Source organism: Neobacillus thermocopriae, assembly GCF_010975035.1.
In the GTDB taxonomy this organism is placed as follows: Bacteria; Bacillota; Bacilli; order Bacillales; family Cytobacillaceae; genus Neobacillus; species Neobacillus thermocopriae.
This window is the reverse complement of the sequence record NZ_JAAIUV010000007.1, coordinates 1-115343: the sequence shown is the minus strand read 5'-3', so window position 1 is coordinate 115343 and position 115343 is coordinate 1. Positions and strand designations below refer to the sequence as shown.

Sequence of the window (115343 nt, the reverse complement as noted above, 5' to 3'; positions counted from 1 at the left end):
CTTTTCTGAAAGCCTAATAAGAATCGCACTGTCATGTTCTCCAGGGAAATGAAAGTCAACAGCATCCCCAACTGCCACTGACTTTAGGTCAGCGATTTTTTTCTTTGGATACTTTTTGTCACTTAAACCGGAGAGTTCCTTTGCTGCAATGGCTCCCCAAGGGAGAGAAGAAACGGCGAACACACCCGCTGCTCCGACCAATGTTTTCATAAAGCCGCGGCGGTCCAGTTTTCTTTCATTATTTCTATTTATATTGTGAGTATAGTTATTTTCGTTAAACGGGATTTTATTATTTTTATCGCTCATGGTAATCCCTCCTAGAACAATTTTGTGACGCCCTGCAGAATTCCAGGGAGATTCACTCGGACATTTGTCTCGCCTTCTAAATAAGGCATGCTTGTAACCCATTTTCCGTTATCAAGATTAAATTGCTTTTGTTTCGCTTCAATTTCTTCATCAGTTAGCCATTGAAGTGTATTAGATGGACATACACTTGCACACATTGGCGGAATTCCATCTTTTGTACGGTCAATACATAGGTCACACTTATACATTAAATTCTGTTCTGTATCAAACTTAGGTATTCCGTATGGACAAGCAATGGTACAGTTTTGGCATCCAATGCATTTTTCCACGAGAGCGGAAAGTACGGCTCCTGTTTCATGTATTTGAATCGCCTGAGCTGGACAACTCCTTGCACATGCCGGATTGACACAGTGAAGGCACATTAACGGCATGGTTTGACGATTGACAAGCGGATTTACATCGTAAACATAATTGCGGTTCCGTTGTTCATGCCCGCCACACTGTGTACAGGCAGCCAAACAAGAGCGGCATCCGATACAGTTTTCAAGTTCAAGATATAACCTCTTTTTTACCACTTTATTGCACCTTCTTCATTGATAATTTCTCGATCTGTGCGGCACATGCCTTAAACTCCGGCATCCGTGAAATTGGATCCAATGCAGCGTTAGTTAATAGATTAATAGATTCCTCATGTCCAAAATGGTACGGAACAAAGACGGTATCTTTTCGAATCGCTTCAGTAATTTTTACTTTATATTTAGCTTCTCCTCTTCGCGTATATAGTCGGACTACTTCTTCATGTTCAATGTTATATTTCGCTGCTGTTTCAGGGTGAACCTCTACATATGGTTCTGGACACATATCGCGAAGGAATTGAATTCGGCGAGTTTGGTTACCTGAAAGATAGTGGAAAACTACACGTCCTGTTGTTAAACGCAAAGGATATTCAGCGTCCGGCTCTTCTGCTGGTGGACGATATGGCAAGGCACAAATTTTAGCTTTTCCATCCGGATGATAGAATTTTTTATCCAAGAACATATGTGGTGTTCCGGGATCATTTTCATCACGACACGGCCAGAACACACCATCTTGCTTTTCAATCTTATCCCAAGTGGCTCCGTAATAATCTGCATATCCTCCTTTGGAAGCTAAACGGAATTCCTCCGCTACATCTTTAGCTGTTTTTAAATGAGAGAAATATTTGCCTTTACCGAGGCGTTCAGCTAGTTCCACTTGCATCAACCAATCCGGTTTTGATTCTCCAAGTGGCTCCTGCGCTTTGTTAATCTTGATAATACGTCCTTCCAGATTCGTAACGGTTCCTTCATCTTCTGACCAGGTAACAGATGGGAGGATTACATCCGCAAATTCTGCTGACTCGGATAAATAGAAATCAGCGCATACCATGAAATCTAAGCTTTTTAAAGCCTTACGGACAAAATTCTGATTCGGAGCAGATACGGCTGGGTTCGAGCAAAGCAAGTATAATCCACGAATCGTTTTTTGCTCCATTAATTCAAACATTTCATAAGCTGAAACACCCGCCTGTGGCATTTCTTCAGGAGTTATCCCCCATACTTTACAAACTTCTTCCACATGTTTCGGATTCGTGATTTTTCGATAGCCTGGTAGCAAGTCTGATTTTTGACCATGTTCACGACCTCCTTGACCATTACCTTGACCAGTGAATGTAGCAACACCTGATTTCGGACGGCCAATTTTACCAGTCACTAATGCCAGATTTGTATAAGCCGAAACATTATCTACACCTTTGTGCTGCTGCTCAACCCCACGTGCAAACATAACAACAGCATTCGGAGCTTTTCCGTAAATTTCAGCTGCTCTAATAATTTTCTCTTGAGCAATTCCAGTAATTTCACTTGTATATTCTGGTGTAAATTCTTTCACCAATTCTTTTGTTTCTTCAAATCCATTTGTATGGTTTTTCACAAATTCTTCGTCTACATAACCATTTTGAATTAATAGATTTAAAATACCGTTCGCTAACGCCAAGTCTGTTCCCGGCCTTAAATCTAAGTGTATATCAGCTCTTCTAGCAATGGGGGTTTCACGAGGGTCAGCAACAATTAAGTAGCCGCCACGTTCCTGGACATTCCACACGCGGAACATAGAGGTTGGGTGACATTCTGCGGTGTTGCTCCCCGCGATAAATAAGCAATCCGTTTCGTGAATATCTGTCCATGGTAGTGTAGATCCTCGGTCAATACCGAATGAACGGAGGAACCCTCCAGCTGCACTTGACATACAAAAACGTCCATTATAGTCGATGTAACGCGTTCCTAATGCCACACGAGCAAATTTTCCTGTTAAATAACATTTTTCATTGGTCATGGATACACCACTGAATACTGAGAGTGTATCTTTTCCGTACTTTTCTTGAAGCTCAGTGAATCTTTTAACGATTAGATCATAGGCTTCATCCCAGGAAGCTTCACGGAACCCTTCTTTTGTTCCTTTTAATGATGCATCGTCCCGGATTAATGGTCGTAAAATTCGGTCTGGGTGATTCGTTTGTTGATAGGCGGTAACCCCTTTTGGACACATTTTTCCAACTGTTACTGGCCAATCATATCGAGGTTCGACCCCAATAATTTTGTTTGTTCTTGTATCCACCCGCAAATTCATCCCACACTGCATCCCACAATAACTACAATGTGTTTTTACAAGCTTTTCATTAGGATGATGTACATTTTCGATTTCTTTAAAAAATTGATCTCTCTTCGGTTTTACATTAACCTCTTGCATTCTGGTTTGCCTCCTTAACCTTCACTTGATGTGTAGGAACTCCTGAGAAACGGGAAATCCGGTATTTTCTACGGCATGGAAGGCACAGTTCAGCAAGATTGAAGCCGTCTTCCATGTTAAATTCGATATGGTTGACTCCAAGTACATGAATGACATCGTTTGATTGTTCTACAGAGACAAAGTGATCTCCGCACACTTTACATGCCTTCATATTTTGCTCTCCATAATGTTCACGATAGTTTCTGGCCAATACGCTCATTGGACGGAACGGAATATGGGCCAGTTTACCAAAAGGTAAATAGATTAAAGTTAGGATGACTGAAAACTGGTGGATTAGCGACATTTGCGGCTGCATCCAGCCATGTAAAAATACGTTTTGAATCGTTAGTAAAAGTCCAGTTATAGAAATAAAAAGTAATAAATATAGTGGCATTAAATCGTAAATAAATTTTTGTTCAGCTCTAGCTTGCATGTTTTTCGCACGGCGGTACAATGCCATACAAACACCAGCAATGACCATGATGGCGGAAATATTTAAGGCATTATATGAGAACCAAGCAATGATTCCATCAGCCTTAATTTCCAATAAATCCATTCCCATCACAACGACAGTGTAGTAGCCATTGTCATCCATCGTAAAATACATCCAGCTAAACACAAGCGGGAAAGTAACTAAACAGGCAAGGATACATCCCCAACCAATCAGTACGTGCTGCATCCATCGATAAAATCCACGTTTTTTAATGAAATCGTAGATCGCTAAATGACTGACAGCTGTTTTGGCTGTTCTTTTACTAAAAACAAGCTTGAGTCCTTTTTTTAGAATAATTTTCGTTGGCGGCCTTTCTCCCCAAGCAATAAATCGATAAAAGAAACCTCCAAGGAAGACGATTGTTCCCACCATATATCCATAAAGATTCAAGTCAATGTGGGTAAACATTCTTGTACCAATAAACATTAAAACGGCAATTCCTAAGACTGTTAGAAACATTGATTTGGCAAACTTAGATGCAAAGGCATCGTTGATGGTGCTCTTTTTAGTAGATGCAGAATTCATCTGCATTTTATTGGTTGCCTGCATTTTCTCTTCTTCCTCCTTAAAAAAATAACACTTCCATTTTCTTACCCTTATTGTAAGAAAAACGGAAGTGTTATCTATATCGGGGAAATCCCTCATCCTGAGGGGAAAAAACCCTTAGAATTTCTTATTTTGACATAGTTTTGTCACAATTACATATCAGTAGCAGGCATTCTTACTAGACACTCTAGGTCTATAACCTTTTTAAAATATATTTTTTTCTTAATGAATATAAGAGCAATAGTAATCCAATGAGTAATTGCAGCGTAGAAAAGACGGCATTCCAAAAATGATAGGATGACGGTCCATAGGAAAAACAATGATCAATGGTTGTCAATGCTGTCACAACTTGCGGGATGAAATATCCGAAGAATAGGGTTAGTGTCAAACCCACTCCTACAAAGTAAAATAAGGCATACACATGAACCGTTCTTTTTTCTTCATCAAATACAACTTCATTTTGACGGACACTCTTAAAAAATGATAGCTTGTTTCTTATTACCTGCTCTGCATTTTCCATCAAATTATAACAGCCAGTAAGATTTTCAATTACATAATATATATCCGTTTTCATATAAAAACAGCATTGATAAATCATTCGAATGAATATATCCAATGCAGCGAGCTTAAGAAAACCAAGAAAAATGAATGGTCCATCAGAAAAAATTAACTGAGCAAGTAGAACAAAGAAAAGTATCGTTGTATCAAAACATAACCCTGCTAAAAATAAAACATTCCGATCCTTTGATGGTAGTTTCCAAACAGACGACATGTCTGTTTCAAGAACAACTAAGAATAACCGGTGTCCAATCCCCAATTTCGTTGGAAGGTTAAAAGATCTAACCGCTAAAATATGTCCAAATTCATGAATCATTACTAAAATGAAAGATAAAATAAGCCATCCAGGAATATTAAGTGCTAATAAATGAAAAATAAACAAATCTTTATAATGTGGAAACAAGGATGGTTCCAGAATGAACATCAGAATAATACCCACGAAAAATATTGAATACACGACCAATGAGACTTGATTAAAGAAAAATTTTCCTAGTTTTGGAGACACCCATTGAAATCCTTGTTCTTCCTTCCCTTTTTCATGAATATCTATTTTAACCCCATCAATTTCAGCAATTAATTGTAGCTCCATCAATTGCTTTGCAAAATCAAGAAGATCAACTTCTTCATTAGGGTACTTTCCTTTAAGAAACTCCTCAATCTCACCTAATGCCATTCCATCATTCATTAAATGAATAGCTTCAATACATATCTCCGGCATTTCATAAAACTCACCGGAATTCTTGTCCTCTACTATATAATGTTTTTTATCTTTTTGGATATTGATTGGGACTATGGAAATATTAGATTTTAAAGTAAGATTCATTTTTTTCACCATTATCTATTAAAAATACAACTGTGCTACTAGGTGTTGGTTTGTACTCCAGACTTATTCATTATAGTCCGTAGCACTTATTAATTAATAGAGATACTAAAACCCATACTATTAAAAGATATTAATCAACTTCTCTGAATCCACCACAAACAAAAGTATATGTGCCGAATTTTAAAGATCCTTTGTTCCCTTTACTCCCATCAGCTCATAAATAATCAACCATTTCCATTTATTACAGCCAGAAGATAAAAAACATGGATGCATAGCTTTATGCTAGCATCCATAATTTATCATGGTCTGATTCCAAAATAGCCACACCACCAGCAAGTTGTCTTAACTTTTTTAAGCTTACGGATTTTCATCCTTCCACCTCCTTAAGTACAATCCTTTCTTTCCAAGGATATTTATAATGATAGTCAACCCATGCTGGATATACTTTTTTAAATGATTCAACTAGCAATGGGTCAAACTGTGAACCCTTACCTTCAATTATTCGATTATATGCTTCATCTACAGGCAATGCAGCTCTGTAGGATCTTGACGAAGTCATGGCATCAAATGCATCTGCAATTGCTATTACCCTTGCAAGTAATGGAATCTCTGTTCCTTTTAATTGATCTGGATAACCTTTACCATCCCAACGTTCATGGTGTGAACGTATAACACTAATATAATTTTTTATACCTTCAACATCTTTAACAGCTTCCTCACCAACAACTGGATGTGTTTTTATTATTTCATACTCTTCTTTAGTAAGTTTGCCAGGCTTCATTAAAATAGTATCCGGTATATGAATTTTCCCAATATCATGAAGCAAACAAGCATAATAAAATGATTTTTGTTCTTTCTTTGTAAGCTTGCCTATTTCCTTAGCAAGTAATAAAGCATAATTAGCAACTCTTTCACTATGGCCCCTGGTATAAGGATCTTTTAATTCTAAAGTTGCAATAACTCCCTTTACTATTCCTTCTAATTGTTTATCGTATGATAAGCTAATTGCTTTAACATATCTCTTAAAACGGCTTAATAAAAAGAATGACATAATCGATAATATTATTGTTAATATGCCAGGCATTACAACATAGGAATTATCCAATATTATACCGAGAAATACATACTTAAAAACAATCCCTATGCTAACTAACCAGTAGTAACTTAAACTGAGAAAAAGTGGCAATGATAAAAACAAAAACACTTCGACCATATTACCACTCGTATAAGATTCTCCTCTGCCATAGTAAGTGATTAAATCTGTAATAAAGGTAGCAGTTAAAAATCCAAGAAAAAAAACAAATTTGATTAATGAGTATTTTCCTATTCTATATAAATAATAGGAAATAGGTATCAATATTGCTAGTACTATATAATTAATATACCAATAATCATATGATACTTCATTCTCCCTATGAAGTATATGTACTGGCAGAAGGTAATAAAAAAAATAATCATATGCAATAAATATTATATAGAAAAATATTAAAAACCATTTTATAGTTTGCTTCTCTTCATAAGATATCATAAAATCCTCCAAATATCATATCCTTTTTCCTAAATGTAGGTATTCTAGAGGAAAAATTACCTGAATTATTTTTATAAAATTTATCTTATTTTAACTATTCCTTCATTTATTATATATTAATAAATAAACCTTGTAACAATGTTTTTGTAAATTTTCAATGATTTAATGATTAATTTTTTTGTTGATCTGAACAATTGGAAGTTCAACTATTACTTTTGTCCCTTTTTTTTCAGTACTCTCAAATTTTATACTACCATTATGGTCTTTTATAATCTGTTCAGAAACCATCAGTCCTAAGCCAGTGCCATTTTTTTTTGTTGTAAAAAATGGAAGGCTAATATTAGCAATATTTTCTTCCTTTATTCCATCTCCTTCATCCTCAATGGTTAACCAAACTTTTGTACGATCTAAAACCCCAGCAGAAATAGTTATTCTGCCTCCTTCAGGCATTGCCTCTATTGCATTTTTTATTAAGTTGATTAGTACCTGCTTTAGCCTTTTTTCGACACAATCAATTTCAGGAATTGCATCCTCTATCTTAGTTTCAAATACAATCCTATTTTCTTCATCTTGTTGTTTTGCAATGGATATAGTATAGTTAATAATTTCTTTTATATCCCCTTTATTAAATTGAATAACTCGGGGTTTACCGATATACATTAAATCATCAATAATTGAATCAATACGATCAATTTCCTGTATCATAATAGAATAATAATCATTTGTATTCGGATACTGTTCTCTCTGCAACTGGATAAAACCTTTTAAAGATGCCATAGGATTTCTTATCTCATGTCCTATAGCAGCAGACATTTGGCCAATAATTGCAAGCCTCTCTTTTTGACGAAGTTCTTCATGAACAGATGTTAAAGATTCTACGTATGAATTAAATCTCTTTAATAGAATAAAAGCAATTGCTGCTAATATACTTAAAATAATAATAGGTGCTAATACATCAGCAGTGTGAAGTATAATACCTAATAATATATATTTCCCAATAACTCCTAAGGACACAGTCCAAAAGTACCTTTTATTTACAAAAATTGGTGACATAAAAACAAATAAAAGCTCTACAATATTTCCAGAAGCAAACTGAAGAGTTGTTCCAAAATATCTTAACACATTATCAGTCACATCAATCAAAATATAACTTATAAATAAAATATATTTTACTTTATATGGATTTCCATTTTTATTTAATTTATAAGTGAAAAATAACAAAATAAACATAAATACAAATACACAGTAACCAAGTCCTGTTTTAAGAAATTCTTTATCACCAAACCTCGAAAAACGGGGTAAAACAATATACCAAAGCAGGTCAAAGACTAAAAATAATATATAAAATAGCCATAAAAAAAGAGTATTAGCTCTTCTTTCTTCGAATATTAGCTTTCCGATAATACTTTCAGTTTTCATGTATATAACTCCTTTGACCTATTCCTTAACTATCCTCAAAAAATTAACATTCTGACCCTTCCCCTATTCTACCATTATTTCATCATAATTTTTACTAAAAAATTTCATTTAGGCGAGTTTTTTCGACAAATTTTGATATTGTGTACTATAACAAAAAAAGACCCTAGAATAGGGTCTTTTTTCACTCTGGATTAACTTACTTTTTTCACTTTTTCTTCAATTTGGTTTAATGATGAATGTTTACGGCCATACACAAAGTAGACCAATAGACCTATGACTATCCAAACAGCAAAGCTAATCCAAGTCAGTGCTGGGAGTTGCAGTGCCAAGTAGCCACAGAATAAAAATGCCAAAATTGGAATTAGTGGAACAAGCGGCACTCTAAATCCAGAATTTAATGTTTGATTATTTTTTCTCAAATATAAAATACCAATTGAAACCGTCATGAAGGCAGATAACGTTCCGATATTGACAAGTTCCGCCAATTTATTTAAAGGCACAACTCCAGCGAAAAACGATACGATTAGACAAGTAATCCAGGAGTTCACAACCGGTGTTTGTTTTTTCTTGCTTACTTTCGTAAAAAACTTTGGCAATAATCCATCACGGCTAATCGCATAGAATAAACGAGTTTGACCATATAGCATAACGAGCAATACCGTTGTAATCCCTGCAATAGCCCCTATAGAAATGAAACCAGCAACCCAATCCTGATGAATATAACTTAATGCAAAGGCAACTGGGTTTTTCACATTTAAATCTGTATAAGGAACGATCCCTGTTAGAACAGCAGATACGACAATATATAAAAGTGTACAAATTAACAGAGAAGCAATAATTCCAATCGGTAAATCACGCTGCGGTCTTTTCACCTCTTCTGCTGCAGTGGCTACTGCATCAAAACCAATATAGGCAAAAAATACAGTTGCCGCTCCAGCCGCCACACCAGAGAAACCAAATGGCATAAATGGAGTCCAATTTTCAGGTTTCACATACCAAACACCAACGCCAAGGAAGAGCAAGACAACAGCCACTTTAATAATGACCATCACTGTATTGAAACGGGCAGATTTTTTCGCACCTTGTGTTAATAAGTATGTGATGAGGACCAGTATGAAAATAGCTGGCACATCAATAAACGTTCCTTCAGTTGGATTGTATGCACTAGTTATCGCTTTGGGTAAATGGATTCCCAATCCTGATAGTAAACCTTGAAAATAGCCTGACCAACCGCTGGCTACCGCAGATGCGGCGAGACCATATTCGAGTATTAAAACCCAGCCCAATAACCAGGCAACGATTTCGCCAAAGATTGCATAGCTATACGTATAAGCACTTCCGGAAACTGGAACGATAGAAGCGAATTCTGCGTAGCAAAGTGCAGCAAAGATACAAGCTAAACCTGATAATATAAAAGATATAATCAACGCTGGCCCAGCATGTATAGCAGCCGCTACTCCTGTAAGAACAAAAATTCCTGTACCTACAATGGCTCCAATTCCAAGCATGGTTAAATCAAAGGCACCTAAATCCTTCTTGAGAGTAACCTCTTTATTTCCAGCCTCTTGAATCAAAGCCTGAATCGACTTCTTTCTAAATAAGTTCATATTGAACCTCCTTGATTTATCTCTTTCAATTTTCAGAAAATATAATTTTTACTGAATTTAACAACGAAATCATATAATGATTTTGTCGAAAAATCAATATATTTGTCGAAATAAGTAATTTGTAAATCATACCAAATCATAATCACATAAAAAAGAACACTACATAGTTTTAACAAAGGTCATTATGTATATCAATATAATATTTAATTTTATTAAAAATAAATTGGAAAATGAAAACCCCAAAGGCTTATAGCCTTTGGGGTCATCGTTTGTTTATTCATTATTATGCTACATGTGTTTCAAGTTGGGTTCTTGGGGAATTCCATATTTCCATCCATTTTTTTATAGCTGAAACAAGAATAACTACCCCAAGTATGAGCATGATGATTGATAGAACTCCATTTAACACACTATACCCTGCTGCTGCCGGATTAAGATAAACGTTAGTTACCATCCAGTATCCTGCATAGTTGACCGTTACAAATAGATATAGAAGCGGTACAAGACAGGTTAGAATATATCGACGCTTATCGGCAATTTTTAAAATCACTGTTGCGCCAATAATAAGTCCAATAGACGCCATCAATTGATTAGATACTCCAAAGAGTGCCCAGACTGACCCGATGTCTCCTGAATAGAGCAAATACCCCCACATAAAGCAGGCTGCGGCACTGGCAATAATGGAACCTGGTAACCAATCCGTCCTTTTTAATGGTTTATAGAATTCACCGAAGAAATCTTGGATTAAATAGCGTGCTACACGTGTACCGGAATCAATTGCAGTTAAAATAAATACTGCTTCAAACATAATAACGAATTGGAAGAAGTAAGAAGATAGCTTTGCAAACCATGGAATGGATGTGAAAATATAAGTCATCCCAACGGCCAAGGTTACAGCTCCGCCAGTTCTTCCTTCTAAGTTAATCCCAATTTCCTCAGCTAGCTTTGGAAGCTGATCTACTTGCATCCCTAGAGTTTTAAACACTTCTGGGGTTGAATTAATAGCAAAATAGTCTGCCGGCTGTAAAGCTGTTGCGGCAACTAACGCCATGATTCCTACAACACACTCCACAAGCATTGCTCCGAATCCTACAACCTTAATATCTGACCAGCGATCAAGCATTTTTGGAGTTGTTCCGGAGCCGACGAAGGCATGGAACCCGGAAATCGCTCCACAGGCAATGGTAATGGAAATAAACGGCCAAACTGGTCCTGCTAAAACCGGGCCTCCACCTGAAGTGAATTTTGTAAATGCAGGCATTTGAATTGTTGGATTGATAATAAACACACCGACTATTAAAGCAATAAATACACCAATTTTCATAAAACTACTTAAGTAATCCCTTGGTGCTAACAGCAACCAAACCGGAAGTGCTGCTGCAAAGAAAGCGTAAATTGGGAGAATAAGTGCTAATGTTTTTGCATCAAGAGTCAGCCAATCCCCTAACACCGTTCCTTGGATGGAAGGTCCAACGAAAACCCCTACCATAACAAGAATAAAACCAATTGTCGATGTTAGTTTTAAATTTCCTGTTTTCTTATAAGTCATTCCAACAAACATGGCTATTGGAATGGTAATTCCTACTGAAAATGTTCCCCAAGGATTATGTTCTAAGGCGTGAAGTACAACCATTGAAAGACCCGCCATCGTAATGGTAATAATAAAAAGCATCGCAAGTCCTGTACAAAAACCTGCTACCGGGCCGAGCTCTTCTTTTGCCACCTCGGACAAAGATTTTCCTTTTTTCCTCATAGATGCAAAAAGGACAACAGCATCATGAACCGCACCACCGATCACTGCCCCAATTAAAAGCCATAATAAGCCAGGCAAATATCCAAATTGTGCTGCCAAGATCGGACCTACAAGCGGGCCAGCTGCTGCAATAGCCGCAAAATGATGCCCAAATGTTACCCATTTATTTGTTGGGACATAATCTTTTCCATCATTTAATTCATGGGCTGGTGTTGGTTTAGAATCATCCAATTTTAATACCTTGGCTGCCATGAATGTTCCGTATAAACGATAGGCAATGATTAAAAGACAAATCGAACCTATGACAATTGAAACCGCATTCATTAATATTCAGCCTCCTGTTCCTTAGCTATCTTGTCTTAATCATACTTCAAGAAAACGTTCACATTTAGTTTTCAGGATGAAGCGCAGGAAATGAAGGATGAAAGACAAAAATAATCGTTTGAATAGCAAAAATAAGTTCCACTATGCATCTATAAATAAAAAAACAGCTGTTTAAAATCCTAACAGCTGTTTTAAATCTTTCACATAGGTACGGCTAACTGGAACCTTTTCTCCATCTCTCATAATTAAATTGTAGGTTGAATGAAACCATGGTTCGATCTCCACAATTCCTTCAATGTTCACTAAATACGATCGATGAACTCGGATGATGGAAGTATGCTCCAGTTTTCTTTCGAAATGGACAAGCGGTTCGTTCACTTTGTATGACTGTTTCTCGGTAGCAATCGTAGTTGTCCCTTCACTAGCCATGAGATAGAGAATCTCTTTCATTTCAAGAAGAACAATTTTTTCCTCAACTGTAAGGGCCAGTCGGTCAGCACGACCATTCATCCATATTTGTTTTTTTGTTGCAATAGAGGCTTTTGAAACCTTGTTACCAAGATTATGAAGAATTTTTTCAATGGTTTGCTGAACTCTCTTTTCTTCAAATGGTTTTAACAAATAATCTATAGCATTCAGTTCAAACGCTTTTAACGCATATTCATCAAATGCAGTTGCAAATACAATCAACGGGGCACGCTCAAGCTTGTTCAAGCTAGAAGCTAATTCCAGTCCACTTTCATCCGCAAGCTGAATATCTAAAAAAATGACATCTATCTCTTGTTGCGAAACAATCTTTAAAGCTGATTCAACACTATCTGCCTCTCCGATCATTTCAACTTGTTTCGTTCGTTTCAATAAATACGCAAGCTCATCTCTGGCTAATGGTTCATCATCCACAATTAAAGCCTTTAACACCTGGATCACCCACTTTTTGCTGATTTATCGGTATAATAATAGAAATCTTTGTTCCGTTTTTTTCTGTACTTTCAATGTGAAAGGAGGCGGATTGCCCGTAAATTTCTTTCATTCTTTTTTTGATATTCCATAAAGCGGTTCCCGTTCCATGGGTGGAATTGATGGTTTTGTTCCCTAGCAAGCTAAGAAGCTCCTGTGGGATGCCTATTCCATTATCTTCTGTCACTAAAACCATATTCCCCTCCTTCTGAAATGCCTTTACTTTTACTGTCCCACTTTTGGATTTAGGAAAAGCATAACGAATGGAGTTTTCGACAAGGGGCTGTAATGTAAAAGGAGGGATTAGCACCTTACGTAAAGCTGGATCTATGTCAAATTCGACATGATAGCGACCTGGGAAGCGAGTTTGCTCAATGGTTAAGTAAGCATCGACATGCTCAAGTTCTTTCTTTAGCGGGATCAACATTTGCCTTGCTCCCTGAAGATTGCTTCGAAAGAAGGTACTTAATTTAATTAGTAAACTTCTTGCCTTATCTGCATCTGTTCGAATTAAACTTGAAATCGTATTAATCGCATTAAACAAGAAATGTGGATGAATCTGAGCTTGCAATGCCTTAATCTCAGCATCCTTCAAAAGTCTTCTCTGCATCTCAAGTTCTGCCATTTCTAATTGACCGGAAAAAAGTTTTCCCAAACCTTCTGCAAGTTCCTGTTCAACCTGATCAAGTTTACTAGGATCCGTAAAATATAGCTTTAATGAACCAACTGTTTTTTCATGGATTTGTAAAGGCAATACAATCGCGGCCTTCAATACACATGTATGATGGGAGCATTGAATTTCCTCGGGGGATTTAGCCACAAAAATTCTCCCCTGCTCCAAAACCTTTTTCGTCAATTCTGTTGCTATGTTTTTTAATGGTAAATGGTGATCACTACCTACCCCGACGTGTGTCAAGACGTGGGTATTGTCCGTGATAGAAATGGCATCTGCATTCGTCAATTTTAAGATGATTTCAGCTGCTTTTTTACAGGAATCTACATTTAACCCCTGTCGGAAAAATGGAAGCGTTTGATTCGCAATATATAAAGCTTTATGAGTCTGGAGGGCACGGGTCCGTTCCTGTTCTTTAAAAATGTCCTGTATAATAAGCAAAAACAGCATGGTTCCAAATCCATTGATCACAATCATCGGAAACGCTATTGTCCATACCAGGTGCAGCGCATCTTGAAAGGGCTTCGCTAATAAGAGAATAATTCCCATCTGACCGCACTCCATAACAACACCTAAAGTCACTGCTTTCCACAGGGAATTCTCTTTATGAATACTAAAGTATTTACTAAGAAATCCAGTCAAAATTCCAGCTAAAATTGTAGAAAGCGCACAAGCAACTGCTGTAAACCCTCCTAAGGTTAACCGATGAAGACCAGCAATGAGCCCAACTCCAATCCCTACAATAGGTCCACCCAACAATCCGCCAATGGTGACCCCCATAATTCTTGTATTGGCAATCGCGTTCTCACCATCCATTTCCATTAACCATTCCTGAGAAGAAACCGTACCATGACTAATTGTTACTCCGGTATAGTTGCTAATTATGCCAAACACTCCAAAGATGGCAATCATGATTGTCTTCGTCCGAATCCCATGCTCATTATGAATAATCTCCCGGAATGATTTCATTCTCGAGAGGATGAACGCAGCAATGATAAGAATACCTACACGTTCAAGCATTAGTGGTAATAATTTCAGCATGGCTATTCCTCTTTTCATGAATCTATCATTTTATTAAATAGGATCTTATTTTTTAATAGTATACCAAATAAATTAACAATACAGCCTAAAGACCAGTTTGCTGGCTTTACCTATGACTTCTTCTATCCTTTTTTTCCTTTCCCTTGCAACACATTGGAAGTTGCCACACCTGCGCCATTATTCTAGTTCATGAGCTTTTATTTTCCTTGTCTCCCACACCTTAATATGGAGTTATCAATCCAAAAATTACCCCTATGCCCTAATTGTTCCACTCACAAAACATTGACAAAACAAATTAGAAAGAGTAAAATTATTTATTGCGCCTTCCATTGTGGTAACTTATTAGCTCCATTAATATGGTAATTTTCCCTTTATACCCTCTTATTCATACTGGAGCGGCATAGGCCTCAATGATTTAAGAGAGGCAGTTCTATTTAGGTATCACAGGTAGTTGATAATAAAACATCTCACATTTTATTAATATCTAAAATTCACACTGGCGCAGTCATCGGAGCTGCAAGGGCGAAAGAGAGGTTAGGGCTTTCGCTGTTTTTTAAGATTTCAATACTGCCCAAAATCATCTATATAGATTAATCAAATTTTCTTATCTTTAAATACAGGCAATAAACCTCTTTGACTATTTTACAATGGTCAATCAACCAAAGGTTTTTTGTTTGATTTAAAAAATAGAAGGCAGAGGAACATTATCCTCTGCCTTCGTCAAATTTTTATACTTTTGATCTACGCTCGCTCATTTTTCGTAATATTTGGTTAACCACTTCCGAAAAAACAAGTCCAAATGCGATAGAACCAGCGAGCATCAGCACCTTCGCAGCCGAACCTAGAGCTGTATTATAATCATTCTCAACAAAATGTCGCATCGCATCATATGCTAAGCCCCCTGGCACTAATGGAATAATCCCAGCCACAACAAAAATGATAACAGGTGTTTTGTAAAATTTCGCCAACTCTTGACTAAGGATCGCTACAAAAATAGTAGCTGCCAACGTTCCCAAAACTGCATCATTTGTATATCCCTCAAGCAAGTAATAAATCAGCCAGCCTCCCATTCCAATTAAGCCACACTTTACTAAAGATTCTTTCGGTACATTAAAAAGAATGCCAAAGGCACCTGTCGCAATAAAACTGGTAATTAACTGTCCTAAAATATCCATTTATCAACCTACTCTCAGAAAAATCTTAGGATAACGGCAATGCCTGCCCCAATGGCAAAAGCGGTAAGAAAGGCTTCCGCTCCTTTGGATAAACCGGATACCAAGTGACCGGCCATTAAATCCCGAATCGCATTGGTTACTAATAAACCTGGCACCAAGGACATAACAGACCCAATAATAATTTTATCTAATTGCTGGCCCATTCCTAATTTGACAAAAATAAATGCCAGTAATCCAATAATAAAAGAGGCAAGAAATTCCGAAAAAAATCTGATTGAAACAAAACGATGAAAATAAACAAAGCCTAGATATCCCGCTCCGCCTGTGATCATCGAAGGGATAAAATCATTCCAGACTCCATTGAACATAATCATAAAACATCCACTGGCTAAGGATGCTGCTACTACTTGTATTGGAAATGGAAAACTTAAATCCCTAGAGTCAATTTCCATTAACTCCTTCTTTGCTTCTACCAAGGTCAGATCCCCGCTGCAAATTTTTCGAGAAATACTATTAACGAGTGCGACCTTTTTTAAATCCGTTGTCCGCTCCAGAATCCTTACGATCTTCGTTATGGACGGATCCGGCCCTTCTGAGGAAAATATTATTCCCGTAGGAGTTACATAGCTGTGGGAATGTTTGATTCCAAAAGCGGCAGCCATCCGCATCATGGTATCCTCCACTCGATACGTTTCTCCACCGCTTTGCAGCATGATTTTTCCCGCAAGCAAGCATACATCGATAATTTCATTTGCTTGTTCTACCTGGTTTCCCATCTCAATCCTCACCACAATGATCATATTTGTTCCTTAGTTTAAAACAAAGTAAAGAGTTGAAGCAATGAGCAATACTTTAAAAAGTTTTTTTAAAATAGGAGGAATTTTTATAAAATAAGAAAATATATTCATTTGAATTTTCTGAATTATAAAATATAATTTTGTTAAATACTGAAAGAAAGGCGGAGAAATATTTTGAAAGCACTAAAATCTATATTAATATGGGGAGGAATTGCCACACTTGGTGCTGTAGGTTTTGCCATCATCGCTTTAAATCGAGGTGAAAGCATTAATGCTATTTGGCTTTTAACGGCAGCTGTCTCTGTCTATGCCATTAGCTATCGCTTCTACAGCAAATTTATCGCACAAAAAGTTTTTCAGTTGGATGACCAACGTAAAACTCCAGCAGAAATACATAACGACGGAAAAGATTATGTTCCAACAAACAAATGGGTGCTCTTTGGACATCACTTTGCAGCCATTGCTGGTGCCGGTCCTTTAGTTGGCCCTATCTTAGCTGCACAAATGGGATATTTACCAGGAACCATTTGGATTGTTGTCGGGGTTGTTCTTGCTGGTGCTGTTCAAGACTTTGTCATCCTTTTCGGTTCTATGCGTCGCGACGGAAAGTCACTAGGAGAAATGATTAAAGACGAAATGGGCAAAGTAACTGGCCTAATTGCTATGATCGGTATTTTAGGAATTATGATTATTTTATTAGCTGTACTTGCCCTTGTAGTAGTCAAAGCCCTCGTAGGGAGCCCGTGGGGAATGTTCACCATCGCGGCAACCATTCCGATTGCCATTTTAATGGGGGTTTATATGCGATATATCCGCCCAGGACGTGTTGGTGAAGCTTCCTTAATCGGAATTGTATTATTAGTTCTTTCTCTCATATTTGGCCAAACCGTTGCCGAAACACCTGCATTAGCCAAAATGTTTACTTTCAGTGGAGAGGCAATTGCTATAATGATGATCATTTATGGCTTTATTGCTTCTGTTTTACCAGTTTGGCTACTCTTAGCACCACGTGATTATTTAAGTACTTTCTTAAAAATAGGAACAATTGTGGGTCTTGCTCTTGGAATAGTGATTGTCGCACCTCATCTTGAAATGCCGGCAATGACAAAATTCATTGATGGAACAGGCCCAGTATTTGCCGGAAACCTTTTCCCATTCTTATTTATTACAATCGCCTGCGGTGCGGTTTCTGGATTCCATGCCCTAGTATCATCCGGTACGACACCGAAAATGATTGAGACAGAATCTCATGCACGTCCGATCGGATACGGAGCAATGTTAATGGAATCGTTTGTTGCTGTTATGGCGATGATCGCTGCGTGTGTACTAACACCTGGTGTCTATTTTGCCATTAACAGTCCTGCTGCATTAATTGGCATCGATGTTACCTCTGCGGCAAACGCGGTTTCCAGCTGGGGCTTTACCGTCACTCCACAAGACTTAGAAACCCTTGCTAAAGATGTGGGTGAATCGACTATTCTATCAAGAACTGGAGGAGCGCCCACTTTAGCTATAGGGATGGCAGTGATATTCTCTAAAGTGATTGGTGGAAAAGCTTTAATGGCTTTCTGGTATCATTTTGCCATTCTATTTGAAGCATTGTTTATTTTAACAACCATTGATGCTGGTACTCGTGTGGGACGTTTTATGATTCAAGATATCATTGGAACAGCTTATAAACCATTTGCAAAAACTGATGCGTTGCTTCCTAATATCATTGCGACAACTTTATGTGTATCTTTCTGGGGTTATTTCTTATACCAAGGGGTCATTGATCCGCTAGGCGGCATTAATACGTTGTGGCCATTGTTTGGCATTGCAAATCAAATGTTAGCCGGACTTGCCTTACTTCTTGGAACAACCATTTTATTTAAAATGGGCAAAAAAGCTTATGTTTGGGTCACCTTAGTTCCGACTACATGGCTGTTAATTGTTACGATGTCTGCAGGCTGGCAAAAACTATTCCATGAGGATCCAAAAATCGGGTTTTTATCCCATGCGAAAATTTTTAAAGAAGCCTATGATAATGGTAAGATTCTTGCTCCTGCCAAAACAGCTGCTGAAATGAAACAAGTGCTTATTAATGATTACGTGGATGCCGCCCTTTGTGCGATTTTCATGCTTGTTGTAGTTGTTGTACTCTTTTCCGCACTTCGAATTTGGTATCAGGTTTTATCCGGTAAAAAGCTACCATTATATGAAACACCATACGTACCACGTAATGAAGGGGATTTTAAGAAATATGCTTAAGCAATTTAAAAAATTTAATTTGTACAGAAAACAGTTTATCAGCTTGCTAGTTGGTGTTCCATGTTACGAAACTTATGTGGCACATATGAAGGCTCATCATCCAGGTGAGCCAATCAAATCGCGGAAGGAATTTTTTTGCGACGCTCAAGACGCGAGGTACAATGCCAAGGGTGGAAAAGTATCGAGATGCTGTTAATAAAAATAGAAAACCCTATCAGCCTGTCTCTCATACAGGCTGATTTTTTTATCTGAAGCGACTCAATGGATAAGTTGTAATCACTGTATAAAAATTGCTGCTAAAAAAATACCTATCCACAATGTGAATAGGTAAAAAAATTATTTCTGCTTGTAGTACGTAATCGCCAGTGCAAAGGCTAAAACGGATCCTTTCACAATGTCCATTGCGTAATATGGCACAGACATCATAACAAGCCCATTTTGCAGAATTCCAATTAAAACTGCACCAATAAACGTTCCGAAGGCATTTGGTTTTCCGGCACCAAGAACAGATAAACCAATAAATGCAGCAGCAACTGCATCCATTAAGTATGGTGCTCCAGAATTAATTTCTGCTGTCATCACCCTTGATGCGAGGACAATTCCACCAATCGAGGCAAATAATGCTGATAAAAGGTAAGCAACCACCTTATATTTGTTTACAGGGATCCCTGACAATCGGGCAGCCTCTTTATTTCCGCCAATCACATACATATAACGTCCATGCTTCGTATAGGTCAAAAAGATATGCACAAGGAGGACGGCAGCAGCCATAATGATAATAATCCACGGAACCGCACCGATTTTTGCAAAATGCGGACTAATCATACCTGTTGCCATCGTGCCATCCGGCATGACCATATTTTGTGATACGGTCGCACCCTTTGTATAAGTTAGTGCAATCCCTTGAATGATGAACATCGTCGCCAATGTCATTAGCATATCGGGAATCCTAAGCTTAACAATCATGAACGAATTAAAGGTGCCGACCAATAGAGAAGCTGTAATAGCAGAAATTATCGCTATAAACGTATTTTGTGAAAACCAAACAAACATTGAAATTACAATCGCATTTGACAGAGATGCGACCGATCCGACAGACAGGTCAAAACCGTCAACCGTCAAAGATATCGTAATTCCAATGGCAATGATCGTTACAATCGAAATCGAACGGAGAATATTAATAACATTATCACTTTGAATGAAAGAAGGATTAACGAATGAAAAAATCAAAATTAGTACACCAATCGTTATCATCGTTCCGTATTTATAAAAAAATTGAAACAGCTCCACACTTTTTTTCTTTGGGGTCTGATTGTTTACGATAATATTAGCCTCCATTTTACCTGCCCCCTGTTGAATAATATAATAGTTCTTCTTCATTCGTATTTTTTGTTTCTAGTTCCTTTACTGATTTTCCATCGTATAAAACATATACTCTATCTGTGATCCCCATTATTTCGGAAAGCTCGGAGGAAGCATAAAGGACAGCCTTTCCACTTCGTACAAGCTGAGCAATTAATTCAAAAATATCTCTTTTTGCCCCAACATCGACACCTTTGGTCGGTTCATCAAAAATATACAGATCAGCGTCTGCGACTAGCCATTTCCCAATCGCGACCTTCTGTTGATTTCCACCAGAGAGGTTTTCTACCTTTGTTTCCTCCGATGGTGTTTTGATTCCAAGGGAATGAATCCATTGCTTGGCCACCGCTTTTTCTTTCCTACGATCCAAAATACTAAATCCTTTTGTAAATTCCTTTAAATGAGCCGTCGTTAAATTAGTTGCTACGGATTCATTAACTAGAATTCCCTCTTTCCGGCGCTCCTCCGGCACTAAGGCAATTCCTTTCTTAACAGCGTCAAAAGGGTTTTTGATTTTAATCTTATTCCCTTTCAGTAGTACTTTCCCCGCAGACCATTTTTCTACACCAAATAATGCTTTACAAAGCTCTGTTTTCCCAGCCCCGACAAGTCCAGCAATCCCAACCACCTCACCGGCACGAACATAAATATGTAAATCCTTTAACTTATTAGAGTCGGATAGACCTTTTACTTCGAGCACGGTATTTCCTACTACTGTTTCCCTTGCTGGAAATTGCTCCTCAAGCTTTTGGCCAAGCATATGTTCCACTACCTGATTTGGTGTGGTGTCAGGCACTTTTTCTTTAACAACCAATTCTCCGTTTCTCATAATCGTTATTTCTTCGCATATTTCAAAGATTTCCGGAAGACGGTGAGAGATAAAAATGATCCCAACTCCTTTTTCCTTTAAATCTCGTACAATTCGAAAAAGTTCTTTCGTCTCCATATGACTTAATGGTGCGGTTGGCTCATCCAAAATGAGAAATTTACACTGATTTGAGATTGCACGAGCAATCAAAACCATCTGTTTTTCAGCTAGCGTCAACTCACTTACCAATTTTCGAGTGGAAAGGTTGATATTCATGCTCTTGAGAATTTCTGTTGCTCTCTTGTGAATTTCTCCCCATTTTATCCACTGCTTCTTCCCCATGTTATGTATGGTATCAAGCAACATAATATTCTCAGCCACCGTCAAGTATGGAATTAAGGCCGTATCGACTTCCTGGTAAACCATTTGAATCCCAGCATCTTGCGCATGCTTAGGTGTGCGGATCATTACAGTCTGTCCTCCAAGCCTAATTTCACCTGAGTAATGATTATAGGCGCCAGAGAGAACTTTCATTAAAGTAGATTTCCCCGCTCCATTTGCACCAATTAGGGCATGAATGGTTCCAGATTCCATCGAAAAATGAACGCCGTTTAACGCCTTAACACCGGAAAATTCAATGGAGATGTTTTTCATCTCTAACTTTGTTTGCATCCTGTTGGCACCTCCTTCATCAGTACACTTTCTTCACCTTTCGAAAAGAGTGTACCTGTTCCCATTATTTCTGATAATGTTCCTTTAACTTCTTCATCCACTCTTCTTCAAATGCATCTGATTTTCCCCATCCAGGAACAATGGTGGCTAGATTCACCATATTAACTGGTTCCTTCGATTTCTGAACTTCCTCTTGCGAAATGAGTGATGCTTCCAAATCATACGTTTGTGGAGTTTCTTCACCTGCAAGTTTTTTCGCCAGTAATCTCATATCAACAGCACCGATTAATTTAGGGTCAACTGCTGCTGTATACTTCCACGCACTTTTATCTCTTTGAATTTCTTGCAAATCGGCATTAGAAACGTCAATTCCATATATTTTTACCTCTTCACGTCCTGCTTCTTTCAGTGCTCGAGCTGCTCCAATGGCAAAGGCATCCCATGTAGCAAAAATTGCATCCAGTTTTCCTTTTGGATATTTATTTAACATGGCAGCAACAGCATTTTGTGTTTGGACACTAGTGTCAGCAGATGCTACACCAAAGCGTTCGACTTCCTTTATGCCGGGATTTTTCGATAATACTTCATGATACACCTTATTTCTTCGAACCATTGGAGGGAATCCATCCACCCATAGGTAAGCGATATTGGCTTTTCCGTTCGTGTCCTTAACAAGCTGCTCAAGTGCCAATGTCGCTAATGCCTCATCATCTTGGGAAGTTAACGTAACCCCCTCTACTTCGGCAATCTTTGGATTAGAGTCAAAAGCTACAACACTTTTCCCTTTTTCTACGATTTTCTTTACATCATTCACTGTCGCATCATCATCACCATGGGAAATGATAAAACCATCATAATTCTGATTTAACGCCTGATTAATCGCATCATGAAACTTAGCTGTATCTCCATTTGCCGTAAACACATCAACCTGAAAACCTAAAGCCTCTCCTTCTTCTTTTGCTCCGGCTAAAAATTGAGCAGTATGATCATCTCCACCAATTTTCCGAACAACCTTAATCTTTACTGGATCTCCTTTGGCAAAACGTTCTGGTACTCCTTCAATAGACACCTTTTTATTCCCGCTTGCCTGTTTCGAATCTCCTCCTGATGCACAGCCTGTTAACAAAAATGATGCGGCTAATGCGGAAACAAGCGTTGTTTTAAAAAAATTTCTTTTCATTTTGAAACTCCCCCTATTACTCTTTTATTTGTTTTCCTATCGGAAAAGTATGTATTTATCTAAAATAAAAAACCTCTCCAGAAAAGAGAGGTTTCATCACGAACAAATTGGACTACTCCTCTCTTATCTCTCAAAACACAATTGTTTTGCAGGAATTAGCACCAATTCCGTTTGGAACGGTTGCCGGGCATCATTGGGCCTGTCCCTCAGCCACTCTTGATAAGAGAATTCCATTTCATTTTTTCAACTAAAAGTAATACACTAAATTTATACTCCTGTTAGCAAGTTGTCAATAGTATTTTGAATTTTATAATAAAATTTCTATGGTATTTCCTTCCTAAAGGATATACTTCCTATTTCACTTTTTCAGAAATTTCATTATAATAATATTTAGAGAGTCGAAATATTTATGCAGAAAGAAGTGTTAAAGCTGTGACTCAGCAAGAACGTACAAACTATAATTTGTGGATTCTATGGTTTGCTAACTTCTTGGTTGCTGGAAGTATGACGATGGTGCTTCCTTTTATCTCTTTATACATCGAATCGATGGGGAATTTTTCAGAAACCTATGTCCAGCATTGGTCAGGCATTACATTTGGAATTACCTTTGTCTCTGCCTTCTTGTTTTCTCCGATTTGGGGTAAAATTGGTGATCGGTACGGAAGGAAAAAGATTTTAATTATCTCTGGTCTTGGCATGGGATTATCTATATTGTTTATCAGTTTTGCTGAATCAGTTTGGGAGTTATTACTGTTTCGCTTTTTCATGGGTTTCTTTTCTGGATTTATACCTATGTCGCAAGCGTTTATATCAACACAAACACCGAAAGAAATTGCTGGCCGAGTTCTTGGCACGATACAAACAGGAAGTATAACAGGAACTTTATTAGGACCTATGGTCGGCGGCGTTCTAGCAGATGCATTTGGCTACTCTGCCACCTTTAAATGGACTTCGTTTTTCATTTTCTTCTCTGCCCTGCTTGTAATGGCTACAAAAGAGTTCAGAATTGACATGAAACAAGGGGAGCAATCCCATTACTCGAGCAAAGAAGTCATTTTACATATTATTAAAAACCCTGTCATGCTAACTGTCCTACTCATCTCAACTCTAGTCCAGATCGCGCACTTCAGTATCCAACCCATCCTATCCCTATTTGTGGCTAAACTACATGGACCAGTGAACATCGCCTTTTATTCGGGAATTGCCTTTTCCGCTGCAGGTCTAGGGAATCTTTTAATGTCTCGAAACTGGGGAAAAATTGCGGATAAACACGGATATATTAAAGTACTCGTGATTCTATTATTTTTTTCAGGAATTGTTTATTTGCCAGGAGCAGCTGTTACAGAATATTGGCAATTAGTAGTAATCCGCTTTGTCCTCGGAGTAGCCATCGGAGGAATCATTCCTGTCCGTATTGCCTATATTCGTCAAGAAGCTCCCATTGCTATGCAAGGAGAAGTACTTGGCTATAACAATAGTTTAAGGTTTCTTGGAAATATCATTGGTCCAATGATGGGCGGCTTTATTTCCGGTTATCTAGGGTTTTCGGCTGTATTTATTAGCACTAGTGCCTTGCTTCTTATAAGCGGGGTGATCTTACTTATATCCATGTATAAACATTTAAAGCTGGCAAAACATACAGCTTAATAGTAAAAATGCTCAGGGCTTTTACGCTCTGAGCATCTTTAGTTAGTTATATAACCATAGGAAAATCCTGCTTAGAATGCCACATTCGCTTTCCGCTTTGTGAAATCTACATTTTGATAATAACTGTTTTTTACTAGAATATTAGGTCCTAGACATTTAACAGCCGGACAATGACAGCTTAATTCTTTCGCTAATTTTGAAGATTGCCAGGTTTCATAAGCATCTAAAAGACTAGTTGTTTGAATGTTTCCAAGCGGAGGAGCGTCTCCAAAATCGGTCACAATAATATCACCATTAAAAATATTAACATTAAGACGAGAACGCCCATCCGGGTCATTTCGGACCGTCACATTTTTGCTTGAATGAAGCCGCTTTAATAAGTCTAAATCTTCCTGTTTGCTGCTGCAAGCATAGAATGGCAGAGTGCCAAACAGCATCCATACATTCTCATTTCGGATGTCCAGCAAATGATGGATCGCTGAACGTAATTCATCCAGTGACAAAACTTCAAGATTTCCAGCAAAATCGCTTGGATACATCGGATGGACCTCATGCCGCTGGCAAAGCATTTCATCGACAATTTGCCGGTGGATTTTTTCCAAATAAGGCAATGTCCGTTTATTTAACATCGTCTCGGCAGATACCATGACTCCTGCTTTCACCAATTCTCGGCTATTTTCAATCATTCTTTCAAAATATTTTGCTCGCTGAGAGTAATCTGGCTTTTTATCCATACGAGCAAAACCACCCTCAACGAAATCATCAACCGTTCCCCAGTTATGCGAAATATGTAAGACATCTAAATATGGAATGATGAGTTCATATCGGGACAAGTCGAGCGTTAAATTTGAATTAATCTGAGTCCGTACTCCGCGTTCATGGGCATATTTCAAGATCGGAACTACATAGTTCTTGACAGATGTCATGGATAACATCGGCTCTCCGCCAGTAATGCTCAAGGCTCTTAGTGTTGGAATTTCTTCCAATCTCGATAAGATCAGTTTTAGCGGAAGTGCCTCCGGATCTTTTGTCTGCAGTGTATATCCTACTGCGCAATGTTCACAACGCATATTGCATAAGGTAGTTGTGGTAAACTCAATATTTGTCAATTGAGGTTTACCATACTGTTCGATATCCAGATAGGCTTCCCACGGATCATAAGAAGGGGTAATTTTCTTCAATGTTTTCATAGCTTGCTCCTTTAAAATCGGTACTAACAAACTTAATTATTATAGCCTATTTTTTGTGTTTATTGTTATACAAAAGCTTATGAATGATTGATTACCATTATACTATCATTCAGATATCCATTACTTATCGACAAATTCCCCGGGAAATTTAACAGGCGTAGAGAAAAATCGACAAGTATCACATAAGTTTTGTTAGTGCATTTTCCTTCTCATATAAAAAAACGCTATTTTTTATTTAATAAATGAAGGTATGCCTTAATCATGAAATAACTAATTTCCTCGGGAAGAAGCTCTTTAATAGCCTTTAATCGTTCTCTGCCTGCCTCTTGAACCGCTTTTTCAAGCAGGGGGATGTATTCATTTGGAATCAGTCTTAAAAAATCTACATCCAAACCTTGTTCAGCACATTGGAGTAAATGGTTTTCAATTGTACTAATAGCTAAATCGCGTCTTTTTGCTATTTCTTCGATAGTCAAGTGCTCCTGAAAAAGATGATAAGATTCCATGTAAGAATCTTTTTCGGATTTTTTCACTGACTTGTCTTCAGTCTGAACAGGTTCCTGCTCACTTTCATAATCTTTATTTTCTTGTAAAAACGATCGAATGGCTTGGATAAACTCTAAGCCATATTTTTGCAACTTATGTTCTCCGACACCACTTACATTTAAAAACTCTTCTTGTGTTTTCGGCTGTTTGACACACATATCTTTAAGTGACGCATCAGAAAAAATCACAAAAGGTGGCACTTTCTCTGTATCAGCAATGCGCTTTCGGACCACTCTAAGTTCTTCAAACAAAGGATCTTTTATGGATACTTGGTTAACCTGGGCCGTTTCTTTGCGAAACACTTGTTGATTCCCTAACAAAACTTCTTTACCTTTTGGAGAAACATACAAGGTAGGAAATGTTCCATGTTCAACCGCAATTAGTTCCTGCGAAATAAAAAAATCAATTAAATCACTGACCTCTTTGGCGCGTTTATCCCGCATGATCCCGTAGGTCGATAACTTATCAAAACCCAGTTCAACCACTTTTTTGTTTTTAGATCCTGTTAATACTTGCGCCGTAAAACTTTTTCCATATCGTTGCCCCATCCGAATGATGCAAGATAAAACCATTTGGGCCTCTTTTGTTACATTGATGCTTGTCCGAGTGTCCGTACAATTCCCACATCTGCCGCAAGGTTCCGTTTCTGTCTCCCCGAAATAGTGCAAGATAAATTCATGAAGGCAGGATTCCGTATGACAATAGTCAACCATACTTTGCAACTTTTTTAGTTCTTGATTAGCTCGACTTATATCACAAGATTGCTCAATTAAAAAGCGTTGAATATGGACATCTTGCGGTGAATATAAAACAATACACTCACTTTTTAGCCCGTCACGACCGGCACGTCCGGCTTCCTGATAATAGCTCTCCATATTTTTCGGAAGCTGTAGGTGGATACAATACCTGATATTGGATTTATCGATCCCCATTCCGAAGGCAGATGTGGCAACCATCACCGATGCTTGATCTTTTAAAAATTTTTCTTGCTCCTGTGCCCGTTCGGCATCCCCCATTCCCGCATGGTAACGAGCGACATTTATGTTTTCCTTTTTAAGTCGTTCATAGAGGATATCAACATTTTTTCGAGTGGCTGCATAAATGATACCTGATTCCTTATTATTCTTTTTTACATAATCTAGTAAATATCGAAACCGATCCTGCCCTTTAATCACAGAGAAAAAGAGATTTTCACGTTCAAATCCAGTAATAACTGAATTTCTCATGTCAATATTTAGCAGGCTGCAAATATCTTCACGTACATTTGGTGTAGCCGTTGCTGTCAAGGCCATTACAATGGGGTTTTGGGGAAGACTTTGAATCATTTTCTGGATATGCCGATAGCTCGGTCGGAAATCGTGTCCCCATTGGGATATACAGTGGGCTTCATCTACTGCTACCAGGGGGATGTCCATCCATTTTAAGTCTTCAATAAATTCATATGATTCCAAGCGCTCAGGTGCTATGTACAAAAGTTTGTATCTTCCTTGTTTTGCATCATGGATTCGTTCCATTGTTTCTTGATAACTGAGCGTACTGTTAATATATGTTGCTGGGATTCCAATTTGAATAAGGGAGTCTACCTGGTCTTTCATTAACGAGATAAGTGGAGAGATAACGATTGTAGTCCCTGGAAAAATAAGTGCGGGTATTTGATAGCAGATGGACTTACCTCCGCCAGTTGGCATCACACATATCGTATTTTTTCCTGATAAAACTGATTGGATCGCTTGTTGTTGACCTTTGCGGAAAGATTGATAGCCGAAATAGGATTCTAGCAGGGGTAGTGCTTTTTCAAACAAGATACAGGTCCTCCCTTAAACTGAGTTTACTATCCTATTATACCGTTTATACCGAACAGTTAAATAGTGAGGACCATGGTTTAATACTCTAAATGAAGAGATTATTATAAAGAAATGAAGATTTTAATAGAAAATCAAATCCTCCATCATTATATATTTCAGAAACGTAGTCAGTACATTTACAAGTGATATCTATAGAAGAGACTGTCGCCTTACCTCGACAGTCTCCTTTATTTATATAAGAATGTTTTCCAATATTTCTTCTTTATGTTCGTCTTTTTTCGGAGGAGGTGTTAAAGTTTTTTGTGGCAAGTCACTATGCATTTTCACTTGATAGTCTCCCCATGGCGATTTAAAAATAAGTTGCTTTTCTTTAAAATAAGGGTTATCTTGAAGCTCTCCAATTTCCAGAACAGGTGCTAGGCAACAATCCACCTTTTGGGCAAACTCTATCCATTCATAGAAGGTCTTACTTTTAAAAAGCGCTGTAACTTCTTGAAACACAGGATTGGTGTCTTCTGTTTTAGAAAAATGTTCCGTGATCCAGTCTTCTCGGCCATGTGCCTGGCAAAAATTTTGCCAAAACTTTGGTTCCAGTGCGCCCAAACTCATATAGCGGCCATCGCTAGTTTCATAAAGGGCATATGAAATGATACTGCCATTAAGAATGGGAATACCTCTAGCTTGATTTAGTTCTTTTTCTACCATTACATGATTACCAAGAAGTGAGACTAATTGATCGGTTATAGAAATAGAATGATAGCTTCCATTACCAGTCAAAGAACGTGAAACTAGCCCAGCAAGAATCCGTTCATTTGCGGCAAATCCTCCCAGATAGTCAGCCAATGTGATAGAAGGGTGAACAGGTCTTCCTGTTTTATCTTTAAACTGTGAAAGTATACCGCTTAATGCCATATAATTGATGTCATGATTACCAAGTGTACTTAATTGCCCCTCTTGCCCATATCCAGTAATAGAACAATAGACGATATCGGGTTTCACTTTTTTAGCATCCTCATAACCTAACCCCAGCTTTTCCATTACTCCCGGTCGAAAACTTTCAATGACAACATCTGCACTGGAGATTAATTTCAGCGCAATTTCTACTTCTTCATTGTGTTTCAAATTTAGAGTCATGCTCTTTTTTTGGCGATTATTCGCTTGAAAAATGATACCGTTTCCATTTTTAGTTATTCCTGTATGACGGGCCGGATCTCCACCAGGGGGTTCAATCTTAATGATTTCAGCACCTAATTCGGCTAATCTAAGAGTAGCAAAGGGGCCCGGCAAATAGTTGGTAAAATCTATCACTCTAATTCCCTTTAACATTTCTTTTGAACCCTTTCTTGCAAATTGGTTACCCCTTTATTTCAATAACTCTTGGAGTTGTTTACGCAGTACAAATTTTTGAATTTTACCGCTAGCATTTCGGGGCAATACCTCACAGAAAATGTATTTGCGTGGGCGTTTATAATTCGCCAAGCTATTACTATTCTTGCAATACTCATCAAGCTGTTGCTCAGTGAGGTTCGGATCTTTTTTCACGACAAAAGCCGTTACAGTTTCCCCCCAACGGTCATCCGGCTGGCCGACCACAGCTACATCGAGAACTCCTTCATGGGCATGCAAAACATCCTCCACCTCACGAGGATAAATATTTTCTCCTCCACTGATAATCATATCGTCAACCCGGTCATTAACATAAAGATACCCCTCTTCATCCATATACCCAATATCGCCTGAATGGTACCAACCTTTATACATCGCTTTTTCCGTTGCTTCTTCGCGGTTGTAGTATCCAATCATCATACTTGGACCTTTTACGATAATTTCTCCTGTTTCACCTATAGGCATAATATCATCAGGATCAGATGGCCCATCCTCTTTTGTACGTACGACTCGGATTTCATGGTTTAATGCAGCTTGTCCCGCAGAACCTGCTTTCCGTAATTGATCATGCTCCGACAAAAACGTAATAGCCGGCCCCATTTCTGTCATTCCATAAGCCTGCACTAATCGTATACCAAATTGATCATGTAGTTTGGTCACAAGAGAAGGTGCCATTGGAGCCGCTCCATATAAGCCTAATTTTAGGCTTTTTGTATTATATTGGCTAAAGTCTTCCTGCAAAAGCATGTTCCACATCGTCGGGGCGGCAAAGAATTTTGTAACTTTTTCTTTTTCAATTAATGACAAGATCACTTTCGGATTAAACTGATGCAAAATAACATTCTTTGCTCCGACATGGACTCTTGGAAGGAACGCACAATGTAGTTCAGCACAATGGAACATTGGCGCTGTCACTAAACCAACATCTTCTGTTTCCAGTTTTTGAGCGGCAATACATAGAATGCTTTGGTCGACCATGCTGCGGTGAATATGCATGACACCTTTTGGTCTTCCAGTCGTTCCGCTCGTATAGATAAAGGCATAAACATCATTTTCGTTTACTTCAATGTGGACATCTTCTGTTGGGGCTGAGGCAAGTTTTTCATGGAAGCTTACTGCATAAGGTGGTTTTTCTTCATCGATAAACCAGAAAGAGGTTTGTTCAAATCGGTTGGCGATAGAAGTAATGACAGATTCTAGAGCTTTTTCAAAAATTACTACTTTCGGGGCAGCATCTGAAAGAATGTATGCTACTTCTTCTGAAGTGAGACGGAAGTTAATCGGGTTAAAAATGGCGCCAATTTTTGCACAAGCAAAAAAGGCTGTACCTAATTCTTCCGTATTAAACATGAACGTAGAAACACGGTCTCCCTTTTTGATCCCTTCATTTAGTAGAGCATTGGCTAGGCGGTTTACTCGCTCGCTCCACTGTGCGTACGTATAGCGGACATTTTTTCGAACATCGTAGAGTGCCTCTTTGTTTGGGTACTTTTTTACTGTTAAATCAAAAATTTTCCCAATTGTTATTTGGCTCATTTTATCGCCTCCTTTTTATTTAGAGAGCAATCGGCTGCTAAATCCGATTGCCCTTTTTACATTTGAACAAATTTTGTGCACATAGTTAACGAACAAGTATTCTCATATGATTGAGAATGGTTAGTCCAATCTCTCGATGATCGTCGCATTTGCCATGCCATGGCCTTCACACATTGTTTGCAGACCATAGCGCCCACCGGTACGTTCCAGTTCGTGCATCATAGTAACCATCAATCGCGCACCACTGCCTCCAAGCGGATGGCCCAGTGCAATTGCTCCGCCATTTGGATTGAGCTTAGCCGGGTCTGCCCTCACCTCCTTCAGCCATGCAAGTGGCACAGATGCAAAGGCTTCGTTCACTTCAAATATATCAATATCATGAATGGACAAGCCGGCTTTCTCCAATGCTTTTTGTGTGGCTGGAATTGGTCCTGTTAGCATTAAGGTTGGATCAGAACCGACGACAACACGGGTATGGACACGAAAGCGTGGCTTCAAACCCAGTTCTACCGCTTTTTTACGGGACATAAGCAATACGGCGGCAGCACCATCGCTAATCTGGCTGGAGTTACCGGCATGAATCACTCCTTGTTCTTTAAAAGCCGGCTTTAGGCTGGCTAGTTTTTCTAAGGATGTATCTTTTCGGGGACCGGAATCTTCTTTTACCACTACTGTCGTACCATCCTCAAGTTTCACTTCAATTGGTATGATTTCCTTGTCAAACCGACCTTCTTCCTGGGCCTTAATGGCTTTTTTATGACTTTCTAGAGAAAATTGATCAAGCTGTTCACGTGAAAACCCATATTTTTCAGCAATCCTTTCAGCAGATATTCCCTGATGAATCATTTCATACTTCTTTCGCAAGTTGGGGCTGTAAGGGTCCTTAGCCCCTTGGTAATTAGAACCAATAGGAACACGTGACATGCTTTCTACACCGCCTGCGATAACAATATCCATGTCACCTGCAAGGATTGCTTGGGCAGCAAAGTGAATGGCCTGCTGGCTTGATCCGCACTGGCGATCTATTGTTGTTCCTGGCACTTCAATAGGGAAATCAGCAATTAAAGCGGCAACTCTAGCAATATCTCCGGCCTGCTCGCCAACCTGAGATACACATCCTAATATCACGTCATCCACCATTGCAGGTTCAATTCCTGCACGGTTAACAAGTTCTTTTAGTGTTAACGCCGCTAAGTCATCTGGACGAATATCTTTTAACACTCCATTTTTTCTTCCAATAGGGGTACGGACACCCTCAACAATTACCACTTCACGCATTATATTTTTCCTCACTTTCTATCATCCACCGTACGATCATTTATATCGAATCACCTCTAACTTCCGTGATTCCTTTCTCTCAATTGGAGAGCACTAAGATTATAAAATTACTCTATTATTTTGGTTGCATCCGAATGGCACCATCGAGGCGTATCGTTTCACCATTCAGCATTGGGTTTTCAATAATGCTTTGGACTAGTTGGGCATATTCACTTGGATTACCAAGCCGCGATGGAAAAGGAACCATTTTTCCAAGTGATTCCTTTGCTTCTTGAGGAAGCGTATTAAACATTGGAGTATGGAAAAGTCCCGGAGCTATGGCCATGACACGAATTCCGTATCGGGCTAGCTCTCTAGCAATCGGAAGGGTCATTCCAACAATGCCACCTTTAGATGCACTGTAGGCAGCTTGGCCAATTTGACCTTCAAATGCTGCAACAGATGCAGTATTAATAATAACGCCTCTTTCCCCTTGGTCATTTGGCTCATTCCTAATCATGTTTTCGGCTACAATGCGAAGGACATTAAAGGATCCTATTAAATTAACACTGATTACTCTGGAAAATAGTGATAGATCATGAATTCCTTTTCTCCCTATCACTTTTTCTGCAATCGCAATGCCGGCACAATTTACTAAACTATTAATTCCTCCCATAAATTCTGACGCTTTCCGTACTAATTCCTGAATGTTTGCTTCCTTCGTAACATCGGCTTTTAAAAATAAAACAGATTCACCCAATTCTTTTTGGAGACGTTGACCATTTTCCTCCGATAGGTCAAATATGACCGCTTTTCCACCTTTTTGTACGATGTTTCGAACGGTTGCTTCCCCCAATCCCGATGCTCCACCGGTAACAATCGCACGGCATTCTTCCATTTTCATAAAAAATTCCTCCTGCAAGAAAATATATTTTCTTTATAGAAGTTTATGTAAACAAGTTTTTGAGATAAGATGTTTACCCTGTAGACATTCGCTTTATATATTCTCACCCCTTAAATATTAGCATAAAATTCAGAAAATTTAAACTAAGAAAACAACCAGTCCAATTCAAAATTCGGTAACAAACTAGTTTTTATAAAAAAAGAAGATGTCGCATCAAACTGTCGACATCTCCTAAAAACATTTAATAGACGGTTTGCATTCCTTTCCCAGCTACTGTCATCCACTCAAACTGTCGGAGGCGCACTTCAAACAATGTCAACGGATCACGGAACAATTCCGGATTGGCGTTTAACTCTTTTAATTTTTCCTGATTCAATTCGATTTCTGATTGTGCCTCTTCTAGACAGCGATTCAATTGATTCAATGGATTTTTATAAAATAAGTGAACATCCCGCTCAAATGATTTTTCAAACAGCTCAAACGGCTGGAAAAATTGCCGGGAAACCGTTTTGGCTATTTCATAATAATCTTCATTTTCTACAAAGGATTTATACTTGTTAAATAACATCGACTTATTTTGCGAAAGCGCACCAAATAGCTTACCAGCACTCTTAAGTAAAATTTGTGAAGGAGTGCGGCGCAGTAATATATTCACAGTTTCCAATTGGAAGTGACTTGTCATTCGGTCAATATCACGGCGCCAGTCATCCAACACTTTAAAATCACAATCAAGCTTTACATATTCCTCTCCATACATTTGGTTGAATCCATCACCAAGTTCATATAAAAATTCTTGGCTCTGTCCAAGCTCTTCTTGGCAATTCTCAATCCATTCTTGCATAGTACGATAAAATTTTGGCATAACCTGCTCTTCCAGGTAATCCTGAAGGCGTTTATTCATTTCTTTGTTAAGGTCTAAATGAATGGTGCTAAAATTACTGTCTTCCTTAATTAATTCCGCACACGCTTTTAGTATTTTAGGGACATTTTCTATCAATTCAACTTCAACGGATTCCTTTATTTCCGCAAACATTTTTGTAATCATGCGCGATTTATGGAGCTCCGTATCTTTCAATTGATTAAGCCCACCATTCAATTTCATGTGCATTTCTTCGTTCCAACGGACCGTTTCTATTAATTGATTTTCTATATCAATCCGTTTCTGCAGGAGTCCGGCAATCGTCGTTCTAATATAATAAAGCAATTTGGCTAGGCGCTTATCTTCTATGTTTCTCGTATTCTTACATAATTTCAAAAACTCTTTAAGGTCACCAATCTGCTGATTTCGGTCATACTGCGAAGAAAACGGCATCACTTGAGCATCTGGCCAAGATGAATGGATTGCCTCTTTCGTCTCTTCAAAAATTCGTAATGCATCTTGTTCATCCTCAAATACATCCATTTTACTAATAATAAAATGAATCGGTAAATCCGGCGCCTGCTCCTGTATTTGATTAATAATTGCGCGCTCCTTATTCGTTAGTGGTTCATTGGCATCTAGAACAAATAAAATGGAATCTGCCACCTGTAAATATTTAAAAACCTCATAGTGATCCTGTTGATTTCCATTCAGTCCAGGTGTATCCATCAATGCAAACTTTTGTTCCTTTAAAAAGTTGTTAGGATAGTTAAATTCAATAATAGAATTCAATGCATTGCGGAGGCGTCCCATTCGTTCCCGGAAATCCGAGAATCCAGAAAGCTTCCTACATTCCTCATCATTAATTTCAAAAATTTCTTCCTCCTGCCCATGACTGAACATGACTACAGATGAAGTTGGACTATCCTGCAGATCTTCCCCGAGAATGGTATTAATAAAAGTAGATTTCCCACTATCACAAATACCTGTAACAAGTAAATGTTGTGTATCAAAATCTACTATTTTCTCCACAATCCACCGAACCCGATTGTTGTTACCCATTTCATTGGATTCAGCCCAAGTCATAATGGCTTCAAATAGTTTCAGACATTCCTCCAATTCATCCATGTCAAACGAGGTCACGCTAATAAGTTGTTCAGCCTCCTCCACTATATTGACAGCCAAACTAGCAGGAAATAGTTCATTCCACGCTAAAACAGATGCAGCAGCCGGAACAATGTTTTTGTTATCAGCCAAACGCATCCAGTTTGTCAGCAATACAGGAACATAATCTTGAAGTTCCTTAATAAAATACCCTCCGGCAATCAAACTTATATATGTTTCCTTATGGAGTTTAGAAAGCTCTGACCAATTATCATCTCGATTCAAATCAAGGTTTAATAAGAGATGATTTACTTCATTCATCCATGTGAGATAGGTATTTTCATTACGCCAACTATTCCAAAACGCGGAAACAAGTTGCTCAAACTTCTTCACATCGATGTTATACAGGTTCACTAATGCTTGCGTAAAATAGTTTGGTGCAAAAGCTTTTGTTACACCCATTTCAATATAAGATAGCAATATATCAAACCATTCTAGTGATCCTGTTCGCTTTGCTTCATTGACTGCTAGTTCCACCGCATTAGACCAGTCTTCTTCCTTCTCAAAAAAATCACGAGCAATACTCGTAACATTTGGATAATCAGGATTGGTTTGAACGGCTTTTTTAATCGTTGTCACTGCCTCATTGACTTTTTCACGATGAATGTAAAGTGAAAACAACTTTAATGCTACTTCTGCTCTAAGTGTAGGATCGTCTACTTCCAATGCTGTATAAATATCTTCGGCTTGAGATAACATTCCCAGCTCATAGTAAGCATCGGCTATATTTTTTCTCGCCCAAGGTTCAAGTTCATTTGTAATATTTTCCCATTTAAAAATAGCAGCTTCATAATCCTTATGGTGAAAATACACTTCCCCTTGCGCAAACCGTATATCGGCTAAATCAGGCAAATCTTTTTGAGCCTCTTCCTGAAAAGCCTCTCCAAGGGCGAGGATGGGATGAATATTTTCATGTTCATTGATGAACATTTGATAATAGGTTTTATCTTTTAACTGCTGTTCTATCGCCATTTCTTTCCCTCCAATTACAAACATTCAATTTTCATTAATATGTAAAAAAGAGACATAACTATTCCTTATACTATTCGACGCTATTGATGATTATAAGTCCCAATTATACGATTCTAACAAATCTATTTATTAAAATTGTAACATATGTATTTCAGTTTAGAGTCAGAAAAGCGGAAGCCCTCTGGACAGCTGCGTATGGCCTCCTCCCAAAAGCTATCGCTTTTGGTCGTGCGATGCAGATGCTGACGAACCCTTCTTTGTGGTGGCCTCCAACCGAGATATAGGAAACACGAAAAGCCGAAGGTGATTCGATGTTGACTTATCGTAGGGTGGAGACCGAAGGATACTATTGCTAGGGCACTGAAGCTAGACAGTTCTCTAAGTCGAAAAGACACGATCTTATCTATTAGAAAAGCGATAGCGATTAAATATTGACATATCGTAAATCTCTAGACATTTCTTAAAGTCTAATATATACAAAAAAGGAGGCTTAACCTGCCTCCTTTATTACAATACTTTACTTAAAAATGCCTTTGTCCGCTCTTCCTGTGGATTTTCGAAAATTTCCTTAGGATTACCTTCTTCTACAATCACACCGCCATCCATAAATAGGACACGATCCCCTACTTCTTTAGCAAACCCCATTTCATGGGTGACGACGACCATGGTCATTCCTTCTTTGGCCAACTGTTTCATAACTTCAAGAACTTCACCGACCATTTCTGGGTCAAGTGCTGAAGTAGGCTCATCAAAGAGCATAATTTTCGGTTCCATCGCGAGGGCTCTGGCAATGGCCACCCGCTGCTTTTGTCCGCCTGATAAAGAATCTGGATAGGCTTCCGCTTTATCCGCCAACCCTACTTTCCTCAAAAGCTCTAATCCTTTTTCTCTTGCTTTTTCTGGTGATACTTTCCTAACTTTTACAGGTGCCAGCATAATATTTTCAATTACCTTTTTGTGCGGAAACAAGTTAAATTGCTGAAACACCATGCCTACTTCGGTTCTAATTTTGTTAATATCCGTATTTTTATCCGTAATGTCCTTCCCCTCAATCCAAACATGACCACCATTAATTGTTTCCAGCAAATTTAGGCAGCGCAGGAAGGTTGACTTGCCGGAACCGGACGGCCCAATCACCACTACTACTTCTTGAGGATTAATAGTCACACTAATATCCTTCAGAACTTCATTATTGCCAAATGTCTTTTTTAAATTTTTCACTTCAATCATTGTACAGCCAACCTTCTTTCAAGTCGAGATAGCAATAGACTTAACGAAAAAGTTAATACAAGGTAAATCAATGCGGCTGTCAGATATGGCTCCCATACACGATAATACTGCCCCTGCATAGCCTGTCCCCAATACATGAGTTCTTTGGCGGCAATAATTGCCGCTAAGGACGAATCTTTAATTAGGACAATAAATTCATTTCCAAGTGGAGGTATCATACGTTTAAATGCCTGAGGCAATATGACATAACGCATAGCCTGTACATGATTCATCCCAAGTGAACGAGCTGCTTCCATTTGCCCTTTATCAATCGACTGGATTCCAGCGCGAAAAATCTCGGCTACATAGGCGGCTGAGTTTAGTGAAAGAGCAATAATTGCGGCTAGAATGCCATTGGTTTCTCCCCATATTAGAGGCACCAAACCAAAATGAACTAATAGAATTTGCACTAATAGTGGCGTCCCGCGAAAAAAAGTAATATAAATATTAAATGGCAGCGAAATCAGCTTATTCTGTGCCATTTTTCCCAGTCCGATGAATAAACCAAAAATCGTTCCTAATAAAATACTACAAACAGAAAGTCCAATCGTTAAAAGCGTCCCTTTTACAAAAAAAGGAGCATATTCAGCAAGTAAATCCCAACGAATATCCATATTTATAAAATCCCCCTATAAAAACCTACAGACCATCACGATGTATTTAAGAGAAAAATTGCGTAACTGCCAGGCTGTACGAGTTACGCAATTTTTGTAACCAATTATTATTGCTGCGTTTTGAGTTCCGTTAAATCCGGATCTACTTTAAACCACTTTTTGTAGATTTTCGCATATTCGCCATTTTCCATCATTTCTTTAATCGCTTTATCGAATTCGACCTTCAACTTGCTTTCCTTAGGGAACAATACGCCGTAGAACTCTTTTTCAAAAGCTCCATCATCTTCAATGACAATAAAATTCTCATTTGGATTATTTTTTACATATTCTTCAATGACGGTATTATCCGCTACTACCGCATCTGCACCGCCGTTCTTTAATTCCATGATTGCCAGATTATTATCTTTAAATTTTTTCACATTTTTATTTTCTTTACCTAATAGAGTTTCAACTGCTTCTTGTCCAGTAGTTCCGTTTTGAACAGCAACAACTTTATCTTTTAAATCTGCAGCACTCTTAATATCGCTATCTTTTGGAATTAGAATTTTATTCGTTGACAAAAAGTAAGGTACGGAGAAATCATAAGTTTGTTTTCGATCATCATTAATCGTAATAGCAGAAACTGCTAGATCTGCCGTTTTCCCTTTAATTTCTACAAATAATGGGTCCCAACCAACATGCTCCACTTTTAACTCATACCCTGCCTGCTTGGCAACTGCTTTTATGAAATCAACATCAAATCCGACTACTTCTCCCTTATCTTGATATTCGAATGGGGCATAAGCCGCATCTGTAACAACCCTTAACTTCTTCTTCTTCTCTCCTCCGCCGCTCGTTTCACTTGCTCCACAGGCAGAAAGTACTAAAAGGAACGCTGAAACTATCAATGTTGCCCACCATTTAAATTTTTTCATATGTTTAACCTCCTCTAATTTACTATCTTTATAATTTTTTTAATGTTTAGAATATACATCATTCCCTACTATTTTTAAAGTGGTTTTTTACAAAAATAGATAATATTCTAAAATTACATTTTTATACTATTAAATTTGTAAATATACATTCAATAGTTGATTATTATTTTAATACGGTAAAATAGTTTTGTGAATATATCTTTTAATGGTAAAAAATAACTACTCCCATGCATAAGGACCTCTCCTTAATTTAAGGTATTATTTCTTCCAAAAAATCATCTAGGCATTCGCCGTTACTTCTCCATGATTGCCTACATAATGTATAGGGCATTCATAAACAAAAGGAGAGTTGCCTAATGAACCCATATGGATACTACCAATTTCCACAGTACCCTTATGATTACAATTCTTATGCCACGCCAGAACAAATCAATCCTTATGTACCGACAGAATCCTATGATCCAGATCGCCAACCACAGTTGGAGCGCAGAGTTAGCCAGTTAGAAAGAGAAAATAATCGCCAACAGAGAGAAATCGAACAATTAGAAAGGAGAGTTACCCGATTGGAGCGCCGTTTACAACGGGTAAATCAACGTCTGCGGGCAGTAGAAAGACGATTTAACTTCCCATTCACACCATTTGATGGGGAGTATTAAAAAACCAGGGAGTCCTTCCCTGGTTTTTTACATAACGAAATCAATGTAAGAATTTCTAACATGATTGGTGCTAACTGGATTAAAATTGTATAAAATGTAAGAAATAAATAAGTGTGGTGAGTGACTAAAATGGGAAGTGATTCGTCTTATAAATATAAAAAAGTGATTACCATTGGGATTGTCAAAGAGCTGACAGGACTTTCCGAACGGCAAATTCGCTACTATGAAGAACGCAAGCTTATTTTTCCTGAGCGTACTCCGGGAGGAAACCGAAAATACTCTTTCGAGGATGTTGAATTATTAGTAGAAATCGCCAACAAAATTGAAGATGGTGTGCAAACACATGAAATAAGAAAAGAAATGCTTCGTGCTCAAAAGAAACAGAATCCAGATGAAATGAAAAGAAAAATGATTCAAGGACAATTGAATGCCCATTTTGGTATACGTAAAGGCCCTTATTCTTAATGGCTTTTTTTTTTGTGTCCTTTTCCTCCGCTCACTCCACCAGTTCAATAAAAAACCAGTTCAAAAAAATATTTGTTATATTTCCTTACATAATTGTAGAAAAAAATCTTACATATGTAAGAAAATTCAAATATATCCAAATTGTTAGAAAGATGAACATAAAATAAAGGAGGAGAAAAAATGGATACGACATTTTTAATGAACAGCATGTGGGTGATGATTGGTGCCGTTCTTGTCATCCTAATGATTGGGGGGTTTATCCTTCTTGAGACAGGATCTACCCGTATGAAAAATGCCGGACATATCGCTGGAAAAACAATCTTAACATTTGGTATAGGTTCCATCATGTTTTGGGCAGTCGGTTATGGATTCATTTTTGGAGAAGGAAATTCTTTAATCGGTCTTTCGGATTTCTTTTATTCTGGATATGAAGTGGAAGGCTTAGGACTATCAGGACCAGTATTCTTTTTATTTCAATTAGCGTTTGCTGGCATTTCCTTAACTATTGCGTTTGGTGGATTTGCTGAAAGAGCTAAACTTAGTGCATATCTAATCTTTGCTGTCCTATTTTCCATTATCGTTTATCCTCCGATTGCCCATTGGATCTGGGGTGGCGGTTGGTTAGCAGAGCATGGGAAGCAAGACTTCGCCGGTTCCACTGTCGTTCACTTGACAGGTGCAATGGCAGCTTTTGCAGCGACAATAATCCTAAAACCACGTATTGGAAAATACAATAAAGATGGTTCAGCCAATAATCTTGCAGGGCATAATCAAGTATTTACTGCTCTTAGCGTCTTAATCCTATGGGTTGGATGGTTTGGATTTAATGCGGGAAGTACTCTGTCTGTTGACAACGCCTTTTTCGGATTTGTCGCTGTCAATACTAACTTGGCGGCTGGTGCTGGGGTAATTGCTGCGATGACCATCTCCTGGATTGTTCTAGGAAAAGCAGATGTACCAATGATGCTAAATGGAGCATTAGCAGGTTTGGTTGCCATTACAGCTTCCTGTGCATTTGTTGATACATGGGCTGCTGTCTTGATCGGTTTCATCGCTGGAATCCTTGTATTCTTTAGCATTCGTTTCTTTGAGAAGAAAAGAATTGATGACCCTATTGCTGCCCTTTCTGTACATGGGACGGCTGGAATATGGGGAACATTATCAACTGGATTCTTTGCCACTCCAGAACTGGCCACTGTCGGCCAAGCGGGACTGTTTTATGGAGGCGGGTTCCACCAACTTGGTGTTCAAGCTTTAGGAGTGATTGTTTGTGGGGCTTTTGCTTTTATTGTTTCGTTTATTCTTTTATCCATCATGAAGGCATTAATGAACGGATTACGTGTAACCGAAGAAGAAGAAATCATTGGTCTTGATATTAGCGAACATGGAAGTTACGGCTATCCTGAAATGGTTAAGCCTAAACCCATTATTGAAAAGAAACAAAAAACAGCCATCCAAGTCGAACCAAAGCTTAATGCGTAATCACACATTTTATTCAGGCGGCCCAAAAGGCATCATTATTGGAGCCGCCATTTTTTCTACATAAGCAATAAATGAAGATCTGTTCCAACCACTTCCCAATTTCCATTAATAACCATTTTGGAATTAAAAATTTCTCTTACCCCTTCTATTAAAACGCTTTCAAATTTCCCCTTTTAAAAAATTTTCAAAAAAATATATTTCTTCCATTCCTTGTTGTACCAATATTGTAAACGCTCCCAATTTTTTTAACTAGTTTGAATTATCAGATTTTTATATTGACCCTGTCTCTAAATGGGTGTAAGATTATCGAAAATAAGAAATTCACTTCAAAAACGCCTTTGTATATCACCATTTTGATGAGATGGGCAAGGCTTTTCTTTTCATAGTTAAGTTTATTCATATAAAGCGTTTTATCAAAAAAGGAGTGGTTATGTTGGGATGTCAATGGATTTTCCTTGGCGGAGAGTTCGTCAAGAAAGAAGATGCTGTGGTTTCAGTTTATGATCATGGATTTTTATACGGTGATGGGGTATTTGAGGGCATACGAGTTTATAGCGGCAACGTATTCAGACTTGACGCTCACCTGAAACGGCTGTATGAATCAGCTCAATCTATTATGTTGAAGATTCCATACACACAGGAAGAAATGACGCAATTAATCGTCGAAACGGTTAGAAAAAATCAACTCGAAAGTGCCTATATTCGAGTCGTTGTTTCCCGCGGTAAAGGAAATCTCGGACTGGACCCTGCCTCCTGCTCCAATCCTAACGTAATCATTATCGCAGAGGAATTAACCATGTATCCGAAGGAACTTTATGAAAATGGGATTAAGATTGCTTCCGTGGCTAGCAGAAGAAACCGCCCGGATGTACTGAGCCCACAAATTAAATCTCTTAATTACTTAAACAATATTCTTGTTAAACTGGAAGCCAATCAAGCCGGGGTACAGGAAGCCTTAATGCTTAATGACCAGGGCTATGTAACAGAGGGTTCAGCAGACAATATCTTTATTGTAAAAAATGGAGTAATTAAAACACCGCCTATTTACTTGGGAGCATTAGAAGGAATTACCCGTAACGCCATTATTGATGTTGCTCGAGCGAAGGGTTATGAAGTACAGGAAACCCCTTTTGGAAGACATGATGTCTATGTGGCTGATGAAGTATTTTTAACAGGAACGGCGGTTGAAGTCATTGCGGTCATTGATGTAGATGGACGGCAAATCGGCAATGGCAAACCAGGAAAAGTTACAAATGAGCTTTTAAAAGAATTTAGAAAGTTAGTCACAACAGATGGTGTAGCTTGTTACCCAGAAAAAGTAAACCATGCAATCGTTAGTTAGGAGATAGAAACATGCGAAGCGATATGATTAAAAAGGGGATTGATCGGGCCCCCCACCGCAGCTTGTTATACGCAACCGGGGTGAAAACAAGTGATTTGGATAAACCGTTTATCGGAGTTTGTAACTCATACATTGATATTATCCCCGGTCATAAACACCTTAATCATTTTGGTGAGATTGTCAAAGAAGCAATACGTGAAGCTGGTGGGGTCCCATTTGAATTTAATACGATTGGTGTAGATGACGGAATTGCCATGGGACACATCGGCATGCGTTACTCCCTTCCTAGCCGGGAACTTATTGCTGACAGTGCTGAAACGGTCATCAATGCTCACTGGTTTGACGGTGTTTTTTACATCCCAAACTGCGACAAAATCACACCAGGAATGTTAATGGCAGCAGCCAGAACTAATGTACCTTCTGTATTTGTATCAGGTGGTCCAATGGAAGCTGGTGTATCATCTACAGGAAAACCCCTTTCCCTTACATCTGTTTTTGAAGGGGTCGGTGCTTATCATAAAGGTACAATCAGTCAGCAGCAGCTGCTTGAAATTGAAAGTAATGCATGCCCTACATGTGGCTCCTGTTCAGGTATGTTTACAGCTAACTCAATGAACTGTCTACTGGAAGTACTAGGAATGACGGTTCCAGGCAATGGAACCATTGTTGCCACTTCTGAAGAGAGGTATGAACTCATCCGTCAGGCGGCTAGACATTTAATAGAATTAATTAAAAACGATGTTCGACCTAGAGATATTTTAACAAGAGAAGCATTCGACAATGCCTTTGCCTTAGATATGGCAATGGGTGGTTCTACCAATACCGTTCTTCATACATTAGCTATCGCACATGAAGCAGGAATTGAATATGATTTGCGAGATATCAATAAAATCGCTGAAAAGGTTCCATATTTAGCCAAAATCATGCCAGCATCCGATATTTCCATGCAGGATGTCCATCGTGCTGGTGGTGTAAGTGCGATTCTCAACGAACTTTGCAAAGTGGAAGGCGCACTTCATAAAGATTGTATAACCATTACTGGAAAAACGTTAGCTGAAAATGTAAAAGATGCAACCATTCTTGATGAAACCGTGATACGACCAAAAGATCGTCCTTATAGTCCCGTTGGCGGCCTTTCCATCCTTTATGGAAATATTGCACCTGACGGCAGTGTCATCAAAGTAGGTGCAGTCGACCCATCGATTAAAACGTTCTTGGGTGAAGCAATTGTATTCAATTCCCAAGATGAGGCACTAGAAAGCATTAATAACGGAACCGTTCAAGCAGGACATGTGGTTGTCATTCGCTACGAAGGACCAAAAGGCGGACCGGGAATGCCAGAAATGCTTGCACCAACTTCGGCCATCGCCGGACGCGGTCTGGATAAAGAAGTTGCCCTGATCACGGACGGCCGTTTCTCAGGAGCAAGTAGAGGTATATCCATCGGCCACATTTCACCAGAAGCGGCTGAAGGTGGACCAATTGCTTTCGTACAAAATGGCGACAAAATTTTAATCGATTTAGAGGCTCGTTCCATTGAACTCCTTGTTGATGACGAGGAACTTGCCGAAAGGCGCCGTAACTGGGTAAAACCGGAGCCGAAAATTAAAAACGGCTACCTAGCTAAATATGCAAAATTGGTCACTTCCGCAAATACTGGCGGGGTTATGAAGATTTAATAAATTTTATGTTGGGAACCATTAGTACCCCACCCCCCTTCTATATAGTGAAGCAAGGTACTAATCAATAAAAGTTCAATTGATAAAAAAATAATTATAAATCGATGACGGGAATAAAGGAATAGGAGCTTGTATTTACAGAGAGCTGGGGTTGCTGGAAGCCCAGTAATACAACCTATTCTGACATCATCCCTGAGTGTTAATCTGAACGGTTGTTTACCTATTAGGTTTAACCGGGTGTTTACATACGAACACCTGTTACAAAAAGAAGCGATATTTTGTTTTCGCTTCATGAGGCAGCATTCGTGAGGGTGCTGTGAACCGGGTGGTACCGAGAAAATGAAAGGCCTTTTCTCCCCGATTATACTGCTGTTTGAGGATTGAGTGCAGTTTATTGGGAAGAAGTGGCCTTTTTTAAATGTGACTTTAGACATTAAATTTTTCAAATATTCAAATATCACAAGGAGGGAAATACAACGTGAAAGTAGAAGCAAAGCTGGAGTTCCAAACCAGTACCGCACCAAAAACTGGTGCAGACCTTCTGATTGAACTGTTGCTCGAAGAAGGCGTTGATACAATATTTGGTTATCCGGGAGGAGCTGTTCTTCCAATTTATGATGCGATCTATCGCGCAAAAAATTCTATCAAGCATGTTCTCTTCCGCCACGAACAAGGAATGATTCATGCTGCAGAAGGATACGCTCGAATTACCGGCAAACCGGGTGTTGTCATTGGAACTTCAGGACCTGGAGCAACGAACTTGGTTACCGGAATTACAGATGCCATGATGGATTCCCTTCCACTCGTGGTATTCACTGGCCAAGTTGCACGGACAGTAATCGGAACCGATGCTTTTCAAGAAGCGGATATCATGGCAATTACTACACCGATCACAAAACATAATTATCAAGTACAATCTGTTGCCGACTTACCAAGAATCGTCAAAGAAGCTTTTCATATTGCTACCACGGGACGACCAGGTCCAGTCGTTGTCGATGTGCCGAAAGATATTTCATCTGAAATCCTTACAGAAGTTGTCAAAGATGTTAACATCCACTTACCTGGCTATCAGCCAACTTATAAGCCAAATCCGATGCAGATTAAGAAGCTCTCGGAATCTATTCCGAAAGCAAAAAAGCCAGTTATTCTAGCTGGTGCCGGCGTCTTACACAGCCACGCCTCTAAAGAACTTACAGCTTTTGCTGAAAAGCATCAAATACCAGTTGTAACGACATTACTCGGACTAGGATCCTTCCCGGCAGACAGCCCTCTCTCTTTAGGAATGGGCGGCATGCATGGAACGTATGCAGCAAACATGGCTCTATATGAATGTGATTTATTAATTAATTTCGGAGCTCGTTTCGATGACCGATTAACCGGAAACTTGAAACACTTTGCCCCATTCGCAAAAGTAGCACATATTGATATCGATCCGGCTGAAATTGGAAAAAATGTACCAACTCAAATTCCAATTGTCGCTGATGCGAAGGTAGCCTTAATGGAGCTTTTAAAAGAAGCAGAGAAGTCTCCAGATTGTGAAAAATGGCGAGAAAAATTAAATCAGTACAAAAATGATTACCCTCTTTGGTATGAGCTTGACCCAAGTGGCATAAGCCCACAATGGCTCATTCAAGCTATTCATAAAGTGACCAATGGTGATGCCATTGTTGCAACTGATGTTGGTCAGCATCAAATGTGGGCCGCTCAATATTACACTTTTAATAAACCGCATCGCTGGATTACATCAGGTGGACTTGGAACGATGGGATTCGGCTTCCCTGCAGCCATTGGAGCGCAAATGGCCTCACCGGAAAGCACGGTCGTAGCTATTGTCGGAGACGCTGGTTTCCAAATGACACTCCAAGAACTGTCTGTCATTTATGAAAGGAATCTGCCAGTCAAGATTATTATCGTCAATAATGGTGCACTTGGAATGGTTCGTCAGTGGCAAGAGCTTTTATACGATAATCGTATTTCCGAGTCTCTACTCCATACGCAGCCTGATTTCGTGAAACTGGCTGAAAGCTATGGAATCCGAGGGGCAAAAATTGATAATCAAGAAGAGTTGATCACTTCTCTTCCTGAGCTGATGGCACATGATGGTCCGGTTCTTATCGACTGTCGAGTCCTTCAACAGGAAAAAGTCTTTCCAATGATTGCTCCGGGAAAAGGGCTTCATGAAATGATTGGGGTGAAACCACAATGAAACGAATCATCTCCTTAACCGTTCAAGATCGTAGTGGTGTCTTGAACCGAGTTACCGGTCTTTTACAAAGAAGGCAATTTAATATCACCAGCATCTCAGTAGGAGCAGCGGAAACTGAAGGGGTATCCAAAATGACACTTGTTGTAGATGTCGAGGATGACCAGCGACTTGAACAGGTTACAAAACAATTAAACAAGCAAATTGATGTATTAAAAGTTTCCGATATTACCGATAAAGCCATTGTCGCCAGAGAGCTTGCCCTAATCAAGGTGGCAAGTAGCCCTCAGCTTCGAAGCGAAATTAACGGTATTATTGATCCATTCCGTGCTCTGATTATTGATGTAAGCAAGGATAGCTTGGCGATTCAAATTACTGGTCGACCAGATAAAATCGACGCTTTGATAGATTTACTTCGCCCTTATGGCATTAAAGAAATTGCTAGAACCGGGTTGACTGCTTTCCTTCGCGGGCATCAACCACAAACAACTGAATTATCAGCTAGTTTTCTATTAAAATAAATCACTAATTTATTGAAAGGATGATTAAAATGGCAAAAGTATTATATAACGGAGATATTCAAGAAGAAGTATTACAAGGGAAAAAAATCGCTATCATTGGTTATGGCTCTCAAGGTCATGCCCATGCTCTTAACTTAAAAGAAAGTGGATTCGATGTTGTTGTTGGATTACGTCCAGGAAAATCATGGGATAAAGCCGTAGAAGATGGTGTTCAAGTTACCACTGTTGCAGAAGCGACTGCCCAAGCAGATGTAGTCATGGTTTTGTTGCCGGACGAATTGCAGCCTAAAGTGTATGAAGAAAGCATCAAACCGAACCTAAAAGCTGGAGATGCCTTAGTTTTTGCTCATGGATTTAACATTCATTTTAACCAAATCGTCCCTCCTGCGGATGTCGATGTATTCCTAGTAGCCCCTAAAGGCCCTGGCCACTTAGTACGTCGTACTTTCACGGAAGGTGCAGGTGTTCCAGCCCTTTATGCGGTATATCAAGATTATACCGGTCAGGCAAAAGACCTTGCTTTAGCCTATGCAAAAGGAATCGGTTCAGCCCGTGCAGGAGTATTGCAAACCTCGTTCCAAGAAGAAACAGAAACCGATCTATTCGGAGAGCAGGCTGTCCTTTGTGGTGGAACAACAGCCCTTATCAAAGCTGGTTTCGAAACACTGGTGGAAGCAGGTTATCAGCCTGAAGTTGCCTACTTTGAGTGTCTACATGAATTAAAATTGATTGTGGACCTTTTATACGAAGGCGGGTTGGAATATATGCGCTACTCTATCTCTGATACAGCACAATGGGGAGATTTCGTATCAGGTCCACGCGTAGTGAATGAAGAAACAAAAGCCCGTATGAAGGAAGTATTAAAGGATATCCAAACAGGGGCATTCGCGAAAGGCTGGATTCTTGAAAACCAAGCTAATCGTCCACAATTTAATGCCATCAACCGTGCAGAAAACAACCACCCAATCGAAGTGGTCGGCCGCGAGCTTCGTGCGTTAATGCCGTTTATTAAAAAGCCAAATCAGAAGAAGGAAGTGGTGGTACATGGTTCACGTTAATATCTTTGACACAACCTTACGTGATGGCGAACAATCCCCTGGTGTAAATTTAAACCAGCTAGAAAAATTGGAAATAGCAAGACAGTTGGAACGGTTTGGCGTTGATATTATGGAGGCCGGGTTCCCGGCTTCCTCCCAAGGAGATTTCGAAGCAGTAAAAGCCATTGCAAAAACAATTAAGAACTCTTCTGTAACCGGTCTAGCACGTGCGGTTAAATCGGATATTGACATTGCATGGGAAGCATTGAAAGAAGCAGCGGAACCAAGGTTACACGTTTTCATTGCCACCTCCCCAATTCATATGGAGTATAAGCTGAAGAAAACACCAGAACAAGTAATGCAGACAGCGATTGATATGGTTTCTTATGCGAAAAAGAAATTTACTCATGTGGAATGGTCTGCGGAGGATGCTTCCCGTTCCGATCTCGATTTTCTTGTCCGAATCATTACAAAAGTGATTGATGCCGGAGCTACCGTTATTAACCTTCCTGATACAGTTGGCTATACAACACCAGAAGAATATGGCCGTATGTTCCGCTACATTAGAGAAAACGTGCCGAATATTCATAAAGCTGCCCTCTCCTGCCATTGCCATGATGACTTAGGAATGGCGGTAGCCAATTCCCTAGCGGCTATTGAAAACGGTGCTACCCAAGTCGAGGGTACAATCAACGGGATCGGCGAACGTGCTGGAAATGCTGCTTTAGAAGAAATCGCCGTTGCTTTAAATATTCGTAAAGACAAATATCCATTCACAACCAATCTAGTATTAAAAGAAATTAAACGCACCAGTGATTTGGTCAGCCGCTTTACCGGGATGAAAGTTCCAGGAAATAAAGCCGTTGTTGGAAAAAATGCCTTTGCTCATGAATCAGGCATTCACCAGGATGGCGTTTTAAAAAATGCGTTAACCTATGAAATTATTACTCCCGAATTAGTTGGCGTTCAGTCCAATGACCTTGTTCTCGGTAAGCACTCTGGACGTCATGCGTTTAAAGATAAAATTGAACAGATGGGCTTTGAATTATCCCAAGAAAAACTGAACGAAGCCTTTCAATCTTTTAAACAATTAACTGATCGTAAAAAAGAAGTCACAGATGAAGATCTTTTCGCAATTCTAACCGATATTCAAACAGCAGCCGTTGATATAAAGAAATATGAACTGGTTGCTTTCCAGGTTCACTATGGTTCATCCAACCTACCTACAGCGACAGTAGCTCTTACTACCCCAGAAGGGATTAAGGTAGAAACAGCCTGCACTGGTGGAGGAAGTGTTGAAGCCCTATATAACACATTGGAGGCACTCGTCAAGGAAGAAATTCATCTGACAGATTTCAACTTAAGCTCTGTTGGGCGCGGACGGGATGCCCTTGCGGAAGTTCATGTGAAAATGACCGTGAATGGAATTAACGTCAGTGGGCGCGGTTCTTCACAAGATGTGCTGGAAGCCTCAGCTAAAGCATTTGTCAATGCAGTAAATCGCGTCTTTTTCAATCAGAATACAGTGCTGAAAGAACCAGCTGCACTATAAGAACCTAGGCACCTTTTTCAAAGGTGTCATATCTACAATTACCATTTTATAAAATCAGAATTTTTAAAAATAAGGAGGTTGCTTCTAATGAAAAAGCGAATTGTTCTACTACCCGGTGATGGGATTGGCAAGGAAGTCATGAATTCTGCCAAGGAAGTATTAACTGCAATTGCTGAAGAGTATAACCACTCTTTCAGCTTTGAGACCCATGAAATTGGAGGAGCAGCCATTGACCAATACGGCACCCCCCTTCCAGAAACAACAGTTGATGCTTGCAAACAGGCAGATGCGGTATTACTTGGAGCAGTTGGCGGACCAAAATGGGATAATAATCCTTCCCACCTTCGCCCTGAGCGCGGACTACTAGGTATCCGTAAGGCCCTTGATTTATATGCAAACTTAAGACCAATCAAAGGTTTCAAAAACTTACTGCCTGCTTCCCCATTAAAGGAAGAAGTCGTTAGTGGAAGCGACCTCCTTATTGTACGTGAACTGACAGGAGGCATTTACTTCGGATCTCCTAGCGAACGTCGCGAAAATGGTCAAGTGGTGGTTGATACTCTCAGCTATACACGTCAAGAAATTGAAAGAATTATAGACAAAGCATTCCAAGCAGCACAAGGCCGCCGAGGACGCCTAACTTCCGTTGACAAAGCCAATGTCCTTGAGTCCAGCAAAATGTGGCGTGAAATCGTTGAAGAGAAAAAAGCCCAGTACCCTGATGTCGCTGTGGAACATCTATTAGTCGATGCAGCAGCAATGAAACTGATCACAAATCCTTCTCATTTTGATGTCATTGTAACGGAGAACATGTTCGGCGACATCTTAAGTGACGAGGCTTCCGTATTAACTGGATCACTTGGCATGCTCCCTTCAGCTAGCTTGAACGAAGCTGGAGTTGGCCTATACGAACCAGTTCACGGTTCAGCACCAGACATTGCCGGAAAAGGTATTGCTAATCCAACTGCAATGATTCTATCAGCTGCGTTAATGCTTCGTTATTCATTTGGATTAGAAGATGAAGCGAAGATTATCGAAGATGCCGTTCAGTCGGTATTAGATGCAGGATATCATACGGCTGATCTTCGGATTGCCGGAGGATTCCAAGTCGGTACAGCAGAAATGACAAAGTTAATCGTTGATTATATCCGAACTGTGAGCGCCTCAAAATGTATCGCAAGTTGTTACTTTTAATAAAAAATCATTGGGAAACCGCCTTGAAATCGGCGGTTTTCCCCTTAACCTATTAAATTTATTCTATTTTTAACAAACTTTTAATCTAATAACGTGAGGAAGAAAGCTATGGAAAGACCAAAAAATATTATCCAAAAAATTTGGGAACAACATGTAGTCCATCGAGAAGAAGGAAAACCGGATTTACTTTATATTGATTTACACCTTGTTCATGAAGTCACCTCCCCTCAAGCTTTTGAAGGGCTGCGAATGAATGGACGTAAAGTGCGCCGGCCGGATCTCACTTTTGCCACTATGGACCATAATGTTCCAACTCGACAAAGACTAGTGATTGAAGATCCTATTTCAAAAAAGCAAATCGATACATTACAGCAAAACTGCGAGGAATTTGGCATTCCTTTAGCTCACATCCATCACCCAGATAACGGGATCGTTCATGTCATTGGTCCGGAACTTGGTCTAACCCAACCAGGAAAAACGATTGTCTGTGGTGACAGTCATACATCCACGCACGGTGCCTTCGGTGCTTTAGCATTCGGAATTGGAACCAGTGAAGTGGAACATGTTTTGGCTACCCAAACTCTTTGGCAAGCACCGCCAAAAACAATGAATGTAAAAGTAAAAGGCAAACTTGGAAAAGGTGTTACTGCTAAAGATTTAATCCTTGCGATTATTGGAAAATTTGGAGTTAAATTTGGGACAGGGTATATCATCGAATATACCGGAGAAGCGATCCGTGAAATGTCTATGGATGAGAGGATGACCGTCTGCAATATGTCCATTGAAGGAGGAGCGCGGGCTGGGCTGATCTCTCCTGATGAAACAACGTTTGAATATTTGCGTGGAAGAAAACATGTTCCCCAAGGAAAAGCATTTGAAGAAGCCGTTACCCGCTGGAAATCTCTTGCCACTGATGAAGGGGCAGAATATGATGCAGTAGTTGAGATTGATGCAACGGAAGTCGAACCACAAGTAACCTGGGGAACTAATCCTGGTATGTGCATCCCCATCTCGGCAAATGTTCCAAATCCTGAAGACGCGGATAAAGCCAACGATCGGGAAGAAATCAAACGTGCCCTTGAATATATGGGGCTTGAAGCTGGGCAGCCGATATCCAGTGTCAAAATTGACCATGTGTTCATTGGCTCCTGTACGAATTCCCGCCTAAGTGACTTGCGCAAGGCAGCCGAAATCATTCGCGGCAAGAAAGTGCATCCTTCTGTCAAAGCCATTGTCGTTCCAGGTTCCTTCAGTGTAAAGATGGCAGCGGAAAAAGAAGGCCTAGATAAGGTCTTTACGGATGCTGGCTTTGAATGGCGCAATGCCGGCTGCAGTATGTGTCTTGGAATGAATGATGATCTCATTCCTTCTGGAGAACGTTGTGCTTCTACTTCTAATCGCAACTTTGAAGGTCGTCAAGGGAAAGGTGCACGCACTCATCTAGTGAGCCCAGAAATGGCAGCTGCTGCAGCGATTGCCGGTCATTTTGTTGATGTCCGTACATTCTCAGCACAGGAGGTCGGTTAAATCATGGAACCATTACGAATTCATCAAGGAATTGTCTGCCCAATAAATAGAGCGAATATCGATACAGACCAAATCATACCAAAACAATTTTTAAAGAGGATTGAACGAAGCGGTTTCGGGCAATTCCTGTTTTATAATTGGCGTTTTGATGACGAAGGAAATCCAAATCCTGATTTCCCATTAAATCAGCCTCAATATAAAGGTGCATCCATCTTGGTGGCCGGTGAAAACTTTGGATGCGGCTCTTCCCGTGAGCATGCCCCATGGGCGGTTCAAGACTTCGGCTTTAGGGTTATTATTGCCCCTAGTTTTGCTGATATTTTTAAAAATAACACGGTGAAAAACGGAATTCTTGCCATCCAAGCCACCGAGGAACAAGTTCAAACCATTATGAAAAAAGCTGAAACCGAAGGCTATACTTTAACAATAAATCTCGAAGATCAAATTGTTTACGATTCTGAGGGCTTTAAATTCACATTCGACATCGCCCCCTACCCGAAAGAAATGCTCTTAAACGGCTGGGATGAAATTGGTGTTACTTTAAAATATGAAGAGAAAATCGCCCAGTATGAGCAAAGTAAACAACTTGTTCATACTAAATAGAGTTTATTGAAAGGAATTAAGTTATTGAAAAAAGGAGAGACATGAGTGTCTCCCCTTTTTTAATCTTAATAATCCATTTTAAATTGATTGCGGATCTATTCTTTTATTTAGTTGAGTTTGCTTTTGAGACAAAAGAAAAACAAAAAGGTAAATAAAACTTTTATTGATCATCTACATGATACAGAACAAAAAAATTCTTGCGGGAGTACGTAGCAAGGGAGCCCCCGCAGTCACATAAGTCTCCCCTTCCCACCTGCAGAAAAAAACAAAGAAAATGAAGCCTCAGACATCCTCCAATATATTTTCACTTGATGTATCTTCGTTAAATGTAAGCACCTCATCAACCGGCTGGTAGGATTCACCGTAAAATTGTTCATCTTTATACGTATGAATGAGATGATATGTTTTTTTCATTGCTTCATAAATCATTTCTTCCGATTCATTATTTGGTGCCCAGTAGAGGATTTCCATTTTATTTACCTCATTCGTCGCTAAGGACCTTCTTTCATATCCAATCGATTGGGCATGTTTAAAGCCATTTCGTTTATAGAAACGAAGCCTTTTTTCCGTATCGCTGTCCTCATAATTAACTGGTTCCACTTCAAGGATGATTGGTTTCTTTTTCTTCTTTAATTTCTCAATCAGTTTTTGTCCAAGCCCCTGGCCCCGAGCATTTTTGGATACAAATAAGTAATCCACAAAAATAAAATCATTCAGTTCGGCGTACATCATCACATGATGTGGTCCTTCATCTTTGTGATAGATGTTTGAACGTTCTTTTAACAAGGTTTCCATATGCTCTTTAGATTTCATCTCTTCAATCGGGAAATACTGGTTTAACTTTTCATACCAATGCATACAATCCCTCTTTTCAAAGGAGTCTCAAGTAAAAAAAAATTTGGAAATCATTAAAATTCTGGAAGACGATCAAGATTATTTTCTTTGATACCATCCGGCTCACTTCGAATAATGTCACGACCATATTTATGAAAAACATCGACATGGGCGATTTTACCCGCTTTTGCTTCTTCGAGAGCTGTTATATAATCCAACTCCCTTCCCGTATTTGTCTTAAAAGCAATGATGTTCCCTTTGTCATTTTTTCTAACAGCGACAAATTCTTCTTTTCCAATTGGATTCCCTGCATCTGTCTCTATGTGTGCCTGCTGCTCCCCTTGCTTCTTGTATTGTTCATAGATTTTTTCAAAATCATTCTGCTCCATCCAAACACCTCCGAACATTTGTTAGTATTTTTATTTTTTTAAATATTATCCTCCAAATACACAAAATACCGTTTAACAAAAATTTTTATAAGATGAGAACAGCTTAAAATAAAAAAACCGCTGTATGATCAGCGGTTTTGGATCTTCCATTTTTAAATTTCATTTGATTGAACCAGCACTTTAATTTCATTTCCTTGCATAACAGATTCAAAGCCTGTTCGCCATTTTTCCAAAGGTACAATCTTAGTAATCATTTTTTCAACATGAATCTTATTGTTTTTCAGAAGTTCTAAAGCGATTTTCCACGAACTTGGTTTTTGTGAACGACAACCAATATAAGAAATTTCTCTCTGTATAATTGCATCTTGATTTTGAGGATTTATTTTTTCTGCAAAAAGGCCTACTTGGACAAACGTTCCTTTTTTTCTTACAAGCGGCAATCCTTGATTTAAGGCAGGAACTGCGCCAGAACAATCAAATACCTTATCTGCTCCGTATCCATTCGTATGTTTGAAAACCATTTCCTCTAGGTTTTCCTGCTGACTATCTACGACTACATCAATTCCCATAGATTTCGCCAGTTGTAGACGTGGCTTATCTTTCGTTATGCCCGTTAGAATAACAAATGCTCCTTGTGATTTAACCACCTGAGCAAGCAATAATCCGATTGGTCCAGGACCAAATATTAATACTTTATCCTCTTTTCTAACCGTTGTTTTCTCTAATGCGGCATGAACACAGCAAGCTAATGGTTCTGATAATGCAGCTGCCTTTAAGCTAATTTCCTTTGGTAATACATGAACACTTTTTTCTCTTGAAATCACGTATTCTGCCAAACTTCCATTTACTTGAGTTCCTAATCCTTTTCGGTATGAACATAAGTTGTAATCTTTTTCTTTACAATAATCACATTCTCCACAAATTTCAAATGTCGTTTGACTTGTTACACGATCTCCTACTTTTACATGTTTAACGTCTTTACCAACTTCCACGACAACTCCTGAAAATTCATGACCAAGAACAACGGGCAATGTTGGATTACTATATTCCCCTTTAAACGTATGGATATCGGACCCACAAATTCCTGTATAAGCCACCTTGATTTTTACTAGATCATCGATTGCTTTTGGTTCAGGAATATCAACAAGTGACATATTGTCATATCCAACTTCATGTTTCATGACCGCTTTCATTTCCGTTTCCCCCTTTATTCCTCTTGATTAGGAAGAATCATGACTTTGCCATAAGGCTCTTCACGGTTTATGATCAAATGAAATGCTTTTTGTGTATCCTTAAGTAGAAACCGATGTGAGATTAAATCTTTCACCTTGATTTTTCCTTTACTTAAGAAATCAATACTTGTTGTCCACTCTTTACCAGGGAATGGAGCAGAGTATGAATTCCAAAAGCCTTTTACGGTTAGCTCTCTTCTAAAAATATTTTCAAATGCTTGTTCCGATAAATGAACATCTTTATAGGCAATGCCCAAATAGCCAACTTTTCCTTTTTTACTTGTTACAAGTAAGCATTGTTCTTGTGTAATATTGGAGCCCGCACATTCTAAGGCAATATCGACTCCACGGCCATTTGTATATTCATTGATTTTTTCAAATAAGTCCTCTTTTAATGAATTGATGCTTCTGTCACAACCTCTTTCCATTGCTTCTTGTAATTTTTCATCAGAGATATCAATGGCTATAATTTCTTTTACACCGGCTACTTTCAGCCATTCAATGACTAACATCCCAATCGTGCCTACACCAAAAACAGCAACAACATCTCCCATTTGTGGCTCAATTCCCATCACACCATGCAGCGCAACTGCAAGCGGTTCTACCATTGCTGCTTCTTCAAAATCTAGGTCTCCAATTGGCAGGACATTTCTTTCTTTTACATTGACAAATTCTGCAAATGCCCCATATGATTTAGTTCCAATCATTCCATAATCTTCGCATAATGAGAATTCACCTTTGTGACAATATTCACAATCAAAGCAAGGTTCAAAAGGAATACCAATGACACGATCGCCAATTTCAAATTTATGAACATCTTTTCCTTTCTCAACTACAATACCTGAAAATTCATGTCCCATAATAGCAGGTAACTCATACTTCCACTTGGAGACCATTTTATGTGTATCCGATCCACAAATCCCTGCTGCCATAACCTTTATTCTAACTTCGTCTGCCTTTAACGGCTTCATCTCTATATCTTCATAAACAATGTTATTAATAGAATGTAATACTGCTGCTTTCACCTGATCTTCCCCTCACCATTCATACTCTCTTAGTGTTATAAGACAAAAAGCACTGAGCTAATTGTCTTATAACACTAAAATAGAAGTTATAATATCACATCCAATAATTGTGAGAATTTCAAGATTAACCAGTTAAATAAGTTACCACCAAGGTCTAAACTTGAAATTTGCGTTGCTCCATCAGGTGCCGTGAACTGAGCACCTTCCATCATTAAGGTGTGCACTTCAGCAAAGTTTGTAGCCATATAAAGGGATAAAGCAACCATTACGGTACCTGCGAGAACAGAATGAACAATATTTCCTCTTAAAAAGGCAACAACGAAAGCGATATAGAATGGAATCGTAGCCAGGTCGCCAAATGGCAATACTTTGTTACCTGGTAAAATAACCGCCAAAAATAATGTAATAGGAACTAAGATTAGCGCGGTCGCCATAACCGAAGGATGGCCAACTGATAAGGCTGCGTCCAAACCAATATAAATATCGCGGTCACCATAACGCTTTTGCAAGAAATTACGTGCAGCTTCTGAAATCGGAATTAATCCTTCCATTAGGATTTTCACCATTCGGGGCATAAGGAGCATAACGGCAGCCATCGAAATTCCGATTTTAGCCACACCACCCACATCATACCCAGCTAAAATTCCAATTAAGATACCTAGAATTAATCCCATCATCATTGGTTCACCGAATATGCCAAAACGCTTTTGAATAGTCTCGGGATCCGCATTCAATTTATTTAAGCCAGGGATTTTTGTTAATAACCATCCAACTAATATCCCAATTGGTCCGAAAGCGGCTGTTGAACCTGTTGGTAGGGAAATACCCTCCAGTCCAAAGTATTTTTGAACCAATGGAGCGGTCCAGTCAGCAACTTTCAATACGATAATTTCATAGATAACAGCACATAGGATGGCAATCCACCAACTCCCGGTAACGACATAACCGGTAGCACCTGCTGCGATAAAATGCCAATAGTTCCAAATATCAATATCTAAAGTCTTTGTTCCTTTAAATAGTAATAACAAAACATTTACAAATAAGCATATTGGAATTAAAATTGCGGCAACTGGAGATGCCCAAGAAGCTGCAGCTGCAGCAGGCCACCCTGCATCCATAACGGTTAAACTTAATCCAAAACGTTCAACCATTTGTTGAGCTGCAGGACCTAAGTTATCAACCAGAACTCCGATGACTAAATTAATCCCAACAAATCCGATACCGATAATTATTCCTGACTTAAAGGCTGCTTTTAATCCAGTACCAAAAAGTAATCCAATTATTAATATCGCAATTGGCAAAATAACGGTTGGACCCAAATTCAACACATATTGTATACCTGCTAATAAATTGTCCATATTGCCCCCCTACTTTTTCTAACCTATTAATTACAAGAAGAAGCCGATCATGTTTATTTCAGCGCATCAAGGATTTTTTTATCCAACGCCTCCATTCCAATTCCAGTAATATAAGCAGTTGCAATGATTGAAGGGATATCATAGGTGGTTGGAAGAATCGTTGTTGATATAATTAAATCTGCATCTGCTTGACGTGATTTGACTTCGGAAATTTTGCACTGAATGACCTCAGCATTCACATTGTTTTCTTTTAATAAATTTTCTACACGGTTACATACCACTGTTGAAGTTGCGATCCCTGCTCCACAAGCTACTAATACTGTTTTTTTCATGTCATTTTACCTCCAATATAATTTTAATCTTCTTAAAATTAAATATATTTCCAGTCTATTTTGCTCTATTAAGATTAGGCTTTCGCTTCCATTTGTTTAAAAATATTTCTTACTTCTTCACAACTCTCAGCGGACAATAGATTCTTAATATTGCTCGGATTTTGAATAATAGCCATTAATTGTTTTAATATTTCAATTTGTTGATGTGGCTGATTTAATCCCAACATAAAAACTAGACATACATCTGTTTCTTGGCTAGCATCATCCATTAATGAAAACTTAATAGGTTTTTCTAATGTAACTACGGCAATAAATTGTTCCTTCACATATTGTGGATCGGTATGAGGGATTGCCACACTAAATTCATTCAGTTTTAATCCTGTGGGAAATATAGATTCTCTTTCTTTAATCTTGCTTAAAAATTGTTTATCTACTAACCCTTTGTCAAACGCCTCATTAAACATGAATTCAAAAAAATGATCTCGATCTTTGCATAATAAATTTAATTTAATTAGATCATTATTTAAAAATCTTTCTATTGACAAAGTAAGATGCCCCCCTTCTAATTTGGTTATTATCTTGAAAACCTATTGATTATTTCAAAAATATCACTCTGATGATTAGCAGAGATGATTTTATCTACAATTTCATCGGTACTTGCTAGTTTCATAAGTTGGAGTAAAGCATTTAAGTGCTGATTTTTATCCACAGCAGCAATAATAACGATTAGATGAAGTTTTTTCCCGTTTTCAAGAGGAATCCCTTCATTAATCTTTAATAAACTCATACCAACTCTATTTACTCCATCTTCTGGGCTTGCATGTGGGATCGCTATGTTCCTTCCTAGAACTATATGTTCCGCAACGGAAGGATAAAGTTCTTTTACCATATCAATATACTTTTCTGTAATACTGCCTTTTATTAAAAGGGGCTGTGCAGCCAATTCAATCGCATCATGCCACCCATCAACATTTTCTTTAATCGTAATCGTTTCTAAATTGATTAAATCTGCTAGATGATAACCTGGTGATTTTTTTTCTTCTTCTTTAGAAATCTGAAAAGCAAAGTATTCTTGCAAATCTCTTTCTAAGGCTTTCATTTCATGAATTTTCGCGTGTCTTCCAATAACAGAAATTAATTGATCGACATTAATGACATTTGTATTTAATCCAAAAATTTCTTTCATTACTCTTTGACGAAGCTGAAATTTTTCAAAATCTGTCATTAAACCTTTTACGATAAATAATTTTTTATCCGTTTGAATTGGTACAGCGGAAAAGATAAGATCGGTTTCAATATCTAGCTGTTGAAATTCCCGAATAGAAAAGGCATCATAAAAGTAGAATTCAGGAAATAAATCTCTAAGAGAGTTTTCCATCAGATTAGAAATAGAAACCCCATTCGGACATACAACCACTGCCTTCTTTTTCTTATGAATGGTTTTCCCACTATTTAGTAAATGTCCACCAATAAGAATAGTAAAAAATGCAATTTCCTCTTCTGGAATCGGACAATTGATATATTCTTCAAGAGGTTTCAAAGAGTCCTTAACAATATAGTGGATAGCCTCAAATTCATCGCTGACTTTTTCAATCATTTTGTAATTAGTGGTTAAGTGATATTTGATCCGATAATAAGCAGGTTTCATATGCAACATTAACTTATCAAGAAATTCCTCTTTATCTTTTAATTCAACAATTGCCTTTCTCTCAAACTCTTTTAAACATTCCATTATGGCATGCCGTAGTTGAGGTAATTCTTGATCCGTTAATATTTGTGAATATAAAACATTGGCTGTTAATAGCTGCAAAGTAATAAATAACCGTTCTGTTTTAGGTACTGGGCCTAATTCTTGTATAATGATTTCTGCCGCTTCAAATTCTTTTGTGTCTGACAATTCCTCATAATGAATATGATAGAAATCATCAATCACATCTCCCCTTCGTACCCTTCGATACAGAATGGCAATGGTATATTGCAGCAATCGAACTCTTTCATCACTAAACTTTAATTGTAATTTGTCTTCAACCTTCTCCATTAATTTTTTAAGATGTTCGATTTCAGTTTTTGGAATCTCCAAATACTTTAGTAAATACCACTCACTTTCATAGTTTTTAAAAGCATCTTGCAGAAGTTCAATTAGAAGTTTCCTCTTATTCCACTCACTTCCAGAAAGTTCGTAGCCATGGATTCTTGAATAAACAATTTCCAATTGGTAATCTTTGATCATATATTGAGCAGCTTTTATATCTCTCAAAACGGTATTTTTACTAACCTTTAACGCATATACAAAATGAATGAGTGATAATTCTTCAGAGCTGCTTAGTAGCATTAAGAGTATAAACTTGGCTCGTTCCTTTTCGGACGGAATGTAACTGCTCTTTTTAGATGGATGATCTATATTTTCCGTAAATAAATCAATGATGTTTGGATTGACAATAAATTTCCCGGTACTCGTTCGTTTTATTTTTGGAAAATTATTTGATTCGAGCCAATCATTGATCTTTGTAAGACTGTAACTGACCTGCCTTCTTGAGAGTTGAAATTTTTCTTCTAATTGAACATTTGAAATTTCGGGGTTACCAAGAATTTCTTGTAATATCAGATTGCTTCTTTCATCTAAATACATGAATTGATTCCCCCTTACACTTCTAATTTTATAAAACGCATGTCGAAAACTGAATCCGTTTTCATATCCAAATGTTGTACGTGAATTGTATCACATGATGATGTATTCTCTAAAAATTTATATTTTTTGAAAAGGTCTGTTTCGTATTTTCTTACAATAAAAAAAGCCTAGAAAGGGACATTCATTCTTTCCAAGCTTTTACATTCCATTAAAAATCAAACGTTTTTCAAACTAGAGAAAATGAAATATTATTTGCTACCGAAGGAGATGAAAACAACCATTTGCATTCATCCATTTATAAAAGCCTATCAAACATCTTTCGCATTAAAACTTCTCATGAGTTCCTCAAACAAAATAACCGCATGATTATGTGTCGGATCCTTTGCCCCATATAAAAGTGTGACCCTCGATGATTTCGCTGTTTCAAGAATTTGCTTCATCAAATTCTGTTTAGTTTCATCTGTACGTAGTTCTTCAACATAACGAATTCGAAATTCTTCAAACAGTTCGGGCTTATGGCAAAACCATTGCCTGAGTGTATTGCTAGGTGCAATCTCTTTCATCCATTCATTTAGTCTTGCCTTTTCTTTTGAAATCCCCCTTGGCCATAGGCGGTCTACCAAAATCCTGTACCCGTCATTCTCATCAAAAGGTTCATAGATTCTTTTCAAAAAAATGGTTTCCATTAATCTTCATCCTTTACATCCCAATCTTCCGGGATAGGTTCGTTTAATATTTCTTCAACAAGTTGTTTGTATTTCTCCATTTGCCTAAGATGAGTGTTAAATTGTTCTTTATTGATAAGATATTGGGTTCCATCAAACAGTGCACGGATTTTTTTCTGTTGGACCAATTTTTCCACAGCTTTTTCAGAAATCGATAAGTATTCGGCTGTTTCTTTAACGGTTAAATACATCTTCCATTCCCTTCTTTCATAAAATCCATCTGATATACTACTCGTCCTAACCTTCCGGATGTTGTGACTGCTTGGGATAAGGAATTTAGAATCGCTTCTTCCACCGCTTCTGCCGCAGCCATAAAAAACCAATTCATAATCGGCTGGTCTTCCCTTATCTGAGTTCGCTGGTCAGTCAACTCTGATGAAAAATGGGTCATTTTGTTTGCGGTTGAGAAAGCAATAACAATGTCGCCGCTTCCATGGCTAAAATGACTACCCGTCCTACCTAAACCAATCCCGCTTCGCTTTGCCACACGTGTCAGCTGACGATCACTTATTGGAGCATCTGTTGCCAACACGATGATGATGGATCCATCCGAAGTTTCCGCCAAACCTTTCCCTTGATGATACTGAAAAGCTCGGAACTCTTCCTTTCTGCCAAAATTACTCAAAACAAGGCAGCCGATGGTGTATCCTTCCACCAATCGCGAGGACGTCCCAATCCCTCCTTTATATCCAAAGCATACCATTCCTTTACCTGCTCCAACTGCCCCTTCTTCTACCCGCTGTTCTGAGGCATTCTTAATGGCATCTATCGCATGAGTGGGTGTAACTGGAAACATACGAATCGAGTTGAGATAACTGTCATTGCATTCTCCTACCACCACATTAATGGTTCCGGTAGTCTCACCAATTTCAGGGTTTTGCTGGAGCATATATTCCAGTGTTCCTTGTGTCACAGCAGGAACACCAAAGGTATTCGTCAGCATAATTGGCGATTCAATGACACCTAGTTCATTCACCTGTACGAGCCCAGTTGTTTTTCCAAATCCATTCAGTATATAACTAGCAGCTGTCACTTTTTCTTTAAACAAATTGCCTCCATGCGGTAATATGGCTGTTACCCCTGTACAAGCATATTCCTTCCCTGCTTCATCAAGGGGAAAATCAAGAGTCACATGACCGACCTTAACTCCGGCAACATCGGTGATGCAATTTTTCGGACCTACAGGAAGACTTCCAATTACCATTCCAGCTTCTCTTACCTTCATCTTCTTACCCCCGGCCGGTGATCCAAGAAGTTTTGTGAGGCGAACCCCCTGACTTCATCTTCCGAATAATATTTTAACAGTTCATTAATGAGATTTTGACTTTTTGAGGCATCTTCTAAGCCGTTAACGAACTGCGATATCCCATCAAAATCAGAACCCAGTCCGATTTGTTTCACCCCTCCCAAGGAACAGAAATGATCAATATGTTTCACAAGGTCGCCAATACTAGCTTCTCCCTTCTCTTTAACAAATGGCGGATAATAAACTACATGAATCATTCCACCTTTTTTAAACATGGCAAGTGCCTGTTCATCAGTTAAATTCCTTGGATGATCACAGATCGTTTTAGCATTCGAATGACTGGCAATCGGATAGTCAGCAATTTCCATCACATCCCAAAACGCCCTTTCACTTAAATGGGAAACGTCCGTTAAAACATGGTGTTGATTATTGAATTGAACAATTTCCTTTCCAAGGTTGGTCAGCCCAGCCCCACGTGGCTCTTCAGCTCCATCGGCCGCCAAATTGGCAAAATTCCAAGTCAGCCCGACCGAACGAACTCCTAAGCGGTATAAAGTCCGAAGCTTCATTAAATCATTGCCAATAGCATCTACCCCTTCAAGTGTCAACATGGCACCAGTCTGACCAATTTTTAATCGATCGAAATCAGACCATTCTTTTATATGTACCATATCAGGATTTTTTCCTAAAACTTCCTGATAAAAATAATCTACTTGCTCAAGTGCGACTTGAAATTTTTGATCGACATGAATATGTGGCTCTACAAAGATAGCAAAGCATTGAACTTTAACTCTTCCGTTCTGCAAACGGGTTTTATTTGCCTGTAATTCCGGTGAGTCCGCAAATCGGAGCGAGCCTTTAGATTCTCGAAGCTTATACAATACATCACAATGCAAGTCAATGATATTCATTAATAGGGACTCCCTTGCTTAAGATCTTTTATCAAAATTTTAACACATACCTCAAAAAGAAAAAGAGCCGGCATGGGAAAAAGCCAGCTCTAATCATTTGTCCAATCAACCTATTGTCCGCTTGATCTTTCCATCTCCTCTTTGGATCTTACCACCTGTAAGCCGCTTTCTTCTTCCTTTTCAACCACATGCTTCAGAACAGAAAGCTTATTGCTCCAAAATTGTTCGTAGTAAGATAACCATTGCTTCAGTTCTGTCAATGGTTCTGGGTGAAGCCGATAAATTTTTTCCCTGCCCACTTTCCTACCAATGACTAATTCTGCTTCTGAAAGAATTTTTAAATGTTTAGAAATAGCCGTACGGCTAATAGGAAAGTGCGAAGTGATTTCCGAGATCGGCAATTCTTTTTCAGCGAGTAATCTTAGCACTTGCCTGCGAGTTGGATCGGCAATTGCCTGAAATACATCATACTTCTTTGCTGGAAGGGACACTTAATTCTCCATAATGGTTTTAAATTTTTGCAGAATGCCTGTCCAGCCACCGGACATTCTGTCGTGGATAACGGAAGCTTTTTCTCCTGCTTTACCAATAATATCATCGGCTTGCTTCCAGCCACCATGGATCAAGGTAAATTCTGTTTTGTCACCCAACTCTTTTAAAATAAAGGATACCACCCAGCCCTCTGTATCCCATGTGAAAGAAAGCCGATTCGGAGGATCTACTTCTGTCACTTTACAAGGTGACGGACCAAATGGAGATTGCAAATGAAATTCATGGCCAACTTCAGGCTGAAAATCATTTGGCATAAACCAGGAAGCAATTCCTTCTGCCGTAGACACCTTTTCCCAAACTTTTTGAATGGGTGCCTCTATTAGAATCGTTTGCTTAATATCTTGTAATGTCTTTTCCACTATGATCTCCTGCTTTCTTTTTAAAAATAAAACCTTTTGGTTTCGTATTCAAATTATATAAAACCTTTTGGTTTCATGTCAATTTTTTCATTTTCCTATAAAAAATAGATGAAAAACGATTCATAAATCTATTTTCTAGGTGATAACAGACTTCATTTCAAATCACCTCTATCTTCCCGTGCTAGCGTTTTTTATGATGGTCATTGACAAGCTTATTGAAAACAAACAGGGTAAACTTAAAGGAATTTCCACCTAAATTTATAACCTCCTTTTCTTCAACGGTATATCTTTCGTATTACGAAAAAATTAACGTTAAAAATTCTCAGCAATGTTGTATAATGAGTAAGCTATCTAATTTGAATAAGGAATATAAGAAAAAAGAAAGAAGTGGAGAAAATGTCTAAGGCAGAGAAATACAGAATTTATTTACTTCTTGTTTTTGTCATGTTGTCTTGGGGATTTAACGTTATTGCGACCAAAATCATTGTCAGCAGCTTTCCAACGATTACAATTACCTCCATACGAGTTTTCACCGCTGCACTCAGTGTCTTTATCATCTTATCTTTTTTAAATAAAGTCCGGCTTCCAAGTAAAAAAGAGCTTCGTTATATTTTAATTGCCGGATTCTTTAATGTCGTGTGTCATCATTACTTTTTATCCATCGGCTTGTCCCAAACCTCTGCCTCAAACGGCGGGCTTATATTAGGTCTTTCTCCTATACTGACGACTATTGTTGCTTTTCTTTTTTTAAAAAATAAAATTACCTTTGTAAAATTTCTCGGAATCTTGCTTGGTTTCACTGGAGTTACTTTTATTGTTGTCATTGGGAGCGGTGGCGGCATTAGTAGCATCTCCTTTGGAGATATCTATGTTTTTCTATCCATATTCACACAGGCATTCAGCTTTGTTTTAATTAAAAAAATATCTAACTCATTGGATCCAAGGCTTATGACTGGGTACATGCTGCTTTTTGGCTCTATTATTCTATTTATTATCGGTCTATTTAAAGAACCGGGTGGCTTAGAGGGAATCCCACACGCCTCTTTTGATTTTTGGATGATTTTCCTTGCATCAGCAGTCATATCAACCGCTCTTGGACATATGATCTACAACTCGGCTATTGGAAAAGTAGGTGTCACAGAATCTGCTATATTTATAAATTTAAATCCATTTTTCGCACTGATTGGTGCTGTTTTATTTCTTGATGAAAAAATCTCTTCCACACAACTTATTGGCTTCCTCTTTATATTATTTGGGGTATTATTTGGATCAGGTGCCTTGGAAGAATATTTGCATCAATTAAAACTGAAAAAGAAACATGTTTTTATCGATAAAGCTAAAAATGTATAAATGAAAGAGGCTGTCTTACTAAGTCTCTGACCTCAAAGTAAATACAATCATTACTTTTTTGAGGCAGATTCTTGGCTTTTTGTGACAGCCTTCTTTTATTCCGCCTCAAGTCTTAGAAAGAAATCAATCCCCGGTACATAGTAGAATACATAAAGATTTTTTATTCTTTATATAGAAGCAAAAAAGAGGAAGGGAGATGAAGCGAGTGAAAAGGGTCATCATTTTATTATTAGTCATTACAGGTTTATATCTTGCCTATCATCAGGTGACAAACCTTGAGCTTTTTGGTATGAGTAATAAAAAACAGGAAGCATCCATCTCAAAAAATACGAAATTCATTGAAATAGATGTATCGGGTGCTAAAACAATGATTATACCGGCAGATCGTTCCAACTTAAAAGCTGTCTATAATGGGAAACAAAAGCTGAATGTTTCAGAACAAGGAGACACCGTTGAAGTTTCATTAAAAGGAAAGTGGTTCCATTGGTTCAACTGGGATATGTTTAAGAAAAAGAATACACTAAAAATTTATATCCCAAAAAACTATGACCAAAATATGGACATTGAAATGCATTCAGGCACTCTAAGTTTTTCAGGAGAGTCCAAAAAGAACCCAATGAAATTAAATGAATTAACCGTTGACATTGGATCGGGAAACACCACCCTTCAAAACTTATCTGTAAAGGATCTCAACTTTGATGGTTCCTCCGGAAATGTGGACATAAATTCCTTGAAAAGTAAAACTGGAACATTCGAAGTAAGATCAGGCAATTTTGAAATGAAACATTATTCAGGCGCAATAGATGCGAAAATTGCTTCAGGAAGAATGGAAATCCAAATGGATAGATTAACGGATTCCATTAATATAGATGTAAGATCTGGTATGGTAGGAATTGACCTCCCTAATCAAGCTGATTTCACACTTAATGGAAATATTAATAGTGGTCATATTTCTTGTGATTTTCCATTGAAAAACAAAAAACAGAATAAAAGTATGATCCAAGGTACACATGGGAATGGCAAGCACCCTATAGAGTTAGATATATCAAGTGGAAACATACGAATTTATTAGAAAAGCGAAAGCGCCCTGGTCAGCGGCGTATACCCTCCTCCCAAAAGGCGAAAGTCCCCCGTCAAGCGACAAAATAAAATGACATAATGAATGAAACAACGGACTTTAACGAGAAACAATCAAGGCTGAGCCAAAAGTCATTCATAACGACTTTTTTGGCTCAGCCTTTCTCTTTATACGATAGACACTCCTTTCTTTCCTAATCTACGAGTCACCGAAAATGTCCATTTGACATACGGTATATTGCCTTTGTTTTTTCAGTGAGAAAGGAGAGTACACATGTATTATAACCCTTTTCCCTATCCAATCTATCCTACAACTCCCGTGAATCCCATTTACTGGTTGAATGCACCGATTTATAGAGCCTATCCACCTGTAAACATTAGCATTTTAGAAAGCTCAGTAAAAAAATTCCATCTTCTAATGACACAAGGAAGTTTATTACTTGACCGGCTTGGGGACAAAAATTTTGCTTATAAAATCATGACTGCCGCTCAGCAAGGAAATCAAGAGGAAGTTGATCAATTAATTCGTTCCATTGGCCTACAGATTCCAGTTACCACAAATTATACGCCTACAGGTGTCAACTTTATCCTTAGTACCCAAACTTCACAAAACGATCCGACAAACTGTTGTACATTAACCATTAATTTGAAATGGGGAAGATAACAATTCATCGCCTACTGACCCATCCTTCTATGAAAAATGATGTCGCCCCAAATACAAAGTGGTATACCGAATGAAACATCGATGTACCACTTAGCGATTTATAATGTTTTTTGTTAAAGACGATAAACTCTTGTCTCATAAGGCTTTAAGGTTATTTCATTAAGAGGAGCGTGTTTCGTGACAGGATAGTTATTTAGCAATAGTTGATCAAATTTGAAAGAATAACCATCAATAACTGTGATTGCTGACCGAGATGACAAATTAGAAAGAACGATCATTTTTTCATTATCTAATGTCCTATTATAAGCATAAATTTGCGGATCATCCTCTAGTAGTAAATCATATGTGCCATAAGTAAACACTTCATTTTCTTTCTTCAGGCGGATCATTTTTTTATAAAAATTCAAAATGGAATTTGGATCTTTCTGCTGTGTTTCCACATTGATTTTTTTATAATTTGGGTTCACCTTTAACCATGGCGTCCCTTTCGTAAATCCAGCATTTTCCGAATCAGACCACTGCATGGGGGTACGGGCGTTATCTCTTCCGGAAGCCCAAATAATCTCCATAATCTCCTCATGCGGTACCCCTTGCTCTCGTTTCATTCGGTACATGTTTTTGGCGGAAACATCATTATACTCATCAATGGAATCGAACTTCACATTGGTCATACCAATTTCCTGACCTTGATAAATAAACGGTGTGCCTTGCATGAGGAAATACATGGCAGCAAATGCCGTGGCACTTTCCCTCCAATATTCCTGATCATTTCCCCAGGTAGACACCACTCGTGCTTTATCATGATTTTCGATAAATAACGCATTCCATCCCTTACCTTCCAATCCTTTTTGCCAACGAGATAGAACTTTTTTCAACTCGACTATATCCAGTTCCTTTTTCTTTTCGGCATCCCAAAGCTTTAAATGTTCAAATTGAAAGATCATATTGAACTTACCGTCTTTTTCTCCGACCCATTGCTCAATATCTTCTTCATCATTAATGCTGACCCCATTTGCCTCACCAACGGTCATAATGTCATACTTGGCAAATGTCTCATCCTTTAATTCTTTTAAAAAGTCATGGATGCCGTCCACATTCATCATTTTATCAAAGCATGGTACATATTTAAGCTTTTTCGGATTAGGCATATCTTTTAAGCCTGGTTCTTTTTTTATATGGCTGATTGCATCGACCCGGAAACCGTCAATCCCTTTATCAAGCCACCAATTGACCATCTCATAAAGGGCATGGCGAACTTCTTTATTTTCCCAATTCAAATCAGGCTGCTTTTTTGAAAATAAATGCATGTAATATTGATCGGTTAATTCGTCATATTCCCATGCTGAACCACTAAAGATGCTTTCCCAGTTATTCGGTTCCCTACCGTTTTTTCCATCTCGCCAAATATACCAATCCCGTTTTGGGTTGTCCTTGGATGAACGGGATTCAATGAACCATGGGTGTTCATCACTTGTATGGTTGATAACCAAATCTAGAATTAATTTCATCCCACGTTTATGAACTTCTTTAAGCAGTTCATCAAAATCTTCCATCGTTCCAAACTCATCCATAATTGCTTGATAATCGCTAATATCATAGCCATTATCGTCATTAGGGGATTTATACATTGGACAAATCCAAATGACATCAATACCCAAGTCTTTTAAGTAATCCAACTTAGACATAATTCCTTTTAAATCCCCGATTCCGTCGCCATTGCTATCCATAAAACTCCGGGGATAGACTTGGTAAGCTACGCATTCTTTCCACCATTTTTTATTCATCCGTTTCCCCCTCTTTCTAAAAGATGAAGTAAATCATTCCTTTGTAATAAAGGAAAGATTACTTTTAAATATTCATTTTTTGTAGATACTTAATGAAAAGCTCCTCTACTTGGAGCAATTCGTCCTCTTTCCTATACCCTTAATTGATTTGATTCGAAGAAACTACCTTATAATAGAACCGATAAAATGCGGAAAAGGATAAGTAAGACATTAACGCTCCTGCAAAAAATGGAAGCAAAAACCAAACTGTATTTAAACTTAGATAAATAAGGATACTGTTACTTATGAGGACCGTAAAAAAAAGTACCGGACTTCCAATAGTTATGATTAAAGAATTTTTAAATACCGAGCCTAATTTCATATGGTAATGAGCCATCACAGAAAAGAAGTTAACCGTATATACAAGTAAAACAATCCCAATGATAAAGAAAATTCCCATGAAAATAATATTTTCTTGGCTGAAATAATAGTAATCCACTGCCCAAATTGTCCATGCAATCGTAAAGATGAAACCACCCATAAGGCTTTTTAAGTAATTTTCTTTATAGTAAGACCAATACCTTCTCACGGAGACATACTCATCCTTTATAACCCAATCCCTTGCTGAAGCAAACATGGCCGTGGTTGCTGGGAAAAAGAGAATTGGAATGAAAATAATGAGAGGGAGGATGAAAAAGAATAAAGCTCTCTTTTGCTCCAAAAATAGAATATTAAGGAATATGAAAACAAGAGGCAGATTAAATATCACCCATAATAGGTTGATGATAGTAAATCTCATTACCCACTCACAAATTTTGTATAATCCCCCCATCAAACGGGAATGATCTTTCATTTTTCCATCCTCCTAACTCTACCATTATTTATCCATCTCTCTAAAAAAAATCCCTTTAAGCCAATGTGTCTCTTCGCTTAACACAAGGTACTTAAAGGGAGGCACTTTATTAGATCACATCTATGCCCACCAAATGTCAGTTGGTGATTCTTCGATGATTACACTTTTTAAATTTCTTACTGCACTACTGAAACCTTCTTCAATGGACATGATTGGATCTTCATGTTCGATGCTGATGACATAATCATAACCATATGTTCTTAGTGCGCTCACAATATTGGACCATACTTCTAAACTATGGCCATATCCGACCGTACGGAACGTCCATGCACGGGACTGGACGTTTGAGTATGGCTGCATATCTGTTAATCCATACATATTTACATTATCTTGATCAATGTATGTGTCTTTTGCATGGAAATGATGAATGGCATTGGCCTTGCCTAAAATTTTGATCGCTGCCACTGGATCAATTCCTTGCCACCATAAATGGCTTGGATCAAGGTTGGCACCAATGGCATCACATGTCGCCTCTCTTAACTTTAACAATGTGTATGGAGTATGAACGAGAAATCCTGCGTGAAGTTCCAATCCAATCTTTACTCCATTTTCTTTAGCAAACTGACCTTGTTGTTTCCAATATGGAATCAGTTTCTCTTCCCATTGCCATTTTAACAACTTAGAATACTCATTTGGCCATGGAGTCACTGGCCAATTAGGAAATTTTGCCCCTTCTTGGTCCCCTGGTATTCCTGAAAATGCATTTACTACTGGGACATTCATTAATCCAGCCAATTGGATGGTTTTGGTTAACGTTTCATGGGATTCTTTAGCGAATTGTTCATCTGGGGATAACGGATTCCCATGACAACTAAAAGCACTGATTGTTAATCCGTGAGAATGGACTTTTTCAAGATATTCGTTCCGCTTTTCTTCACTTTCCAGTAATTCATCTAAAGGACAATGTGCATTACCAGGATAACAACCTGTTCCAATTTCCACGGCTTTTAGTCCTGCTGCTTGGACATAATCTAACATCTCTTCAAACGATTTTTCTGAAAATAAAACGGTAAAAACCCCTAGTTTCAATGACGCCAACCTCCACTCTATTTATTAAACTTGACACTCTTTCCGGTTTCACTACTTAGATAAATAGCCTCGATTATTTTCGTAACCTTTAATGCTTCTTCCGGTTTTACGATTAAATCAGCATGGCCAAGACAAGCATCAATAAAGTTTTCTGCTTGTGGGATTCCTGGATCGTCCTCACCTAAAATGGTTTGAGCTTGTGTATTGAGAAGCATGCCGTTTTTCGCTTGATAAAGTTCAAATGGAAAGACATTGATTCCACCATTCACCCCTGAAATACTTACATGTTCCGTATCTTCCTTAATATTGGCAGACCATGAACATTCAAATAAAAGAGAGGCCCCATTTTCAAACGTAATATAACTAGTTACATGATCATCTACATCAAAACTTTCCGGATCAAAAGAACCCCATTCATTGACCTGGTTAGACTGCTTGCTTAATCGATTATAAGCTCTTCCCATTATCTCTGAAGGCTCTGGATTACCTAATAACCATAAAGATAAATCAAGAAGATGACAGCCATAATCAATTAAACTTCCTCCACCTTGTAACTCCTTGTTCGTAAAGACTCCCCACCCAGGTACTTTTCGACGTCTCAATGCTTGCACTCTCGTTACGAGAACCTCTCCAACCTCATTACTTAACATTGCTTGTTTCGCCGCTCTTGCCTCTTTTTTGTGACGATAATGATAAGCAACGGATAAAACTTTGTTATTCTTTTTGGAGGCTTGAATCATTGCTTCACATTCTTCCGCAGTAATAGCCATTGGTTTTTCACATAGAACATGAACCCCTGCCTCTAAGGCAGCAATGGCAATTTCTGCGTGGGACTTATTAGGCGTGCAAATGGTCACTGCATCTACTTCATGAAACATTTCCTTGTAGTCACGAAATACATGTTTAATTCCGTATTTTTCAGCCACTTCATGTGCACGACTTTCATTTACATCATTGACCGCTGTAATAGTTACACGATCTTGAAGTTTTTGATATACGGGAATATGTCGATGCTGAGCAATACCTCCAGCACCGATGATTCCCATTCGTAATTTCCGCATACTTACACCTGACTTACTTTTGTAATTTTTTTACTTTCATTTGATTCAATGGCAGCGATAATTACCTCTAATGATTTCTTACCTTCCTCACCACTTATTAGAGGGACCGTATCCGTTTCAATCGAATGAACGAAATGTTCAATCACATGGCTATTTTTTTGCCCGCCCTCCTCATTCGATTGAATCTTTCCTAGTTCATAACGAACAACTTCACCATTTTTATATTGAACGACTAAAGAATAGTTTGGATCATCCTCTAATCGTAAAATAGCTTTTTCACCATAAATAATTGTTGAATTATCCTCACCTGCGGTATAAGCCCAACTTGCAGCAAGTGTTCCAATTATTCCGTTTTCGGTTTTTAAGATGAAGACAGCATTATCATCAACGTCACTGTTTTCTTTGGCACTTGTTTCTACAAAACTTGCCACTTCAACAAATTCTTCCCCTAATAAATATCGGAGCAAGTCAACTTTATGTACCCCTAAGTCTCCCATTGCACCGATAAAGGCCAAATCCTTTTTAAAGAACCAACTTTCTTTCCCGTCTGCACTCCAAGATTCTGGCCCTCCGTGACCAAATGCCGTTCTAAAACTATAAATCTTTCCTACTTCTCCGTTTTCAATCAATTGCCGTGCTTTCACATGTGAAGGGACAAAACGCTGATTATGGGCAATCATTAATTTCTTGTTATTTTTCTTCGCCACTTCGATCATTTGCTCTGCCTCTTCACTTGAAGTAGCCATTGGTTTTTCACATAATACATGGCAACCTGCATTTAACGCCGCAATAGTTACAGGAGCATGAAGGGCATTTGGAAGACAAACACTTACCGCATCGATTTTTTCATTCGCCAATAACTCTTCATAACTTGTATAAGCTTTTGCATTGTATTTTTCCGCCATTTCTTTTGCGCGACTTTCAACAATATCGCATACCGCTGCAATTTCTACTGCAGGATGTGCATCATATTCTACTAGATGACGATGTCTAGCAATACTTCCACAACCAATAACAGCTACTTTTAATGTCATATTCCTCTCTCCTTTTCTATAATTCTATTAAACCGTCGCTTTGTCTGAGATGGTTTCCAATGGCTTTGCGTTTCCGTATACAGGTGTTGCCGTTTCAGCTGGTTTTACCCAATTGACTCCATTTTTTATAACACGTTGAATTTCTTTATTGTGATAGGTTTTATAGGTTTCATGTCCAGGACGGAAGTAGAAAATTTTCCCTTTTCCACGTTTATATGTGCAGCCACTACGAAATACTTCTCCACCTTCAAACCAACTGATAAAAATAAGCTCATCTGGTGTTGGAATATCAAAATGTTCGCCATACATTTCTTCTTGTTCTAATTCAATATATTGCCCAATCCCTTCAGCAATTGGGTGCGTTGGATCAACAACCCAAATTCGCTCTTTCTCATTAGCCTCACGCCACTTTAAATCACAGGATGTTCCCATCAGTTTTTTGAAGATTTTAGAAAAGTGACCTGAGTGTAAAACAACTAGGCCCATGCCTTCTAATACCCGTTTATACACTTTTTCAACAATTTCATCTTTTACTTCATCATGGGCTTTATGTCCCCACCAAACTAAAACATCGGTTTCTTTTAATACTTCATCTGTTAACCCATGTTCTGGTTCATCCAATGTGGCTGTTTTTACATTTACATGCTCATCTTTTAAAAATTCAGCGATTGTACCATGGATACCATTCGGATAATTTTCTGCAACCACTGGATTTGTCTTTTCATGACGGTTTTCATTCCATACTAATACATTCATTTTTATTAACCCCTTTTTCATTAAGAAATTTCCACATAAAGCAAACGTTTGCATTAAAGAATGCAATTTTCCTTATCGTTTAATTTTTACTAGAGTCCTCTTTCGTTAAATCAATGCATGACTCTCTTTCAACAATGACTGCAGGAATAATCACTCGTTTATTAACCATGGTTGGATCTTTAATCTCTTCGATTAAACATTTAGCTGATTGATAACCTAACTGAAAAGTTTGGATATCCACTGATGTCATAGGCGGTGTAGAAAGTCTAGAAATCATGGTATTGTTAAAATTGACAATACTTATTTGTTCCGGAATTTTAATATTACGTTCTCTTAAAGCTAAAAGTACCACTAAAGCATTTAAGTCATCTGTAATCACTAATGCAGTAGGAGGTTCTTTTAAGTTTAGTAGTTCATCGACAGCCTGTGCTCCTTGTTCCCGGTTGTATGAAATATGCTTAATATATTCATTATTCGCTTTAATCCCATTTTCACTTAGTGCTGCCAAATATCCATTTAATCGATCTTTTGAAACTTCGAATCTAAGGTCTCCACCAATTAAACCAATTCGTTGATGACCTCGTTTAATAATAAATTCTGTGGCATCTTTAGCAGCTTGAAAATTATCATTGTCCACATACATAATGTTTGGTGAATCCAAAATCGGCTTCCCTAATACAACAAATGGAATTTTTGAGTTGATAAGAAAGGAAACCAATTGGTCATCTTTTTTCGAATACAAGACGATGACCCCATCTACTTTTTTCCCTTGCACCATCTTAACCGTATCTTGAAAAATATCTTCCTCTGACTCTCCAGTTGCAATACACATGCTATACCCTTGTTTATGACAATAAGCACTTATGCCGGTTAATACTTCTGGAAATACAGGGTTTTGAAGGGATTGGCTTATGGAATTTTTCATCACAATCCCAATGGTCTGTGTGGATCTTTGAACTAAAGTCCTTGCATTCAGATTCAGATGATAGCCCATTTCTTCCATAATTTTACGGACTTTCCGTTTAGTTTTTTCACTAATATTGGGACTATCCGATATGACACGTGAGACAGTAGAGGGAGAAACATTTGCTTTTTTTGCGACATCCTTGATTGTAACTGACACCACTCTTCCCTCCCCTCATTTTTAGAAATAAGTCAGATTATCTGTTCTCATACAAGCTAGTATGAAACTTTCAAACATGTTCCATGTATGCTATTTGACGGCACCTTCGGAAACCCCTTTGATAATTTGCTTCTGAGCAAAGAAATAGGCAATAATGACAGGAATAATGGCTATTGTTAATCCCGCTAATGCTAAATGCCATTGTTTTGTAAACTGACCAAAGAAAAAGAACATTTTCAATGGAATGGTGGCAGATTCTTCTTTTAGTACAAGAGATGGTAATAAAAAGTCATTCCAAATCCAGATGATATTAAGAATCCCTACCGTTACAGATATTGGTTTTAATAATGGGAAAATAATATGCCAAAATACTTGGAATTTATTAGCCCCATCAATATATGCCGCCTCATCAAGTGAATTGGAAATCCCATTCATCGCACCATGGTATAAAAAGATTGATAAGCTGCTTCCGAATCCTAGATACATAAAGATCAATCCTGCACTATTTAGCATATCTGCTTGACCAAAAAGAGAAACAAGCGGAATCATGACAGATTGGAATGGGATAAGCATAGCACCTACAAACAAGAAAAAGATAAACCCACTTAATTTACTTTTATTTCTTGCTAATGCATATCCCGCCATGGATGAAAAGATGATGATGATCCCTACTCCTAATATAGAGATGATTAAGGAATTCATTAAAGAATGAATAAAATCTAAATGATAAAAGGCCTCAACAAAGTTCTCCATCGTAAATTCTTCAGGCAATCCTAATACGTCGGAAAAAATTTCCCTTTTTGTTTTAAACGCGTTTACAACCATTAAATAAAAAGGGGAAAGCCATAAAAGGGCTAGCAAAAGGCCGAATATTTCAAGGATAATGCGATTTCTTTTCTTCTTCTGCATTACATTTCGACCTCCCGTTTTTTATTATAATAAACCTGTGTTAACGCGACTGTTGCCACAAGAATTAAGAAAATGATCCCCTTTGATTGAGCAAACGCCATTTGATTATCATTAAAAGCTGTCTTGTAAATTTCCATTGCCACCATCTGTGTGGAATTAAATGGTCCACCACCCGTTAATGACAAGTTTTGGTCGTATATTTTAAAGGAGTGTGATACAGTCAGGAACATACTTACCGTGAAAGCAGGTGCAACTAATGGGAAAGTAATGTTTTTAAAGCGCTGGAAGCTATTTGCCCCATCAATTTCAGCTGCTTCCATTAAGTCCTTCGGTATATTCTCCAAATAGGCAATGTAAATAATCATAATATAGCCAGCCCATTGCCAGCAGTTTAAAATCACAAGTCCCCAAAAGCCTGTTTCTGTATCAGATAACCAGCCTTTCAAAGCTTCAATACCCAGCAAATCACCGATTCCACTAAATGCACTTACAAAAATAAATTGCCAAATAAATCCTAAAATAAGTCCACCAATTAGGTTGGGCATGAAAAATATTGTCCGTAAGAAGTTACTAGTTTTCATTCCTTGTGTCACTAACAAGGCAAGTCCTAAACCTAGAACATTTAGTAAAATCACTGATACAACAGCAAATTTAATAGTGAACCACAATGATGCTCTGAATTCTTCGTCCTTAAATAAATCAATATAGTTGGCAAACCCTAAAAATTCGGTAGCGGTCAGACCATTCCAGTTGGTGAAAGAATAATAAATTCCAAAAAGTAATGGGATAATGACGACAAGGCCTAACCCTAATAGGACCGGCGTCAAAAATATCCAAAATGATATATCCCGATTTCTCACCTAAACCCCCCCTGTACTAATTCCCGATCGATTATAAGAATAATTGTCGCACCTTTGGCAAATAGAAAATAATCATCACTAGTTTTTAATAGCTAACGAAGCAACTATTACTGCTTCGTTAGCTAGCCTGTATTCATTTGAGGGTCAAACTTAAGCGTTTGTCTGCTTTATTGACATTTTCTTCTGGTTATTGACGTGATTTTTCCCAAGCTTCTTGGGCTTTTTTAATTGCTTCGTCCCAAGTACTTTCACCACTTAAATATTTCTGCATATTTACAGCTAATACCCCTTCTTGCCATCCAGTTGGTGATCCTAAGAATACCCAACCAATGGTATTACCTTCAGACGCATATTTGTAAATTTCTTTTGAAAGTGGATCAGCAATTTTAGATGTGTCATAACCTTCATATGCCGGGATAAATTTAAAGTCTTCCAATACAGCTTTTTTACCAGCATCAGAAGTATACATCCAGTCTAAAAATTCCTTAGCAGCTGTTACTTCTTTTTCATCACTCTTCTTATTTACAGCCCAATACATCGGAACTCCTACAGGTAATTTACCTTCAAAACCTTCAACTGGGATTGGAACGAAACCAATATTTTTTTCTGCAAATTCAGGATCGATATCATAGATAGAGTTGTATGTCCAGTTCCCTTGTTGAATCATGGCAACTTTTCCCAATGAGAATAATTGTTCTACTTGTTGAGAATAATCAAGACTTAATACAGGTTGAACTGAGTACTTCGCTTGTAAATCAAGCATTCTTTTCAATTCTTCAGATTTAGTAAATGGAGCAGATTTGGCATTAAATGCTTCAACAACACTATGATTAAAATCAGGTGCCATGAAAACGTTTGCTAAATGGTTACCAATAACCCATTGTTCTTTAGCCGCTAAGGCAAATACTGCTTCAATGCCTAACTCTTTCTTTTTACTATCTAAAGTTTTTACTGCCTTTTCTAGATCTTCATATGTTTTGATAGAAGCCGGGTCAATTCCAGCCTTTTTAAATACTTTCTTGTTGTAAATATAGCCATATCCTTCTTGATTAAATGGCAATCCAAGAACTTCCTCGCCATCCTTCACACTATCAAGAGTTCCTTCAAGGGCTGCTTTTGCTGCTTTTGTTTCTGACAGGTCCGCAAGATACTCTCTATAGTTTTGGACATCTGATGGTCCACCTACATTAAAGATGTCAGGTTCATCGCCAGAAGAGAAGGCTGCTTTTAAAGCTGCACCATAGTCATTACCACCACCAACAGTTTTTACATTGATCTTTATATCAGGATGTTCCTTTTCATATTGCTTCACAAGGTCCTCAAATTGTTTTTTAAATTCAACCTTAAATTGGAAAATATCAACCGTTACTTTTTCCCCACTACTGGCTTTCTCTTTATCATCGCCTGTACCACCGCATGCTCCCAATACAACACTTGATGCTAACAATGTTGATAAAAGACCAGCATACCACTTTTTCCCCTTCATTTCTTTTCCTCCTAATAAACTAGTAATTTTTAATCGTTTCTCATGAATTCGTTTGCATTAATTCATGAAAAAATATCACTATAAGCAAACGCTTCCAAATAAAAGTAATAAAAAATCTATTAAGTATTAGGTAAAGTATATGAATAAAATCTATTCAAATTTACGAAAACGTTTGCATTATGTGATTGATTTAATATTACCATAGCCTACCTATACGTACAAGAATTTTCAGATATTTTTTATATAAATCTATTTGCTTCATTCCATAAAATTCCTAAAATAAAAAAAGATTCCCGTTCCTTCCTGAAGAAGTGACGAGAATCCTGTTAATTACTCCTTATCTGGACTGTTCACCATGATGGCAGCTACTTGTGTCAATCGATCATAGAAGGCTTGACCAGCAGGATTTTTATCTAGACCGATTTCTTCAAATGCTTCCTTCATGCAACGAAGCCAACATTGGGCTCTTTTTGGTGTGATTTCAAATGGCAAATGGCGCTCTCTCATAGCTGGTGGTCCAAATTCTTGACTGTATAGGGGAGGTCCTCCTAAAAATTGCGGCAGGAACATGCGCTGCTTTCGCTTGATTTCTTCCATATCCCCTTCAAATAATGGCGCTAAATCGGGGTCGGCGTAAACGCGCGGATAAAATGCGTCAACCAGTTTGTCTATGGTTTCTTGTCCACCAATCTCCGTGTAAAGTGATTTAAAAGGGTATTCCAATTTTTTCACCCCCCTCTTTCATTTTCTCCTTTTTTTCATTATAAAGACTTGCTTTGTGAAGTTTTGTGATTTAAATCACGTTTTTGTTTTGACAACCATTGGCAGCCCTTTTCGATTAAGGTTACCATTCATACTATTGCCTTATACTTATCATCCCAATGAAATGGATTCATACTTAGGTATTCGAATTTATTTTTACCAAAATTGTGTCATTGACCCATATTTCCTTTTATATTAATATATTAGCTTGTGAATAATGATAAAGTGGTTCGAAACCATCCCACTATAAAAAACTAAGGAGAATTTCATATGGAAAATACAACAAACATGTTAAATGCTCGTCAAACAACGAGCAGAGAAGGCAGCAAGGTACGTAGTATTGTTGTGAACGGAATTGTGGCGGCATTGTATATTGCCGTTTCAGCCATGATTGCACCATTTGGGTTTACACAAGTTCAGTTCCGTGTTTCGGAAATATTTAACCATCTCATCGTTTTCAACAAAAAGTACCTATACGGGATTATTTTAGGTGTATTTTTAACGAACCTATTCTTTTCCCCGATGATGGCCTATGACCTCATTTTCGGTGTTGGCCAATCTTTACTTGCATTGACCATAACAATCGTTTCTGCGCGCTATGTTCAAAGCATTTGGAAACGAATGATGATTAATACACTTGTATTTACGTTTACCATGTTCTTGATTGCACTTGAACTTCATTTAGCATTTGATCTACCATTCCTATTTACTTGGTTAACTACGGCCGCGGGTGAATTTGTTGTATTGGCTGTCGGCATGCCAATTATGTACCTCATTCATAAACGCGTCCGTTTTGAAAAAATATGAAAATAAGAAGTAAGAGCTGTTGCTTAGGTGAACAAACCGGGTAGCGGCTTTTTTTATGGTAATTTTTTGAAAGAAGGACTACAATGAAGTTAATCCTACATAAATGAGGATGTTCGATGATTGATAAAATTGATGAGAGGGGAGAGGATTTTGTTGCTTCAACGTCCAGAGGTTAATGAGTACCCAGACTACTATGTTCCGTATGTATCATTAGTACCTGAAGGGGATTTGATTCCAATTCTTCAAGAAAATCTTAAGAAAATGATGGATCTTTTTGACCGAATTTCGGAAGAAGACAGTCATTACCGTTATGGGGAAGGGAAATGGAGTATTAAAGAAGTCCTTGGTCACATTACAGATACTGAAAGAATCATGAGCTACCGGCTCATGCGCATCGGTCGCGGCGACAAAACACCTTTGGCAGGATTTGACGAGGAATTCTTTGTCAATCATTCTAAAGTCAATGAATTGCCTGTAAAGAAAATCCTTGATGACTTTATTGCCACAAGAAAAGCCACCATTACTTTAATAGAAAACATGCCAACTGAGGCTTGGACAAACGAAGGGAACGCCAATAACACCAAGGTCACTACCCGAGCGATCGCTTACATTCTTGCCGGCCATGAAATTCACCACCGCCATATCATTGAAAAAAGATACTTATCAAACATTAAATAATGAGCATATTCTCCTTTCCTCGTGAGGCAAACATTTTTTCTATGATTTTCTATGTCTATTAAAATAAGGCTCAAATAGAAATAAACCGCCATGCAGCAAACGGCATGACGGTTTTCTTATCCCAATTTTGCTCTTGATGCAGCTGGCTTGTATTTTCTCATTGGACCGTATTCTAATATTTCCTGAAGATATAAGTTCCCTTTTGGGCTCCTTTTTTTAAGCAATTCCATTAAATATGTAATATCATCCATCGCTCTATGTGTTTGAATATGGGTGATTTCATGGGCTTCAAGCAGCGTAATTAATTTTCCATTAGGGAAACCATATTGCTTCCATGGTACATTCCTCATCGTACAATACCACTTCATGTCATTAACCTCTGGATACATATGGTATAGAAAACTACGGTCAAAGGAAGCATTATGGGCAAATACCGCATCTGCCCTATGAAAATAGGTTCTTATTTTTACATCACTGAATCTCTTTCCACGCACAAGTTCATAGGGGATACCATGGACTTGAAAGGCCCTATCATAATTTCTACGAGCTGAATCCGATATCGGCTCCCTTAAAAAAGAATCTTCATCTAAAACTTCTATGATTTCACCTGTATCCTCTCGATAAGTAAAAAGCTTTAAAGCAAGTTCAATGACCTCATCTGTAGTTGGGCCTAAACCTGTCGTTTCCACATCCAACAATAATCCATAGCACTCCTGATTCCTCAATGCCATCATCCTTCAATCGAAAATTTCCTTTATTATATCAAATATTCCCTTACCATCCTATAGAGACACCATTACATGAATACTATTAAACACTGGAAATACATGATGTTGACCTATCTATTTTTCATGACCATTGAACTGTAACAAAATGTTCAAGTCTTTTTGACTAATATGTGAAATAGTGAACATAATCGTCTCCATTTAAGAAACATTTGCTATATTAATAGTGTAATAAATAACTTACTCTTCATTAAGGAGATGTATTCATATGTTTAACACATTTCTAAGGGAAAACAAAATTGCCGCTGGTATTTTAACCGTATTGCGTTTATATCTTGGATATTCTTGGTTCACAGCAGGTCTGGGAAAAATAACTGGTGGATTTGACGCTTCTGGTTTTTTGAAAAATGCCGTTGCCAATCCGGTGAAAGGTCCTGACGGAAGCGTTGTTTATGGTTGGTATGTAGATTTCTTACAAGGCTTTGCCTTACCTAATGTTGAACTCTTCAACTTTCTCATTCCTTGGGGTGAAACATTAGTTGGTTTGGGATTACTATTAGGTTGCTTAACCACTGCTGCGATGTTCTTTGGCTTAGTGATGAACTTCTCTTTCTTCCTCGCAGGAACGGTTTCTCACAACCCAACGGACATTTTCCTAGGATTCATCATCTTAGCTGCAGGCTATAATGCTGGTCGCTACGGATTAGATCGCTGGGTCGTACCATTTATTCGTAAAACAACATGGAAAACAGATTATCGAGTAAAACAAAATGCTTAACATCCAAAAAATACGCCTCTATCGCATTTCGCGAATGAGGCGTTTTATTGTTTAGTTCGATTAAAAGCGATTATTTTTCATTAAATCCTCTTTATTCACCAACCAGTTTGTTACCTGTGTAAGGATGGTAAAAGCCAAAAAGAAATTCATAGCCCATATATTGACAAACGGGGCAATTCCACCAAATTCAATGGTTACATAGCCTTTTAGTTTCATGACTATCATCGACTCAATAAAAACCAAGAAAAAACCAATTACCCCTGAAACCGCCGCTAGTAACATTCCATTTCCCCCTGTTACACTCCTATTTAGAAAAAAGTTTGGCAAAATGATGACTTATAATTCCATTATATCGTTATTGGTTTATTAACTAAAGGAATTGCTTCTCAAAAATTCAGGGAAATTACATAGTGTATTGACATTAAATGGAGATAGCCTTGGACTTCGCGATTTCAGCTGCGACATCTACAATCATGTCTTCTTGCCCCCCAACCACTTTTCGCTTACCAAGTTCTATTAAAATATCACGGGAATCAATTCCAAATTTGGCCGCGGCCCGTTTAGCATGGAGAGCAAAACTTGAGTATACACCCGCATATCCCAATGTAAGGCTGTCCCTTGTAATTTCCTGCGGTGTTTGTAAAATAGGGGCGATAATATCTTCAGCTAGATCCATCATTTTATACAAATCTACCCCTGTCTTGATTCCCATACGGTCTAGAACGGCGACAAGCACCTCTGTTTGCGTATTGCCAGCACCAGCTCCTAAGCAACGAACACTGCCGTCAATGCGAGTAGCCCCCTCCTTAATAGCAGCAAGTGTATTGGCCATCGCCAGAGATAAATTATTATGGCCGTGAAAACCTACATTTACTCCGATCGATTGTTTAAGAGCACGAATTCTTTCGGCAACTTGATCCGGAAGCAAATAACCGGCCGAATCAACCACATAAACGGTATCCGCCCCGTAGCTCTCCATTAATTTTGCCTGTTCTACCAATTTTTCAATAGGAGCCATGTGAGCCATCATTAAAAACCCGACTGTTTCCATCCCTAAATCTTTAGCGGCATGTATATGCTGTAAAGCAACATCTGCCTCGGTCACATGAGTAGCAATACGCGCCATTTTCGCTCCTAATTTGGCCGCTTCTTTCAGTTCTTTTACCGTCCCAATACCCGGAAGAAGGAGAACCGCAATTTTTGAACGGTCGGCCACAGTTACAGCTGCCTCAATTAATTCCATTTCATTTGTACGGGAAAGACCATACTGTAAGGATGAGCCGGCTAGTCCATCGCCATGGGATATTTCAATATATGGAACACCTGCATCATTTAACGCCTTGGCTACTTTTCTTACCTGTTCAACCGTATATTGATGTGAGATCGCATGGCTCCCATCACGTAAGGCGACTTCCGTGATATAAATATCTCTAGTCATGTTCTAGTTATCTCCTTTCTATTACACTAGCTGTTTGGCTAATTGATTTTTGGCGAATTCTTCTGCTACCTTTACCCCTGCTGCTGTCATAATATCGAGATTGCCAGAGTATTTCGGCAAATAATCACCCGCACCTTCGACTTCAAGGAAGATAGTAATTTTATTGCCGTCAATGATAGGGTCTGTCCGTAGGCGGTATCCAGGAACATACGATTGAACGTTTTTTTCCATTTGTTTAATGGATTCAACGATTTTTGCTTCATCCATCGTTCCCTCTTCAACAAGAGCATAAACTGTGTTTCTCATTAAAATGGGCGGTTCGGCTGGATTTAAAATGATAATGGCTTTCCCTTTCTTTGCACCGCCAATCTCTACAATTCCCCGTGACGTCGTTTCGGTAAACTCATCGATGTTTGCCCTAGTTCCTGGCCCTGCGCTCCGACTTGAGATCGTAGCCACGATTTCGGCATATTCAACCGGACTCACCCGATTTACTGCGTGTACCATCGGAATCGTTGCTTGACCACCACATGTAATGAGATTGATATTATCTGCGTCCAAATTTGTCCCCATGTTGACAGCTGGAACAACAAACGGTCCTCTTGCTGCCGGCGTCATATCAATGACTTTTTTCCCCGCTTTTTTTAATAGCTTTGCATGGCGGATATGTGCTTTTGCTGAGGTGGCGTCAAACACAATATCCGCGAGTTCTGGACGTTCAAGAAATCCTTCAATTCCTGTATCAATAGCAGTGTATCCTAATTCTCTGGCACGTTTTAACCCCTCTGACTCTGGGTCAATTCCAATGACTGAGGTAAGCTCCAATACATCGGAACGCCCAAGCTTCATCATTAGATCTGTTCCAATATTCCCTGAACCTAGAATTGCTACTTTTACTTTCGCCAAATCCATTCTCCTCCTCTAAACTTATTAAACATAATCCAACCCTACACATGTGCAGGTTTTTGTTGATAACCCATATTTCGTGAAATCATTGCCGCCGCTTCTTTAATCCGTCGAATAATTTCCGTCTGCCTTTCATCTCCCATCCTAAATTTTGGAGCGGCACAACTAATAGCAGCTATCGCCTTGCCATGATGGTCAAATATAGGAGCGGCGACACATTTAAGCCCCAGTTCAATTTCTTCATCATCTGTTGCATAGCCTTGTTCTCGAATGGTTTGTAAATGCTTTTTGATTTCCTCTTTATCTGTCATAGTGAATTCTGTATACGGTTTCAATTCAGTGTTAGATAAAAGTCTTTCCATTTCTTCCTCATCTTGAAAGGCAAGAATTGATTTTCCGACACCTGTACAATGAATCGGTGCTTTCTTGCCTACCTGTGAATAAATTCTTATCGCCTGTGGTCCTTCCATTTTTTCAACATAAATCACTTCTCCCCGTTCAAAAACGACAAGATGAACAGTTTCTTTCAGATCATCTACCAATTCTTTTATAATTGGACGGGCTAATTTACTTAAGTCAAACTGGTCACTAACCTTGTTTCCTAGTTCAAACAACTTCAACCCCAATTTGTATTTCAGGTTATTTGGATTTTGCTTCAAATACCCTCTATACTCAAGTGTCTTAATAATGCCATGAACCGTACTTTTGGATAATCCGAGCCTATCGCTCATTTCCTTCAAACTAAGTTCTTCGGAAGAAGTTAAAAACAATTCAAGAACATCTGCAGCTCTTTCAATGGATTGAATAAGACGTTCAGTCATACACTTTCCCTTTCTATTCGACATTATCGAATTATGTTCGTAAGTTTTATAAATATTGTAATTATTTTACCTTTTATCCAAATTTTCTGTCAATAAAACAGGTGTTCCAATTTTTTGGAACACCTTCGTCATTATGCCCATTAGTCCCCAGGCACTTCTATTTTTTTTCTTTCTGTTTCCTTTTTCCATTTAAAAATCTTATTTAAATATTTGTAAATAGTTTTACTTTCTTTCGCCATAAGCGGACCTGCTATCGCCAAAATAAGAACATATAAAGCTGTAAAAGGAGTTAGGATCGTATTCAATCCTGCAGTAACTCCTAAGTTTGCTACAATAATCGAAAACTCTCCACGAGCCATAATGGTTAAACCAATATTAGTAGACGCCTTATGAGATAGCCCCGCTCTTCTACCAGAAATTATACCCGCAACAAAATTCCCAATAATGGTTACTAAAGCTGCACCTAATGCTAACCAAATTGCATCCGCTAATGTTGCTGGATCAATGCTTAATCCAAAACTGAAGAAGAAAATAGCTCCAAAGAAGTCCCTAAAAGGAACAACCAAATGTTCAATGCGATCGCGATGCTCTGTTTCAGAGAAAACTAAACCTAGTAAAAGAGCACCGATCGCTTCAGCGACATGAAGCGTTTCCGAAAATCCAGCAACAAAAAACAATATGGCAAAAATCACGATGATAAAAATCTCGTCAGATTTAATATTTAACCATTTATTTAGTAATGGAGCACCTTTTCGGGCAATAACAAAAAACATGAGCATATAACCAACTGAAATAATTACAGACGTGAAAATACCGAGGAAAGAAGTAGTGCCCGCTAGTAATACACCTGACATGGTCGTTAAAAATAAAGCGAGGAAAATATCGTCAAATAAAATGATACCAAGGACTAGTTCTGTTTCTGGATTGGCTGTTCTTTTTAAATCAACAAGAACTTTCGCCACAATGGCACTGGATGAGACACTAAGAAGTCCAGCAATAATCAGGGCTTCGATCCATGGCATACCAACTATGAAACCATATAAAAGTCCCAAAACAAAATTAATAGCTACATAGATACTGCCACCTACCACTATGTTTCGTCCTGATTTCATTAGTTTGCCGACCGAAAATTCTAGCCCTAAATAGAATAGTAGAAATAATACACCAATTCTTCCTAAAAATGTAATAATATCATTACTTTCAATAAAGGTTAGATCAATGATCCCTATCTGTGGGGCATGTGGACCCACTAACATCCCTAAAATGATTAAAAATGGGATAATGGAAAACTTCAGCTTGTTTGCAATAATGGATCCAAATGCCACAAGGATAAGAGCAGTGCCGACTTCCAATACTAAATCATTCATCTATACTCCTCCCCCCTTATTAGATAATAGTTGACTAATTAATTCCTTTATTTGATGCCGCTCTCCCGAAAAGACTAATGTGTCACCTACCTCAATAACCGTTTCAGGACCTGGGTTATGCGTTTTCTTGGTGTTCTTTTTCTTAATGGCAATCACGGTAACGCCAAAGTTATTTCGAATATCAATTTCTCCAATTGTTTTATTAACTGCCGGTGCATTAGGTTCAACTTGAAACCATTCTATTAATAAATCATCAAAGGCAAAGTCAACCGTTTCTAATGCTTTAGGTTTATAGGACATGCCACCTAAGATGCCTGCAATTTGTCTTGCCTCAGAATCGGATAATGTAACATTGCTAAGCACTTCATCTTGATCATCTGAATCAAAATGATAGATTTCTCGTCGACCATCATCATGGATAACAATCACTATTTTTTCTTGATTCTTTGTTGTAATTTCAAATTTACATCCAATACCTGGAAGTTCCCTTTCTCTAATATTCATGATTTAAATCCTCCTTTTATTATTTAGGTTTAGTTTTATTCTTATAGGTTTACATCAATTTCTGTTCTAATTTTTTCATCTTTAGAAATTCCAAGATACTTAAGAGTTTCTGATGGAGTAGCATGATTAAAATATTTTTGAAGCAATGATATGGCAACTCCGCGTTTATAGGCATGATATCCAAAAGTTTTTCTCATTGAATTCGTTCCAATTTTCCCCTTTATACCAACGGCTTCTGCCGCTTGATGAATGATACGGTAGGCCTGTTGCCGGGTAATCGGTTTTTGTGTTTTTGAGGACTTAAATAAATAATCACCTTTGTTTAAATGATTGGCTTCAATAAAGTGGAGAACAGCCTTTTTTACTTTTTGATTAAGATAAATTTCTTTAGGACTTTTTAATTCATTATTGGTAAGCAGAAAAAAATCCTTTACACAGTTTTCGCTCTCTAGAACATCACCTACCTTAATGTCCAATAGTTCATTAATCTTTAGGCCTGTATTAATTCCGAATACAAAGAGAACATAATCTCTTTCAGAATGCTTTTTTAAATATCTTTTTATGGCATTAATTTGCTTGATGTCTCTTAGAGCCTCAACATACTCCATCTAATAGTACCCCTTAAATTCATGTTACTCAATATAAGTATACAATATGATTATGTAACATTCAAACAAAATACTTTTGCCTTATTATTTGCCAAATAATTAACAATTAAACAGTCATCACCCTGTGATATTTTATGGTTTAACAAAAAAAGGTGTCAGTTCCCGCAAACGGTTGTCTGACACCTTTTCTATATATATACTTTTCACTCAAACTGATCTTGGAAGCTTTTTCATGATCAGCTGTCACGAACTACTAGAACAGCCTGCCGCTGCTTCTAAGCATTCATCCGTAGCCAATCATCAATCCAGATAAAAATAGCATTTTTAAAAAAACATCATTGCAGTCCTTGTGGCCTCAAAGGAACACAATTTTTAATCTCTTTCTAGTAATTTAGCACCTGCGATTCCTGGATGAGTCATTTCATATGGATCTAAAATCAAATCGAGCTCTTCTTCCGTAAGAATATCATATTTCAAACAAAGATCCCGGATAGGTGCACCGCTCAAAATTGCTTCTCTTGCAATGCGGGCTGCTTCTTCGTACCCAATATGTGGATTAACCGCTGTAATGACGCCAACACTTTTCTCCACATACTCTTTTAATCTTTCTTCATTCGCTTTAATCCCTTTTACACAATGGTCAGTAAAAGTACGGAAGGCATTGTTCATAATGCTGATTGATTGTAGCAAATTAAATACAAGAACCGGCTCCATTACATTTAGTTCAAGCTGTCCTGCTTCAGATGCAAGGCAGATCGTATGATCATTACCGATAACTTGGAATGCTACTTGATTGATTAATTCCGCCATTACCGGATTTACTTTCCCCGGCATAATGGAAGATCCTGGCTGTCTTGCTGGTAACGAAATTTCTCCTAAACCAGCTCTTGGACCAGAGGCCATTAAACGCAGGTCATTGGCAATTTTGGACATATTAATCATACATACCTTCAATGCCGCTGATACCTCTGTATAAGCATCTGTATTTTGAGTGGCATCTACCAAATGCTCAGCACCCACTAGTGGCATTCCACTAATGTCTGCAAGATATTTAACTACTAATTCAATATAGCGTGGATCGGCATTTAAACCGGTTCCAACTGCTGTTGCTCCCATATTCAATTCATATAAATGCTGACGTGATTGTTTAATTCTCTTAATATCACGTTCAATGACACGGCTGTAGGCTTCAAATTCTTGGCCTAGACGAATTGGAACCGCATCCTGCAAGTGGGTGCGCCCCATTTTAATTACATGATTAAATTCCTCAGCCTTTTGCTTAAAAACGGAATGCATATCTTCCATTGTATTCAATAATTTTTCCAATAACTTTAACGTAGCAATATGGATGGCAGTTGGAAAAGAATCATTCGTTGATTGTGACATATTGACATGAGTGTTTGGACTGCAGTGGAAATAGTCTCCCTTCTCTTTCCCCATGATTTCAATGGCACGGTTAGCCAACACTTCATTAACATTCATATTAAGGGATGTACCTGCCCCACCCTGGATTGGATCAACGATAATTTGATCGTGCCATTTCCCTTCAATCATTTCATCTGCCGCTTTTACAATAGCCTCTCCAATCCCGGAGTAGAGACGTTTCACATCCATGTTTGCAAGCGCTGCCGCTTTTTTCACCATTGCCATTGCCTTAATTAATTCCTCATGGATTCGATAACCGGTGATCGGAAAGTTTTCTACCGCACGGAGAGTTTGTACTCCGTAATAGGCATCTGCTGGAACTTCTTTTGTTCCTAAGAAATCCTTTTCAATTCTCATTTGATTTTTGGTGTTTAACATCTTACTTTCTCTCCTCTATATGGACGGTCGTTGATGTAACAAGTTTTGCTTCATGAGTCCGTCCTCATTATACACTAAGATTATAACATCAACTAGAATGTCTTCGAATGGTTTTGTCTGGAAATACAACAATATTAAAATAATCTATATATCACATTCCTACAAATCTTCCATATTAATGATTGACGCTTACAAACTTTCAATATTTATTCCACAAAAAAACCAGTGCTTTACATTTTGCACTGGTTAGTAGATAGGAATGATTCTTTTGTTTTCCCTCCAACTCCCCAATATTTTTGAGGGATGGTTTGGACAAGGACACGGACTTGTTCGGGCTTTACGTCCAAGCATTTTACTGTTGATTGAGTTAGTTCAGCTATCAGTTCTCTAATTTGATCGTCCGTTCTGCCTTCTAAGATTTGTACTTGTATGATCGGCATTTCTTGCTCTCCTATCTTATCGGAACCTGTATTTCGGTAAAACTAAAAAACTAGTTACTAGATTTACAACTGAATGAAACACTACCTAATTCATCAAACTGGACCAAAATGTTATCATTAGGCGCAAAAGAAATGGCCTCTGAAATAGCACCGCTTAGAATAATATCCCCTTTTTTAATCCCTTTCCCAGCTTCTCCTAACTTATTGACCAACCAAGCAACAGATTCAGCAGGATGACCTAACACCGCCGCACCGGAACTAGTTTGAGCAATCTCACCGTTCTTTGACATCACCATACCGATGTCCTCCAAATTTAAGGTTTTAGGTGATACCCACTTGCTGCCAACAACAAATTTGGATGAGGAACAATTATCAGCAATCACATCGGCTAGAGTAAACTTAAAGTTTACATAGCGGCTGTCAATAATTTCTATAGCAGGCGCAACATATTTCGTCTCTCTGATAACATCCTCCGCAGTCACATTGGTCCCCAACAAGTCTTCTCCAATCATAAAAGCAATCTCCGGTTCTGCCTTTGGATGGATCCATTCCTGAAAATTTATAGGTTCCCATTCCAATGCTAGCATATCATCGGTTAGATACCCATAAATTGCCTCATGAACTCCCATCATTTCTTGCTTGGCCTTACTGGTCAAACCAATCTTTAAGCCAATTCGGCGACAGCCATCCTCTTCTCGTTTTTGAATTAGTTTTTCCTGTATTCGGTAGGCTTCTTCCAAATTCAGATCTGGATATTGATCCGAAATCTTTTCTACTTCACGTCTCTCTTTTTCCGCAGAATATAAATAGTCTACTATTTTGTTATCAATGCCCTTTGTTAATGGCATCCGCAATACCTCCATTTTGAGTACATGACCAAAGCTTTGATTTTTGCCCATTTCTTTCCTTCTTTATTCAAAAATTACTGATACAGAACCAAGCTTCCCAAAATGGGCAGAAATTTTATCCCCTTTTTGGACTGTAAGTGCGGCAGATAACGCTCCTGGGAGGATTAATTCCCCTGCCTTCAGAGTGATATCAAATTCTGATAATTTATTAGCCAACCAGGCAATAGCATGGGCTGGGTGACCAAGTGCAGCGGCTCCCGCCCCCGTGGCAACCATTTCCCCATTTTTATACAAAACCATTCCAACTGTCCGCAAATCGATTCCTTCAATTTTGGTCAATTGGCTACCTGTTACCACTTTTGCAGATGAACCGTTATCAGCAACTGTATCTACTAATTGAATCTTCCAATCTTCAATTCGACTGTCAATGATTTCGAGTGTTGGCACGACATATTCGGTGGCCATCATTACATCTAAATAAGTAATATTCGGCCCCTTTAAATCTTCCCCTAGAATAAAGCCAATCTCTGCTTCTACCTTAGGGCTTAGGAGTTCATTCATTTTTACGATGCTGTTGTCTTCTACCTTCATGTCATCAAATAAATGACCATAATCTGGTTCGTTCACCCCAAGCATCTTCTGCATGGCTACGCTTGTTAACCCTACCTTTTTTCCAATGACTTTACGTCCTTCACTAACTTTTCTACTCATCACTTCTAACTGAACCATGTAGGCATCCTTTACCGATAGTTCAGGATACATTTGAGTTAATGGAGCTATAGGCTTTCTATTGCGTTCTGCCATAAAAAGATTGTCCGCAATCTTCTCTAATTGTAGATTCATATCCTCACTCTTTCTCTAAAAAACTATGACTATTAATGCAAGATCGCATACCTCGTTTTATAACTTTAAAGTGATTGTCTTTGCTTCCGTATAAAATTCAAAGCTGTGGCGACCACCTTCCCGGCCGATACCGCTAGCTTTTGCTCCACCAAATGGTGTTCGTAAATCGCGGTAATACCAACAATTGATCCAAAGTAATCCGGAATTGACTTTGGCAGCTACCCGGTGTGCCCGGCGAAGGTCATTCGTCCAGACGACACCTGCCAAACCATAAATGGAATCATTGGCAATACGTATGGCCTCTTCCTCCGTTTTAAATGGAATGACAACTAAGACAGGACCAAAGATTTCTTCTTGAGCAACTCTCATTTTATTCTCGACATCATAAAGAACCGTCGGCTCATAGAAATTACCTTCTCCAAGCTCATGGATTCTCTTTCCACCAATTGCCAGCTTTGCCCCTTCAGAAAGTCCGATTTGAACATAATGATCTACTGCTTCGAGATGGCTCTTAGAAACTAATGCTCCCATATCCGTTTCTTCACTTAACGGGTTTCCTACCTTAATGTTACGAACGGCGGCAACAAATTTTTCAAGGAATAAATCATAAATGCTCTCCTGAACGAGAAGACGAGATCCAGCTAGGCAGATTTCCCCTTGATTTCTAAAAATCGCTTCGATCGATCCGGCCACTGCCTCATCTAAGTCCGCATCCTCAAAAACAATATTGGCTGATTTTCCGCCAAGTTCTAGAGAAACCGGGATTAATTGAGAAGCTGCATTTTGCATAACCGTCTTACCGGTTGTACTGTCCCCTACAAAAGAAATACGCCGTACAAATGGATGGTTGGTCATAGCAGTTCCTACGGTCGCTCCTGGACCTGTAATAATATTTAATACTCCAGGAGGTAGGCCAGCTTCATTGGCAATCTCTCCAAGCAACACCGCACTTAAAGGTGTATAGGAGGCGGGCTTAACAACCACTGTATTCCCCGCTGCCAAGGCAGCAGAAGCCTTCCAGGTCATCTGCATAAAAGGAAGATTCCAAGGTATGATTAAGCTTGTCACACCAGCAGGCGCATACTTGGCATAAGACATATACTTTGATTGATCATAATGTTCATGATGGATATAATTGGCCATTTCCGCGAAGAAACGCAGATTGGCTGCCGCCCTCGGGATATCGAACCCACGGCTTTCTTTAATCGGCTTTCCAACATCAAGGGTTTCCACCAATGCCAGTTCATCCACTCGCTCCATTATCAAGTCGGACATTTTGCACAAAATTTTAGACCTTTCAGAGACTGGCATTTCACTCCAAACACCACTTTCAAAGGTTTGTTGGGCCACTTCAATCGCATATTTTGTATCTTCCACACTTGCCTCCGCAACGGAAGCGAGTTTTTTATTCGTTGCAGGGTCAATCGTATCAAAGGTTTTTCCTGAAAAAGCTTCTCGATATTCCCCGTTAATGAAGAGCTTTGCGTCTTTTATGACCTGCTGCTTAGTTACGTTCATCATATCGCCTCCTGCTCCTCTACTTCTAACACCATTTCCACTTCAACTGCATTATTTAATGGAAGCTGTGCCATTCCAACAGCGGATCTTCCATGCCTGCCCTTTTCCCCAAAAACTTGAATAAGTAAATCAGATGCTCCATTCATCACTTTTGGCTGATCAGTAAAATCTGGGGTACTATTCACAAAACCTAGTACTTTAACAATCCGCTTTACCTTGCTTAAGTCTCCCAATTCATGTTTGACCACGCTCAGCAGGTTTAACATACATTGTCGAGCTGCCAAATAACCTGTTTCAACGGAAACATCTTTGCCCAGCTGACCTCGGTATTCATCTGTCCCTTGCCCGGAGGTGAAAAGCAAATTTCCTGTCCGTACACAGCTCACATAATTGCCGGCTGCCGGCCGGAGAGGAGGCAATGTCAATCCTAGTTCCACTAATCGCTCCTCCGGTGTAACCGTATGATTTTTCATCTCCCTCACACCTCTGCTTTTACCGGTATATTCAAAAACCGAAGTGCATTTCTTCCAAGCATAGCTTCCGTTTGTTCATTGGTCAGTCCTACTGTCTCATCAATGACCTTCCCCGGCGGGACCTCTCTTAGGAGGAATGGATAATCAGATCCCATAATAATTTTTTCGTGGCCAAAGTTACTCAATAAATAATTCAGATTAATAGGGTCATTCACCAATGAATCAAAATAAAAATTCTTAGCATAATAGCTTGGTGGATGGTTCAGTAATCGTAAATGTGGCCAGACTTTCCAGCCTTGGTCAAGACGCGGCAGCAAGTATGGCAAAGACCCACCACCGTGAGCAAAACAAATTTTCAACTTTGGAAATCTTTCTATCACACCGCCTAAAATAAGGCTTGCTCCTGCAAGGGCCGTTTCACTCGGCATCCCGACTGTGTACATCAAATTATGACGGGGCATCCGCTCTTTGCCCAATGTTTCCCATGGATGGATGAAAAGCGGAACCTCCCATTTTTCCGCCATCTCAAAAAATTCAATGAGAGTTGGGTCATCCAAATTGTTACCGTTTACATTTGTGCCTATCTCAATTCCTTTTAATCCTAACTCATGAATGCAACGGTCCATTTCACGAATGGCTCTCTCCACATCCTGTAATGGAACGGTCCCTAAACCGATAAATTTATCAGGATATTGATTAACGGTTTCCGCAATAAAATCGTTCTGAATTCGAGCCAAGATTTCTGCTTCCTCAGCAGGTGCCCAATAAGAAAAAGTGACAGGAATAGGGGATAATACCTGCATATCTACCGATTCGCGCTTCATATCAGCAATTCGTTTTTCCGGACTCCACACTTGATCTGTTACTTCACGAAAAACCTTCCCAGCCACCATAATATTGGCACCACAGGCACAGGTTCTCTCCAGCTTCGGCCAGCGCTCACCCGTTAGATTCCGGGTTAGTTCCGTGAAATTCTCCGGAATGATATGAGTATGAAAATCTACTCGCATTGCCACTCACTCGCTTCTGGAGGCATCACGTATCCGCAATTTTTACATGTCCTTAATTCTTCGCTACCGTTAAATCCTTCAATGGCTTCCTTAACCTGTACTTCGATATTTGTTAACTGGATTGTCACGCGATGCATTTCATGATCACACTTATCACAGAACCATACGAAATCCTCCAATTCTCCTTCGGCACGGTTCCGCTCGATCACTAAACCAATCGTATCGGCAACACGGTGAGGGGAATGAGGGACATTGGCTGGCAACAGGAACATTTCGCCTTCCTTTACCTCTACCACTTCACGCTTTCCTTCATCATTAATGACTTCCACATAGCAGCTCCCTTTAATTTGATAGAAGATTTCTTCCGAAGGATCGACATGGAAATCTCGTCTCTTATTTGGTCCGCCTAGGAGCATGACCATCAATTCAGCATCCTTCCAAATCACCTTATTATTTACAGGCGGCTTGAGCTCATCCTTATGTTCTTCAATAAATTTCATAAGATTAATGGGTAAGAATTTACTTTTTACACCTTTCATAATTCTTCTTCTCCCTTTCCTTATTAGTTTTTTATTTTACTTGGCTATAGTCAGCTTTTAATGCTTTCTGCATATGGACCACTTCTTCGGCTAATCGAGAAATTCTCTCCAACAAATCCGAATCAACAATTTCATTCTGCTTATTAAAATGATCACTATTTGCGTAAACATAGCTTGGTGCGACAAAGGCCCGGAAAAATCCAGCAATCGGTTTTAATTGATTTTCGATGACCAAATAATGCTGATAAGTTCCTCCGTTGGCCACAAATCCCATCACTTTGTTTCTTAAATCATTTGGAGGGATTAAGTCGAACAAATTTTTTAATGCTCCTGTGATGGAACCTTGAAAAATAGGAGTTCCAATAATATAGAAATCTGCGGCAGATACCTTTTCAATAACTGTCCTCGTATCTTCTGAATAGGCAGAAGGGCTGCGGCCGTCACAAAACTGAATATCGTAGTCCATCAAGTCAAGATATTCCACCTCAATCTCCGGATGGTTTTGCTTCACTTCTTCCAACACTTTTTTAACAAGAATGCCTGTTTTTGCTCCTATAAGCGTGCCGGAAATACCTAATAGTTTCATCTTTTTCTGGCTCCTTTCCCAGTAGGAATCTTACTTTGCCGCCATTTCTTTTTTTAACATACTTACTTTTAGCGCTTCTTCCACCAAATCAGGTGCATGCATACGTTTAAAATTATTGTAAAAAATCCCTCTTTTCCGAATCGGATCGCCGGTATAGTATCGTTCGTATTGAAGCAAACGCTGTCCAAACGCTTCTCCACATAAATCCCAAGCCAGTTTAAACAGACTTACTCGATCAAAAGAGGATACCCCTTCTCTTCCAACATAGTAATTATCAATAGAATCTCTTAATTCTTCATTTTCAAAATCAGCGCCAGTTGGTGACATTAACAACCCACCTGCACCGATAATTTGCATCACTTCAATGGCACGGGGATACATTTTCGGAAGCAGTCCTCTGATCGTTTCAAGCGGTATATAAGCAGGCATGGCTTCCCCATGTTCGGTAATGGTATATTCCAATTCCGCCACTCTTAGAAGGGCTCTAATCGATTCAAGCGATTGTGCCAATTCTCCTAAATCATTTTGGACATTCAAATAGACATCCACTCCAATAGAATCAGCAAGTTTCATGGCGACTTCTGTCGCAAATTGAAGCTTGATCAGTCCTCTGACTCCAGACTGATGGGCCGGTTGCTGTCCTGCTCCCGTCATTGGATAAAGCAGATTCGCCGCTTCGACATTGTTATATAAAAAGACTCGATCCCACGGAACAACGACATCATCAAAAACTAATAGGGCATCCATTTCCTCAAACCTTGATGCCAGCGGGTGGTCAAACAATGAGCGGGTACCATCCTGCATTGGTTCACGACAAATAATCCGGAGCCCCGGTGTGTCGATCGGAATCGCAAAGGCTAATGCGTAACGCTCATCTCCTGGTTTAAATCCTGGGAAGGAATAAATGATAACCTCATCTGTGATTGGGGCAAGGGTCGCCAACATTTTTGCTCCCCGAACCACCAAACCATCTGGTGTTTCCTTAACAGCCCCTAGATGAGTAAACATATCTTTTTGCTCATGGGATGATTTACTGCGGTCATTTTGTGGGTTTATGATGGCATGGGTTAAAAATAAATCATTATCACGCAAGTACTTATAATAATTTCGAATATTATCCGCCCAATTTTTATTGTATTTTTCAAAGAACCATGCATTATGGTACATGGAGGTAACTACGACATTCAAAAAGTCAGGTGTTCTACCCATTAAGCCAAATGTTGCCTTAGCAAATGCTTCAAATACAGCTCTACGCTTCATTAGATCCTCATAACTTTTTGGTACTAAAAAAGCGTTGTTCACTCTTTCTCCTGTTTCTTCGCATATATGAGTAATTTGATCGCGATATTCTGGATCATGTTGCATATCATACAGCTTGGCAATTTCCAAGATTGGCTGTTGAAATACAGGCTCCTCAAAAACATTTGTCACTTTACGACCATAAAGCCAAACTTCCGGCTTTCGTGATTTTAACCCCTCAATATATTGCGCCCCTGTTCTTACTCCCATAGGCGACCTCCTTATAAAAATATTAGAAAATTCACAATTCAATTGTAGTCCTTTCTTGTGAGCGTAACTGTAACCTATTTAACGTAATTTTCAATAAAATTTTAAAATAAGTCGAAATAATCAAATAAATAGTGGTGTTCTTTTCCTATTTTTACTATCATGATAGTGGAAACGAAAATTGCTAGAATAAGGACTATTCATGAGCATTTTTGGAATCCAATTTCAGTTGGGGGGGTATCAGATGGTTACTTTGTATGAGCATGTTTTTAATTGGGAGCCATATTTGCAATTTGGTAAGAGGCAATTTTTTAAACGCAAACAAACTATTTATTCACAGGGAACACCTGGTGACGGATTTTATTTTCTTCATAAAGGGTTAGTCAGAATCGTAAGCGTGAATGCCACTGGAAAAGAACGAATTTTAAACATCGTGATCCCGAACCAGTTGATGGGTGTTCAATCATTGGATCAAAAAGAACATTTCACCACTGCCATTGCAGTTCAAGATTCCATTGTCTATCATTTCTCCAATAGGAAATTCAAGAAACTTTTACAGGAGAGACCAGAAATTGTACGAGTATTTTCTAGGACGGTTATTCATAAAATGAAAATTCTTTTAGATCGCATCAATTTAGATACGCTTACATCAGAACAAAAAATTGCTTTGCTACTACACAATATTTGTTATGAGTTTCAGAATTTCGAAGTTCCCCTTAATCAGCAAGATATTGCCAGCTGTACAGGATTAACAAGAATCTCCGTATACAAAGTATTAAAACAATGGAAAGAGAAAGGAATCATTGACATTATTAACAAGAAATACTATATAAAAAAACCAGATTTCTTTCGAAACCTGGTAAACTAGTAATTTCAATATCAACATTTATCATGAGCGATTGCTTTTATTTTCTCAGCATCGTTAATGAATATTTGTCGATTCTTTAATGTGATATAATTTTTTTGTTTCCATTTCTGAATAATCCGATTGATGGTTATCCTTGATGCTCCTAAATATTTAGCAAGGGAAGTTTGATTCATGGAAGCGTTTCCATTATTTTCGTAATAAAGCTTTAGTAAATAATGAGCCATCTGCTGTTCTATTGGACAATCCATAAGAGAAATGATTTCCGCGATAGTTCGAAATTTATAAATAAGCGAATTCGTATATATTTCTGCCGCTTCCGGGTGTCTAGCATAAATCATAGCAGCTGCCTCGTCAGAGAAGTAGTATATGACAGACGGGCAGCCCGCAGCTGCACTAGTCAAATACGGTTCTTGATGAACACCATGTTCTCCAAATAACATCCCCGGCGGCACCACATTAATAATCCGTTCATCTCCCTTATCAGAGAGAAGAGTAATTTTGATTTCTCCCTTGCTTAAATAATAAAACCCTCTTCCCTTTTCACCCTGACGGTAAATCAACTTATTCCTTTCCACTTCAAACCGCTGGCCATACTTCAAAAAAGGTTCCCATTTGTAAAGAAGCTCTTTCATTCAATCACCTTTCTAAAAGTTCTTTCTTTTTTCCGGGTGTTTCTTCGAGCTGATGAATGGATGACGTACACGGTTACATGTTGTTTCCTCTTCCAATATAGCATGGACTTTTTCCTTTGTAACCACTTATTATAGATAAAGCCCTCTTGTATAAACAGCGGTTATTGTTTTAGCAATCTCTTCGACCGATTCTTGCCGCTCATTACGCACGATATCCCAAAGATACATTTCGTTTGTGAAAAACCATCCCCTTGCCACTAGTTCATGATTTAATTCCTTTCTTGCCAATCCATTTTCCTGTGCGTAGGATATATCTTTTGAAATCCGTTGAATAAATTTCTCACGGATGGATTTCCATTTCTCAGAAACGGCAGATGATATTCCAATGGCCTGTTCGAAAATTTGGAGCATACGACGTTCGGTTTCGGCCATTTTCAAAAAAGAGTATGCTTGTTTGTGAATGATGTTCTCTGCTTCCTCTTTAGACTTAGGGTAAAAGGAAATTTCCGCAATTTCATAAAATTTCCCCATCACATCCTCCATTAAGACAATTAATATATCTTCTTTTCCTTCAAAATGTACATAGGCTGTCCCATAGCCGACCTCAGCTTTTTTAATCATTTGCGAAATCGTTGCTTTTTGGAACCCTTCCTCCAAAAAGACTTCTTTTGCAGCTTCGAGTAATTTCTGCCGAGTCTTAATAGAGCGTAAATGCCGTTTGTCCATCACTTCTTTTTCCATCATCTTCTCTATCTCCTCATAAGTTTTTTAATAGATTAAGAAAGAACCGGATCCTTGCGATTTCCTATCATTAAAATAAGGAGGGTAAATATAACATTAAAAATTTTCTGAATTATATTATTGACATAATGTCATATTCCTTGTTATGATTTCCCTTGAAAATATAACCGATGAACAGGAGGAAATCAATGGGTTAGAAAATTTTTCTGCTTTTCACAGAATCTATTATTTTGTAAGCGGTTCCACAAATTTTATTTAAAATATGCCTTTGCGGGAAAAGGAGGAGCTCTATGGGGAATAAGAATCATCAAGTCCATGGTCATAGTGGATCCGGTAATCAATTAAAGCGTGATTTAACCACTAGGCAGCTGACAATGATCGCGATGGGCTGTGCTATTGGTACTGGTTTATTTCTTGGGAGCGGACTAGCTATAAGTACAGCTGGGCCAGGTGTGTTAATTAGTTATGCCATTGGTGCATTGATTGTCTTAATTTTAATGGGCTGTCTAGCGGAAATGACAGTGGCCCACCCTTCTACCGGGTCTTTCGGTTTTATTGCAGAAACGTATATTCATCCGATGGCCGGATATCTCGTCCGTTATTCATACTGGATTGCTAACGTATTAGCCGTTGGGGTGGAAGTAAGTGCCATTGCGATCTATATGAAATACTGGTTTCCAACAGTGCCAGGATTAGTTTGGATTTTATTCTTTGGGGCTGTACTCATATATGTGAATGCAATAAGTGTCCATACTTTCGCTACGTTTGAGTATTGGTTTTCCATGATTAAAATTAGCGCAATCGTCGGCTTTATCCTTTTAGGTGCGTACGTATTATTCGGTGAATCGTCCGGAACAAATATGGGACCTGAAAACCTAGTGAATGATGGAGGTTTTCTACCTTTTGGCTGGTCCGGCGTTTGGATTGCCATCTTTATCTCCCTCTTTAGTTTTTTAGGAACGGAATTGATTGCCGTTACTGCAGGTGAAGCAAAAGATCCGGATGTTGCCGTACCAAAAGCATTGAAAGCCACTGTTTTTCGCCTGACTGTATTTTATGTACTTACACTTGCTCTTATGTTAATGATCGTCCCATGGAAATCGGCTGGAGTGGATAAAAGCCCATTTGTAAAAGTAATGGAAATTTTAAATATCCCAGGCGCCTCCGGAATTATGAATTTTATTGTATTAACAGCCGCATTATCTGCAATGAACAGCCAGTTATATGCATCAACAAGAATGATGTTTTCTTTATCCCAGTCCAAGTTTGCACCAGCCATTTTCGGAAGTGTCAGTAAAAAAGGAGCTCCATTAGCGGCCCTTGCCATTTCCGCAACAGGGATCGTCGTAGCAGCGGCTGTCAGTGCCCTATTTCCCAACACTTCCTATGCGTTTATGATGGGGATCTCTATGTTCGGAGCTATTTTTACTTGGTTAATGGTGTTTATTTCTCATTTATTTTTCAGAAAAGCATGGGAGCAAAAAGGTGGACGTAAGTTGCCAATAAAAATGATTGGCTATCCGTATTTAACCATTATTGGTGCCGTACTCCTTGTCAGTCTAATGATCACTACATGGGTAACTGACTTTAAAATCTTACTTCAGTTCGGCATTCCTTGGCTTATCTTTTTATCCATCACCTACTTTTTCACGAATAAAAAAAAGACTTTACACCATGAATCTGTCAACCAATTAAACCACTAAACTACAGGAATCAAGTAGATTAATAATGAATTCAAGTTAAAGGGGAAAATTTAGAAAGCGGGGTATGAAACATGATGACTGAGAAACAAGCAGATACGAAATATAAAGTACAAAATAGCCACCCTGGACTCGAAAAAGAAATTCAAACCGATTTCCAAAAAGAAATGTCCTACGGCGATTATCTCCATCTTGACAAAATATTATCAAGCCAACATCGCCTTTCCGATCACCATGATGAAATGTTATTTATTATTATTCATCAAGCAAGTGAACTGTGGATGAAACTGATTCTTCATGAATTGAACGCAGCGATTCAGTGTATTCTTCGCAACCATCTGGAACCTTCATTTAAAATGCTATCACGCGTTTCAAGAATCCAACAGCAATTGATCCAATCGTGGAGTGTGCTAACCACCATGACTCCTGCAGATTATATGCAGTTTCGTCATAAACTGGGCCATTCATCCGGATTCCAGTCTTATCAAAACCGTTTAATTGAGTTTGCTTTAGGACAAAAAAATGCACACACACTCGCTGTTTATCGCCACCAATTGGAACTTTATGAACAATTGAATAAGGCACTTCATGAACCTAGTATTTATGATGCGGCAGTTTCTGCTCTTCATGCTCATGGGTTGCCTATCGATAAAACGGTGCTTAATAGAGATTTTTCACAAAACTATGAACCTAATCCAAGTGTTCAAGAGGCATGGCTAACTGTGTATCGCAATACCGATCAATACTGGGATTTATATGAGCTCGCAGAAAAACTAGTAGACATCGGAAATCAACAACAACTTTGGCGCTTTCATCACATGACAACGGTAGAACGGATCATTGGACATAAGAAAGGAACGGGCGGATCTTCAGGTGTTACTTATCTAAAAAGAGTGGTCGATCAGCAATTCTTCCCAGATCTCTTGAGCATAAGGACACAACTGTAATACACTAAAAGATGGATGAAAAGAAAGATGAAGCGGCGGACGGATCATTCATTCCGGGCCGCTTTTGTCTTAAATGGATGGAGGCTTTCAATCATGAATAAATGGATAGATATATCACAACAACTCACCAATGATATAGCTGTATGGCCAGGGGATACACCTTTCAACTATAAAATAAACTGGAGTAAGGAAGAAAGCGGCTCTGTCAATGTCGGCGAAATTACGATGAGCACTCACACCGGCACACATATTGATGCCCCCTATCATTTCGATAATGAAGGAAAAAAGGTGATTGATCTAGATATCCAGTTGTATATCGGTCCAGCTTGTGTCGTTCATTTGCCTAATGTGAAGAGCATTGGGATTAAGGAATTATCTGAGGTGAATTTGGATGGGGTAACCAGATTGTTAATTCGGACCGATAGTTGGCAGAATCGCAAGGAGTTCCCTCAATCCATACCACCAGTTGAACCAGAACTAGCCGCCTACCTTTCCGAAAACGGAGTGCGGCTACTTGGACTTGACTTACCGTCTGTGGATCCACTGGATAGTAAAGAGTTACCTGCCCATCATGAACTGAACCGTTTTGGTATTCATATTTTAGAAGGACTTTTATTAGACGAGATTGAGCCAGGAGATTACGAGCTTGCAGCCCTTCCACTTCCATTAGTCGAAGCAGATGGAAGTCCGGTTCGAGCGGTGATAAGGAAATTGGGTTAGAAAATAGCCAGTCCCTTAAAAACGGCTTCTTAGGGGATGGAAGCCACTTAGGAGCATGTGAAGGAGAGGCTATGCACCACCCACATCTAGAACAAAAATCCATACAAGGCTTAGAGTAAAAAAAGAGGGTTCCCAAAAATGATACTTTTCGGAAACCCTCTTTTTCTGTTTATGTTCTCAATGAGACTAATAAACGAAACACTTGTCTCGATTCTTCTCCTTTTCAATCCCACTTCCCAAAAAAAGAGCTGCCGAAGCAACTCATTTAATTACAAAAATTTGTTTATTTCCGTCACAAGTGTCTTCAACGCTTCCCCTTGTTGTGACGCTTTCATTTTCCCGCGAATTTCTTCCTCTTTTATCTCAAGCATTTCTAAATATTTTATTAGCGATTCACTAGTCAGATTTTCTTCTTCTAATGTAAGGGAGAACCCTTTTTCCTCAAAAGCTCGGGCATTTAAAATTTGATCGCCTCTACTTTGCTTTAGCCCAAGCGGGATAATCAACATCGGAATGTTTAATGCCAAAAATTCAAAAATCGCATTAGAGCCACCTCTTGTGATTACCAAATCAGTAGCTGCCAATATATCAGATAATTCCTCATGAACATATTCAAACTGTTTGTACCCGGATATGTCAGCTAAGCTTTCATCCACATTGTTTTTACCGCATAAATGAACAATTTGATACTTCTCAGTCAGCTGTGATAATGCTTCTCTAACGGTTTCATTAATCCTTTTTGCTCCTAAGCTACCGCCCATGATCGTCAAAATCGGCCGTCTTTGATCAAATCCCAGGAACCTTCGTCCTCTTTCCGCTGATCCGTTCAAAACCTCTTTTCGAATCGGTGATCCAATTGCCTTGACTTTATTTTTCGGGAAAAATTTTTCCGTCTCCTCAAACGATGTAAAGATTTTTGTCGCAAACCGTTGCGAGAATTTATTGGCCAGCCCCGGTGTCATATCACTTTCATGAATAAAAATAGGGATTTTTAAAGATCTAGCCGCAATGATAACTGGGACAGAGACAAATCCACCTTTTGAAAAAACTAAATCTGGTTTCAGTTTCTTTAAAATTCTTCTAGCATCTAAGCAGCCTTTGAGAACTCGAAAAACATCAATAACATTTTCAAAGTCGATATATCGTCTCAGTTTTCCGCTACTAATACTATGATAAGGGATGTTGATTTTACTGATTAATTCCTTTTCAATTCCTTTTTTTGAACCAATATAATGAATATTCCAATCGTCTTTTATTTCATTAATAATGGCTAGGTTGGGTGTGACATGCCCTGCAGAACCCCCGCCAGTAAAAACAATTGTCTTTTTCGTCATACTTCCTCCAAATATGATTACTTTTTATATGCATTATTTAATTATATGAAAAAAAAGCTGACAATTCCATATCATTTCACTTGACCAACTTAAAACACTAGCAATTTAAAAAACTGTAACGTTAGACATTTCTGGAAAATGAATAATTTGGGATTTTCATTGGAAGTCCCTTCCTTCTCACATTTCTACCTTATCCGGCCTCCGCACGTAAATGTCGTGTAAACTTTCATTGCATTGTACATGAAGGCTGCTTTTCTTCCTTTATCTGTATAAGGATTCCTCTTATGATAGAGACAATTCATAAACTCATAGTCACACTGACAACGATCAATACCTCTACGAAGACATTGATCATGTTTCATACAACAGGCATCTACATCATTAATCGGTGCCCCCGGCCCGCTGCAACCAGGGCCACACCAATTATAACCGGGAAAAACACAAAAACGAAATGGGCTTTTTTTCCCTCTTCCCTTCAAAATGATCACCTCTTTTCATGAAAAGCTCCTATACTATTAAATTATGTAAAAAGAGAGAAATCGCATGGGACATGTACCATTTGACCAATAGTTGATGGAGGACACTAGACAATATCTTTTCGTATGTATTTTTTTCTGTAAAGGAGTGAAATAGTCCCTTGCTACCCTCCTTTTCAACCCCTTTCGTCCACAAAAGAATCTACACTTACATATTTTGGTTAATGATAAAAATACTTAACTATTAAATATATTTCATATATCATTATTTACGAGTGTTTCGAATCTAAGACTTTTCAAATCCTAAATAGGCAGGTGCTATCATTTGTTGGAAAAATTCTCGGTTTATATGACTTCCTTTCAACAAGAAAGATACGTACGCGTTTATTTACCAGAAAATTATGGAAATACAGACAAAAGGTACCCCGTCTTGTACATACATGATGGGCAAAATGTGTTTGAAGATGAAGACGCACTAAAAGGAGTTTCACTACGTTTAAAAGATTATTTAGAACAAACTAAATGGGAATTGATCGTGGTAGGAATTGACTTAAATCCAGAAGGGGAGGAAAGGATCAATGAATACTGTCCATGGAAACATGGAGAATTAAGCAGGCAAATTTTGGGATATGAAAGTACAGCTGGCGGTAATGGTGAAGCCTATTTAGATTTTATCGTCCATGAATTAAAGCCATTAATCGACCGAAAGTACCGGACATTAAGCTATGAAACAGCGATGGCAGGCATTTCATTGGGGGGACTTATTACTACATATGCTGCTTGTCGTTACCCGCATCTCTTTAAAAAAATTGCCGTCTTATCTCCAGCCTATTTCCGTAATCAGGAGGAAATTGAAAATTTGATCCAACAATCCGATCTGTCCAGCATTGAAAAATTTTATATGGATATCGGAACAAATGAAGTTCCAGGAGATGACGTCTCTAGTAAACTTTTCTTGGATCTTAGTAAAAGAGTCTTTGACCTATTAGACAACCAAATCGAAGATGCGAAATTTCAACAAATAGAAAAGGCTGAACATCACTATTCTTTTTTCAAAGAAAGAATTCCGAATATTTTTACGTACTTATTTTCGGAAGAATGATAATAGTTGAAATAGGCCATTCAGCGGGTTGGCACTTTCCTATGTTATAATGAAGGAAATTAGGAGTAAAGGCTCATCTAAGGTGAAGGGTATGTTTATACAACGTAGTATTGTCAAATTTATCTATATTATCATTGGGTTAATCGCATTGGGCCTTGGTGTGGTGGGAATCGTTTTACCCATTGTACCAACGACTCCCCTCCTGCTATTGGCTTCGTTCTGCTTTATGAAAGGATCGAAACGCTTTGAAATTTGGTTTAAAGGGACGAACCTATACAAGCGCCATTTAGAAACTTTTGTTCGAGAAAAATCGATGACCTTAAAACAAAAGGTGACCTTAATGCTCTTTTCTGATGCAATGATTGCCATCCCACTATTTTTACATGATAGCTACATCGTCAAAATAGTCCTAGTGCTGATTATTATTTATAAGTATTATTATTTTATTTTTAAGATTAAAACGGTACCGGGTAAGAATGCAAAAGTTAAAGGCAATCAATGAAAAAAATGGGTTTCTGGACTTTTCCATTATCTTAAGGCTAAGATCGTTTGATGAGCGACTTTGACCATTTCTTTCTGACCACACCTTACATTGGCAAATAGCAAAGTTCCTCTTCTTTTTTACGGGCAGTACTGATGATTGGTGCAACAGGAGGCCCCGCTCTCTAATTTAATAAAGGAGGCTGTAAAATGAAGAAGCTCCCTATTAGTTTTTTTCTTTTGTGCCTCTGGCTAACCGGCTGCACCACACATTCTAAACCCGGGATTGAGGGATATGTGGTAAAAAAAGAAAGTGGCAGGATTCTCGTAGTTGCCTCAGAATCTGAGGATTTTAGTTCTACTGGTGGACTCAAAGAATTTTATCCTGCCATTTGGTTTTCCCATGCTTCAAATAAAGCTGATGTTGGGGATAAAGTACAAATTTGGTTTGATGTGGTAATGGAATCCTACCCGGGACAGGCGGAAGCAGAAAAAGTATTGGTGCTTCCTAGCAAAAAACCGAAAAACGCAGACCTAACCGAATCTGACGCTATTCGAAAAGCATTGACATCAAAAGAATTAAATCTCCCCAATATTCCAGCCATCCAATCAACGTCTTATCACTCAAAAACAGATGTTTGGGAAGTTGTCATCCATTCTGGCGAATCCGAAGTAACGGTTCAGATAAGTGATAATTAGAAAAACGAAAGCCCCCTCACTGCTAAAGCACTTACTTTAAATAGTTTTGGATTTCTCCAACATTCTTTCTTGGCATAGAAAAACCGCTTGGTCATCCAAGCGGTTTTTCTATGAAGCTATCAGCTCTTCTACCGTTACGAACTCATATCCTTCATTTGACAACTCCTGCAATATCCCTTCTATCGCTTTGAACTCTTCTGCAGAATCACCATACCAAGGATGCATTAAGATAATGGAACCTGGTTTCATATTTTCCTTTATATATTTAATCTTGTCTGATGCGGAAGAAAAGTAACTGTCAGGCTCGAGGTTCCATAATATCGTCTTCCGGTCATGTTTTTTTAAATAATAAGGCAAACCGACAAGCTTTTTTCCATACGGTGGACGAAACACAATTTCCCCTTTATACCCTGCTTCTCGGATCAAGCGGTCTGTTCTCTCAATCTCTTTTTTAATAAATGATGGAGTTTTGAAGACCATGCGATCATGTGAATAAGTATGATTTCCTATCTGATGCCCAGCCTCTACTAATTTCTTCGCTTCATCGGGATACTTTTCTATGTCAGCACCTATTAAAAAAAATGTTGCCTTTGCATGATATTTTTCCAAAAGGGGCAGCAGATCCGAATTTCTGTTTGTCGGTCCATCATCAAATGTTAATGCAACCACTTTCTGATCGGTCTCAACCTGACTGATCAAATCTCCAAATAATTGATAAGTTCTCGAATTCATTAATTGATTGATGCTAAAAAGTAAAAGAATAAAGAGTAGAATCCCTATTCCACTAAAGATCCATTTCTTTTTCATCATAACAACCAACTTCTATTTAGATTTACATTAAAACGGTTTTAAAATCATTAAGGCAATAATAATCATAATAATAAAATTCTCGAGGTTTTCATACTTAAAAAGCTCTTTTGATAATTTCCAGTATTCCTCCGGTATCTCTTCACCTTGATGAGATTCAAGCATCGCTTTAATCGGTTTGGATCTAGGAGATAACATAACTGGTCCGATAGCTAAGGCGATGAGAAAGAGGATCAGACTTGTGACATACCATCCCTGTCGGAACAAAGCTGGGTTTAAAAGACCTAAGCCCAAACCAGAAACAAGCAATAATGTGCCGCCAATCATGACAAAAATGTGCAAACGATGTCTGATAGCATAAGAATGACGTAATTCAGTCATTGTTTTTCCAGATTTCACAACAGTTGTTAAAATAAATCCTGGTCCGACCCCCATTATTGCTGAAAATATATGTATAAATACAAGAATTTTATATAAAGTCATTTCCATTAAACCTCCTATCTTGTACAAAATTATTTTAGCATACTCTTATTTTATAAGATAAAAAGCATTGTTACATATTTTTGTCCTTTTCTATCAAAACAATCTCATTAAAAAAAGAGAAATGTGTCCAAGCACTTTTTTTGTACAAGCATATTTTATTCATTATAAGGAAGAAGGGAGGGAATGACGTGTCAAAAGAAAGAAGAGGATTTAATGATTTTCACGATAATGTGCTAGGCATGAGTGATGAGAGAAGAAAACGTGTGGTAATTGATGCAGATCGAGTGATTATCCGTGCGGACAAAGTCATTATTGAGAATGAGGACAGAAGAGATCATGACCGCGATCACGACAGAAGAGACCACCATAGAAGAGGATTTTCATGGATCTAATGTTTTCATAACCCTCATTCCATCTTACAGGTTGTGAAGAACCGAAAATTCATCACAGCCTTCTTCCATGTCTATCATATAAAAATTTTTAAACACTAGTACCTCCTATCATACAAAAGCAAACTTTATTTCTTGAAATAACATGGGTCCTAATGGTCAGACTTTTTTTAATGTTCCTATTAAATAAAAAAGGAGCTTGCATCCACAAGCTCCTTTTTCCTACTTATACCTCTTCACTTTTTTTCAACATGGTGGTGGCTCCTTTAAAAAGCGGCACCAAGAAAAGGATTCCTACTACAAATAAAAGCGCAGATCCTTCATACATAGTTACAAGTGAAAGTTTTTGCTTTAGCCAGCCACTAGCTGTCATGGTAATTACCGTGGCTCCCATAAACATCGGGCTTAAAATCCCGTTTACCCGGCCGATGAAAGCAGCTTCTGTATTCTTTAGGATCATTGTATTGATACCAATATGAATGCAAGGCATAAATAAACCGGTGATAAACTCTACGGCCATTGTAAGCCAAAACATTTCAGATATACCATAAATCATAAATCCTATCGCATTCACAGCTAAGCCTAAGGCAAGCAAAATTTGCGGCGGCGTCTTTTTCGCTAATCCAACCGTCAAACCGCCTCCAAGGATCATTCCAGTACCAAATGCTGCCATTAACCATTGCAATTGTTCCTTCGGTAGTCCAAGCTGTTCCGTAACAAGGAAAACAGCAAGTGGCTGAGTAAGTCCGATTGCCAATCCCGCTGCAGCAAAAGTCCCGCCAAGAAGTGTTAACGCACGGCTATTCAAAACATATTTAAACCCAGCTTTCATTTCCTGCCAGATCGTTGTCTTCTCTTTCTTTTCTTCTACCTCAAAATCCGCTGGAAGTAAGAACAGAATACCAGCAGAAAGTAAGAAGGCAACACCCATGATAGCAATCGCTGTGTTAATGCCATATTGCTGATAAACAAATGTTCCGAGAACCGGACCAAGAATCATAAATAAAGCAAACATGGTTTGATAGATGGACATCCCCATCTGAATCAGCTCTTCTGGAACATGCAATTTAAACAGCTTCATTCCTGATGGCTGAGAGAACTGTGACAGAATGGAAGAAACAAGGGTTGCGAAGAAAATCGCTTTCCAACTTCCAAATACAAGCGTAAGCAATACGATGAAAATCGACACGGCACTTAGAAAATCACACCAGATCATCGTCCGTTTGGGACGCCAGCGATCCGCAAAAGTACCCCCAATGAAGGAAAACAAGAAAATCGGGGCAAATTCAGCTACTGAAATGAGTGACACAGCCACTGGATTTTCATTGGTTTTCTCCACCACAAATAACAAGATGGAGTAATTGCGCACCCAAATTCCAATTTGAAGGAATAACGTTGATAATAAGATAACCTGTATGACTCGATTACGGAACAATGTTCCCATGGTCATTTCTGTTTTCGTTTGTTCCATAAAAAAACCTCCTTTTTCCACATCTGGATAGGAGGTAAATCAGGCACCAAAAAGGCAAGGTACATCTATGTACCTTGTCCTGTTCATATTAAAAAAGCCTGCACTAATCCTATCCAGAATAAATATCCGTGTTATATACGAATGCTCTTCTTAAAATAGGATTAGTTGTTCATCGGCTTTATATCCACCCTTCTATTATTCGTGTATTCCATAATAATTCATTTGAAGGAGAAATGCAAGTATTTTTTACAAGAAAAAAATTAATTTTTATTGTCCCAGCAATTTCCTTCAGGCAAAACGGAATGATGGTCCATGAGCTGGAAGTTCCCAAAAAAATAATAAAAATGCCAAGTCAAATTATGAATTTTCATAATATACATAGTAATATTAAGTATATTTTAGACAAGCATGGAGTGATGATCGTGGAACCGAAATGGCTGGAATGGGCTAAACAGCTCCAGTCCATAGCCCAAGTTGGATTAACCTATTCAAAAGATGTCTATGACCTGGAGCGGTTTGAGACCATTCGTAAGTTAAGTGTGGAGATTTTAAGTCATTATACGGAAATGGATCAAAAAACTATCAAAGATTTGTTTGCCAATGAGACCGGGTATGCCACTCCAAAGGTAGACATCCGAGCAGTCGTTTTTAAAGACGGAAAAATTTTAATGGTTCGTGAAAAAATGGATGGTGGCTGGGCACTTCCAGGAGGATGGGCCGATATCGGCCTAACACCTGGAGAAGTGGCCGTGAAAGAAGTGAAGGAAGAGGCAGGATTTGATGTAAAAGCAGTAAAGCTACTGGCTGTCGCAGATAATAAATGCCATCCACATCCTCCATCTCCCTACCATATTTATAAAATGTTCATCCAATGTGAAATTGTGGGCGGCCAGGCTGCAGGCGGCTTGGAGACCAGTGAAGTCGGTTTTTTCTCAGAGGATGCGCTTCCTCCTTTGTCCGTTGCTCGAAATACGAAGTCACAGATTGAAATGGCCTTTTCGTTTCTAAAGAATCCAGAAAAAGAGGTTTATTTTGATTGACATCGATTACAATTGGGTACCAATAAGAAGCTCGGTAAAAAGCCGAGCTTCTTATTGGCCTAAAATTCTATCCCCTTATCACATGATAGCAAACCATTAAAATCGCTATCGGTGCTACAAACCGAATTAAGAAAAACCATAATTGAAACAAGTGATAAGGAATACCTCCCCCTGTTGAGAATTCCTCATACAAGGCCGATTTTTTTATTTTCAAAGGAACAAAGACAGCGATTAACAAGGAGCCAACTGGTAGCAGTATGTTGCTCACCAGATAATCAGCCACATCAAAAATCGATTTTCCAAATATCAGCACATCACTTAATACCCCAAATGACAAGGCAGACGGAATGCCAAAAACAAAAATTGCCAGACCAATGATCCAAGACCATCTCTCCCTTTTCTTGGCATCACCTTTGGCCAATACCGTCACAATGATCTCAAGCATTGAAAAAGCGGACGTAAGGGCAGCAAATAAAAATAGAATTAAAAAGGCGACAAAAAAGACCATGCCAAATGCCATCTGATCAAACACATTTGGCAACACATTAAACAATAAAACAGGGCCTGCATCTGGTTTTAAACCAAAAGAGAAAACAGCCGGGAAGATCGCCAAACCAGCCAAAATAATGATAAACAAATTCATCATGACAATCGAAAAAGCAGACCGGAATAAGTTTTCTGCCTTTGATAAATATGAACTATAAGTAACCATAACGGAAACTCCGATACTTAATGCAAAAAAAGATTGACCTAATGCAAACAAAATCGTTTCCGCTGTGACTTTGCTAAAATCCGGCTTAAATAAGAAGAGAACGCCTTCCATTGCATGATCTAAAGTTAGGGAACGGATAATTAATACGATAAACAAAATAAATAAGACTGGCATCATGACTTGACTGGTTTTCTCAATCCCTTTTTGAACACCTTTCGCCACAACGACAATAGTGAATAACATGAAAAGGAACTGAACGAACACACTGATATAGGGGTTAGAAATAGTCGCCCCAAACAACTCGGCATACTCCGATTGGTCAAGCCCATTCAGCTGGCCTGTTATAGCCTTCCATAAATACACAATAATCCAGCCGCCAATCACACTGTAGAATGAGAGCAAAATAAAGCAAGTCACAATTCCCATGTATCCAATCCAATGCCATTTTGAATTGGGCGCAAGTTCCTTATAAGCGTCAATCGCATTTTTCTGTGTTTTTCGCCCAATGACAAACTCTGCCATCAGAAGTGGAAGACCTAAAAATAAAGTGAAAAGAGTAAAGATGACAAAGAATGCCCCTCCTCCACTCACACCGGCAATATAAGGAAACTTCCATATTGCTCCAAGTCCTATGGCAGAGCCTGCTGCTGCCAAAATAAAGCCAATCTTCGATGACCATTGTTCTTTCGTTTTCAAACTCTTTACTCCTTCCTTTTTGAATAAAATAAAAAAGCCGTCTCTGCGTTAATAACACAGGGACGGCTTTTGACCGCGGTACCACCCTAAATTGAGATGAACATCTCCACTTTGCTGTCGTTATCGAGACAATCCGTCTTTTCCTTCCAAAGGTCGAAAAAGATACTCCAGGAACGAAATTCGTCTTAATTATTTGTACCAGTTCGCACCACCCACTGGCTCTCTTTAACAGGGATAATAAGACTACTGAAAACCTATCATCGTATGAATCTTATTTTTTTGATAGTTCTTAGAATAACGTAATTCACTAAAAAAGTACACTATTTTTTTAAATTTCTTATTTTCGAATGCATCACCTAACATTACCATGGATTTCTTCCTCGACTAAAAAATAAATGACTAAATATACCTCCCCTTTATTCATTCTGACTCGGGTACTTTTCTTGTAAAAACCGGACCGATTCTTTAATTAATTCTTTTAATACATTGACATCAATATCTGCAACCTTATTGATGTATACACACGCTTTTCCTGTTGTGTATTTTCCTAATTTTTCCAATAATTCCTCTCGTTTAGGTTCACCGGGTGCCAAATACAAACTGATTTTTGCCTTGCGGGGAGAAAAGCCGACGAGAGGAGCATCTCCCTCGTGTCCAGATTCGTATTTATAGTGATAAGAGCCAAAGCCGATAATACTTGTCCCCCACATTTTTGCTTCATACCCAGTTGCTTCTGTGAAAATTTCTAACAACTTATAAGCATCTTCACGTTTTTTAGGACTTTCAACATTCTCAATAAACTCAATAACACTATGATTCGTTTCTTTTGTTTTTGGTTCGTACATAATGAGATTCCTCCTTTATGAAAATCGTTTTTTACCAATCACCATAAGATCACGAACTGCCGTTTTATTTCAATAACACTTAAGTGATGCAAACTAGTTCTATTGGATTGACTAGGGTACACGCTTTACTAATATTACAAACGAAACTTACTTGTTGTTCCATTCCACTCTCTCCATAAAGAATTATTGACGTAAAACGGTAATCCCAAGCCATCCGATTAGAAAAAAATTAGGGGCAACCAATAAACTGGATAACCACCTCAGGTTCTTCTTTGTCGAAATGGCAGCGCCTACATAAAAGAATGGAAAAGTTAAGCCCCAAATATAAAATCGAGGAGTAGCCGCTAGATAGACGGATAAAGGTAAAATGAGTAGTGAGGAAATCACTAGATACTTCGGCTTTTGAAGGCAAATCGCCAATACAGCGAGAAATAGGGAAACAAGCATACAAGGCCAAAAAAGGATTTGTATCATAATGAAGACCTCCATCTAGTAATTTTGTTTTTGGAGATTGTGTACATTCGTCCCAAACATTTGTCTTCATACCAACCTATCATTCCAAAAGCCCTTTCCTAGATTTTAACATCTTTAATCCTTTTAGAGACAAAAAGTAGGCTAGGATCGTTACAAAAATTCCCTTTCTTATGATAAAATTTCACTTAAGCAAACATGAAAAGGAAGAAAACCATGCTTAAAAAATTCACTTTACAAACAACTCAACGCGACCAAATGATCGAGGTTACCCATCAAGTTCAAGAATTTATTCACAAAAACCATATGATGGAAGGTGCCGTTGTTGTTTATTGTCCACATACAACAGCCGGAATAACCATTAACGAAAATGCGGATCCTGACGTGAAACGGGATATGATTCGCCGATTTGATGAAGTGTATCCTTGGCATCATGAGCAAGATCGTCATTTGGAAGGAAACACAGCCGCTCATATGAAGGCAAGTACAGTCGGTACATCCCAGCATGTCATTGTTACAGAAGGACGGCTGCTTCTAGGCACATGGCAAGGTATTTATTTTTGTGAGTTTGACGGTCCTCGGACACGGACATTTTATGTAAAAATAATAAAAAGCCTCTGAAACGGTAAAGTGTACCCTTTGTAAAGGACATTTTAAAAAAGCCTAGGCAACTTGTTGAAGCTGCTGTCTGTATTTTACAGGCGGCAGCTTTTTTAAATTCCACTGTCCACGATAATGATTGTAGTACGTCA

At 38.5% G+C, this 115343-nt stretch carries 111 protein-coding genes, 2 riboswitches and 1 other annotated feature (1 of these 114 running past the window's edge); of the genes, 31 read left to right on the top strand and 80 right to left on the bottom strand.

Annotated elements, in window-relative coordinates; translation table 11 throughout:
• The 13 genes from G4Z05_RS06640 to G4Z05_RS06580 all read right to left on the bottom strand — a co-directional run.
• Positions 1–306: the 5' portion of a Rieske 2Fe-2S domain-containing protein gene (locus G4Z05_RS06640; RefSeq protein ID WP_163251089.1), read on the bottom strand. The gene continues 219 nt to the left of window position 1, outside the view; only the first 306 of its 525 coding nucleotides appear in the window; its start codon is at positions 304–306; the stop codon falls past the left edge of the window.
• Between the two features lie 11 nt (positions 307–317).
• Complete coding sequence (locus tag G4Z05_RS06635) at positions 318–881, bottom strand: 4Fe-4S dicluster domain-containing protein (RefSeq protein WP_038539580.1); 564 nt, start codon at positions 879–881, stop codon at positions 318–320.
• A 1-nt stretch (position 882) separates the two neighbouring features.
• Positions 883–3072, bottom strand: a complete 2190-nt coding sequence (locus G4Z05_RS06630) for a molybdopterin oxidoreductase family protein (protein WP_163251088.1) — start codon at positions 3070–3072, stop codon at positions 883–885.
• Positions 3059–4153, bottom strand: coding sequence for a hypothetical protein (locus G4Z05_RS06625; protein ID WP_395534237.1), 1095 nt, complete (start codon positions 4151–4153; stop codon positions 3059–3061). The genes G4Z05_RS06630 and G4Z05_RS06625 overlap by 14 nt, the downstream gene beginning before the upstream one ends.
• 190 nt (positions 4154–4343) lie before the next feature.
• Entirely contained in the window at positions 4344–5531 is a 1188-nt protein-coding gene (locus tag G4Z05_RS06620) for a zinc metalloprotease (protein WP_163251087.1), read from the bottom strand.
• 367 nt (positions 5532–5898) lie between these two features.
• Positions 5899–7059 carry an HD-GYP domain-containing protein gene (locus G4Z05_RS06615; protein WP_163251086.1) on the bottom strand — a complete coding sequence of 387 codons (1161 nt, stop codon included), beginning with the start codon at positions 7057–7059 and terminating at the stop codon, positions 5899–5901.
• Between the two features lie 162 nt (positions 7060–7221).
• Complete coding sequence (locus tag G4Z05_RS06610) at positions 7222–8478, bottom strand: ATP-binding protein (protein WP_163251085.1); 1257 nt, start codon at positions 8476–8478, stop codon at positions 7222–7224.
• A 191-nt stretch (positions 8479–8669) separates the two neighbouring features.
• Positions 8670–10085: a branched-chain amino acid transporter BcaP gene (locus tag G4Z05_RS06605; protein ID WP_163251084.1), complete on the bottom strand. Its 1416-nt coding sequence runs from the start codon at positions 10083–10085 to the stop codon at positions 8670–8672.
• Positions 10086–10368: 283 nt separating this feature from the next.
• Positions 10369–12162 carry a carbon starvation protein CstA gene (cstA, locus tag G4Z05_RS06600; RefSeq protein WP_163251083.1) on the bottom strand — a complete coding sequence of 598 codons (1794 nt, stop codon included), beginning with the start codon at positions 12160–12162 and terminating at the stop codon, positions 10369–10371.
• A 171-nt stretch (positions 12163–12333) separates the two neighbouring features.
• A complete protein-coding gene (locus G4Z05_RS06595; RefSeq protein ID WP_163251082.1) occupies positions 12334–13080 on the bottom strand; it encodes a LytR/AlgR family response regulator transcription factor in 747 nt (248 codons plus the stop codon).
• Complete coding sequence (locus G4Z05_RS06590; RefSeq protein WP_163251081.1) at positions 13055–14833, bottom strand: sensor histidine kinase; 1779 nt, start codon at positions 14831–14833, stop codon at positions 13055–13057. Before G4Z05_RS06590 ends, G4Z05_RS06595 begins: the two co-directional genes overlap by 26 nt.
• A gap of 728 nt (positions 14834–15561) precedes the next feature.
• A complete protein-coding gene (locus G4Z05_RS06585) occupies positions 15562–16008 on the bottom strand; it encodes a threonine/serine exporter family protein (protein ID WP_163251080.1) in 447 nt (148 codons plus the stop codon).
• A 14-nt stretch (positions 16009–16022) separates the two neighbouring features.
• Positions 16023–16784, bottom strand: coding sequence for a threonine/serine exporter family protein (locus tag G4Z05_RS06580; protein WP_163251079.1), 762 nt, complete (start codon positions 16782–16784; stop codon positions 16023–16025).
• Between the two features lie 195 nt (positions 16785–16979).
• Here G4Z05_RS06580 and G4Z05_RS06575 point away from each other — a divergent pair, with 195 nt between their 5' ends.
• Positions 16980–19055 carry a carbon starvation CstA family protein gene (locus G4Z05_RS06575; RefSeq protein WP_163251078.1) on the top strand — a complete coding sequence of 692 codons (2076 nt, stop codon included), beginning with the start codon at positions 16980–16982 and terminating at the stop codon, positions 19053–19055.
• On the top strand, positions 19048–19251 hold the full coding sequence (locus G4Z05_RS06570) for a YbdD/YjiX family protein (RefSeq protein WP_163251077.1): 204 nt from the start codon (positions 19048–19050) through the stop codon (positions 19249–19251). The genes G4Z05_RS06575 and G4Z05_RS06570 overlap by 8 nt, the downstream gene beginning before the upstream one ends.
• Positions 19252–19391: 140 nt before the next feature.
• On the opposite strand, the gene G4Z05_RS06565 is transcribed toward G4Z05_RS06570, so the two are convergent.
• The 3 genes from G4Z05_RS06565 to G4Z05_RS06555 form a co-directional block, all read right to left on the bottom strand.
• A complete protein-coding gene (locus G4Z05_RS06565; protein WP_163251076.1) occupies positions 19392–20393 on the bottom strand; it encodes an ABC transporter permease in 1002 nt (333 codons plus the stop codon).
• Between the two features lies 1 nt (position 20394).
• Positions 20395–21897 (bottom strand): sugar ABC transporter ATP-binding protein, encoded by a 1503-nt coding sequence (locus G4Z05_RS06560; protein ID WP_163251075.1) that lies wholly within the window; start codon positions 21895–21897, stop codon positions 20395–20397.
• Between the two features lie 64 nt (positions 21898–21961).
• Positions 21962–23077 (bottom strand): sugar ABC transporter substrate-binding protein, encoded by a 1116-nt coding sequence (locus tag G4Z05_RS06555; RefSeq protein ID WP_163251074.1) that lies wholly within the window; start codon positions 23075–23077, stop codon positions 21962–21964.
• A 120-nt stretch (positions 23078–23197) separates the two neighbouring features.
• Positions 23198–23303, bottom strand: a riboswitch (SAM riboswitch).
• Positions 23304–23509: 206 nt separating this feature from the next.
• Here G4Z05_RS06555 and G4Z05_RS06550 point away from each other — a divergent pair.
• Positions 23510–24724 (top strand): MFS transporter, encoded by a 1215-nt coding sequence (locus G4Z05_RS06550; RefSeq protein ID WP_163251073.1) that lies wholly within the window; start codon positions 23510–23512, stop codon positions 24722–24724.
• 71 nt (positions 24725–24795) lie between these two features.
• Here G4Z05_RS06550 and yfkAB read toward each other — a convergent pair whose 3' ends face one another.
• The 10 genes from yfkAB to G4Z05_RS06500 all read right to left on the bottom strand — a co-directional run bounded on the left by yfkAB (position 24796) and on the right by G4Z05_RS06500 (position 39140).
• Complete coding sequence (yfkAB, locus tag G4Z05_RS06545) at positions 24796–25914, bottom strand: radical SAM/CxCxxxxC motif protein YfkAB (protein ID WP_163251072.1); 1119 nt, start codon at positions 25912–25914, stop codon at positions 24796–24798.
• A gap of 224 nt (positions 25915–26138) precedes the next feature.
• Complete coding sequence (recQ, locus tag G4Z05_RS06540; RefSeq protein ID WP_163251071.1) at positions 26139–28262, bottom strand: DNA helicase RecQ; 2124 nt, start codon at positions 28260–28262, stop codon at positions 26139–26141.
• A 234-nt stretch (positions 28263–28496) separates the two neighbouring features.
• The gene (locus tag G4Z05_RS06535; RefSeq protein WP_163251070.1) at positions 28497–29591 is read right to left on the bottom strand and encodes a CaiB/BaiF CoA transferase family protein; all 1095 of its coding nucleotides are present in this window, start codon (positions 29589–29591) and stop codon (positions 28497–28499) included.
• Between the two features lie 36 nt (positions 29592–29627).
• Complete coding sequence (locus G4Z05_RS06530) at positions 29628–31187, bottom strand: fatty acid--CoA ligase (protein WP_163251069.1); 1560 nt, start codon at positions 31185–31187, stop codon at positions 29628–29630.
• Positions 31188–31307: 120 nt separating this feature from the next.
• Positions 31308–32465 (bottom strand): thiolase family protein, encoded by a 1158-nt coding sequence (locus tag G4Z05_RS06525; RefSeq protein WP_163251107.1) that lies wholly within the window; start codon positions 32463–32465, stop codon positions 31308–31310.
• Between the two features lie 115 nt (positions 32466–32580).
• Complete coding sequence (locus G4Z05_RS06520) at positions 32581–33348, bottom strand: 3-hydroxyacyl-CoA dehydrogenase (RefSeq protein ID WP_163251068.1); 768 nt, start codon at positions 33346–33348, stop codon at positions 32581–32583.
• 241 nt (positions 33349–33589) lie between these two features.
• Positions 33590–36343: a dynamin family protein gene (locus G4Z05_RS06515; protein WP_163251067.1), complete on the bottom strand. Its 2754-nt coding sequence runs from the start codon at positions 36341–36343 to the stop codon at positions 33590–33592.
• 507 nt (positions 36344–36850) lie between these two features.
• Positions 36851–37573 (bottom strand): amino acid ABC transporter ATP-binding protein, encoded by a 723-nt coding sequence (locus G4Z05_RS06510; RefSeq protein WP_163251066.1) that lies wholly within the window; start codon positions 37571–37573, stop codon positions 36851–36853.
• Positions 37570–38226 (bottom strand): amino acid ABC transporter permease, encoded by a 657-nt coding sequence (locus G4Z05_RS06505; RefSeq protein WP_163251065.1) that lies wholly within the window; start codon positions 38224–38226, stop codon positions 37570–37572. The genes G4Z05_RS06510 and G4Z05_RS06505 overlap by 4 nt, the downstream gene beginning before the upstream one ends.
• A gap of 107 nt (positions 38227–38333) precedes the next feature.
• Positions 38334–39140, bottom strand: a complete 807-nt coding sequence (locus tag G4Z05_RS06500; protein WP_163251064.1) for a basic amino acid ABC transporter substrate-binding protein — start codon at positions 39138–39140, stop codon at positions 38334–38336.
• A 356-nt stretch (positions 39141–39496) separates the two neighbouring features.
• On the opposite strand from G4Z05_RS06500, the gene G4Z05_RS06495 reads away from it, so the two are divergent.
• The 12 genes from G4Z05_RS06495 to leuD all read left to right on the top strand — a co-directional run bounded on the left by G4Z05_RS06495 (position 39497) and on the right by leuD (position 53401).
• Positions 39497–39796, top strand: a complete 300-nt coding sequence (locus G4Z05_RS06495) for a hypothetical protein (protein ID WP_163251063.1) — start codon at positions 39497–39499, stop codon at positions 39794–39796.
• Between the two features lie 129 nt (positions 39797–39925).
• A complete protein-coding gene (locus G4Z05_RS06490; RefSeq protein WP_163251062.1) occupies positions 39926–40261 on the top strand; it encodes a MerR family transcriptional regulator in 336 nt (111 codons plus the stop codon).
• Positions 40262–40441: 180 nt separating this feature from the next.
• Entirely contained in the window at positions 40442–41743 is a 1302-nt protein-coding gene (locus G4Z05_RS06485) for an ammonium transporter (RefSeq protein WP_163251061.1), read from the top strand.
• 433 nt (positions 41744–42176) lie between these two features.
• Positions 42177–43085 carry a branched-chain-amino-acid transaminase gene (ilvE, locus tag G4Z05_RS06480; RefSeq protein ID WP_163251060.1) on the top strand — a complete coding sequence of 303 codons (909 nt, stop codon included), beginning with the start codon at positions 42177–42179 and terminating at the stop codon, positions 43083–43085.
• 11 nt (positions 43086–43096) lie between these two features.
• Entirely contained in the window at positions 43097–44764 is a 1668-nt protein-coding gene (gene ilvD / locus G4Z05_RS06475; protein ID WP_163251059.1) for a dihydroxy-acid dehydratase, read from the top strand.
• 478 nt (positions 44765–45242) lie between these two features.
• Complete coding sequence (gene ilvB, locus G4Z05_RS06470) at positions 45243–46970, top strand: acetolactate synthase large subunit (protein WP_163251058.1); 1728 nt, start codon at positions 45243–45245, stop codon at positions 46968–46970.
• Entirely contained in the window at positions 46967–47488 is a 522-nt protein-coding gene (gene ilvN, locus G4Z05_RS06465; RefSeq protein WP_163251057.1) for an acetolactate synthase small subunit, read from the top strand. The genes ilvB and ilvN overlap by 4 nt, the downstream gene beginning before the upstream one ends.
• Before the next feature lie 29 nt (positions 47489–47517).
• Entirely contained in the window at positions 47518–48546 is a 1029-nt protein-coding gene (gene ilvC / locus G4Z05_RS06460) for a ketol-acid reductoisomerase (protein ID WP_163251056.1), read from the top strand.
• Positions 48533–50077 (top strand): 2-isopropylmalate synthase, encoded by a 1545-nt coding sequence (locus G4Z05_RS06455; protein ID WP_163251055.1) that lies wholly within the window; start codon positions 48533–48535, stop codon positions 50075–50077. The genes ilvC and G4Z05_RS06455 overlap by 14 nt, the downstream gene beginning before the upstream one ends.
• Positions 50078–50164: 87 nt before the next feature.
• Positions 50165–51271, top strand: a complete 1107-nt coding sequence (gene leuB, locus G4Z05_RS06450) for a 3-isopropylmalate dehydrogenase (protein WP_163251054.1) — start codon at positions 50165–50167, stop codon at positions 51269–51271.
• A gap of 108 nt (positions 51272–51379) precedes the next feature.
• The gene (leuC, locus tag G4Z05_RS06445) at positions 51380–52798 is read left to right on the top strand and encodes a 3-isopropylmalate dehydratase large subunit (RefSeq protein ID WP_163251053.1); all 1419 of its coding nucleotides are present in this window, start codon (positions 51380–51382) and stop codon (positions 52796–52798) included.
• Positions 52799–52801: 3 nt separating this feature from the next.
• Entirely contained in the window at positions 52802–53401 is a 600-nt protein-coding gene (gene leuD, locus G4Z05_RS06440) for a 3-isopropylmalate dehydratase small subunit (RefSeq protein WP_163251052.1), read from the top strand.
• A 282-nt stretch (positions 53402–53683) separates the two neighbouring features.
• On the opposite strand, the gene G4Z05_RS06435 is transcribed toward leuD, so the two are convergent.
• The 14 genes from G4Z05_RS06435 to G4Z05_RS06370 form a co-directional block, all read right to left on the bottom strand.
• Positions 53684–54259, bottom strand: coding sequence for a GNAT family N-acetyltransferase (locus G4Z05_RS06435; RefSeq protein WP_163251051.1), 576 nt, complete (start codon positions 54257–54259; stop codon positions 53684–53686).
• A 50-nt stretch (positions 54260–54309) separates the two neighbouring features.
• On the bottom strand, positions 54310–54624 hold the full coding sequence (locus tag G4Z05_RS06430; protein WP_163251050.1) for a DUF3892 domain-containing protein: 315 nt from the start codon (positions 54622–54624) through the stop codon (positions 54310–54312).
• Between the two features lie 152 nt (positions 54625–54776).
• Entirely contained in the window at positions 54777–55817 is a 1041-nt protein-coding gene (locus tag G4Z05_RS06425) for a zinc-binding dehydrogenase (RefSeq protein ID WP_163251049.1), read from the bottom strand.
• A 14-nt stretch (positions 55818–55831) separates the two neighbouring features.
• Positions 55832–56881 carry a galactitol-1-phosphate 5-dehydrogenase gene (locus tag G4Z05_RS06420; protein ID WP_163251048.1) on the bottom strand — a complete coding sequence of 350 codons (1050 nt, stop codon included), beginning with the start codon at positions 56879–56881 and terminating at the stop codon, positions 55832–55834.
• Between the two features lie 86 nt (positions 56882–56967).
• On the bottom strand, positions 56968–58239 hold the full coding sequence (locus G4Z05_RS06415) for a PTS galactitol transporter subunit IIC (RefSeq protein WP_163251047.1): 1272 nt from the start codon (positions 58237–58239) through the stop codon (positions 56968–56970).
• Positions 58240–58292: 53 nt separating this feature from the next.
• Positions 58293–58571 (bottom strand): PTS sugar transporter subunit IIB, encoded by a 279-nt coding sequence (locus G4Z05_RS06410; protein WP_163251046.1) that lies wholly within the window; start codon positions 58569–58571, stop codon positions 58293–58295.
• 74 nt (positions 58572–58645) lie between these two features.
• The gene (locus tag G4Z05_RS06405; protein WP_163251045.1) at positions 58646–59116 is read right to left on the bottom strand and encodes a PTS sugar transporter subunit IIA; all 471 of its coding nucleotides are present in this window, start codon (positions 59114–59116) and stop codon (positions 58646–58648) included.
• Positions 59117–59145: 29 nt separating this feature from the next.
• The gene (locus G4Z05_RS06400; RefSeq protein WP_163251044.1) at positions 59146–61200 is read right to left on the bottom strand and encodes a BglG family transcription antiterminator; all 2055 of its coding nucleotides are present in this window, start codon (positions 61198–61200) and stop codon (positions 59146–59148) included.
• Between the two features lie 308 nt (positions 61201–61508).
• Positions 61509–61886: a DUF488 domain-containing protein gene (locus G4Z05_RS06395; RefSeq protein ID WP_163251043.1), complete on the bottom strand. Its 378-nt coding sequence runs from the start codon at positions 61884–61886 to the stop codon at positions 61509–61511.
• Positions 61886–62116 carry an excisionase family DNA-binding protein gene (locus G4Z05_RS06390; RefSeq protein ID WP_038539448.1) on the bottom strand — a complete coding sequence of 77 codons (231 nt, stop codon included), beginning with the start codon at positions 62114–62116 and terminating at the stop codon, positions 61886–61888. Before G4Z05_RS06390 ends, G4Z05_RS06395 begins: the two co-directional genes overlap by 1 nt.
• Positions 62107–63150, bottom strand: coding sequence for a DmpA family aminopeptidase (locus tag G4Z05_RS06385; RefSeq protein WP_163251042.1), 1044 nt, complete (start codon positions 63148–63150; stop codon positions 62107–62109). Before G4Z05_RS06385 ends, G4Z05_RS06390 begins: the two co-directional genes overlap by 10 nt.
• Positions 63147–64082 carry a dipeptidase gene (locus tag G4Z05_RS06380; RefSeq protein WP_163251041.1) on the bottom strand — a complete coding sequence of 312 codons (936 nt, stop codon included), beginning with the start codon at positions 64080–64082 and terminating at the stop codon, positions 63147–63149. Before G4Z05_RS06380 ends, G4Z05_RS06385 begins: the two co-directional genes overlap by 4 nt.
• A gap of 110 nt (positions 64083–64192) precedes the next feature.
• Positions 64193–64573 (bottom strand): metalloregulator ArsR/SmtB family transcription factor, encoded by a 381-nt coding sequence (locus G4Z05_RS06375; protein ID WP_163251040.1) that lies wholly within the window; start codon positions 64571–64573, stop codon positions 64193–64195.
• A complete protein-coding gene (locus tag G4Z05_RS06370; protein ID WP_395534256.1) occupies positions 64574–64993 on the bottom strand; it encodes an SRPBCC family protein in 420 nt (139 codons plus the stop codon).
• Between the two features lie 396 nt (positions 64994–65389).
• Here G4Z05_RS06370 and G4Z05_RS06365 point away from each other — a divergent pair, with 396 nt between their 5' ends.
• The 3 genes from G4Z05_RS06365 to G4Z05_RS06355 all read left to right on the top strand — a co-directional run bounded on the left by G4Z05_RS06365 (position 65390) and on the right by G4Z05_RS06355 (position 68084).
• A complete protein-coding gene (locus G4Z05_RS06365) occupies positions 65390–66343 on the top strand; it encodes a DMT family transporter (protein ID WP_163251039.1) in 954 nt (317 codons plus the stop codon).
• A 196-nt stretch (positions 66344–66539) separates the two neighbouring features.
• The gene (gene liaG, locus G4Z05_RS06360; protein ID WP_163251038.1) at positions 66540–67415 is read left to right on the top strand and encodes a LiaG family protein; all 876 of its coding nucleotides are present in this window, start codon (positions 66540–66542) and stop codon (positions 67413–67415) included.
• A gap of 279 nt (positions 67416–67694) precedes the next feature.
• Entirely contained in the window at positions 67695–68084 is a 390-nt protein-coding gene (locus G4Z05_RS06355) for a YuzC family spore coat inner layer protein (protein WP_163251037.1), read from the top strand.
• A 113-nt stretch (positions 68085–68197) separates the two neighbouring features.
• Here G4Z05_RS06355 and G4Z05_RS06350 read toward each other — a convergent pair whose 3' ends face one another.
• The 11 genes from G4Z05_RS06350 to G4Z05_RS06300 form a co-directional block, all read right to left on the bottom strand.
• Positions 68198–69868 (bottom strand): glycoside hydrolase family 13 protein, encoded by a 1671-nt coding sequence (locus G4Z05_RS06350; RefSeq protein WP_163251036.1) that lies wholly within the window; start codon positions 69866–69868, stop codon positions 68198–68200.
• Positions 69869–70007: 139 nt separating this feature from the next.
• A complete protein-coding gene (locus G4Z05_RS06345; RefSeq protein WP_240465331.1) occupies positions 70008–70700 on the bottom strand; it encodes a YesL family protein in 693 nt (230 codons plus the stop codon).
• 120 nt (positions 70701–70820) lie between these two features.
• Positions 70821–71789 (bottom strand): sugar phosphate isomerase/epimerase family protein, encoded by a 969-nt coding sequence (locus G4Z05_RS06340; RefSeq protein WP_163251035.1) that lies wholly within the window; start codon positions 71787–71789, stop codon positions 70821–70823.
• Positions 71790–71806: 17 nt separating this feature from the next.
• A complete protein-coding gene (locus G4Z05_RS06335) occupies positions 71807–72850 on the bottom strand; it encodes a Gfo/Idh/MocA family protein (protein ID WP_163251034.1) in 1044 nt (347 codons plus the stop codon).
• 2 nt (positions 72851–72852) lie between these two features.
• A complete protein-coding gene (locus G4Z05_RS06330) occupies positions 72853–73884 on the bottom strand; it encodes a Gfo/Idh/MocA family protein (protein ID WP_163251033.1) in 1032 nt (343 codons plus the stop codon).
• A 27-nt stretch (positions 73885–73911) separates the two neighbouring features.
• Positions 73912–74640 (bottom strand): ThuA domain-containing protein, encoded by a 729-nt coding sequence (locus tag G4Z05_RS06325; protein WP_163251032.1) that lies wholly within the window; start codon positions 74638–74640, stop codon positions 73912–73914.
• Between the two features lie 79 nt (positions 74641–74719).
• Positions 74720–75763 carry a LacI family DNA-binding transcriptional regulator gene (locus G4Z05_RS06320; protein ID WP_163251031.1) on the bottom strand — a complete coding sequence of 348 codons (1044 nt, stop codon included), beginning with the start codon at positions 75761–75763 and terminating at the stop codon, positions 74720–74722.
• 90 nt (positions 75764–75853) lie between these two features.
• Positions 75854–76672 (bottom strand): carbohydrate ABC transporter permease, encoded by an 819-nt coding sequence (locus G4Z05_RS06315; protein ID WP_163251030.1) that lies wholly within the window; start codon positions 76670–76672, stop codon positions 75854–75856.
• Positions 76672–77532: a carbohydrate ABC transporter permease gene (locus G4Z05_RS06310; RefSeq protein WP_038539416.1), complete on the bottom strand. Its 861-nt coding sequence runs from the start codon at positions 77530–77532 to the stop codon at positions 76672–76674. Before G4Z05_RS06310 ends, G4Z05_RS06315 begins: the two co-directional genes overlap by 1 nt.
• Before the next feature lie 187 nt (positions 77533–77719).
• Positions 77720–79018: an ABC transporter substrate-binding protein gene (locus G4Z05_RS06305; RefSeq protein ID WP_163251029.1), complete on the bottom strand. Its 1299-nt coding sequence runs from the start codon at positions 79016–79018 to the stop codon at positions 77720–77722.
• Between the two features lie 330 nt (positions 79019–79348).
• The gene (locus G4Z05_RS06300; protein WP_038539410.1) at positions 79349–79741 is read right to left on the bottom strand and encodes a globin domain-containing protein; all 393 of its coding nucleotides are present in this window, start codon (positions 79739–79741) and stop codon (positions 79349–79351) included.
• Between the two features lie 258 nt (positions 79742–79999).
• Positions 80000–80044: riboswitch (PreQ1 riboswitch) on the top strand.
• Between the two features lie 24 nt (positions 80045–80068).
• Here G4Z05_RS06300 and G4Z05_RS06295 point away from each other — a divergent pair.
• Complete coding sequence (locus G4Z05_RS06295; protein ID WP_163251104.1) at positions 80069–80587, top strand: QueT transporter family protein; 519 nt, start codon at positions 80069–80071, stop codon at positions 80585–80587.
• 150 nt (positions 80588–80737) lie between these two features.
• Complete coding sequence (locus G4Z05_RS06290; RefSeq protein ID WP_240465330.1) at positions 80738–81265, top strand: DinB family protein; 528 nt, start codon at positions 80738–80740, stop codon at positions 81263–81265.
• Between the two features lie 116 nt (positions 81266–81381).
• On the opposite strand, the gene G4Z05_RS06285 is transcribed toward G4Z05_RS06290, so the two are convergent.
• Positions 81382–81996 (bottom strand): exonuclease domain-containing protein, encoded by a 615-nt coding sequence (locus G4Z05_RS06285; RefSeq protein ID WP_240465329.1) that lies wholly within the window; start codon positions 81994–81996, stop codon positions 81382–81384.
• A gap of 262 nt (positions 81997–82258) precedes the next feature.
• Here G4Z05_RS06285 and G4Z05_RS06280 point away from each other — a divergent pair, with 262 nt between their 5' ends.
• The gene (locus G4Z05_RS06280; RefSeq protein WP_163251027.1) at positions 82259–82768 is read left to right on the top strand and encodes a DoxX family membrane protein; all 510 of its coding nucleotides are present in this window, start codon (positions 82259–82261) and stop codon (positions 82766–82768) included.
• Positions 82769–82828: 60 nt separating this feature from the next.
• Here the strand turns inward: G4Z05_RS06280 and G4Z05_RS06275 are convergent, their stop codons facing one another.
• The 17 genes from G4Z05_RS06275 to G4Z05_RS06195 all read right to left on the bottom strand — a co-directional run bounded on the left by G4Z05_RS06275 (position 82829) and on the right by G4Z05_RS06195 (position 97981).
• Positions 82829–83050, bottom strand: a complete 222-nt coding sequence (locus G4Z05_RS06275; RefSeq protein WP_163251026.1) for a hypothetical protein — start codon at positions 83048–83050, stop codon at positions 82829–82831.
• A 139-nt stretch (positions 83051–83189) separates the two neighbouring features.
• On the bottom strand, positions 83190–84206 hold the full coding sequence (gene dmpG / locus G4Z05_RS06270; protein WP_163251025.1) for a 4-hydroxy-2-oxovalerate aldolase: 1017 nt from the start codon (positions 84204–84206) through the stop codon (positions 83190–83192).
• 21 nt (positions 84207–84227) lie between these two features.
• Positions 84228–85112 (bottom strand): acetaldehyde dehydrogenase (acetylating), encoded by an 885-nt coding sequence (locus G4Z05_RS06265; RefSeq protein ID WP_163251024.1) that lies wholly within the window; start codon positions 85110–85112, stop codon positions 84228–84230.
• 41 nt (positions 85113–85153) lie between these two features.
• The gene (locus G4Z05_RS06260; protein ID WP_163251023.1) at positions 85154–85933 is read right to left on the bottom strand and encodes an IclR family transcriptional regulator; all 780 of its coding nucleotides are present in this window, start codon (positions 85931–85933) and stop codon (positions 85154–85156) included.
• 140 nt (positions 85934–86073) lie between these two features.
• Positions 86074–87300, bottom strand: a complete 1227-nt coding sequence (locus G4Z05_RS06255; RefSeq protein WP_163251022.1) for a cation:proton antiporter — start codon at positions 87298–87300, stop codon at positions 86074–86076.
• Positions 87301–87804, bottom strand: a complete 504-nt coding sequence (locus G4Z05_RS06250; protein ID WP_163251021.1) for a cation:proton antiporter regulatory subunit — start codon at positions 87802–87804, stop codon at positions 87301–87303. It lies immediately after the preceding gene.
• Between the two features lie 41 nt (positions 87805–87845).
• Entirely contained in the window at positions 87846–88412 is a 567-nt protein-coding gene (locus G4Z05_RS06245) for a tyrosine-type recombinase/integrase (RefSeq protein WP_163251020.1), read from the bottom strand.
• Between the two features lie 372 nt (positions 88413–88784).
• Positions 88785–90215: an aspartate ammonia-lyase gene (aspA, locus tag G4Z05_RS06240; protein WP_163251019.1), complete on the bottom strand. Its 1431-nt coding sequence runs from the start codon at positions 90213–90215 to the stop codon at positions 88785–88787.
• 230 nt (positions 90216–90445) lie between these two features.
• On the bottom strand, positions 90446–90655 hold the full coding sequence (locus G4Z05_RS06235; protein ID WP_163251018.1) for a 2-hydroxymuconate tautomerase family protein: 210 nt from the start codon (positions 90653–90655) through the stop codon (positions 90446–90448).
• Between the two features lie 50 nt (positions 90656–90705).
• Positions 90706–91503, bottom strand: coding sequence for a 2-keto-4-pentenoate hydratase (locus G4Z05_RS06230; protein ID WP_163251102.1), 798 nt, complete (start codon positions 91501–91503; stop codon positions 90706–90708).
• Positions 91504–91566: 63 nt separating this feature from the next.
• On the bottom strand, positions 91567–92346 hold the full coding sequence (locus G4Z05_RS06225) for a 2-keto-4-pentenoate hydratase (protein WP_163251017.1): 780 nt from the start codon (positions 92344–92346) through the stop codon (positions 91567–91569).
• A 57-nt stretch (positions 92347–92403) separates the two neighbouring features.
• Positions 92404–93864 (bottom strand): aldehyde dehydrogenase, encoded by a 1461-nt coding sequence (locus G4Z05_RS06220; protein WP_163251016.1) that lies wholly within the window; start codon positions 93862–93864, stop codon positions 92404–92406.
• Positions 93864–94337 carry a RidA family protein gene (locus G4Z05_RS06215; protein ID WP_163251015.1) on the bottom strand — a complete coding sequence of 158 codons (474 nt, stop codon included), beginning with the start codon at positions 94335–94337 and terminating at the stop codon, positions 93864–93866. The genes G4Z05_RS06220 and G4Z05_RS06215 overlap by 1 nt, the downstream gene beginning before the upstream one ends.
• A gap of 5 nt (positions 94338–94342) precedes the next feature.
• On the bottom strand, positions 94343–95347 hold the full coding sequence (locus tag G4Z05_RS06210) for an amidohydrolase family protein (RefSeq protein ID WP_163251101.1): 1005 nt from the start codon (positions 95345–95347) through the stop codon (positions 94343–94345).
• Positions 95338–95886 carry a 3-hydroxyanthranilate 3,4-dioxygenase gene (locus tag G4Z05_RS06205; RefSeq protein ID WP_163251013.1) on the bottom strand — a complete coding sequence of 183 codons (549 nt, stop codon included), beginning with the start codon at positions 95884–95886 and terminating at the stop codon, positions 95338–95340. Before G4Z05_RS06205 ends, G4Z05_RS06210 begins: the two co-directional genes overlap by 10 nt.
• A 31-nt stretch (positions 95887–95917) precedes the next feature.
• Positions 95918–96472, bottom strand: a complete 555-nt coding sequence (locus G4Z05_RS06200; protein WP_163251011.1) for an NADPH-dependent FMN reductase — start codon at positions 96470–96472, stop codon at positions 95918–95920.
• Between the two features lie 30 nt (positions 96473–96502).
• Positions 96503–97981 (bottom strand): 4-hydroxyphenylacetate 3-hydroxylase family protein, encoded by a 1479-nt coding sequence (locus tag G4Z05_RS06195; RefSeq protein WP_163251009.1) that lies wholly within the window; start codon positions 97979–97981, stop codon positions 96503–96505.
• 241 nt (positions 97982–98222) lie between these two features.
• Here G4Z05_RS06195 and G4Z05_RS06190 point away from each other — a divergent pair, with 241 nt between their 5' ends.
• Positions 98223–98846, top strand: coding sequence for a Crp/Fnr family transcriptional regulator (locus G4Z05_RS06190; protein ID WP_163251008.1), 624 nt, complete (start codon positions 98223–98225; stop codon positions 98844–98846).
• An 11-nt stretch (positions 98847–98857) separates the two neighbouring features.
• On the opposite strand, the gene G4Z05_RS06185 is transcribed toward G4Z05_RS06190, so the two are convergent.
• Complete coding sequence (locus G4Z05_RS06185; RefSeq protein WP_163251006.1) at positions 98858–99478, bottom strand: Crp/Fnr family transcriptional regulator; 621 nt, start codon at positions 99476–99478, stop codon at positions 98858–98860.
• Between the two features lie 129 nt (positions 99479–99607).
• Positions 99608–100222, bottom strand: coding sequence for a TetR/AcrR family transcriptional regulator (locus tag G4Z05_RS06180; protein WP_163251004.1), 615 nt, complete (start codon positions 100220–100222; stop codon positions 99608–99610).
• 287 nt (positions 100223–100509) lie between these two features.
• Here G4Z05_RS06180 and G4Z05_RS06175 point away from each other — a divergent pair, with 287 nt between their 5' ends.
• The 3 genes from G4Z05_RS06175 (at position 100510) to kynB (ending at position 103586) form a co-directional block, all read left to right on the top strand.
• Entirely contained in the window at positions 100510–101922 is a 1413-nt protein-coding gene (locus G4Z05_RS06175) for an amino acid permease (protein ID WP_163251002.1), read from the top strand.
• Between the two features lie 74 nt (positions 101923–101996).
• Entirely contained in the window at positions 101997–102866 is an 870-nt protein-coding gene (gene kynA, locus G4Z05_RS06170; protein WP_163251100.1) for a tryptophan 2,3-dioxygenase, read from the top strand.
• Positions 102867–102959: 93 nt separating this feature from the next.
• On the top strand, positions 102960–103586 hold the full coding sequence (gene kynB, locus G4Z05_RS06165) for an arylformamidase (protein WP_163251000.1): 627 nt from the start codon (positions 102960–102962) through the stop codon (positions 103584–103586).
• Positions 103587–103855: 269 nt separating this feature from the next.
• Here kynB and G4Z05_RS06160 read toward each other — a convergent pair whose 3' ends face one another.
• Positions 103856–104920, bottom strand: coding sequence for an undecaprenyldiphospho-muramoylpentapeptide beta-N-acetylglucosaminyltransferase (locus G4Z05_RS06160; RefSeq protein ID WP_163250999.1), 1065 nt, complete (start codon positions 104918–104920; stop codon positions 103856–103858).
• Between the two features lie 185 nt (positions 104921–105105).
• On the bottom strand, positions 105106–105408 hold the full coding sequence (locus G4Z05_RS16505) for a phospholipase (protein ID WP_327988889.1): 303 nt from the start codon (positions 105406–105408) through the stop codon (positions 105106–105108).
• Positions 105409–105721: 313 nt separating this feature from the next.
• On the opposite strand from G4Z05_RS16505, the gene G4Z05_RS06155 reads away from it, so the two are divergent.
• The 3 genes from G4Z05_RS06155 to G4Z05_RS06145 all read left to right on the top strand — a co-directional run bounded on the left by G4Z05_RS06155 (position 105722) and on the right by G4Z05_RS06145 (position 107677).
• Positions 105722–106498, top strand: a complete 777-nt coding sequence (locus G4Z05_RS06155; protein WP_163250997.1) for an alpha/beta hydrolase — start codon at positions 105722–105724, stop codon at positions 106496–106498.
• A 91-nt stretch (positions 106499–106589) separates the two neighbouring features.
• On the top strand, positions 106590–107000 hold the full coding sequence (locus tag G4Z05_RS06150; protein ID WP_163250995.1) for a YbaN family protein: 411 nt from the start codon (positions 106590–106592) through the stop codon (positions 106998–107000).
• Positions 107001–107188: 188 nt separating this feature from the next.
• Positions 107189–107677, top strand: coding sequence for a YobA family protein (locus G4Z05_RS06145; protein ID WP_163250993.1), 489 nt, complete (start codon positions 107189–107191; stop codon positions 107675–107677).
• 108 nt (positions 107678–107785) lie between these two features.
• Here G4Z05_RS06145 and G4Z05_RS06140 read toward each other — a convergent pair whose 3' ends face one another.
• Both G4Z05_RS06140 and G4Z05_RS06135 read right to left on the bottom strand, forming a co-directional pair.
• Positions 107786–108484: a polysaccharide deacetylase family protein gene (locus tag G4Z05_RS06140; protein ID WP_163251099.1), complete on the bottom strand. Its 699-nt coding sequence runs from the start codon at positions 108482–108484 to the stop codon at positions 107786–107788.
• Between the two features lie 30 nt (positions 108485–108514).
• Positions 108515–108967: a DUF2269 family protein gene (locus G4Z05_RS06135; RefSeq protein ID WP_163250991.1), complete on the bottom strand. Its 453-nt coding sequence runs from the start codon at positions 108965–108967 to the stop codon at positions 108515–108517.
• Between the two features lie 188 nt (positions 108968–109155).
• Here G4Z05_RS06135 and G4Z05_RS06130 point away from each other — a divergent pair, with 188 nt between their 5' ends.
• A complete protein-coding gene (locus tag G4Z05_RS06130) occupies positions 109156–109359 on the top strand; it encodes a hypothetical protein (protein ID WP_163250990.1) in 204 nt (67 codons plus the stop codon).
• 223 nt (positions 109360–109582) lie between these two features.
• On the opposite strand, the gene G4Z05_RS06125 is transcribed toward G4Z05_RS06130, so the two are convergent.
• Positions 109583–110827 (bottom strand): MFS transporter, encoded by a 1245-nt coding sequence (locus tag G4Z05_RS06125; protein WP_240465327.1) that lies wholly within the window; start codon positions 110825–110827, stop codon positions 109583–109585.
• 422 nt (positions 110828–111249) lie between these two features.
• Here G4Z05_RS06125 and G4Z05_RS06120 point away from each other — a divergent pair, with 422 nt between their 5' ends.
• Positions 111250–111867: an NUDIX hydrolase N-terminal domain-containing protein gene (locus G4Z05_RS06120; protein ID WP_163251097.1), complete on the top strand. Its 618-nt coding sequence runs from the start codon at positions 111250–111252 to the stop codon at positions 111865–111867.
• Between the two features lie 67 nt (positions 111868–111934).
• On the opposite strand, the gene G4Z05_RS06115 is transcribed toward G4Z05_RS06120, so the two are convergent.
• From G4Z05_RS06115 to G4Z05_RS06105, 3 genes are all read right to left on the bottom strand, one after another.
• The gene (locus G4Z05_RS06115) at positions 111935–113275 is read right to left on the bottom strand and encodes a sodium-dependent transporter (protein WP_163250988.1); all 1341 of its coding nucleotides are present in this window, start codon (positions 113273–113275) and stop codon (positions 111935–111937) included.
• 55 nt (positions 113276–113330) lie between these two features.
• Positions 113331–113545: a binding site (T-box leader), on the bottom strand.
• Between the two features lie 146 nt (positions 113546–113691).
• Entirely contained in the window at positions 113692–114120 is a 429-nt protein-coding gene (locus G4Z05_RS06110) for a DUF1801 domain-containing protein (protein WP_163250986.1), read from the bottom strand.
• Between the two features lie 183 nt (positions 114121–114303).
• Complete coding sequence (locus G4Z05_RS06105) at positions 114304–114594, bottom strand: hypothetical protein (RefSeq protein WP_163250985.1); 291 nt, start codon at positions 114592–114594, stop codon at positions 114304–114306.
• A 213-nt stretch (positions 114595–114807) separates the two neighbouring features.
• Between G4Z05_RS06105 and G4Z05_RS06100 the strand changes: the two genes are divergently transcribed.
• Positions 114808–115212 carry a secondary thiamine-phosphate synthase enzyme YjbQ gene (locus tag G4Z05_RS06100; protein ID WP_163250983.1) on the top strand — a complete coding sequence of 135 codons (405 nt, stop codon included), beginning with the start codon at positions 114808–114810 and terminating at the stop codon, positions 115210–115212.
• A 42-nt stretch (positions 115213–115254) separates the two neighbouring features.
• Here G4Z05_RS06100 and G4Z05_RS16665 read toward each other — a convergent pair.
• Positions 115255–115343 (bottom strand): IS3 family transposase (locus G4Z05_RS16665; RefSeq protein WP_327440797.1); only part of this gene is annotated, 89 nt, incomplete at its 5' end.

Coding starts and splice junctions, on each gene's coding strand:
- G4Z05_RS06630 (WP_163251088.1), bottom strand. CDS start 3,072: ATGCAAGAGGTTAATGTAAAACCGAAGAGAGATCAATTTTTTAAAGAA.
- G4Z05_RS06625 (WP_395534237.1), bottom strand. CDS start 4,153: ATGCAGGCAACCAATAAAATGCAGATGAATTCTGCATCTACTAAAAAG.
- G4Z05_RS06620 (WP_163251087.1), bottom strand. CDS start 5,531: ATGAATCTTACTTTAAAATCTAATATTTCCATAGTCCCAATCAATATC.
- G4Z05_RS06615 (WP_163251086.1), bottom strand. CDS start 7,059: ATGATATCTTATGAAGAGAAGCAAACTATAAAATGGTTTTTAATATTT.
- G4Z05_RS06610 (WP_163251085.1), bottom strand. CDS start 8,478: ATGAAAACTGAAAGTATTATCGGAAAGCTAATATTCGAAGAAAGAAGA.
- G4Z05_RS06605 (WP_163251084.1), bottom strand. CDS start 10,085: ATGAACTTATTTAGAAAGAAGTCGATTCAGGCTTTGATTCAAGAGGCT.
- cstA (WP_163251083.1), bottom strand. CDS start 12,162: ATGAATGCGGTTTCAATTGTCATAGGTTCGATTTGTCTTTTAATCATT.
- G4Z05_RS06590 (WP_163251081.1), bottom strand. CDS start 14,833: ATGCTGAAATTATTACCACTAATGCTTGAACGTGTAGGTATTCTTATC.
- G4Z05_RS06585 (WP_163251080.1), bottom strand. CDS start 16,008: ATGGATATTTTAGGACAGTTAATTACCAGTTTTATTGCGACAGGTGCC.
- G4Z05_RS06580 (WP_163251079.1), bottom strand. CDS start 16,784: ATGGGAAACCAGGTAGAACAAGCAAATGAAATTATCGATGTATGCTTG.
- G4Z05_RS06570 (WP_163251077.1), top strand. CDS start 19,048: ATGCTTAAGCAATTTAAAAAATTTAATTTGTACAGAAAACAGTTTATC.
- G4Z05_RS06565 (WP_163251076.1), bottom strand. CDS start 20,393: ATGGAGGCTAATATTATCGTAAACAATCAGACCCCAAAGAAAAAAAGT.
- G4Z05_RS06560 (WP_163251075.1), bottom strand. CDS start 21,897: ATGCAAACAAAGTTAGAGATGAAAAACATCTCCATTGAATTTTCCGGT.
- G4Z05_RS06555 (WP_163251074.1), bottom strand. CDS start 23,077: ATGAAAAGAAATTTTTTTAAAACAACGCTTGTTTCCGCATTAGCCGCA.
- yfkAB (WP_163251072.1), bottom strand. CDS start 25,914: ATGAAAACATTGAAGAAAATTACCCCTTCTTATGATCCGTGGGAAGCC.
- G4Z05_RS06535 (WP_163251070.1), bottom strand. CDS start 29,591: ATGTTAAAGGGAATTAGAGTGATAGATTTTACCAACTATTTGCCGGGC.
- G4Z05_RS06530 (WP_163251069.1), bottom strand. CDS start 31,187: ATGAGCCAAATAACAATTGGGAAAATTTTTGATTTAACAGTAAAAAAG.
- G4Z05_RS06525 (WP_163251107.1), bottom strand. CDS start 32,465: ATGCGTGAAGTGGTAATTGTTGAGGGTGTCCGTACCCCTATTGGAAGA.
- G4Z05_RS06520 (WP_163251068.1), bottom strand. CDS start 33,348: ATGAAAATGGAAGAATGCCGTGCGATTGTTACCGGTGGAGCATCGGGA.
- G4Z05_RS06515 (WP_163251067.1), bottom strand. CDS start 36,343: ATGGCGATAGAACAGCAGTTAAAAGATAAAACCTATTATCAAATGTTC.
- G4Z05_RS06510 (WP_163251066.1), bottom strand. CDS start 37,573: ATGATTGAAGTGAAAAATTTAAAAAAGACATTTGGCAATAATGAAGTT.
- G4Z05_RS06505 (WP_163251065.1), bottom strand. CDS start 38,226: ATGGATATTCGTTGGGATTTACTTGCTGAATATGCTCCTTTTTTTGTA.
- G4Z05_RS06500 (WP_163251064.1), bottom strand. CDS start 39,140: ATGAAAAAATTTAAATGGTGGGCAACATTGATAGTTTCAGCGTTCCTT.
- G4Z05_RS06495 (WP_163251063.1), top strand. CDS start 39,497: ATGAACCCATATGGATACTACCAATTTCCACAGTACCCTTATGATTAC.
- G4Z05_RS06490 (WP_163251062.1), top strand. CDS start 39,926: ATGGGAAGTGATTCGTCTTATAAATATAAAAAAGTGATTACCATTGGG.
- G4Z05_RS06485 (WP_163251061.1), top strand. CDS start 40,442: ATGGATACGACATTTTTAATGAACAGCATGTGGGTGATGATTGGTGCC.
- ilvD (WP_163251059.1), top strand. CDS start 43,097: ATGCGAAGCGATATGATTAAAAAGGGGATTGATCGGGCCCCCCACCGC.
- ilvN (WP_163251057.1), top strand. CDS start 46,967: ATGAAACGAATCATCTCCTTAACCGTTCAAGATCGTAGTGGTGTCTTG.
- ilvC (WP_163251056.1), top strand. CDS start 47,518: ATGGCAAAAGTATTATATAACGGAGATATTCAAGAAGAAGTATTACAA.
- G4Z05_RS06455 (WP_163251055.1), top strand. CDS start 48,533: ATGGTTCACGTTAATATCTTTGACACAACCTTACGTGATGGCGAACAA.
- leuB (WP_163251054.1), top strand. CDS start 50,165: ATGAAAAAGCGAATTGTTCTACTACCCGGTGATGGGATTGGCAAGGAA.
- leuC (WP_163251053.1), top strand. CDS start 51,380: ATGGAAAGACCAAAAAATATTATCCAAAAAATTTGGGAACAACATGTA.
- leuD (WP_163251052.1), top strand. CDS start 52,802: ATGGAACCATTACGAATTCATCAAGGAATTGTCTGCCCAATAAATAGA.
- G4Z05_RS06435 (WP_163251051.1), bottom strand. CDS start 54,259: ATGCATTGGTATGAAAAGTTAAACCAGTATTTCCCGATTGAAGAGATG.
- G4Z05_RS06430 (WP_163251050.1), bottom strand. CDS start 54,624: ATGGAGCAGAATGATTTTGAAAAAATCTATGAACAATACAAGAAGCAA.
- G4Z05_RS06425 (WP_163251049.1), bottom strand. CDS start 55,817: ATGAAAGCGGTCATGAAACATGAAGTTGGATATGACAATATGTCACTT.
- G4Z05_RS06415 (WP_163251047.1), bottom strand. CDS start 58,239: ATGGACAATTTATTAGCAGGTATACAATATGTGTTGAATTTGGGTCCA.
- G4Z05_RS06410 (WP_163251046.1), bottom strand. CDS start 58,571: ATGAAAAAAACAGTATTAGTAGCTTGTGGAGCAGGGATCGCAACTTCA.
- G4Z05_RS06400 (WP_163251044.1), bottom strand. CDS start 61,200: ATGTATTTAGATGAAAGAAGCAATCTGATATTACAAGAAATTCTTGGT.
- G4Z05_RS06395 (WP_163251043.1), bottom strand. CDS start 61,886: ATGGAAACCATTTTTTTGAAAAGAATCTATGAACCTTTTGATGAGAAT.
- G4Z05_RS06390 (WP_038539448.1), bottom strand. CDS start 62,116: ATGTATTTAACCGTTAAAGAAACAGCCGAATACTTATCGATTTCTGAA.
- G4Z05_RS06385 (WP_163251042.1), bottom strand. CDS start 63,150: ATGAAGGTAAGAGAAGCTGGAATGGTAATTGGAAGTCTTCCTGTAGGT.
- G4Z05_RS06380 (WP_163251041.1), bottom strand. CDS start 64,082: ATGAATATCATTGACTTGCATTGTGATGTATTGTATAAGCTTCGAGAA.
- G4Z05_RS06365 (WP_163251039.1), top strand. CDS start 65,390: ATGTCTAAGGCAGAGAAATACAGAATTTATTTACTTCTTGTTTTTGTC.
- liaG (WP_163251038.1), top strand. CDS start 66,540: ATGAAGCGAGTGAAAAGGGTCATCATTTTATTATTAGTCATTACAGGT.
- G4Z05_RS06355 (WP_163251037.1), top strand. CDS start 67,695: ATGTATTATAACCCTTTTCCCTATCCAATCTATCCTACAACTCCCGTG.
- G4Z05_RS06350 (WP_163251036.1), bottom strand. CDS start 69,868: ATGAATAAAAAATGGTGGAAAGAATGCGTAGCTTACCAAGTCTATCCC.
- G4Z05_RS06345 (WP_240465331.1), bottom strand. CDS start 70,700: ATGAAAGATCATTCCCGTTTGATGGGGGGATTATACAAAATTTGTGAG.
- G4Z05_RS06335 (WP_163251034.1), bottom strand. CDS start 72,850: ATGCGGAAATTACGAATGGGAATCATCGGTGCTGGAGGTATTGCTCAG.
- G4Z05_RS06330 (WP_163251033.1), bottom strand. CDS start 73,884: ATGACATTAAAAGTAGCTGTTATTGGTTGTGGAAGTATTGCTAGACAT.
- G4Z05_RS06325 (WP_163251032.1), bottom strand. CDS start 74,640: ATGAATGTATTAGTATGGAATGAAAACCGTCATGAAAAGACAAATCCA.
- G4Z05_RS06315 (WP_163251030.1), bottom strand. CDS start 76,672: ATGCAGAAGAAGAAAAGAAATCGCATTATCCTTGAAATATTCGGCCTT.
- G4Z05_RS06305 (WP_163251029.1), bottom strand. CDS start 79,018: ATGAAGGGGAAAAAGTGGTATGCTGGTCTTTTATCAACATTGTTAGCA.
- G4Z05_RS06295 (WP_163251104.1), top strand. CDS start 80,069: ATGTTAAATGCTCGTCAAACAACGAGCAGAGAAGGCAGCAAGGTACGT.
- G4Z05_RS06285 (WP_240465329.1), bottom strand. CDS start 81,996: ATGGCATTGAGGAATCAGGAGTGCTATGGATTATTGTTGGATGTGGAA.
- G4Z05_RS06280 (WP_163251027.1), top strand. CDS start 82,259: ATGTTTAACACATTTCTAAGGGAAAACAAAATTGCCGCTGGTATTTTA.
- G4Z05_RS06275 (WP_163251026.1), bottom strand. CDS start 83,050: ATGTTACTAGCGGCGGTTTCAGGGGTAATTGGTTTTTTCTTGGTTTTT.
- dmpG (WP_163251025.1), bottom strand. CDS start 84,206: ATGACTAGAGATATTTATATCACGGAAGTCGCCTTACGTGATGGGAGC.
- G4Z05_RS06260 (WP_163251023.1), bottom strand. CDS start 85,933: ATGACTGAACGTCTTATTCAATCCATTGAAAGAGCTGCAGATGTTCTT.
- G4Z05_RS06255 (WP_163251022.1), bottom strand. CDS start 87,300: ATGAATGATTTAGTATTGGAAGTCGGCACTGCTCTTATCCTTGTGGCA.
- G4Z05_RS06250 (WP_163251021.1), bottom strand. CDS start 87,804: ATGAATATTAGAGAAAGGGAACTTCCAGGTATTGGATGTAAATTTGAA.
- G4Z05_RS06245 (WP_163251020.1), bottom strand. CDS start 88,412: ATGGAGTATGTTGAGGCTCTAAGAGACATCAAGCAAATTAATGCCATA.
- aspA (WP_163251019.1), bottom strand. CDS start 90,215: ATGTTAAACACCAAAAATCAAATGAGAATTGAAAAGGATTTCTTAGGA.
- G4Z05_RS06235 (WP_163251018.1), bottom strand. CDS start 90,655: ATGCCGATCATACAAGTACAAATCTTAGAAGGCAGAACGGACGATCAA.
- G4Z05_RS06230 (WP_163251102.1), bottom strand. CDS start 91,503: ATGCCATTAACAAAGGGCATTGATAACAAAATAGTAGACTATTTATAT.
- G4Z05_RS06225 (WP_163251017.1), bottom strand. CDS start 92,346: ATGAATCTACAATTAGAGAAGATTGCGGACAATCTTTTTATGGCAGAA.
- G4Z05_RS06220 (WP_163251016.1), bottom strand. CDS start 93,864: ATGAACGTAACTAAGCAGCAGGTCATAAAAGACGCAAAGCTCTTCATT.
- G4Z05_RS06215 (WP_163251015.1), bottom strand. CDS start 94,337: ATGAAAAATCATACGGTTACACCGGAGGAGCGATTAGTGGAACTAGGA.
- G4Z05_RS06210 (WP_163251101.1), bottom strand. CDS start 95,347: ATGCGAGTAGATTTTCATACTCATATCATTCCGGAGAATTTCACGGAA.
- G4Z05_RS06205 (WP_163251013.1), bottom strand. CDS start 95,886: ATGAAAGGTGTAAAAAGTAAATTCTTACCCATTAATCTTATGAAATTT.
- G4Z05_RS06200 (WP_163251011.1), bottom strand. CDS start 96,472: ATGAAACTATTAGGTATTTCCGGCACGCTTATAGGAGCAAAAACAGGC.
- G4Z05_RS06195 (WP_163251009.1), bottom strand. CDS start 97,981: ATGGGAGTAAGAACAGGGGCGCAATATATTGAGGGGTTAAAATCACGA.
- G4Z05_RS06190 (WP_163251008.1), top strand. CDS start 98,223: ATGGTTACTTTGTATGAGCATGTTTTTAATTGGGAGCCATATTTGCAA.
- G4Z05_RS06185 (WP_163251006.1), bottom strand. CDS start 99,478: ATGAAAGAGCTTCTTTACAAATGGGAACCTTTTTTGAAGTATGGCCAG.
- G4Z05_RS06180 (WP_163251004.1), bottom strand. CDS start 100,222: ATGATGGAAAAAGAAGTGATGGACAAACGGCATTTACGCTCTATTAAG.
- G4Z05_RS06175 (WP_163251002.1), top strand. CDS start 100,510: ATGGGGAATAAGAATCATCAAGTCCATGGTCATAGTGGATCCGGTAAT.
- kynA (WP_163251100.1), top strand. CDS start 101,997: ATGACTGAGAAACAAGCAGATACGAAATATAAAGTACAAAATAGCCAC.
- kynB (WP_163251000.1), top strand. CDS start 102,960: ATGAATAAATGGATAGATATATCACAACAACTCACCAATGATATAGCT.
- G4Z05_RS06160 (WP_163250999.1), bottom strand. CDS start 104,920: ATGACGAAAAAGACAATTGTTTTTACTGGCGGGGGTTCTGCAGGGCAT.
- G4Z05_RS06150 (WP_163250995.1), top strand. CDS start 106,590: ATGTTTATACAACGTAGTATTGTCAAATTTATCTATATTATCATTGGG.
- G4Z05_RS06145 (WP_163250993.1), top strand. CDS start 107,189: ATGAAGAAGCTCCCTATTAGTTTTTTTCTTTTGTGCCTCTGGCTAACC.
- G4Z05_RS06140 (WP_163251099.1), bottom strand. CDS start 108,484: ATGAAAAAGAAATGGATCTTTAGTGGAATAGGGATTCTACTCTTTATT.
- G4Z05_RS06135 (WP_163250991.1), bottom strand. CDS start 108,967: ATGACTTTATATAAAATTCTTGTATTTATACATATATTTTCAGCAATA.
- G4Z05_RS06125 (WP_240465327.1), bottom strand. CDS start 110,827: ATGGAACAAACGAAAACAGAAATGACCATGGGAACATTGTTCCGTAAT.
- G4Z05_RS06110 (WP_163250986.1), bottom strand. CDS start 114,120: ATGTACGAACCAAAAACAAAAGAAACGAATCATAGTGTTATTGAGTTT.
- G4Z05_RS06105 (WP_163250985.1), bottom strand. CDS start 114,594: ATGATACAAATCCTTTTTTGGCCTTGTATGCTTGTTTCCCTATTTCTC.
- G4Z05_RS06100 (WP_163250983.1), top strand. CDS start 114,808: ATGCTTAAAAAATTCACTTTACAAACAACTCAACGCGACCAAATGATC.